The organism is Metabacillus litoralis (genome assembly GCF_007994985.1).
Classification (GTDB): Bacteria; Bacillota; Bacilli; order Bacillales; family Bacillaceae; genus Metabacillus; species Metabacillus litoralis.
In genome coordinates, this window is sequence record NZ_VOQF01000006.1 from 288356 (window position 1) to 403698 (window position 115343).

99 protein-coding genes, 1 tRNA gene, 2 pseudogenes and 3 riboswitches (1 of these 105 cut by a window edge) are annotated in these 115343 nt (G+C 34.9%); of the genes and pseudogenes, 22 read left to right on the plus strand and 80 right to left on the minus strand.

Annotation, left to right across the window (positions count from 1 at the left end):
• The 6 genes from FS935_RS12095 to FS935_RS12120 all read right to left on the minus strand — a co-directional run.
• Nucleotides 1-52 carry the start of a sensor histidine kinase gene (locus FS935_RS12095; protein WP_146948846.1) on the minus strand. The gene continues 1391 nt to the left of window position 1, outside the view, so only the first 52 of its 1443 coding nucleotides appear in the window; it begins with the start codon at nucleotides 50-52; the stop codon falls past the left edge of the window.
• Nucleotides 49-1026 (minus strand): sugar ABC transporter substrate-binding protein, encoded by a 978-nt coding sequence (locus tag FS935_RS12100; RefSeq protein ID WP_146948847.1) that lies wholly within the window; start codon nucleotides 1024-1026, stop codon nucleotides 49-51. Before FS935_RS12100 ends, FS935_RS12095 begins: the two co-directional genes overlap by 4 nt.
• Nucleotides 1027-1763: 737 nt before the next feature.
• Nucleotides 1764-2960: an anti-sigma-I factor RsgI family protein gene (locus FS935_RS12105; RefSeq protein ID WP_146948848.1), complete on the minus strand. Its 1197-nt coding sequence runs from the start codon at nucleotides 2958-2960 to the stop codon at nucleotides 1764-1766.
• Nucleotides 2957-3679, minus strand: coding sequence for a sigma factor (locus FS935_RS12110; protein ID WP_146948849.1), 723 nt, complete (start codon nucleotides 3677-3679; stop codon nucleotides 2957-2959). Before FS935_RS12110 ends, FS935_RS12105 begins: the two co-directional genes overlap by 4 nt.
• Before the next feature lie 114 nt (nucleotides 3680-3793).
• Nucleotides 3794-4711 carry a DUF5667 domain-containing protein gene (locus FS935_RS12115; RefSeq protein ID WP_146948850.1) on the minus strand — a complete coding sequence of 306 codons (918 nt, stop codon included), beginning with the start codon at nucleotides 4709-4711 and terminating at the stop codon, nucleotides 3794-3796.
• Between the two features lie 13 nt (nucleotides 4712-4724).
• A complete protein-coding gene (locus FS935_RS12120) occupies nucleotides 4725-5222 on the minus strand; it encodes a hypothetical protein (protein ID WP_146948851.1) in 498 nt (165 codons plus the stop codon).
• Between the two features lie 42 nt (nucleotides 5223-5264).
• A riboswitch (cyclic di-GMP riboswitch) is annotated at nucleotides 5265-5352 on the minus strand.
• A gap of 381 nt (nucleotides 5353-5733) precedes the next feature.
• Between FS935_RS12120 and FS935_RS12125 the strand changes: the two genes are divergently transcribed.
• The 3 genes and pseudogenes from FS935_RS12125 to FS935_RS12135 all read left to right on the plus strand — a co-directional run.
• On the plus strand, nucleotides 5734-6048 hold the full coding sequence (locus FS935_RS12125; protein WP_146948852.1) for an ArsR/SmtB family transcription factor: 315 nt from the start codon (nucleotides 5734-5736) through the stop codon (nucleotides 6046-6048).
• A gap of 80 nt (nucleotides 6049-6128) precedes the next feature.
• A pseudogene (locus FS935_RS12130) lies at nucleotides 6129-6521 on the plus strand (DMT family transporter).
• Nucleotides 6482-7057: pseudogene (locus FS935_RS12135) on the plus strand (SDR family NAD(P)-dependent oxidoreductase); the annotation flags it as partial. The pseudogenes FS935_RS12130 and FS935_RS12135, both read left to right, overlap by 40 nt.
• A 572-nt stretch (nucleotides 7058-7629) precedes the next feature.
• Here FS935_RS12135 and FS935_RS12140 read toward each other — a convergent pair.
• The 3 genes from FS935_RS12140 to FS935_RS12150 are packed head-to-tail and all read right to left on the minus strand — an operon-like array spanning nucleotide 7630 to nucleotide 10201.
• Entirely contained in the window at nucleotides 7630-8289 is a 660-nt protein-coding gene (locus tag FS935_RS12140) for a 3-oxoacid CoA-transferase subunit B (protein ID WP_146948853.1), read from the minus strand.
• An 18-nt stretch (nucleotides 8290-8307) separates the two neighbouring features.
• Nucleotides 8308-8997: a CoA transferase subunit A gene (locus FS935_RS12145; RefSeq protein ID WP_146948854.1), complete on the minus strand. Its 690-nt coding sequence runs from the start codon at nucleotides 8995-8997 to the stop codon at nucleotides 8308-8310.
• A 1-nt stretch (nucleotide 8998) separates the two neighbouring features.
• Complete coding sequence (locus tag FS935_RS12150; RefSeq protein ID WP_146948855.1) at nucleotides 8999-10201, minus strand: acetyl-CoA C-acetyltransferase; 1203 nt, start codon at nucleotides 10199-10201, stop codon at nucleotides 8999-9001.
• A gap of 138 nt (nucleotides 10202-10339) precedes the next feature.
• Between FS935_RS12150 and FS935_RS12155 the strand changes: the two genes are divergently transcribed.
• Nucleotides 10340-11215: a LysR family transcriptional regulator gene (locus FS935_RS12155; protein WP_146948856.1), complete on the plus strand. Its 876-nt coding sequence runs from the start codon at nucleotides 10340-10342 to the stop codon at nucleotides 11213-11215.
• A 117-nt stretch (nucleotides 11216-11332) separates the two neighbouring features.
• Here FS935_RS12155 and FS935_RS12160 read toward each other — a convergent pair whose 3' ends face one another.
• Genes FS935_RS12160 through FS935_RS12190 form a run of 7 tightly spaced genes read right to left on the minus strand, consistent with a single transcriptional unit; the run spans nucleotide 11333 to nucleotide 17448 of the window.
• Nucleotides 11333-12145: a DODA-type extradiol aromatic ring-opening family dioxygenase gene (locus tag FS935_RS12160; protein WP_146948857.1), complete on the minus strand. Its 813-nt coding sequence runs from the start codon at nucleotides 12143-12145 to the stop codon at nucleotides 11333-11335.
• Nucleotides 12146-12171: 26 nt separating this feature from the next.
• Complete coding sequence (locus FS935_RS12165) at nucleotides 12172-12369, minus strand: 4-oxalocrotonate tautomerase (RefSeq protein ID WP_146948858.1); 198 nt, start codon at nucleotides 12367-12369, stop codon at nucleotides 12172-12174.
• Nucleotides 12370-12411: 42 nt separating this feature from the next.
• A complete protein-coding gene (locus FS935_RS12170; RefSeq protein ID WP_439116644.1) occupies nucleotides 12412-13203 on the minus strand; it encodes a 2-keto-4-pentenoate hydratase in 792 nt (263 codons plus the stop codon).
• 8 nt (nucleotides 13204-13211) lie between these two features.
• The gene (dmpG, locus tag FS935_RS12175; RefSeq protein WP_146948860.1) at nucleotides 13212-14240 is read right to left on the minus strand and encodes a 4-hydroxy-2-oxovalerate aldolase; all 1029 of its coding nucleotides are present in this window, start codon (nucleotides 14238-14240) and stop codon (nucleotides 13212-13214) included.
• A 33-nt stretch (nucleotides 14241-14273) separates the two neighbouring features.
• Nucleotides 14274-15161, minus strand: coding sequence for an acetaldehyde dehydrogenase (acetylating) (locus FS935_RS12180; protein WP_146948861.1), 888 nt, complete (start codon nucleotides 15159-15161; stop codon nucleotides 14274-14276).
• Between the two features lie 25 nt (nucleotides 15162-15186).
• A complete protein-coding gene (locus FS935_RS12185) occupies nucleotides 15187-15966 on the minus strand; it encodes a 2-keto-4-pentenoate hydratase (protein WP_146948862.1) in 780 nt (259 codons plus the stop codon).
• A gap of 18 nt (nucleotides 15967-15984) precedes the next feature.
• Nucleotides 15985-17448: an aldehyde dehydrogenase gene (locus FS935_RS12190; RefSeq protein ID WP_146948863.1), complete on the minus strand. Its 1464-nt coding sequence runs from the start codon at nucleotides 17446-17448 to the stop codon at nucleotides 15985-15987.
• A gap of 220 nt (nucleotides 17449-17668) precedes the next feature.
• On the opposite strand from FS935_RS12190, the gene FS935_RS12195 reads away from it, so the two are divergent.
• Nucleotides 17669-18454, plus strand: coding sequence for an IclR family transcriptional regulator (locus FS935_RS12195; RefSeq protein ID WP_146948864.1), 786 nt, complete (start codon nucleotides 17669-17671; stop codon nucleotides 18452-18454).
• A gap of 23 nt (nucleotides 18455-18477) precedes the next feature.
• Entirely contained in the window at nucleotides 18478-19419 is a 942-nt protein-coding gene (locus tag FS935_RS12200; protein WP_146948865.1) for an amidohydrolase family protein, read from the plus strand.
• A gap of 77 nt (nucleotides 19420-19496) precedes the next feature.
• Here FS935_RS12200 and FS935_RS12205 read toward each other — a convergent pair whose 3' ends face one another.
• The 26 genes from FS935_RS12205 to FS935_RS12330 all read right to left on the minus strand — a co-directional run bounded on the left by FS935_RS12205 (nucleotide 19497) and on the right by FS935_RS12330 (nucleotide 60899).
• Nucleotides 19497-20702 (minus strand): 4-hydroxybenzoate 3-monooxygenase, encoded by a 1206-nt coding sequence (locus FS935_RS12205; protein WP_146948866.1) that lies wholly within the window; start codon nucleotides 20700-20702, stop codon nucleotides 19497-19499.
• A 303-nt stretch (nucleotides 20703-21005) separates the two neighbouring features.
• Nucleotides 21006-22253, minus strand: coding sequence for an MFS transporter (locus tag FS935_RS12210; RefSeq protein ID WP_146948867.1), 1248 nt, complete (start codon nucleotides 22251-22253; stop codon nucleotides 21006-21008).
• A 58-nt stretch (nucleotides 22254-22311) separates the two neighbouring features.
• Entirely contained in the window at nucleotides 22312-23466 is a 1155-nt protein-coding gene (locus tag FS935_RS12215) for an FAD-dependent oxidoreductase (protein ID WP_146948868.1), read from the minus strand.
• Between the two features lie 61 nt (nucleotides 23467-23527).
• Entirely contained in the window at nucleotides 23528-24280 is a 753-nt protein-coding gene (locus FS935_RS12220; protein WP_146948869.1) for a cyclase family protein, read from the minus strand.
• Nucleotides 24281-24301: 21 nt separating this feature from the next.
• Complete coding sequence (locus FS935_RS12225) at nucleotides 24302-25210, minus strand: fumarylacetoacetate hydrolase family protein (protein ID WP_146948870.1); 909 nt, start codon at nucleotides 25208-25210, stop codon at nucleotides 24302-24304.
• 18 nt (nucleotides 25211-25228) lie between these two features.
• Nucleotides 25229-26335, minus strand: a complete 1107-nt coding sequence (locus tag FS935_RS12230; RefSeq protein WP_146948871.1) for an alpha/beta hydrolase family protein — start codon at nucleotides 26333-26335, stop codon at nucleotides 25229-25231.
• 139 nt (nucleotides 26336-26474) lie between these two features.
• Nucleotides 26475-27422: a VOC family protein gene (locus tag FS935_RS12235; protein WP_146948872.1), complete on the minus strand. Its 948-nt coding sequence runs from the start codon at nucleotides 27420-27422 to the stop codon at nucleotides 26475-26477.
• A gap of 113 nt (nucleotides 27423-27535) precedes the next feature.
• Nucleotides 27536-28471, minus strand: coding sequence for a helix-turn-helix domain-containing protein (locus FS935_RS12240; RefSeq protein ID WP_146948873.1), 936 nt, complete (start codon nucleotides 28469-28471; stop codon nucleotides 27536-27538).
• Between the two features lie 11 nt (nucleotides 28472-28482).
• Complete coding sequence (locus FS935_RS12245; protein ID WP_146948874.1) at nucleotides 28483-29868, minus strand: MFS transporter; 1386 nt, start codon at nucleotides 29866-29868, stop codon at nucleotides 28483-28485.
• 278 nt (nucleotides 29869-30146) lie between these two features.
• Nucleotides 30147-32774, minus strand: coding sequence for a glycoside hydrolase family 3 N-terminal domain-containing protein (locus FS935_RS12250; protein WP_146948875.1), 2628 nt, complete (start codon nucleotides 32772-32774; stop codon nucleotides 30147-30149).
• 180 nt (nucleotides 32775-32954) lie between these two features.
• Nucleotides 32955-34235, minus strand: a complete 1281-nt coding sequence (locus FS935_RS12255) for a TRAP transporter large permease (RefSeq protein WP_146948876.1) — start codon at nucleotides 34233-34235, stop codon at nucleotides 32955-32957.
• A gap of 6 nt (nucleotides 34236-34241) precedes the next feature.
• A complete protein-coding gene (locus FS935_RS12260; RefSeq protein WP_146948877.1) occupies nucleotides 34242-34739 on the minus strand; it encodes a TRAP transporter small permease in 498 nt (165 codons plus the stop codon).
• A gap of 267 nt (nucleotides 34740-35006) precedes the next feature.
• Nucleotides 35007-36038, minus strand: a complete 1032-nt coding sequence (locus tag FS935_RS12265) for a TRAP transporter substrate-binding protein (protein ID WP_146948878.1) — start codon at nucleotides 36036-36038, stop codon at nucleotides 35007-35009.
• Nucleotides 36039-36334: 296 nt separating this feature from the next.
• A complete protein-coding gene (locus FS935_RS12270) occupies nucleotides 36335-37378 on the minus strand; it encodes an AraC family transcriptional regulator (protein WP_146948879.1) in 1044 nt (347 codons plus the stop codon).
• Nucleotides 37379-37526: 148 nt separating this feature from the next.
• Nucleotides 37527-39812, minus strand: a complete 2286-nt coding sequence (locus tag FS935_RS12275) for a glycoside hydrolase family 2 protein (RefSeq protein WP_146948880.1) — start codon at nucleotides 39810-39812, stop codon at nucleotides 37527-37529.
• Nucleotides 39813-40099: 287 nt separating this feature from the next.
• Nucleotides 40100-41125 carry an AraC family transcriptional regulator gene (locus FS935_RS12280; RefSeq protein ID WP_146948881.1) on the minus strand — a complete coding sequence of 342 codons (1026 nt, stop codon included), beginning with the start codon at nucleotides 41123-41125 and terminating at the stop codon, nucleotides 40100-40102.
• A 182-nt stretch (nucleotides 41126-41307) separates the two neighbouring features.
• Entirely contained in the window at nucleotides 41308-42777 is a 1470-nt protein-coding gene (locus FS935_RS12285; RefSeq protein WP_146948882.1) for an MFS transporter, read from the minus strand.
• 711 nt (nucleotides 42778-43488) lie between these two features.
• Nucleotides 43489-45816, minus strand: coding sequence for an alpha-xylosidase (gene yicI, locus FS935_RS12290; RefSeq protein ID WP_146948883.1), 2328 nt, complete (start codon nucleotides 45814-45816; stop codon nucleotides 43489-43491).
• A 172-nt stretch (nucleotides 45817-45988) separates the two neighbouring features.
• On the minus strand, nucleotides 45989-47650 hold the full coding sequence (locus FS935_RS12295; RefSeq protein WP_146948884.1) for an ABC transporter substrate-binding protein: 1662 nt from the start codon (nucleotides 47648-47650) through the stop codon (nucleotides 45989-45991).
• A 114-nt stretch (nucleotides 47651-47764) separates the two neighbouring features.
• Nucleotides 47765-48679 carry a carbohydrate ABC transporter permease gene (locus tag FS935_RS12300; RefSeq protein ID WP_146948885.1) on the minus strand — a complete coding sequence of 305 codons (915 nt, stop codon included), beginning with the start codon at nucleotides 48677-48679 and terminating at the stop codon, nucleotides 47765-47767.
• Between the two features lie 15 nt (nucleotides 48680-48694).
• Nucleotides 48695-49657, minus strand: a complete 963-nt coding sequence (locus tag FS935_RS12305) for an ABC transporter permease (RefSeq protein WP_146948886.1) — start codon at nucleotides 49655-49657, stop codon at nucleotides 48695-48697.
• Between the two features lie 307 nt (nucleotides 49658-49964).
• Complete coding sequence (locus FS935_RS12310; RefSeq protein ID WP_146948887.1) at nucleotides 49965-51512, minus strand: response regulator transcription factor; 1548 nt, start codon at nucleotides 51510-51512, stop codon at nucleotides 49965-49967.
• Complete coding sequence (locus FS935_RS12315; RefSeq protein WP_146948888.1) at nucleotides 51505-53292, minus strand: cache domain-containing sensor histidine kinase; 1788 nt, start codon at nucleotides 53290-53292, stop codon at nucleotides 51505-51507. Before FS935_RS12315 ends, FS935_RS12310 begins: the two co-directional genes overlap by 8 nt.
• A 122-nt stretch (nucleotides 53293-53414) precedes the next feature.
• Complete coding sequence (locus FS935_RS12320) at nucleotides 53415-55448, minus strand: beta-galactosidase (protein ID WP_146948889.1); 2034 nt, start codon at nucleotides 55446-55448, stop codon at nucleotides 53415-53417.
• A 26-nt stretch (nucleotides 55449-55474) separates the two neighbouring features.
• Nucleotides 55475-57823, minus strand: a complete 2349-nt coding sequence (locus FS935_RS12325; RefSeq protein ID WP_240050897.1) for a glycoside hydrolase family 95 protein — start codon at nucleotides 57821-57823, stop codon at nucleotides 55475-55477.
• A gap of 232 nt (nucleotides 57824-58055) precedes the next feature.
• A complete protein-coding gene (locus tag FS935_RS12330; RefSeq protein ID WP_146948891.1) occupies nucleotides 58056-60899 on the minus strand; it encodes a glycoside hydrolase family 3 protein in 2844 nt (947 codons plus the stop codon).
• Nucleotides 60900-61373: 474 nt separating this feature from the next.
• On the opposite strand from FS935_RS12330, the gene FS935_RS12335 reads away from it, so the two are divergent.
• Nucleotides 61374-62054, plus strand: coding sequence for a YesL family protein (locus tag FS935_RS12335; protein WP_146948892.1), 681 nt, complete (start codon nucleotides 61374-61376; stop codon nucleotides 62052-62054).
• Nucleotides 62055-62154: 100 nt separating this feature from the next.
• On the opposite strand, the gene FS935_RS24215 is transcribed toward FS935_RS12335, so the two are convergent.
• From FS935_RS24215 to FS935_RS23435, 19 genes are all read right to left on the minus strand, one after another.
• Nucleotides 62155-62289 (minus strand): hypothetical protein, encoded by a 135-nt coding sequence (locus FS935_RS24215; protein WP_275669606.1) that lies wholly within the window; start codon nucleotides 62287-62289, stop codon nucleotides 62155-62157.
• A 202-nt stretch (nucleotides 62290-62491) separates the two neighbouring features.
• Nucleotides 62492-64828, minus strand: coding sequence for a glycoside hydrolase family 3 C-terminal domain-containing protein (locus FS935_RS12340; RefSeq protein WP_146948893.1), 2337 nt, complete (start codon nucleotides 64826-64828; stop codon nucleotides 62492-62494).
• Between the two features lie 80 nt (nucleotides 64829-64908).
• Nucleotides 64909-67659 carry a glycoside hydrolase family 3 C-terminal domain-containing protein gene (locus tag FS935_RS12345; protein ID WP_158638603.1) on the minus strand — a complete coding sequence of 917 codons (2751 nt, stop codon included), beginning with the start codon at nucleotides 67657-67659 and terminating at the stop codon, nucleotides 64909-64911.
• A gap of 354 nt (nucleotides 67660-68013) precedes the next feature.
• On the minus strand, nucleotides 68014-70434 hold the full coding sequence (locus FS935_RS12350) for a GH39 family glycosyl hydrolase (protein ID WP_338036923.1): 2421 nt from the start codon (nucleotides 70432-70434) through the stop codon (nucleotides 68014-68016).
• 563 nt (nucleotides 70435-70997) lie between these two features.
• Nucleotides 70998-71612, minus strand: coding sequence for a DedA family protein (locus tag FS935_RS12355; protein WP_146948896.1), 615 nt, complete (start codon nucleotides 71610-71612; stop codon nucleotides 70998-71000).
• Nucleotides 71613-72209: 597 nt separating this feature from the next.
• Nucleotides 72210-72281 (minus strand) — tRNA-Val (locus FS935_RS12360).
• Nucleotides 72282-72482: 201 nt separating this feature from the next.
• A complete protein-coding gene (locus FS935_RS12365) occupies nucleotides 72483-74447 on the minus strand; it encodes a TRAP transporter permease (protein WP_146948897.1) in 1965 nt (654 codons plus the stop codon).
• Complete coding sequence (locus FS935_RS12370) at nucleotides 74437-74949, minus strand: DUF1850 domain-containing protein (RefSeq protein WP_146948898.1); 513 nt, start codon at nucleotides 74947-74949, stop codon at nucleotides 74437-74439. Before FS935_RS12370 ends, FS935_RS12365 begins: the two co-directional genes overlap by 11 nt.
• 53 nt (nucleotides 74950-75002) lie before the next feature.
• Complete coding sequence (locus FS935_RS12375; protein ID WP_146948899.1) at nucleotides 75003-76013, minus strand: TAXI family TRAP transporter solute-binding subunit; 1011 nt, start codon at nucleotides 76011-76013, stop codon at nucleotides 75003-75005.
• Nucleotides 76014-76175: 162 nt separating this feature from the next.
• A complete protein-coding gene (locus FS935_RS12380; protein ID WP_146948900.1) occupies nucleotides 76176-77171 on the minus strand; it encodes a DoxX family membrane protein in 996 nt (331 codons plus the stop codon).
• A 100-nt stretch (nucleotides 77172-77271) separates the two neighbouring features.
• Entirely contained in the window at nucleotides 77272-78255 is a 984-nt protein-coding gene (locus FS935_RS12385; RefSeq protein WP_146948901.1) for a nuclease-related domain-containing protein, read from the minus strand.
• A 278-nt stretch (nucleotides 78256-78533) separates the two neighbouring features.
• Entirely contained in the window at nucleotides 78534-79709 is a 1176-nt protein-coding gene (gene metC, locus FS935_RS12390) for a cystathionine beta-lyase (protein ID WP_146948902.1), read from the minus strand.
• Nucleotides 79696-80820 carry a methionine biosynthesis PLP-dependent protein gene (locus FS935_RS12395; protein WP_146948903.1) on the minus strand — a complete coding sequence of 375 codons (1125 nt, stop codon included), beginning with the start codon at nucleotides 80818-80820 and terminating at the stop codon, nucleotides 79696-79698. Before FS935_RS12395 ends, metC begins: the two co-directional genes overlap by 14 nt.
• Before the next feature lie 365 nt (nucleotides 80821-81185).
• A riboswitch (SAM riboswitch) is annotated at nucleotides 81186-81325 on the minus strand.
• Between the two features lie 65 nt (nucleotides 81326-81390).
• Nucleotides 81391-81969 (minus strand): SCO family protein, encoded by a 579-nt coding sequence (locus FS935_RS12400; protein ID WP_240050898.1) that lies wholly within the window; start codon nucleotides 81967-81969, stop codon nucleotides 81391-81393.
• 9 nt (nucleotides 81970-81978) lie between these two features.
• The gene (locus tag FS935_RS12405; protein WP_146948904.1) at nucleotides 81979-82983 is read right to left on the minus strand and encodes an aliphatic sulfonate ABC transporter substrate-binding protein; all 1005 of its coding nucleotides are present in this window, start codon (nucleotides 82981-82983) and stop codon (nucleotides 81979-81981) included.
• A gap of 18 nt (nucleotides 82984-83001) precedes the next feature.
• Nucleotides 83002-83757 carry an ABC transporter permease gene (locus tag FS935_RS12410; protein WP_146948905.1) on the minus strand — a complete coding sequence of 252 codons (756 nt, stop codon included), beginning with the start codon at nucleotides 83755-83757 and terminating at the stop codon, nucleotides 83002-83004.
• Complete coding sequence (locus tag FS935_RS12415; protein WP_146949025.1) at nucleotides 83741-84529, minus strand: ABC transporter ATP-binding protein; 789 nt, start codon at nucleotides 84527-84529, stop codon at nucleotides 83741-83743. Before FS935_RS12415 ends, FS935_RS12410 begins: the two co-directional genes overlap by 17 nt.
• 218 nt (nucleotides 84530-84747) lie before the next feature.
• Nucleotides 84748-85023 carry a YbyB family protein gene (locus FS935_RS12420; protein WP_146948906.1) on the minus strand — a complete coding sequence of 92 codons (276 nt, stop codon included), beginning with the start codon at nucleotides 85021-85023 and terminating at the stop codon, nucleotides 84748-84750.
• Between the two features lie 276 nt (nucleotides 85024-85299).
• Nucleotides 85300-85491: a hypothetical protein gene (locus FS935_RS23435; RefSeq protein ID WP_158638604.1), complete on the minus strand. Its 192-nt coding sequence runs from the start codon at nucleotides 85489-85491 to the stop codon at nucleotides 85300-85302.
• A 32-nt stretch (nucleotides 85492-85523) separates the two neighbouring features.
• On the opposite strand from FS935_RS23435, the gene FS935_RS12425 reads away from it, so the two are divergent.
• The 4 genes from FS935_RS12425 (at nucleotide 85524) to FS935_RS12440 (ending at nucleotide 88279) form a co-directional block, all read left to right on the plus strand.
• A complete protein-coding gene (locus FS935_RS12425) occupies nucleotides 85524-86249 on the plus strand; it encodes an alpha/beta hydrolase (protein ID WP_146948907.1) in 726 nt (241 codons plus the stop codon).
• Nucleotides 86250-86348: 99 nt separating this feature from the next.
• Nucleotides 86349-86867 carry a YjcG family protein gene (locus FS935_RS12430; RefSeq protein ID WP_146948908.1) on the plus strand — a complete coding sequence of 173 codons (519 nt, stop codon included), beginning with the start codon at nucleotides 86349-86351 and terminating at the stop codon, nucleotides 86865-86867.
• The gene (locus tag FS935_RS12435) at nucleotides 86868-87293 is read left to right on the plus strand and encodes a GNAT family N-acetyltransferase (protein ID WP_146948909.1); all 426 of its coding nucleotides are present in this window, start codon (nucleotides 86868-86870) and stop codon (nucleotides 87291-87293) included. It abuts the gene before it with no gap.
• A gap of 308 nt (nucleotides 87294-87601) precedes the next feature.
• Complete coding sequence (locus FS935_RS12440) at nucleotides 87602-88279, plus strand: DUF421 domain-containing protein (protein ID WP_146948910.1); 678 nt, start codon at nucleotides 87602-87604, stop codon at nucleotides 88277-88279.
• A gap of 33 nt (nucleotides 88280-88312) precedes the next feature.
• Here the strand turns inward: FS935_RS12440 and FS935_RS12445 are convergent, their stop codons facing one another.
• Both FS935_RS12445 and FS935_RS12450 read right to left on the minus strand, forming a co-directional pair.
• Nucleotides 88313-89212: an MBL fold metallo-hydrolase gene (locus FS935_RS12445; RefSeq protein ID WP_146948911.1), complete on the minus strand. Its 900-nt coding sequence runs from the start codon at nucleotides 89210-89212 to the stop codon at nucleotides 88313-88315.
• 35 nt (nucleotides 89213-89247) lie between these two features.
• Nucleotides 89248-89493 carry a hypothetical protein gene (locus FS935_RS12450; protein WP_146948912.1) on the minus strand — a complete coding sequence of 82 codons (246 nt, stop codon included), beginning with the start codon at nucleotides 89491-89493 and terminating at the stop codon, nucleotides 89248-89250.
• Nucleotides 89494-89680: 187 nt separating this feature from the next.
• Here FS935_RS12450 and FS935_RS12455 point away from each other — a divergent pair, with 187 nt between their 5' ends.
• Nucleotides 89681-91957, plus strand: coding sequence for an ATP-dependent helicase (locus FS935_RS12455; RefSeq protein WP_146948913.1), 2277 nt, complete (start codon nucleotides 89681-89683; stop codon nucleotides 91955-91957).
• A 90-nt stretch (nucleotides 91958-92047) separates the two neighbouring features.
• Here the strand turns inward: FS935_RS12455 and spoVIF are convergent, their stop codons facing one another.
• The 4 genes from spoVIF to FS935_RS12475 form a co-directional block, all read right to left on the minus strand.
• Nucleotides 92048-92302, minus strand: a complete 255-nt coding sequence (gene spoVIF, locus FS935_RS12460; protein WP_146948914.1) for a sporulation-specific transcription regulator SpoVIF — start codon at nucleotides 92300-92302, stop codon at nucleotides 92048-92050.
• Nucleotides 92303-92481: 179 nt separating this feature from the next.
• The gene (locus tag FS935_RS12465; RefSeq protein ID WP_146948915.1) at nucleotides 92482-92601 is read right to left on the minus strand and encodes a YjcZ family sporulation protein; all 120 of its coding nucleotides are present in this window, start codon (nucleotides 92599-92601) and stop codon (nucleotides 92482-92484) included.
• Nucleotides 92602-92745: 144 nt separating this feature from the next.
• Nucleotides 92746-92955, minus strand: a complete 210-nt coding sequence (yjzK, locus tag FS935_RS12470; RefSeq protein ID WP_146948916.1) for a protein YjzK — start codon at nucleotides 92953-92955, stop codon at nucleotides 92746-92748.
• On the minus strand, nucleotides 92948-93670 hold the full coding sequence (locus FS935_RS12475; protein WP_146948917.1) for a DUF421 domain-containing protein: 723 nt from the start codon (nucleotides 93668-93670) through the stop codon (nucleotides 92948-92950). Before FS935_RS12475 ends, yjzK begins: the two co-directional genes overlap by 8 nt.
• Nucleotides 93671-93822: 152 nt before the next feature.
• On the opposite strand from FS935_RS12475, the gene FS935_RS12480 reads away from it, so the two are divergent.
• Nucleotides 93823-94698 carry a vanadium-dependent haloperoxidase gene (locus tag FS935_RS12480; protein ID WP_146948918.1) on the plus strand — a complete coding sequence of 292 codons (876 nt, stop codon included), beginning with the start codon at nucleotides 93823-93825 and terminating at the stop codon, nucleotides 94696-94698.
• Nucleotides 94699-94975: 277 nt separating this feature from the next.
• On the opposite strand, the gene FS935_RS24220 is transcribed toward FS935_RS12480, so the two are convergent.
• A complete protein-coding gene (locus tag FS935_RS24220) occupies nucleotides 94976-95101 on the minus strand; it encodes a hypothetical protein (RefSeq protein WP_275580289.1) in 126 nt (41 codons plus the stop codon).
• 178 nt (nucleotides 95102-95279) lie between these two features.
• On the minus strand, nucleotides 95280-95630 hold the full coding sequence (locus tag FS935_RS12485) for a DUF1360 domain-containing protein (protein WP_146948919.1): 351 nt from the start codon (nucleotides 95628-95630) through the stop codon (nucleotides 95280-95282).
• A gap of 295 nt (nucleotides 95631-95925) precedes the next feature.
• On the opposite strand from FS935_RS12485, the gene FS935_RS12490 reads away from it, so the two are divergent.
• The 5 genes from FS935_RS12490 to FS935_RS12510 all read left to right on the plus strand — a co-directional run bounded on the left by FS935_RS12490 (nucleotide 95926) and on the right by FS935_RS12510 (nucleotide 98737).
• Nucleotides 95926-96339, plus strand: coding sequence for a spore coat protein (locus tag FS935_RS12490; RefSeq protein WP_240050899.1), 414 nt, complete (start codon nucleotides 95926-95928; stop codon nucleotides 96337-96339).
• 85 nt (nucleotides 96340-96424) lie between these two features.
• Nucleotides 96425-96703 carry a hypothetical protein gene (locus FS935_RS12495; RefSeq protein WP_146948921.1) on the plus strand — a complete coding sequence of 93 codons (279 nt, stop codon included), beginning with the start codon at nucleotides 96425-96427 and terminating at the stop codon, nucleotides 96701-96703.
• A 93-nt stretch (nucleotides 96704-96796) separates the two neighbouring features.
• On the plus strand, nucleotides 96797-97288 hold the full coding sequence (locus tag FS935_RS12500) for a spore coat protein (protein ID WP_146948922.1): 492 nt from the start codon (nucleotides 96797-96799) through the stop codon (nucleotides 97286-97288).
• Nucleotides 97289-97619: 331 nt separating this feature from the next.
• Entirely contained in the window at nucleotides 97620-98096 is a 477-nt protein-coding gene (locus FS935_RS12505) for a CotY/CotZ family spore coat protein (RefSeq protein ID WP_146948923.1), read from the plus strand.
• Nucleotides 98097-98326: 230 nt separating this feature from the next.
• Nucleotides 98327-98737 carry a CotY/CotZ family spore coat protein gene (locus FS935_RS12510; protein WP_146948924.1) on the plus strand — a complete coding sequence of 137 codons (411 nt, stop codon included), beginning with the start codon at nucleotides 98327-98329 and terminating at the stop codon, nucleotides 98735-98737.
• 169 nt (nucleotides 98738-98906) lie between these two features.
• On the opposite strand, the gene FS935_RS12515 is transcribed toward FS935_RS12510, so the two are convergent.
• The gene (locus FS935_RS12515; RefSeq protein ID WP_146948925.1) at nucleotides 98907-99467 is read right to left on the minus strand and encodes a CotO family spore coat protein; all 561 of its coding nucleotides are present in this window, start codon (nucleotides 99465-99467) and stop codon (nucleotides 98907-98909) included.
• Between the two features lie 277 nt (nucleotides 99468-99744).
• Between FS935_RS12515 and FS935_RS12520 the strand changes: the two genes are divergently transcribed.
• Complete coding sequence (locus FS935_RS12520; RefSeq protein ID WP_146948926.1) at nucleotides 99745-100689, plus strand: EAL domain-containing protein; 945 nt, start codon at nucleotides 99745-99747, stop codon at nucleotides 100687-100689.
• A gap of 128 nt (nucleotides 100690-100817) precedes the next feature.
• Here FS935_RS12520 and fabI read toward each other — a convergent pair whose 3' ends face one another.
• The 7 genes from fabI to tenI all read right to left on the minus strand — a co-directional run bounded on the left by fabI (nucleotide 100818) and on the right by tenI (nucleotide 106730).
• Nucleotides 100818-101591, minus strand: a complete 774-nt coding sequence (gene fabI / locus FS935_RS12525) for an enoyl-ACP reductase FabI (protein ID WP_146948927.1) — start codon at nucleotides 101589-101591, stop codon at nucleotides 100818-100820.
• A 601-nt stretch (nucleotides 101592-102192) separates the two neighbouring features.
• Nucleotides 102193-102996, minus strand: a complete 804-nt coding sequence (gene thiD, locus FS935_RS12530; protein WP_146948928.1) for a bifunctional hydroxymethylpyrimidine kinase/phosphomethylpyrimidine kinase — start codon at nucleotides 102994-102996, stop codon at nucleotides 102193-102195.
• 17 nt (nucleotides 102997-103013) lie between these two features.
• Nucleotides 103014-104030: a thiazole biosynthesis adenylyltransferase ThiF gene (locus FS935_RS12535; RefSeq protein WP_146948929.1), complete on the minus strand. Its 1017-nt coding sequence runs from the start codon at nucleotides 104028-104030 to the stop codon at nucleotides 103014-103016.
• Nucleotides 104030-104797 (minus strand): thiazole synthase, encoded by a 768-nt coding sequence (locus FS935_RS12540; protein ID WP_146948930.1) that lies wholly within the window; start codon nucleotides 104795-104797, stop codon nucleotides 104030-104032. The genes FS935_RS12535 and FS935_RS12540 overlap by 1 nt, the downstream gene beginning before the upstream one ends.
• A gap of 3 nt (nucleotides 104798-104800) precedes the next feature.
• On the minus strand, nucleotides 104801-105001 hold the full coding sequence (gene thiS, locus FS935_RS12545) for a sulfur carrier protein ThiS (protein ID WP_146948931.1): 201 nt from the start codon (nucleotides 104999-105001) through the stop codon (nucleotides 104801-104803).
• A gap of 4 nt (nucleotides 105002-105005) precedes the next feature.
• Nucleotides 105006-106124, minus strand: coding sequence for a glycine oxidase ThiO (gene thiO / locus FS935_RS12550; protein WP_146948932.1), 1119 nt, complete (start codon nucleotides 106122-106124; stop codon nucleotides 105006-105008).
• A 6-nt stretch (nucleotides 106125-106130) separates the two neighbouring features.
• Nucleotides 106131-106730, minus strand: coding sequence for a thiazole tautomerase TenI (gene tenI, locus FS935_RS12555; RefSeq protein WP_146948933.1), 600 nt, complete (start codon nucleotides 106728-106730; stop codon nucleotides 106131-106133).
• 81 nt (nucleotides 106731-106811) lie between these two features.
• A riboswitch (TPP riboswitch) is annotated at nucleotides 106812-106923 on the minus strand.
• Between the two features lie 327 nt (nucleotides 106924-107250).
• Here tenI and FS935_RS12560 point away from each other — a divergent pair.
• Complete coding sequence (locus FS935_RS12560; RefSeq protein ID WP_146948934.1) at nucleotides 107251-107556, plus strand: Dabb family protein; 306 nt, start codon at nucleotides 107251-107253, stop codon at nucleotides 107554-107556.
• Nucleotides 107557-108191: 635 nt separating this feature from the next.
• On the opposite strand, the gene FS935_RS12565 is transcribed toward FS935_RS12560, so the two are convergent.
• Together FS935_RS12565 and mgtE are read right to left on the minus strand one after the other, a co-directional pair.
• On the minus strand, nucleotides 108192-110045 hold the full coding sequence (locus FS935_RS12565) for a monovalent cation:proton antiporter family protein (RefSeq protein ID WP_146948935.1): 1854 nt from the start codon (nucleotides 110043-110045) through the stop codon (nucleotides 108192-108194).
• A 166-nt stretch (nucleotides 110046-110211) separates the two neighbouring features.
• Nucleotides 110212-111579 (minus strand): magnesium transporter, encoded by a 1368-nt coding sequence (gene mgtE / locus FS935_RS12570; protein WP_146948936.1) that lies wholly within the window; start codon nucleotides 111577-111579, stop codon nucleotides 110212-110214.
• A 271-nt stretch (nucleotides 111580-111850) separates the two neighbouring features.
• On the opposite strand from mgtE, the gene FS935_RS12575 reads away from it, so the two are divergent.
• Both FS935_RS12575 and prpE read left to right on the plus strand, forming a co-directional pair.
• A complete protein-coding gene (locus FS935_RS12575) occupies nucleotides 111851-113026 on the plus strand; it encodes an FtsW/RodA/SpoVE family cell cycle protein (RefSeq protein ID WP_146948937.1) in 1176 nt (391 codons plus the stop codon).
• Between the two features lie 319 nt (nucleotides 113027-113345).
• The gene (gene prpE, locus FS935_RS12580) at nucleotides 113346-114077 is read left to right on the plus strand and encodes a bis(5'-nucleosyl)-tetraphosphatase PrpE (protein WP_146948938.1); all 732 of its coding nucleotides are present in this window, start codon (nucleotides 113346-113348) and stop codon (nucleotides 114075-114077) included.
• 95 nt (nucleotides 114078-114172) lie between these two features.
• On the opposite strand, the gene FS935_RS12585 is transcribed toward prpE, so the two are convergent.
• Entirely contained in the window at nucleotides 114173-115063 is an 891-nt protein-coding gene (locus tag FS935_RS12585; RefSeq protein ID WP_146948939.1) for an RluA family pseudouridine synthase, read from the minus strand.
• Between the last annotated feature and the right edge of the window lie 280 nt (nucleotides 115064-115343).

Sequence of the window (115343 nt, forward strand, 5' to 3'; positions counted from 1 at the left end):
TCAAGAGGACGATTAACACAAGTCCCCAAATTTTCTTTTGTATACTGTTCATTTCAAATCCACCTGTTTCACCATTCGAATATCAGTAAAATAACCGTCTAAATTTAGTGGTAAAACCTCTTTGTTTAACCACTTCATCATATATTCCACACTAAGACTCCCCATATTTGAAGGAGACTGCTCAATCATGCCATCAATTTTTCCTTGCTCCAATAATGATAGAGATGTAGGGTCATCGTCAAAAGAATAAATATAATACGTTTCCGCGTTGGAGCGTCTATCAATTTCCTCTACAAGATTATCAGCAAATTTAGCATTTAACGTGATAAAAGCATCTACATCTGGTGATCTGTTTAATAAATCCTTAGTTGTGGCAATAACTTGCTCTCTGGTATCTTCTGTTTCTGCTTCAAGCAGTTCAATATCCTGATAATTGTAGAGATATTCTTTTATACCCTCTAATCTTTGTGTTTGATAATATTCCTGTCTTTCATCAAGCATGATAGCAACTTTACCGGATTTCCCCATATCCTTTACCAGTTGTTCTGCAATCATTTTACCTGCTAATAACTGATCAGAACCTACATATGTCCTACGCAGACTTTCTGCCATCGGTACATCATTAGCTATTGTAATAACTGGCACACCATATGAAGACGCTTTCACTTTTGTTAACTCCTTAAATTCCTCTGTATCTAATCCCTGGACAATAATTCCATCTACTTGCGAATATATTGCTATTTCTATTTGTTTCAGGAAATCTTCCTGATTATTGCCATAGCTTCCCCAAATCTCAAGCCTTGCTCCATCCCGTTTTGCCTGTTGCCTCGCTCCAGCACTTACTTGATCCCAAAACGGTGTATCTAATTCCTGAGTAATCAAAATGATTCGCTTGTCAGTAAGCTCCTCAGTTGAGGCCTCTGGTAACTGCCAGTTTGTATCAAATACTTCCACTGCAGAATCTACCGTATAATAAAAAAGGATGATACAAGTAATGACGCTTAAAAATTTAATGATACTTCTCATGAAATGTAACTCCTCTAGATTAATAAACTGATTTTCATTATAACAGACAATTAAATTAGTAATATATATTTATCTAACAAATGTTGTTGACTACTCTTGTATGGTTACGGGTTTAACGGCGGGGGGATTTTTGTCGAAAGTTGTCTAATCGATGATAAATTTAAAGAATCGATGATAAATCTGAAAAATCGATGATAAATTCGGAAAATCGATGATAAATCCAAAAAATCGCTGATAAAATCCAATCAGCACTGAATTACTAATGCTTACAAAGGGAGAAGTTTCTTTATTTTATTATTATGACTTATCTTATTGAGTTTGTTGGCTTTTTGTAAAGGTATTTTTTTAAAGATTGTATCTATTTTAGCTAATTACAGGTTAAAAACACTTAACTATTGTGTAAAAGGGAAACACTTCTAAAAAGTTAGATTCAACTAGACTTATGTTGTGCTATTTTCTTCAAGTTAAAAGCAAGAAGCTTTAATGTAAGACAAAAGAGAGTCAGCCGCACGATAAAAATAAGCGATTGACTCCCTCTTTAAGACTGCCTTCAATATATAATTTTATTAACATCTGTTGTTGGTTCCCGATATAATAAAAAAACGTCTAAAACCCTTATTTTAAGGATTTTCAGACGACTCTAATTTAGTTGTGTTAATAGGTATATTACACCAAGCTTTAACAATAAATTGTCATTTATTGTTAAGGTTATACCTCCTCTTCGAATAAGTTATGAATCATTCTCTCTCACTACTCTTGGTCTTCTCATTCTTTTCATCAATGCTTGGATTTTCTTGATCTTTTTCACTTCTTTGATTTTTATTCTCCTCTGTTTCTTCACTCTCTTTTACAATAGGAGCTTGTTTTATCTTATCTTTTTCTTCATCTCTTCTCTCTACCGGTTTCGGATCTTCTTTTTGAGGTTTATCTATTGGTTGTTCCTTTTTCACTTCTTTATTTTCCTGCTCATTTATTGACTTTTGTTTGTCCCCACTATTGTCTATTTTCGTTGATGCTTTTTCCTTTGATTCAGCTTCTTTTTGAATTTGATTTCTACTTTTTTCACTACTATTTTGATCTTCATTTCCTTTTGTTTGATCGTTAGGTACTTGCTCTTTTTTTGGCTCTTTTATAAAGCCCTTTGATTTTGCTACCTTTTTTTCCGTGTTTTTATGCTGATCAGTATCATTTGGTATCAATTGACTTTCCTTATTAGGTTGAGATGCCATAGATTTTAATTCTACAATTGTTTTTCCTTTAATATCATTAAGATCTTCTACGAGTTCCTTTTCTACAAGATCTTGATATTGTTTATAATAATTTACTGATAGATTTAATTTTTTAGCTTCTTTATATTCAACCAGTGCTGCTTCTTTAACTTCAACTTGGACGTGTTCTCCTTGTACATAAGAGGTTAAAGCATCATTAATTTCTTTAACAGGCAATGTTAAATCGTCTTCTGCAAGTGAAATTAAGCTTGTTGTAATCATAGGATTTTTAGCTAGATATCCTTTTTTCTTAGCTTCCTTTACAATTAAATCTATCATAGACAAAACATTTCGATTCGAATCTTTTACAGAAGAAACAATCTTTTCCCCATCCTCATTTAAAGCTATTAAATCAATCACTTCCCCTTTGTCGCTAACTTCCATCTCGAGACTCGGGTTAATATCTATGACTAATAAATATGAAGGCTTAACTGTTTGAAAAATAGAAAATGAGATAAATGATAAAATTATGAGAGCTGCTACAGATATATATGGTACCCATCTCAAGGAAGAAGCTTTTTCAACATAGGTGATAGATTGTCCTAAAAGTGGAACCTGTTTAATAGCATTTTTCGGGACATTTTTATATCTACCATTATCTTGAAGTATGACAAGGTGAAGCTCTGTAATCTTCACGACAATTCCTTTATATGCTGTATGTTTCATAACTCTTCCTCCTTTCCTTGAAAATCGATTATATATGCAGATAGCTGCACCCACTGAGGATTTAGTTTAAGCAGAATAAGTGAGATGAAATATTTTCGATGCTTTTCCAATGTCTTCTTAGAATAGCCTGTCTTTTTGCAAAACAAGGACACCGGTAATCTCTTTTTTAAGAAAAAGTGATGTTTACACTCAGCATCTAAAATAAACACATCTGACAGTTGATATAATTTTTTCCTAGTATCCTTATGCTTTGGGGAATGCTTTTCAAGCTCCTCAAAAGAAACCTTGAATTCATTTAGGGCATGATCAAAGTCAATAATTTCATCAACTAGCTCATTAGATGTCAACGAACGACGATAGGTATCTACTGATTTTTCCACATCCATCATATTGTTACCTTGTTCAGAATCTACAAAAGTAATAGACAGGTGTTGTTCACTTTTTTCTCTTTTATAAAAATCGATTAAGTCACGCTGTATTAAAAGATAGGCATAATTAAGAAATGTTCTACCACTGTGTTGCTCAAACGTATCAATAGCCTTATTAAAGGCAATCAAACTTATACTAGATTCTTCTTCACTCCAGCTAATATATCGCTTACAAATGTGAGACGCAGTATTGAGAATATATGGGCGATAATGCTGAATTAGTTGCTCTCTAGTCAACTGATCACCATTTTTGCAATTTGTAATAACCGAGATAAGCTCATCGTTGTTCATCCTATCACCCGCTTACATAGCCTTTTTTCACTACTGTACATGATATGATATTTGAGGTAAAGGCGTAATGAAAGAAACAACTACCAAAAAGAGTGGTAGTTGTTTCCAAGTTAATTAAGGTCTTTCTGTTTCTTTTCCTTGTTCAGCTTTCTTTCCTGCTTCTTTTGCTTTTTCAGCTCGTTTTTCTGCTGCTTCTCTTTCTTTCTCAGTTTGCTTTTCTGCTGCTTCTCTTTCTTTCTCAGCTCGTTTTTCTGCTGCTTCTCTTTCTTTTTCAGCTCGTTTTTCTGCTGCTTCTCTTTCTTTTTCAGCTTGCTTTTCTGCTGCTTCTCTTTCTTTTTCAGCTCGTTTTTCTGCTGCTTCTCTTTCTTTTTCAGCTTGTTCTTCTGCTATTTCTCTTTCTTTTTCAGCTTGTTCTTCTGCTGCTTCTTCAGACTCTTCTACTTCTTCAGCTTGCTTGTCCGAATCCACTTCGTCTTTATCTTCTACTTCTGCTACCTCAGCCTTTTCATCATCTTCTTCATTTTGTTTTGCTTTTTCTTTTGCTGCAGTTGCTTTTTCTAACGCTTCCTTCTGGTTATCTAATGCTTTGCTAATTCCAGCTTTTGCTGATTCAGGTAAGTCTTCTCTCTCTAATAGAGCCAGTAAATTCTCACTTCTTTTTTCAGCATTTTCTTCAACAATTGTAATTACTTCTGAAACATCTTCACCATTTTCTTCTGCTTCTTCAATTGTTTCTTCAATGATATCAACATGTTCTTCATAGTCTTCGATTAATTCTTTTGCTGTTTCCTCATCGCCGTTATCTAGTTGTTCCTCCGCTTCTACTAAACGGTCCTCGGCATAGTCATCTTGAAGTAATACTTTTTCCTCGGTATCTTCAGTTAACTCGAATTCTGCTTCTTCTATTAAACTAACTGTTTCGTATAATTCTGAATCTGCACTAACAATCTCTTGTTTCTCTTCAGCAAACGCCGAAGTTGCCATTAATAATGTCCCTAATGTAAAACCTGATATAACAAATTTTTTCATCATTCTTTATCCTCTCTTAGTTAAATTGAATTTGTTTTTTAAACTCTATAATTTTTGCTCGATTGACTTCATCGTCGTCTACTTTTCCTACAAACGTTACAATATTCATTTTCTCACCAACTTGAGAAATAGAAACATCTGTTCGAATGCTTTCTTTACGGTTTGAGTGAAAAGATAACGTTTTATCTGTTTCTTCAATTATAGTGATATCACCAGCACCCACTATTAAATCTCTTTTGATTGACTTTACATCCTGTTTAGTAGGTAAGATCGTAATGATGGCTTGTAACTTTTCATTTTGAAAGACAACATTTGAATCTTCTTCTTTACTAAATTTCCAGTCTTTCACTTCACCTATACGAATACCTTTTTCTTTATTTTCATATAAAAACGTTTTAACCTGAACCTGCTTCTCTTTTGAAGGTGAAGTAGCAGATGTCGATTCTATCGTTTCCTCCTTCCCACATCCTACTGTAAAAAGGGTTAATGATAAGATGATAAATAGCTTCTTCATTAAATTCACCTCTTGTGTTATGAGCTTTTATTCTAGGTACCGCATGACAGCTGGCTAACATAGATCAAGTTGACCTTTAGTCCCTATAGCTTTGCGTCACCACCTTTCAGTAGTTTTGCCTTTACTATTTATTTAGTTTTCTATATATCTATACTGAAAGTTGTCGAATTTTTGGAGGGTTTTTTAAAAATCTATTATAAAAATGACAGTTTATTTAATTTTATTTAATTTATACTTTTAAAAAATGATTCCTAGATTGTTTTTAGTTTCCGGAATAAGTATTGATAAATTAATATCTTTGTATTGTGGCTGTAAAATAAGTTAATTAAAATTAATGAAATAAATTAAGTCTGTGCAATTTTCGTGTTTGTGGTCGGTGTTTAATTAATAGAAAATTTTAGTATACGTGTTAATAGTTAACTAAAGGTCAAATCCTTTTATCTTTCTACTTTTTGTTCTAACGTTACTGTTCATTTGACATATCGAAAATAACCGATATACAATATGAACTATGGAACTAATCGATGTTTTTAAGGCATTATCAAATGAAACACGGCTAAATATATTACAGTGGTTAAAGGAACCAGAGAAGCATTTCCCTAAACAAGGAGCTCATTTGCCAAAGGAGGTAAATTATAAAGGTGGGGTATGTGTAGGGGATATTCAAGAAAAAGCCAAAGCTTCTCAATCTACTGTATCTCACTACTTAAATATGATGCAGAAAGCGGGTCTGCTTGAATCTGTTCGTTATAATCAATGGACCTATTATAGAAGAAACGAAGAATTCATTAAACAATTAGCTGAATATTTTAAAACAGAAATCTGATCGCTTGATTTCTGTATTTTTTTCGAATAGTATATCGATTATTCTAGATATATAAATAAATAGGTAGGAGAGAAAGTCTAATGCGTTACTTTGCATATTTACTAGCATTATTAGCAGGAGTTGCCCTAAGTTTTGAAGGAGCAATCTACGGTGAATTAGGCAAATCTATTGGTCAGCTTGAAACAAGTTTTTATAACTTCTTTATGTGATCAATCATTCTTGGATTACTGTGGTTATTCTTTGGAAAAGGTAAACTTTCATATGTGGCAGAAGCACCTAAATGGACACTACTTGGAGGTATTTTAGGGGTTGTTTATTTAACGTCTATAATCATTAGTGTTCCTTTTGTTGGTGTTGGCATAACGATGGTTGCTGTCGTTATTGGTCAACTGGTAATGAGCATGGTGATTGAACATTATGGTTGGCTTGGTGGGAAGCATTATTTAAAAAACATTCTCAAATTGATATTTTAGTTAACAATATGGGGATTTATGAAATTATGAAATATGAGGACGTCGACGATGATGTGTGGGAAAAGTATATCCGTACTAATGTTCTTGCTGCAAATGGATTATCTAAATTTTACTTACCTAAAATGATAAAAAATAATTTTGGTCGAATTATCTTTATTGCGAGTGAAGAAGGAGTTATGCCCTCGGGACAAATGCCTCAATATTGTATGACAAAATCAATGCTATTATCATTGTCAAAAAGCCTATCTAAATTAACAATAGGAAAAGAAGTTACAGTCAATACGATCATGCCGGGACCATCACTCTCCGAAAATGTGTATCAAATAATTGAGGGGATGTACCCTAATGAAGATATGACTTTTTCAGAAAAGGAGAAAAAATTTATGACTACAAATCTACCTCAATCTGAAATCCAACGATTTATCAGGCCAACTGAGATAGGTAGATTAACTACCTTTATATGTAGTCCCTATGCATCCGCTTTTAAAGGTTCTCCAATACGTATGGATGGAGGCATGGTACCGACTATTTTCTAGCACTTTTCCCCTTACTCACTTCTCAAGGTGAGTAAGAATTCTTTCAAAAAACAAATCTTCGTTAAATGCTCAAAAATATGACCTGTATGAGGAAGAAGAATAATGGATTGAACAGGGAGGTTTCATCGGGCCAGACGTGTTAATTCCACTTATCGTTAAAGTGGAATAGTTAGATACTAAAGAGCTCACTAGAGAGGCAATACCACTTATCCAATTCAAAAATAAAAGGGTTAGCTATCAAGATAAATAAGAAAAGGGCTAGGCGGTGGAGCTAGACATTAAAACTAAGTAAATATTTTTCTCATAAAATAACCCCAATCCCTAATATAAGGAACTGAAGCTTCACTCTGATGATCCGTGAAGGATTCGAACCCCCGACCCCTACCCTGTCAAAATTGGGTGGGGAATTAATAGAGGTTAAAGTAATAAAATAGAGTTAATTAAGTATTGGTAAATCAACGTTTTTGGCTTTTGGTTGTAAAATAAGTTAATAGAAATCAATGAAATAAATTAAGTCTGTGCTATTTTTGTGCAATATCCAAGGTTTTGTCGATTAAATAATCATACAATTGCTAATAGGCATCACTCAAAACTTGTTCAGTCACAATCAACTCCGGCTCAGTAGAATCAATAACATCCTGAACACTAAAACCTAGAGCTACTTCTATCAATTTTAATCCATCCTCCGTTACATCAATAACCGCACGATCTGTAATAATTCGATTAACAACATTCTGACCAGTAAAGGGTAACGAACATTTTTTTAGAATCTTGGGCTGGCCGGTCTTGTTCACATGCTCCATGATGACAATAATCTTTTTGGCCCCGTGAACTAAATCCATTGCCCCTCCCATACCTTTGATCATTTTTCCTGGTATCATCCAGTTTGCTAAATCACCGTTTTCTGATACCTCCATACCACCTAAAATCGCTAAATCAATATGACCACCGCGTATCATGCCAAATGATTCTGCATTATTAAAGAAGCTTGCTCCTTTTATGGCCGTTACTGTTTCTTTTCCTGCATTGATTAAATCTGGATCGACCTCCTCTTTTGATGGATAAGGACCAATCCCTAATAACCCATTCTCTGATTGTAAAACAACCTGCTTATTCTCCGAAATATAGTTTGCAACTATGGTAGGCATCCCTATTCCTAAGTTTACATAGAAACCATCTTGGATTTCTTTTTCTGCTCTTTGTGCAATTTGTATTCTTACGTTTTTGGTCATCTTTGTCCCTCCTCTTTTTTATGCTTGAACAGTAAGTCGTTCGATTCGCTTTTTATGCTTACCAACAATAAGTCCTTGAACATAAATACCTGGTGTATGTATTTGATCTGGGTCTAGTTCTCCTACTTCAACAATTTCCTCTACTTCTGCAATTGTTATTGTCCCTGCTGCTGCCATCATAGGGTTGAAGTTTTGAGCTGTTTTGCGATAAATTACATTGCCCATTTTGTCTGCTTTCCACGCTTTAATTAAACTAAAATCAGCTGTAAGGGACTCTTCAAGTAAATACTCCTTCCCATTAAATCCCCTTATTTCTCTACCTTCTGCAATCGGTGTCCCAACTCCAGCTGGGGTGTAAAAGGCCGGAATGCCTACACCACCTGCACGAATTTTCTCTGCTAAAGAACCTTGTGGGGTTAGTTGTACCTCTAATTCACCGCTTAGTACTTGTCTTTCAAACTCTTTATTTTCACCAACATAAGATGAAATCATCTTTTTTATTTGTTTATTTTTAAGTAAAAGTCCAAGTCCCCAATCATCAACTCCACAGTTGTTTGAAATAACGGTCAAATTCTTCACATTCTTCTCACATAGAGCTTTGATGAGGTTCTCTGGTATTCCAACTAGTCCAAATCCCCCAACCATAAGCGTTATTCCGTCCTTAATATCTTGAACTGCTTCTTCAAAACTAGTAAATATTTTTTTCAATTTACTGCACCTCTTTTTCATAGTTTTCTATAATTGTTGAAACTCCTTGACCACCACCGATGCATAATGCCGCTAAACCATATTTTCCATTTCTTCTTTTTAATTCGTGGATTAATGTCGTCAGAATTCTTGCTCCACTTGCCCCAATCGGATGTCCTAAGGCAATGGCTCCACCATTTACATTTAACTTCTCTTTTGAAAATTGAAGCTCTTTTCCAACCGCAAGTGCTTGTGCTGCAAATGCTTCGTTCGCTTCAATTAAATCCAAATCATTGATTGTAAGATCCGCTTTACTTAATGCTTTTTTCGTGGCTGGCACAGGAGCGATCCCCATAATACTTGGGTCTACAGCTGCACTTGCATTAGCACGAATTGTGACTAAAGGTTCGATCCCAAGTTCTTTTGCTTTGCGAAGACTCATCATGAGAACAGCAGCTGCTCCATCATTAATTCCTGATGCATTCCCCGCGGTTATACGTCCGTCCTTTTTAAAAGCTGGCTTTAGCTTTTCTAATGTTTCTACTGTTGTTTCCACCTTTACATATTCATCTGTGTCAAACGAAATTGGTTCTCCTTTTCGTTGAGGAATTTCTACTTCTACAATTTCATCCTTAAATTTCCCTTCTTTTATAGCTATTGCTGCCTTTTCTTGGCTCCATGCAGCAAATTCATCTTGTTCCTGCCGCGTTACTTCAAATTGGTCACAAATATTTTCTGCTGTAATTCCCATGTGATAATCATTAAAAGCACACCACAATCCATCATGAATCATACTATCTATGAGTTTCTGATCTCCCATTCTGTACCCCTCTCTAGCTGCCATAGATAAGTAAGGTGCCTGGCTCATATTTTCCATTCCACCAGCAACAACGATTTCGGCATCTCCTGTTAAAATAGCTTGAGTCGCTAAATGAACAGTCTTTAATCCTGATCCACACACTTTATTTACCGTGAAAGCAGATACATGTTCAGGAAGGCCTGCATGTATAGCAGATTGTCTTGCCGGGTTCTGACCGAGACCCGCTTGAAGTACATTTCCCATGATGACCTCATCAACTTGATCACCCCAAACTCCTACCTGCTCTAGAACAGCCTTTATAACATGTGCACCTAATTGGACGGCACTGAGATTTTTTAAGCTTCCACCAAATTGACCAATAGGTGTTCTTAAAGCGCTTACAATAACAACCTCATTGTGAACCATATACCTTTCCTCCCACTCTATTGTTTAGTCAGAATTTTTAAAATATATTTACTTATTAATTTACAGTATTCCAACTTATGAGTAAAATGAATAATAGTTATATTTTTTATTCAAATACAGAATAAAAGGGTGATGACCTTGGAATTAAAGGATCTTCGCTATTTCACAGAAGTAGCAACTTACGGCAGTTTCACAAAGGCAGCTTCAAGCACCTTTATCTCACAGCCAACATTAAGTAAGTCGATTAAAAAGCTAGAATCAGAGCTTAAAGTAGAATTAATTGAACGTTCGACACGTAAGTTAATATTGACTGATGCAGGAAAAATTGTCCTTAAGCAAGCTAGTAAAATATTAGGGGCTACAGATGAACTTTCTATTCTTTTAGATGACTTAATTAATTTGCCAACAGGAAATATTAAGATTGGGATCCCACCATTGATTGGTACGCTCTTTTTTCCAGAAATAGCGAAAACATTTAAACAGGAGTTTCCAGAGGTTACCCTAGAATTAGTTGAACTAGGAGCAAAACGAATTGAGCAATTAGTTGAAGAAGGTCAAGTTGATGTGGGTATCATTGTTTTCCCTACAGATCATAGCAAATTCGATATTACTCCGTTTATTAAAGAGGAGTTCATGCTTTATACAAATTCAAAGCATAGATTTGCCGAATTGACTAAGGTCAACCTACCACAACTAGCAGAAGAAAGTTTTATCGTTTTTAATCGGGAATTTGCCTTACACGAACTGATTATAAAAGAATGTCAGAAAGTAGGATTTCATCCCAACATTGCTTACGAAAGCTCACAATGGGATTTAATAACAGAACTCGTTGGAGCAGAGCTTGGTATCACGCTATTACCAAAGTCAATCTATAGAAAGATGGATCAAGAAACCATTAAGATGATTAAATTAACTTCACCGCCTATGTGGGAGCTTGGATTTATTACGAAAAAAGAAAGGTATCAATCTTTTGCTGTTAGGGCTCTTTTGAAGTTTGTTGCTGAGAGGTTTTAACAATAAAAACGAAAACATTCAATAAAAAGTTGGAAAACAATAATACTAAAAAAGCTTCACTCTCATAACATCAAGGGAGTGAAGCTTCACAATCATTTTTAGTCATCGATTACTACATTACAATTCCTTTTTAAAATCAAACGTCATAATTGCATTTCCACTTCCTGAAGATTGAGCATAGGTATGGAATGTTGGATGATATTTATCTCCTAACACACCAAGCATCATAGCGAGATGACGTCCTCCTCCTTCTACACCAGCAATTTTAGCATATTGGGGTAACATTTCCTTTGCAAGATTCCAGTTCTTTCCCGTAATATAATCAATAAACTGTTTATCTAATGCTTGCTCAGAAACAGTCGGCATATGGTGACGTCCTCTTACTAAATTATGAGCAAGAGCACCACTGAATATAAACACATACCTTTTGTAGTCGCCATTTAGTACATTACCAATTTCTTGCCCCCATTTATATGTTTCATCTAATCCAGCTGCAAGAGTAATAGATAAATTGACAACCGGAACATCTTCGCTTGGAACAAGATAGCGAAGAGGTACAACGGTGCCATAATCCCACACATATGTTGGATCATTAACTGCAATAACTGGAATTTTTGCTCGTTTACCAGCCATCACTAATTTTTCGCCTAAACTTTGATCTCCAGGGTACTCGTATTTAACATCAGAAATAATGTCGGGACATTCGAATGCAGTTAAAACACCTTTATGTGTTTGTGACACATCAACATAATGATGAAATGTTGATTGCCAATGACACGAAACAATAATAACAGCATCTGGTTTTATTGTTTCAATTTTCTCGGAAATAGCATCCATCTTTGCCACAATATCTTGTTGATATTCAGGTACATTTTCCCGATGACAAATACTTGGAACATGTGCAGCTAAAACACCCAATTCAATTGTCATTTTAAACCTCCATTGCTTTAATAAACTTAATTTGATGCATTACGTTTTTCAACTGATTCACCAGCAATTCCCCAATGACTTTTAGGTATTTCAGTTACGATCACTCTTACATTCTCTTTCGGAACCTCTAATGTAGTCGTGATTGTTTCCGTAATATCAGCAATCACTCTTTCAATTTTCTCCTTAGGACGTCCTTCCATGATGTTAACGTTTACAATTGGCATAATAGAGCCTCCTTTCTATTCTTTTTCTGAAAGCAACCACACTTATTCCCCTACAGAAAAGCTGACTTCGCCTAGTCCATCTAGCTTAGCTGTTACATGATCACCATACGAAAGTTGGACAGCCCCAGTGATTCCTCCTGTCAAAATAACTTGGCCAGCCTTCAACTTTTCTCCTTTTCGATGTAGCATGTTCGCTAGCATGGCAACAGAATTCGCAGGGTGTCCTAAAACAGCCGCTCCTGCACCAAGGTCCTTCATTACTCCATTAATCTTTAAAACAGTTCCAACTAAATCTAATTCTAATTCTTCTGGTTTTCGAATTCTATTTCCCAAAACAACCCTAGAAGAGGATGCGTTATCTGCAATAACGTCTGGCAACGTAAAATTAAAGTTTTCATAACGGCTATCAATGATTTCAAGTGCTCCACAGACATAATCTGTAGCCGCTAAAACTTGAGCTCCAGTGATACCAGGACCTTCAATATCCTTACCTAAAATAAAGGCAATTTCCGCTTCCACTTTCGGATGAATATAGTCAGATAATGAAATTTCTGCTCCATCTTGGATCACCATATTGTTAAAAATGTATCCATATATTGGTTCTTCTACATTCATTTGGACCATTTTTGCTCGACTTGTAAGTCCCATCTTTGGCCCAATTATGGAATGCCCTTGCTCCAGCTTCATGTTGACAAGTTCTTCTTGAATAAGATAGGCTTCCTCTACAGTTAAGTTAGGAGATTTATCTAACGTGATTCTTTTTATATCCGTTCGATTTGATTCAGCTTCTAATAAATATTTAGCTATTTCTTTATTTGACATATTCATTGTCATTCCTCCTATTAAACACTAAGACTACTTTGTTTTTTATTCGCTATTTCAGAAGCCACATCAATAATCATATCCTCTTGACCACCAACAACCTTACGTTTCCCCAATTCTATTAAAATATCACGAGGATCAATGTTAAAGTGTTTGGCTGCGCGCTGTGCGTGTAATAAAAAGCTAGAATACACACCCGCATAGCCCATCACAAGACTATCTCTTGTAATCTCTTGAGGTTGTTTTAATATAGGAGATACAATACTTTCCGCTAAATCCATCATCTTATATAAATCGACTCCACTGTTTAACCCTAGTCTTTCTAGTACAGCTACTAAAACTTCTGTCTGCGTATTCCCAGCGCCAGCTCCTAAACAGCGTACACTGCCATCTATTCTTGTTGCACCTTCCTCAATGGCAACAAATGTATTAGCCATCGCAAGCGATAAATTATTATGAGCATGAAAACCAATATTAATGGTTAGGCTTTGACGAAGGGAACGAATTTTTTCACGAACTTCATTTGGAAGCATGGCTCCGGCTGAATCGACGACATAAACCGTATCTGCTCCATAACTCTCCATTAATTTAGCTTGCTCTACTAACTTATCAACTGGTGCCATATGAGACATCATTAAGAAACCTACCGTCTCCATACCAAGTTCTTTTGCTAAAGTAATATGTTGAGGAGCTACATCTGCTTCTGTTACATGAGTAGCAATTCTAGCCATTTTTGCTCCAATACTAGCTGCTTGCTTCAGCTCATTCATCGTTCCAATTCCAGGTATTAATAAAACAGCCACTTTTGCCTTGTCACAAACCGATACAGCTGCTTCAATCAGTTTCATTTCCTCCGTTAAAGAAAGACCATATTGTTGGGAAGACCCACCTAAACCATCTCCATGAGCGACTTCCATATAAGGCACTCCGGCATTACTTAATGCACGTGCTACATCACGAACTTGGTCGACTGTGTATTGATGACCGATCGCATGACTACCGTCTCGTAAAGCTACTTCTGTAATGAGAACATCTCGGTTATCGTTCATTCCAAACCATTCCTTTCCGCTAAAACTTCTTGTTTAAGAAACAACAGAATTCAGTTTATTTTTAGCCAGTTCTTCCGCTACTTTTACTGCTGAGGCTGTCATGATATCTAGATTTCCAGAGTATTTAGGCAAATAATCTCCTGCTCCTTCAACCTCGATGAATATGGTTACACGGTTTCCGTCAAAAATTGGTTCTGTTCGGAGTCGATAACCTGGTACATAAGCTTGAACTTGTTTGACCATTTCTTTAATAGATGATGTAATTTTATCTTCATCTATTTGTCCTGGTTCGACAACAGCATAAACGGTATCTCTCATTAAAATAGGGGGTTCGGCTGGATTAAGAATAATAATGGCTTTTCCCTTCTTAGCTCCACCAATCTCCTCAATCCCACGTTTCGTCGTTTGAGTAAATTCATCTATATTCGCTCTTGTTCCAGGACCTGCACTTTTACTTGAAATGGTTGCAACAATTTCGGCATATTCAACAGGGCAAATCTTATTTACCGCATGAACAATTGGAATTGTCGCCTGACCTCCGCAAGTAATTAAATTGATGTTAGGAACGTTTAAGTTTTCCCCCAGATTAACCGGAGGGACAACAAAAGGCCCTCTTGCTGCTGGAGTTAAGTCAAGGACTTGCTTGCCAGCTTCTTTTAAAAGTTTCGCATGTCGAACATGGGCTTTTGCCGATGTTGCATCAAAGAAAATATCAGCGTCATCACTGTTATTTTCTAAAAATTCCTCTAATCCGTTCGTATAGGTTTGATAACCTCGTTCTCTTGCCCTAAATATTCCATCAGAATGAGGATCAATTCCGATCAAAGATGTTAACTCAAGTGTTTCAGATCTTTCTAGCTTCAGCATTAAATCTGTCCCGATATTCCCAGTACCTATGATTGCTACTTTTATTTTTCCCATATGAATCTCCTTTCCCCTGAGCTTATTATGAAGAAAAGCGAACTGAAACTTCTCCTAAACGAGCAATTCTTGCTGAAAAGATATCGCCTGGTTTTGCTTCTACAGCTGCAGAAAGTGCACCTGAGAGAATAACTTCTCCAGCTTTTAATGGAATATCAAATTCGCTTAATTTATTAGCAAGCCATGCTACACAATTTGCCGGATGTCCCATTACGGCTGCTCCAACTCCCGTATTAACGATTTCACCATTTTTTGATAAAACCATGCCAATTTGTTCAAGGTCTACAGAATCCACTCGAACAGGTTTTCCACCTAAAACATAATGACTGCTTGAAGCATTATCTGCTATCGTATCTTGTAGTTTGATTTTCCAATCCTTCACACGACTATCAACGATCTCTATGGAAGGTAAAATATAATCTGTTGCTTGAAGCACATCAAGTGCAGTTACATTTGGTCCTTTTAAATCCTCTTTTAGCACAAACGCAATTTCTGCCTCTACTCTAGGTTGCATAACTCGATCAAAAGATAGCTCAGTTCCATTTCCAACGACCATTTCATCTAGTAAGTGGCCATAATCTGGTTCATCCACACCAAGTAATTGTTGCATCGCAAGAGATGTTAAGCCAATTTTCTTTCCAACAATTGTTTGACCTTGGGCTAATTTGTGTTTAATAAGTTCTAATTGGACGGCGTACGCATCTTGAGTTGTAAAAGTTGGATTTTGTTCAGTTAAAGCCGCAATTCCGACTCTTTCTTTTTCTGCTTGTAATAATTGATTAGCAAATAACACGGTTGATTCCATCTTGATTGACCTCCTATTTTAAAGTTTGATACAAATGTTTTTCAACTCGCTATAAAACTCAAAGCTGTGCATACCGCCTTCACGACCGATTCCACTTTGCTTCATACCACCAAATGGAGTTCGTAAATCTCTTAAGAACCAAGTATTAACCCAAATAATTCCAGCTTCTACTTCATTTGCCACTCTATGAGCTCTGCGAAGATCATTCGTCCAAATGGAAGCACTTAGTCCGTAATGAGAATCATTTACTTGAGCAATGACCTCATCCTCTAAATCAAATGGAATCACAGTGACAACAGGTCCAAATATTTCTTCACGAACACATCTAGCATTTCGATCTAAGTCTGTAATGATCGTTGGCTCAATAAAATACCCTTTTTCTAGCCCTGAAGGACGACCTCCACCAATACGGATTGTTCCTCCTTCTTCCTTCGCAAGCTCAATATATCCTAAAACGCGCTCATAATGTTCTTTTCCAATCATTGCACCAATTTTTGTTTTTTCATCAAATGGATCTCCAACAACAAGCTCTTTTGTTTTTGCTACAAACTTTTCAATAAACTCTTCATAAACTGGACGTTCAACATAAATTCTTGATCCACATAAACAAACCTCACCTTGATTGATAAAGCTAGACTTAATAGTTGTTTCTAGTACTTCATCAAGATCAGAATCAGCAAAGATGATATTTGGGTTTTTCCCGCCTAGTTCATATGAAAGCTTTTTAAGTGAATTTGCTGCTGCCTTCATGATCGCTGTACCAGTAGAGGTTTCACCGGTGAATGTAATCGCATCTACATCAGGATGTTCTGTTAAAGCTGATCCAGCAGAGTTAGGTCCAAAACCATGTACTACGTTTACAACACCATCTGGTACTCCAGCTTCTTTACAAATTTCCGCTAAAACGGTTGCCGTCATTGGTGTCCATTCAGCTGGTTTCAATACAGCAGTATTTCCTGCAGCTAAACACGGAGCAAGTTTCCACGTTAATAGAAGTAATGGGAGATTCCACGGATTGATTAACCCAACAACTCCTACTGGCTTACGTACTGAATAGTTGATGGCTATATCATCATGTTGATAAGCCTCAGTTCCCATTGTTGTCATGTAGTCAGCAAAGAAATGGAAGTTATAGGCTGCTCTCGGGATATCGATCGTACTTGATAACCAAATTGGTTTTCCTGTATCAAGAGATTCTAATCGCGCTAACTCATCTTTTCTTTCTAATATTAAATCTCCAATTTTACGTAATACTTTAGAACGTTCTGTTAAAGGCATTGTTTTCCATCGACCGTTTAGTGCTCTTCTAGCTGCAGATACAGCTAAGTTAATTTCCTCCTCCCCACCTTCAGCTACAGATCCTACTATCTCTTCATTTGCTGGATTCGTATTTATAAATGTTTTGTTATTCATAGAATCCATGTATTGCCCATTAATAAAATGTCTACAATCAATTCCTGTTGCTGTAGTAATCGCTTCCATAACCATTCCTCCATTACATAAAATGTTTTCATTTCTTTGTAATGTTAGAATAGTACAAAATCGTCCCTTATAAAACATCAATGTTCTTATATATGGAACGAATTGAAGTTTTTTAAAAAATATTTTGATTATTCTCTTTATTCACTCTATGTGATATAGTGAAAGAAAACCTCATAAAGGAATATCGTTCCTCTATGAACAACAGATTGGAGAGTAAACAATGACGGAAACGACTAAAAAAGATTACACACTTTCATCTGTAAAAAATGCACTTCGTATCTTACGAAAATTTACAATGGATCAACCTGAACTAAAAATTACTGAGCTTGCTCGAGAGTTAGACCTTGGTAAAAGTACAGTGAGCAGACTGATGTCAACATTAGCAAGTGAGGGCTTTGTTGAAAAAGATCCAGAAACACAGCGTTATCGATTAGGTTTATCTATCCTTTCACTTGCAAGTGTTTGTACATCAACTTTTGAGATTCATAAGGAAGCCATGCCAGTTTTACATGAACTTGTTGAAAAAACAGGTGAAACTGCTCACCTAGCAATTCTTGATGGCTTAGATGTCATTTACTTACACAAGGTCGAAAGTAAGCACCATGTACGTGCTTTCACCCATATCGGTAAAAGAAATCCCGCCTATGCAACGAGCTCTGGAAAGGTGCTTTTAGCTTTTAACAATGAACAAAGAGTAGAAAAAACGATTGAAAACGGATTAGAGCCATTTACACAACATACCATTACAGATCAGAAAACATTAATGGAAACCCTTACAAATATTCGCAAACAAGGTTATGCCGTAAGTACGGAAGAAATATCTGAAGGTGTTGTCTCAATTGCTGCTCCAGTAAAAGACTACACAGGACAAGTCATTGCCGCTGTTAATATCGTTGGACCTATTCAACGAGTAAACGATCAAACAATTCCATCACATATTAAGAGAGTTGTAGAAGCAGGTAAAGAAATTTCTAGACGTTTAGGTTATCGATTTAATCATTATTAATACTTAAAAGGAGCTGAATTTCCATGCATGATTTTCACACTCATTTTATTCCCGAAGAAGTCGTTGATTGGATAAAAGACCAAAGAAACATCATTAATGCAAGCTGGGAGAAAAAAAGTCAAGATAAAGAAGAATTTTTATCTATTAACAACAAGTGGGTATTTGAACTAAAACAAGAATTCACTAATAAATCTTTATATCTAACAGAACAACAAAACATTGGTGTGGATCATTCAGTTGTTTCACCGATTCCTCAGCTATTTTTATATGATTTCCCTTCAGAGATTACAAGAGAATTAGTAGCTGTTTACAACACATCACTTGCAAAATGGTCACAAGTCCAATCACAAAAAATATCAGCACTTGCCACCGTTTCTCTTAATCACCCTGAAACTGCTGCACAAGACTTAAGAGATGCAATGAATATGGGATTAAAAGGTGCCATTATTGGACCTGGATTAAACGGTAAATTATTATCAGACAACTCTTTCACTCCTTTTTGGGAAGAAGCGAATAAGCAAAAAGCGATCATGTTCATCCATCCTTTATTATGTGAAGATCAACGTTTAAACCAGCGCATGATGCCAAACTTAATTGGTGTACCTTGGGAAACAACGATTACAGCTACAGATCTCTTACTAAGTGGCCTATTAGATACATACAACAATGTAAAAATTCTCTTGGCACATGGTGGAGGATTCCTTCCTTATCAAATCGGTCGTTTGAACAAAGGCTTTGAAATGTGGCCACTCGTTTCAAAGAACTTGCAAAAAGAGCCGATCGAGTACTTAAAAGACTTTTGGTATGATAGCGTCTTATGGAATCCAACTACACTTGACTACTTAGCTAAAACTGTTGGAAAAGAAAGAATTGTTCCAGGGTCCGATTTTCCATTTGACCTTTGTGAATGGCCACCAGCAAAGCAACTGGCCAAAGGCTCGGAATCTTTACTTCAATCTATCTAGTAATTTGTTATGAAAAGAGGCTGACTTGAGAGACAATCCCATACCGGGGACTGTCCTCTACTGTCAGCCTCTTTTTATTAGATAAATACCGTTCTTTCTGCTTCCCATTCTAATGGCAAGCCAATATAATTTTCGGATAAACTAGTTAATGCTGCACGAGATGACGTAACATAATCTAACTCACTAAGTTGAATCCCTCTCTCAAATGGACTGTGATTAACATTACGATGCAGCATCGTTGTCATATAATTTGAAAAGCGCTGTGCTTTCCAAACTCGACGTAGAGCAATATCCGAGTAGCGGTCCAACAGATCTTCACTACCTGTCTTATAGAACCTCTCAATTCCACGTTGTAATACCTGATGAACATCTGTCATCGCTAAATTCAATCCCTTTGCCCCAGTTGGAGGAACAATGTGGGCTGCATCACCTGCAAAAAACAGACGTCCGTATTGCATTGGCTCACAAACAAAACTTCTCATCGACACAATGTTTTTTTGAAGTATTGGACCATCAGGAAGTGTCCATCCATCACTTGTTTCGACTCTCGCTTTTAGCTCTGTCCAAATTCGATCGTCTGACCAAATGTTGATATCATCATTTCGATCCACTTGAATGTAATGTCGTTGAATTTCAGGTGTTCGTGTACTAATTAAGGCAAATCCTCTATCATGGTTTGAATAGATAAGTTCTGGATTAGCAATAGATGTTTTTGCTAATATCCCTAACCATCCAAAAGGATAAATATGTTGTTTTTCCTTTCGAATGGAATCAGGTATTTCTTTTCGACTTGGCCCGTGGTAGCCATCACAGCCTATAATAAAATCACAGCTAAGTTCATGATCACTATCATCGTACTGAAATCTAATTTTCGGTGATTGTTTGTCTACATCATGCAAACTAACATTATCTGCATTAAAGAGTATCTCTCCACCTGCCTTTAATCGAGCAGCTACAAGGTCTTTTATGACCTCATGTTGAGGATAAACCATAATACTTTTCCCTTCCGTAAGCTCATGCATGTTTACTCTATGTCGGACTCCATTGAATTGAAGCTCAATTCCATGATGGGTATGTCCTTCTCGCATCATTCTTTCGCCTACGCCAGACGCAATTAGAAGATCTACTGTCCCTTGCTCTAAAACCCCTGCACGGATCGTTCCCTCAATATCTTTTCTAGAGCGTTTTTCTAGGATCACTGATTCAATACCTTCAAGGTGCAAGAGATGTGATAACATTAAACCGGCTGGACCTGCTCCGATAATCCCTACTTTCGTTTTCATATCAAAAGCTCCTTTGTTTGTTCAAAATATTTTTTATATAGAAACTTCTTATTCTAAAAGAGTCCCAATTCTACAAAAATATTACTTTAGAACGTTCTGTTAAAGTCTTTGATTTCCAACACCCTTATAAAAGTAACCGCTTCCATTCCTCATCATGTTTAATTCATTCTCTGTATATATAACATAGTATAAAATTGATCCTTATAAAACACGACTTTTCCTATATATGGAACAATATGATGATTTTTCAAATATCTTTTTAGAGCTCTATGAAATATCGAGAAAATAAACCTCAAAAAAAGATTACATCGTTAAATCTATATCTTTAGACTGCTGTATTTTAATAGGTGCTGTTTCTTTAATTCCAAAAGTACATATAAACGCAATAAAAGCGGCAATTGCCGTAATCCATAACGGTGCAGTTAAGCTATATTTATCAGCTAATACCCCTGCCATCATCGGACCAGCAAATCCTCCAATAATTTCCCCTGTTAAAATAACGAAACTTATCGCAGTAGCAGTAAATCTGCGAGATACAGATTCAGCTGGCACAATATTCATCACAAGTGGTTGATATCCATTACCAATCGAGAGGATAATCATTGAGATAATTAAAACAACAAAGTTTTGATAATATAATGCGATCATGATTGGAAGGAAAATGGCAATAAATGAAAAGATTTTAAGAATAGGTAGTCTTCCTATACGGTCAGAAAGTGCAGGTGCTCCCATTTGCCCAACAAACATCATGAGCCCCATAGCTCCAAGCAGCATGCCAATCTGAGCATCTTTATAGTTTGTTGAGTTCGCTAACATCGTTGGAAGAAAAGCGGTAAGAGTCAGGATGAAGACCATATTACAAGTCCCGATAATTGTGCATAGCCAAACGTTTCTTGTTTTAAATACTTTAAGATAATCTGCTTTCGTTGGTTTTACCAATTGTTGCTCCTCGTCTTGTTCAACAACAAGTTTGGGTTCTCTTAAATACTTCCATAAGATAAGACCAACGATGATCCCAGGAATGGCGATGATATAAAATGCTGATCTCCAGCCTAAGGCTACTGCTAGGGAAACGGTCAAAACTGGTGCCATTGCACCTCCAATTAAAGAGGAAGCGCTTTGGATGACACCCATATTAAATCCCCTTCTTTTCTCAGAGGACTCCGCCATGACAATCGATTGAACTAACGGCATGACGGGCCCTTCAGCTAATCCCATGATGATTCTCGTCATAATTAAAGCAAAAAACGAACCGACAAGTCCGGTTAGTAAGGTAGCAATTGAAAAAACAAAAACAAAGATAACGAGCATTACCTTCTTTTTCCCTATAAAATCGGAAAGACTAGCGAAGATTAACGTAGAGATTCCAAAGAATAAACTTGTAATCCCAACTGTTAAACCAAGCTGTGTATTTGATAGATTTAAATCCGGTCCCATGATAGGAAAAACAAACCCTAAACTTAATCGATCTAAAAACACAAGCCCGACAACGAAAAACATAATGATGACAAGGAAATTCTCATAACGTTTGCTTTTGCTTAATTCATTCATTCAAATGCCCCCTTATATAATTATTCAAATTGAAAACGCATACATTTTTTATTATTCTTTAAACGTTTAACTCAGATAAGAAAGGTTCATTCATTTTTTCAAGAGTCATCTTTAAAAACTCTCCAACATTTACTTTTTCCGTCATTCTTCCAGCAGAGGTTAACAATTCCCATTCAACTAATTGGTCGGAATTCTCTACAATCATTTTGCAGCGTTCAAAACGTTTTTCCATAAATGCCTCCATTGTTTCTTGAACAGGGAGATTATGTTTTAAAATATCAGCTAAAACAACGACATCTTCAATCGCAATTGAAGCACCTTGACCTAGATGTGGAGCTGTACCATGTGCCGCATCACCGACTAGTAAAACATTTCCTTTATACCACGGACTTTTCATAAGATGCGTAAATATCGGCCGGTAAACCACTTCAGAGGGATCAACAATTTGCTTAGCTATACCAGCAATGATTCCTCCAAATTCAGTCATCCTTTCCTTTAATAAATTATGCAATTGATTATTAGGAAACTTAGGATTCCCTGGTTCATTTGTTGTAACAAGTAGGTACATTAAGTCATCGGACATAGGAACCAACCCTGCTTTAGCGTCCTTTCCATAATAAAAAAGGCCTTTGTCAATTTCTTTTGGTCGTGGTAGATTATACCTCCAAACTCCTTGCCCACTATAACGTTGCTCAATTTCACCAAACAGTAATGTTCTAACCTTAGAGTTAGCACCGTCTGAGCCGATAACTAAATCGTAAGTGGCAGTTATTCCATTATTCAGCGCGACCTTAACACCGTTTTCTTTGTTTTCAATTGTATTAACAGTCGTCCCCATATAAATCTTTGTATCTGTTGATTCAACGGCTTCAAACAAAATATTGTGTAGCTGTCTTCTTGAGATACCATTAACACCAGGGTACCCTACAATGGTTGGGGAAGCTGTATGAAACAAGAAATGGCCTTGACCTGTATAATAATCAAAACCTGGATATGAAGTGCCTTGTTCCATACAAGCATCTGCTAAGCCAATTTCATTGAGAGCTCTTAAAGCATTAGGTGGCTGAATAATTCCTACTCCATACACGTTCCACTCTAATTCCTTTTCAGCTATTTCTACTTCGATCCCAATTTTATTTAAAGCAATAGCTGCTGACAAGCCACTAATTCCTCCACCAACAACCAGTACCTTTTTTACATATTGATTTGTCATGCTAGTACCTCCTCACATTTTTTGAAGTGCTTGCAAAACGCTAATTTTAGATTTAGTGCTTTTAATCAATGATCGCAACTGCCCTCGTCCAGCCTGCGCTCGCTCCCTTTATTTTCACTGGAAACACAGATACTTTAAAGCCATAGGGTGGCAATTGATCTAAGTTTGCTAGTTTTTCAATTTGACAGTATTCCTTTTCTTTTCCTGCATAATGAGCGGCCCATAGAACACCTTCACGTGGATTTTGTTTATAGTCTGCCGCTTGGACGGCGAGTGGTGTATCCCATCCCCATCCGTCCGTACCCATCACTTTTATTCCTTGATCAATTAACCAAAGTGTTGCTTCAGCTGAGACACCTACATGAATTTCACTATAGGTAGATTGGTATCTCTTTTTATCTGCATCACATCGGATCATGACGATATCGAAAGGCTTCAATTTGTAGTCCATACTATCAAGTTTTTCTTGAACATCCTCAACAGTGATCGCATATCCTAAAGGTTTGTCTGTAAAATCAAGCACTACACCATCGTTAAAAAACCATTCCAGCGGCATTTCATCAATGGTACGAGCAGGCTTGCCTTCTGAAGTCGGCCAGTAATGCCAAGGGGCATCAACATGAGTTCCAGCATGACTAGTTAAAGTTAGAAATTCACCGGCCAGCCCTTTTCTCTCTGGAAAGTCATCAGGAGTCACTCCAACAAGCTTTGCACCAAACTCTGCTCCTTCTTCATGTGTTTCATAACGTATAGAAAAAGGAAGAGGATCCTTTAAATCCTCTTCAATTGATACACTAAGGTCCACAATTCTCATCCTAGTCTTATCCCTTCTATATTAAATAATCTTATTTTTTAGAGAGCCGAGTCCAGTAATCTTCAATTCCACTTCGTCTCCAGGCTCTAACCAAGGATGCACTTCTGTTCCAAGCTCCATTAGGCAACCGAAACCAACTGTTCCTGATCCAATGATATCGCCTGGATATAAGGTCACTTCTTCGGAAGCTCTTTCAATCATGTTGCCAAAGCTAAAGAAGATATCTTTAAAATTTCCTCTCGAAAGAACCTCTCCATTTACTGATGCGGTCATTTCGAGATCAAAGACATGACCAATTTTATACGAATCTAGTTCATCTTTTGTTAGAATATAAGGCCCAATAGACGTAGCGAAATCCTTTCCTTTTGCAGGTCCTAGAAGCACTTTCATCTCTTTCATTTGTAGATCACGTGCAGACCAATCATTCAAAATGGTATAACCAAAGATATAATCTTCAGCTTCACTAGCTTTAATGTTTTTTCCTTCTTTTCCAATAACACATGCCAATTCGAGCTCATAATCAAGTCTCGAACACTTAGCAGGTCGCTTTACCTCTTCGTTTGGTCCCTTCATTGAATGAGGATTGGAAAAGTAGAAAATCGGCATTTCATACCATTCCGGTGCCACCGTATCACCGTTTCGCTTTGTTGCGTTTTTGACATGAGTTTCAAAGGCAACAAAGTCTCGAAAACTAGTTGGATTTGGTAAAGGTGGAGCAAGACGTACCTCTTCCAATGAATAGGATGGGACATCTTTATCACTAACTAGCGATTGTACAATAGGTAGATATTTATCTTGATTCCTGATAAGTTCTACAATTGAATCAGGTAAATTCCCTTCAGATGCGAGATTCAAATCTATCACTCTATCATTTTCAAGACATCCTACACGCATATTTCCTTTCGAATCGTAAAATGTCACAAATTTCATTTACTAAGGGCCCCCTTGTTAGTTCGTTAACTGTTCCTTGAGCCAATCATACATTTCGTACGTTTCTGTAATATTATCCACTTGGCAATGAGAAGAACCTGGACTGCTTTTCGAAACAATTTTTAACCATCTTGGGCAAGTTAAATCATTATATACGTTATAGGCATTATCCACTGTATTTTGGCGATCATCTTCACCATGGATAATATAAGTAGGCATTTGAATTTTTTCGGCAACACCGCGAAGGTTATAATGCTCCAGTTTAGCTCTTGCAGCCGGCATGTCTTCCACACCGAAAATATGTTGTAATATCTTTGCTAAAGGGTGATTGTCAGGTCGTTTTCTCCAAACATCGTTGTAGTCATAAACAGCTCCCCAGATCGCACATGCTTTAAATCTTGGTTCAAATGCTGCACATCTTGCTGCCATATAACCACCCATTGAAACAGCCATAATTCCAATACGTTCAGGATCGACATCTAAATTGTCAACGGCCCATTCATATGCAGCTGTTCCAGCTGTATTATAATCATGTCTTGAATGAATTTTGTGAAGTCGCAATGCCCCACCCTGACCAGGTCCATCAAGAGCTAAAAGGGAAATACCTCTTTGATTTAAGAACTGTGCAGGTCCATAGTATAATTCTTCTGCTGTTGAATCTAAGCCACCGAACATCACCATTAAAGGTCCTCTTTTTTGACCGGGTGCTTCAAAGAAATACCCTGGAAGAGATGCATGCTCAAATGGTACATTAACTGCCTTTGGTGGAATGTCTAGCAATTCTCCAGCTTTTCTAAAGGAATCAACTGACTTTAAATAGGTTGGCAGTTTTCGCTCATCATCTGGTTGAAGGAAAAATTCAGCGGTACGGAAGTAGTTTGCTGTACGTAAATAACCTGCTTTCGCCGTCTCCTTATGACCTTTATCCATTGCATCATTTGCAGTTGATAATGACTTATGACCAGCATTCATCCATTCGTTATGAAAACTATCAAAATCACCAAGCTTCATTCGACTGGCAGCATCTAAAATCTCATTTACTTCACCGCCTCCAAAATAAGATTGGCTAATCATTCGTACGATTTGATAAGACCACATATAGTTCTCAGGAAAAAAGTGCCACATCTACAAAACATCCTTTCTAACGATTCTGTATCTTAAACTTGGCTAGGGAGGTCACATTTGCGGAGGTCTGGGAGTCTCTACTTTTCCCCTACTATCTCTCCCATTGACTCACACAATTACTTTAGACATAACCTGTAAATTACTTAATAATTTTCCCGGATTTATCCCACGGCATTTCTCTACCCCAAGCATCATTTGGATTTTCTTCAAGACTCCATCTGTATGGACCAAAGTCAGGTGCGAAGACTAAATGTGCTCCAGCATACAACTCAAAACGATTTCCGCCTGGCTCATCAACATAGAAGAAAAAGCCTTCTGCAAGTGCATGACGAGTTGGTCCACCCATTGCTAACTCGTATCCGCTTTCAATAATATGGTCAGCTGCTAATAAAACCTCTTCTCTACTCTCAACTGCATAGCAAACGTGGTTAAAGCCACCTGGTTTTCCATTATGAGACTTTAGAAAAGCAATATCATGAGAAAGGTTTGTCACAGAAAGCCAAGCACCGATTTCAGGACTTCCTGGTTCATTTGCGTCTAAAAAGATTCCTTCATTATAGCGGAATCCGATATTTTGATAGAATTCACGATCTTTTGTCACATCGTTACTATGTAGTGTAATGTGATCAATACGACGTGGAGAAATTCCGCGCCCAGGATTTTTTTGCGGACGATTTTTCCACTTACTTTGTAGTGCAACTGGCGCTTCATAAACTTCTACATCCCAGAAGATTTCCTCTAAATGACCATCAGGTGATTGAAATTGATATGCACGACCATGACCTAGGTCACCTTCAATCCAACCAATTCCCTGTCCAAACTTTTCAATTTGTGCTGCGGCTTCTTCAAGGGCAGCTGGGCTGTCAGCTCTCCAGCCAATATGGCCAAGACCAGGTTCTTTTCCTTCTGTGATTTTTAAACTGTGGTGATAGTGTTCGCCCCATGCACGGAAATAGACCGAATTTCCTTTTCTCCCTGACTCCTCTAAACCAATGATATTTTTAAAGAAATCGGCTGATTCTTCTAATTTTGGGCTGATTAATTCAACGTGTGCAAGATGTGAGAAATAATGTGGATTTTTATACATAAAGTTACCCTCCAATAATAAGCTTTTTTTTAAACAGCCATATAAAAGCTGTGTATTTAACTTAATTATAAGGAAGGAAACGTTTGAAAACGTTTACTTTTTTAAGATAAATCTTACCGATTTTTATCTTTTTCTAAATATTTGTATAAATAACGGAGGTCGCTTTCTTCAACAAATTCATACCCCTCAGTACCCTCCCTGTTCCTTCTAGGAGTTGGAAAAGATTTTGTTTGATTCTTTCGATATTGATAAGGGGTCGTATGAAATGTGTCTTTGAATAATTTATGGAACGTATTTAAGTTTGTAAAACCACACTCCATTGCGATCTGAATGATAGGCAAATCAGTTTCTAATAAGTAATGAAGAGCATGTTCAAGGCGAATCCCATTTAAATATTTAAGAAAGGTTTGTCCCATATGCTGTTGAAAATATCTGGATAAGTATGGAGGAGTTAATTGTTCGGTTTCTGCAACCTCATCAAGGGTAAGAGGGTGCGTGTAATTTTTCTCTATGTAGTCAGTAATTCTGTTCATTCTTTCGATATTCTTTTTGCTAGTTTGTTTTAATTCATGATGATTTTTCACTTTGAAGTTGGTAACAAGATGATAGATGATGTCCAACAGAAAGGAATGAACCTTTAAATCATAGCTTTCCTTTTTTTCTTTTACTGTCAGACATAACTGTGTGAGTAGAGTTCGAATTTCATCAAATTGCTGCTGGTTTTCATGGAGAAAAGATTGGCATTTAAATCGTTCTTGCTCAATTTTTTTGTAGCATTTTTTCATAAATGAAATAGGAATTTGAACAATCAATATCGTATTATCTTCATCTGATTCAACTCCGTGAATTTCGTTACTATTTATAAGGAGGAGGTCATTTTCATGTAAGATATAATCTTCTCTTCCAACATAAACGCGAACCTTACCTTTTAACACTAGTAGAAATTCAATTCGGTCATGCCAGTGCATGGCGACATATTTGACTGTTGTCATTAATAAGAATACGGGTACTTCTTCGTTTACGACGACACTTTCGTATGGGTAGTTCATAAAAGTTCACCTCAGCTTTTAATAACTGTTTGTTTAGAATACATCTTTTTATACATATCATTATCGATTGGATAAAATTTCATTGCAAGTATGCTTACAATGTCACTTAACAGTGGTAAAACTAAATAAAGCACAAATACTGTCCAAAAGAGTGCGGTTGTTGGTTCAGCTCCAGCTACGTAACCCGCTGCTCCCAATGCTATTCCTATAATTGTACTTCCTAATGAACTAATCATTTTCTCAACAAAGGTAAAGGTAGCACCAACTGTACCAGGGATAAACTTTCCTGTTTTATAGGTATGATAATCAATAATATCAGCAATCATTGGATTAACATTTTGATCATTTAAACGCCGAAACAACAAATTCAAAGCCAGTAACACAATAAACACGATCTTCACGAATGGGTCATCTTCAAAAGGTCTGAAGATGATCAAAATAGCAGTTACTACAACACTCCCCCACGCACCTAACACAAATGTTTTTTTCACTCCCAATCGAATGGCTATTCCTCCGGCAATAAATACTCCAATAAACGCTACTGGAGTGGAAACTGCTTTTACGAAAGGAAGTAAATCCAAATTTTTCACAACATAAATGTAGAAATAAACCGTTGATGCACTAGTAACAGTACTGGCTAGTTTATCAGTTGATGCTGCGACCAAAAGCATTCGTAAGGCTCTATTTTCTTTAATCACTTCAAAATAATCTTTCACTTTCATTTTTGTCGATGCTTTTATATCCATATAGAATTGTGGTTTATCCACTCCAACAATAGAAAAAAGGCCGAGAATAAATAATAGCAAATGAAGGTCTAAGATAAGCAAAAAGACCTTCATCCATCCTTCTTGAGAGCTCATTCCTCCACTTTCTTGTAATGTTGGAACAATAGCACTAAAAATGATTAATTGAATCCCAACTGAAAATAGCCCCCCTGTAATCCCCGAAATAGGTCTGTGTTTAGGATTCCTTGTTACTATTGAAAGGGCAGATTTATTAACTGTCGTCATACATGTATATCCTATCATCCAAATTGCATACCAACTAATAACCCAAACATAATGATATTGTTGAGGGATATAAAATGGAATAACGATTATCATATACAAGCTAATTGATAGAAGAATGGATCCTATTAGTAAAAATGGTGTAAACTTACCGATTCTTGTTTGTGTTCTATCTATCATTGATCCTACGATTGGGTCAGTTATACCATCCAATAACCTCATTACTGTCATGATAATCCCAACAAATACTGGATTTAAACTTAGTGCCTCAGTTGAAAAAATGAGAAAGAACCCCATAAAGAAATAGATTTGTATATTAGATGCTGCCGAACCTGATGGGAAAAGGATTACACGCCATGTATCCAATAATAAGTTTTTAAAATTCCCCATACAATTTCCCCATTCCTAATCTTCATATTTTCTTACGTTAAAACAAAAATGGTGACTCTCTCAGTTTACCTTTTAGCATAGTTTTAACAATTATAACAATTCAAACATACCTTTAAATCTATAGTTTACACATTGACTTATAATAAAATATGATACATATCAGATTAGAACTTCTAATAGAAAAACCATCCGTCTTGGGATGGTTTTTCATTTCATTTTATATAATAGCAGTTCTTTTCTTTATTTCTATGGAGCTACATTCGTTCAATTTTGATCTATTACATACCTACTTTTTGCTTTCTCCTAATGACGAACACACCGCTACCAATTAATAGCAAAACTAGTCCAAATATTAAATAGTTGAATGAATTAGTAGCTGTTTTTGGCAACTCATTTCCTTGTTGATTTTCGTTCTCATCCCCTGGAGTTTCAACTGATCCTGAATCTGTTCCTGGATCTGTTCCTGGATCTGCTCCTGGATCTGTTCCTGGATCTGTTCCTGGATCTGCTCCTGGGTCTGTTCCTGGATCTGTTCCTGGATCTGCTCCTGGATCCGCTCCTGGATCTGCTCCTGGATCTGCTCCTGGATCTGTTCCTGGATCTGTTCCTGGATCTGTTCCTGGGTCTGTTCCTGGATCTGTTCCTGGATCTGTTCCTGGATCTGTTCCTGGATCTGTTCCTGGATCTGTTTCACTATAAGAAAGGCCAAAGTTGTAAGCATATGCATCTCCTACAGCATTTACATAAGCAAAATCATCAATTTCTTCATCAGCAAAACTAGGAACATCGCCAACTTCCCTTTCCACTGCATCCTCACTAGCTGGAATACCAAATGGAAGTTTTCCAACAGGATCAAATTTTCCAGTGATCACATCAAATAATGCATCTTGTGAAGTACCAAAAGTAGCGACTAATGCTGCAGCATTTGGTTCAAGTTCATTAATTAGCCACTGATTTGTAAAGTTGATTGCTGTAATGGTTGGAACTTTTTGCTGAATATCAACAATTTTCTCTGCATCGAAAATTGCCGTTTCAGGTCCAACAGTAATACGTGGATTATTATCCCAGTTAGATTGCATGGGTTGAACAAAGACATAAGCATGAGTTGCTTCCTCAACAGTATCTACAAGTGTAATGTTAGGGAATTTTTCTTCAAGAGTTGCTTTTAAACTTGCTGTAAATGCAGCTGATTGTAATGGAGCTTTCTCTCGAATGTCTGCAGCTGGATCTGCTGCGCCTCTTCCTGCGATTGCTCCAACAAACCCTTCAACGTACAACTTAACATTTTCTAATTTTTCTTCTGTTAACGGTAATAGATTTTCACCATCAACTTCATCATTACGCATTAGAACAACAGATTTACGGTGTGCTAATTCTGCAGCAGCAAAGACTTCTGGATTTTTATCACGATCTACCAGATCAAGAGCCGCTTGCGGATTTACATATGGATCTTCAAAAAGTCCTAAATTCATTTTTTCTGTTAACAATAATGTAACCGACTCATTAATTGTTTCTTCTGTTACTAAACCATCCTCAACCGCTTTAATTAAAGCGTCTGGATTATTGGAACCTGAAACGATATCTGTTCCAGCATTAATTGCTTTTGCAAATTTTTCATGTAGTTCTAAATCTTCCGCACCCCATGCATTATCATTTACAGCACCAGTATCTGAGTTTACATAACCTTTGAAGCCTAGTTCATCACGCAAAAACCCTAAGATTCCATTGTTAAGCGCGAAACCAACCTCTTCGAATTGCTGCGTTTCGTTGTACCAGTCCAACCCTTGGTCTGCACTTGTGTTGCTTGGGTAAGCATAATAAGGCATGACAGAAGATACATTTGCTTCAATTGCTTTTTCAAACGGAGGAATATGATATTTTAATAGACTTCCAGGTGTAGGATATGGATTGAATTTTCCATCTTCGAAGTGTGGATCTAAACCTTCATCACGTGCGCCACCACCAGGGAAGTGCTTAACTGTAATGGCAATGCTATCTTTTCCTAGCTTATCACCTTGAAAACCTTTAATTGCGTTATAAATCATTTCACCGGCAACTTCTGGATTTTCACCAAATGTGTCTTCAATTCTTGCCCAAAGTGGGTCTGTTCCAACATCCGCTGTGTAACCGTAAATTTTACGAATACCAACAGCTTCCCATTCTTTTCTGGCAATGTCAGCAAATTCGCGTACTGCTTCTGCATCACCACCTGCAGCAAATCCTAATGGCCCTGGCCAGAATGTATGTTGCCCTTCTGCTTCACCAATATTTGTGTAGTCCGTTGAAGCATGGTTACGAGCATTTGATATGATTGTAACTGGAATTCCTAAGTCAAGATTCTCTGCATATTTTTGAACTTGGTTGTTAAAATTTGCTAGAGTTCCTAAATTAGGTGTTGAGCGGAAAATGACATAACGCATATCTTGTTCAGAAAGTTGATTAATGCCCCCCTCAGTTAATAGATTTCCATCTTCCCCTGGATTATTATTTATCGAGAAGTTTACATTAATTTGCATTAAACCTGCTTTTTGGTGTAAATTCATACGCTCGACTAAATCGGCAACACGTTGATCGACTGGTTCTCTCCAGTCTTCATATAATTCTATTTCGCCATTTCTGTTTGCATCTCTAAAATACTTACCAGCTTCTTCAATAGCAAGCTCTGGAGAAGCAACTTCAATTTCTGGCTGAGTTTCTGTTGCTGTAATCTTGTATGTTTCAATTGCTCCAACACCTGTATATGCACTTGGTCCTGAGTTTTCAAACTGTCCAAGGTTACCGCTATCTGCAGCTAGAGATGTTTGTGTCACCATTACTGGAGCGACTATTGATAGTGCAAGTGTACTAGCCAATACTTTTTTTCTTAACTTTGAAAACTTTTTTATTTTCTTAGATACTGAAGCCATGTTTTTCCTCCTTGTTTTTAAAGCGTTTTCATTTTAGGCTAAAACTACGAAAAACGCTTGATATAATCATAGAGTATAGAGCTGTTGCTGCTGATTAGTGTAACTAGCTGTATCTTACAAGACCTGTTATGCCTATCTAGCGAAAGCTTTACTGCTTTAGGCATAACACAGTCTTCTAATCTATTTTATTAATATTTCAGGCAAAGAAAGGGTCAGTTGTGGTATGAATGTAATCATTAATAAAACAATAATCATTGCTCCATAAAATGGAAGCATATTTTTTGCTGATTTTTCGATAGGGATTTTTCCTATTGCACATCCAACGAACATACAAGTACCCACAGGAGGAGTAACTAAACCAATTGCTAAACTCAAGATAAGAACCACCCCAAATTGTACAGGATCCATCCCTACACTTGTTGCTACTGGTAGTAAGATAGGTGTTGCAATAAGAATGAGTGGTGCCATATCCATGAACATCCCTAATACTAATAAAATAAGAAGGATTAATAGTAATGTCACAACATCATTTGGCGAGATTGAAATTAATCCCTCTGTCACCATAGCTGGAACTTTTAATAAAGCCAAAAGCCACCCAAATGCTGATGAAGCAGCAATTAAAAACATAACCATCGCTAACGTATTAAACGTTCTTTTCAAAATAATCCCCATTCTCGAAATAGGAATATCTCGATAAACAAAGAATGTGATGATAAATGCATATAGGACCCCAATAGCAGCTGATTCAGTGGCTGTAAAAATACCACTTACAATTCCTCCAATAATAATGACAGCTGTTAACAAGCCTAATAGACCCTCACGGATAATCTTCGGAACTTCTTCTCGCTTAATCGGTTCTCCTTTTGGATACTTCCTCTTTACGGCAATCAAATACGTGATGATCATCAATACCAAACCTAATAATAAGCCAGGTACTAAACCACCCATAAAAAGTGAGCCAACTGATACACCACCAGCAGCTGTTGAATAGATAATCATGTTGTGACTCGGTGGGATCATGACCCCTTGCGCTGCACTGGATATCGTTACGTTTACAGCATAATCAGAATCATAGCCTTTCTTTTTCATCATCGGTATTAATACAGATCCAATTGAAGAAACATCTGCTACGGCTGACCCTGAAATTCCACCAAAAAAAGTACTTGCTAACACGTTTACCATAGCTAGTCCACCACGTACTTTTCCGATTATTACATTAGATAAGTTAATTAAGCGGCGAGAAATACCACCTTCATTCATGATCTCACCTGCTAATATAAAGAAAGGAATAGCTAGGAGAGAAAAGGAATTTAATCCACCAACCATTCGTTGAACTAAAGCTGCTAAGTCTATATCCAAGTACATTCCGGTTAGAAATGATGATACGACTAAACATAGGGCAACAGGAACACGCAAAAGTAATAGTAAAACAAAGCTCCCCATTAAAATAAGAATACCCATTGTTCATCACTCCTCTGTATTTTCTTCCCATTCTTGATGCATACCTTTTTTAAAGAGCAATTCAATCCCATATATAACCATTAAAATACCTGATGCAGGAATTGCACCATATAAGACACTTTGAGGTAGTCCAGTTCCAGACATCGTTGAGTTCCCCATCAACATGGTGAATTTAATTCCAAAAAAAGTGAATATAATCCCTACTATAATTACAATGATCTTTGTTATGAAATCCAAAAATGTTTGTGCTTTCTTTGGTAGCATCCCAACAAAGACACCTACACCAATATGAAGTTTTTCGCGAAATCCTACAGCTATTCCAATGAAACTCACCCAAATTAGCAAGAGTAAGGAAACTTCTGCAGACCAACGAGGTGTGTAACTAAAGAAATATCGAGAAAATACAGTTGCTGAGACAATAATTGCCATTATAGCAATAAAAGTCATCGCAATTGCGTCTACCCCTTGGTCAAACCCATTTTTAACTTTTTTGTAAGCTTTCATATGCAAAGGGCCTCCTAACTATTCATGCACTAACACCTGCAATCCTTTTTATAAGACATTCATGAATAGGAGGTTATTTAACTTGCTATTCATGAATGCCTTATGTTAAAGAATTTAGGATTGTTGTTTGTAAATTAAGCTCTGGTATTTGAACGTTGATTTTTATATAAGTTCTAATTAGTCTGTTTGTAACGGCTATTTTGCCATGTTCACTAATAGGAGGTATACTCCTACTAATGAACATGAACTATTTTTTAATTTTCTAGATTACTCATTTTCAATTTTTTCGATCCACTCACTATAATCTCCACCGTGCTTATCATAAACAGACTGAACAGCTTCTCTCCATGGAGTTGTGTCGTCAATCACAACAACTTCATTACCAGCTTCCTCTATGGCTTTCTTTGATTCCTCTGTTAATTTATCCCATGCTTCACGTTGAGCAGTCTGGGACTCAATTGCTGCTTCTTTAAAAGCTGCTTTATCTTCGTCACTTAATTTATCCCATAGTGATTTTGAAGCCATTAATAGTTCAGGTACTCCAGAGTGATTATCTAATGTGAAATACTTTGCCACCTCATAATGGTTAGAAGAATAATAACTAGGATAGTTATTCTCAGCTCCATCAATAACACCTGTTTGTAGTGCTGAATACACTTCATCGTAAGCCATTGGTGTTGCTGATGCCCCTAAAGCCTCAACTAAGTCTACAAATAAAGCTGACTGTTGAACACGAATTTTAAGTCCTTCCATATCTTCTGGTGATTCAACAGGTTTTTTTGAATTATAGAAACTTCTGTTACCAGAATCATAATACGTTAAGCCCACAATATTCGCTGATTCTAGTGTTCCTAAAATTTCTTCTCCTACTTCACCATTAAGTACGTTCCATTTATGTTCTTCATCTCTAAAGATGTATGGCATTTGTAGAACACCAATCTCTTTTGAGAACTCAGCAAGAGGTACAGCATTCGTTCTCGCTAAATCCATTGTTCCAAGCTGCATTTGTTCAATTACACTTTTTTCATCACCAAGTTGACCGCCTGAGTAAACCTCTACCTTATAACGACCATCTGTTTTTTCCTCTACTAATTTAGCAAATTCTTTATCACCAATTGTTGTTGGATAATCATCTGGTTGATTCTCCGCTAGTTTTAGTACGATTGGTTCTTTATTATTACCTTCATTTCCTCCACTTTCTTCATTGGAAGTAGATTCAGAATTTCCACATGCAGCTAAGACACTTCCTGCTAATAACAATGACATTGATATCAAAGACAACTTTTTCTTTTTCACCATAATTACCCCCTATAACATTTATTAGTTCACCAAACAAACTAATTTACTAAACTATTACTTTCAAGACTGTAAAGATTAAATGAAGATGTTTACTCACTCCCTCACACCGAATTAATAACGCTTACATTTATAATTTACATGACTTAAGAGCATTTAGTAATGTTGTATCTTTAGGAGATTATATGTTTTCTTTAGGTGTATTTTTTAGATCTTTTTCTTCGTTTTTATTTGTAAACAGAGAAAAACCCGCTATTATAGTGGGTTTTTGGCATCTAAATATGGCGTTCAATCAGACTTTAACTATCCTTTTTTATTACTCTTGTTTTATATTGGTTCGGAGTCAACCCGTAGGTTTTCTTAAATATATTATAAAAGTGACTAGAATTTGTATAACCGACTTCAGAAACGATATTTTCTATTGTCATATCTGTGTTTTTTAGTAATTTACTTGCTTCTGTCATTCGAAGCTCAATTAGTAACTCTTTTAAATTCTTACCAAATTCTTTTTTTATAAGGCTGCTGAGATAACTTGGATGGAAATTAAAGTATTCTGCCATTTCATTAAGATTTATATCTTTATATCGATCTCTAATGTACGTTAGGATCTTTTCCCTTACCTTATTTTGTTCATCTTTAATATCTTCACCAGTTCTATCAGTAATTTCTCTAGATAGTTCTGTAAAAAGTATTAAAAAATAGCCGTTAATGGCTGCTGAAGATCTATGTTCTATTGAATAGTATTCTAGCAGGAGATTCTCTAAAATTTTTTGTATCATAGTACCTTCTTTTATATGGTGTTTTAAGAAATTTTGTGACTTACTTTTAGAGTAAAGACTATTGATGACAAAGTTCGAAATATAGTTATCATCGGACAATAAATACATAAAAATACCATCGAAAAATTTCGGAGTCAAGGTAATATTGACAACTACATCAGATTCACTTAAAGGTAAAGAACTATGCAAAACATTTCTATCTAAAATACATAAGTCCCCTTTATTCATTTGAATTTGCCTTCCTTTTATCTTCTGAATAAAACTACCTTGTAAAACATAGACGATTTCAATGTATTCATGTTTGTGTTCTAAAATAGGTATATATTTTGTTTTTCTCCTGATTGTAAAATTATTCAACTTGTCTACTTCATTGGGATAGGAAGTAACAATTCCATTTTCGTCTTTTTCCATAATAATTTTACCATCATTATACTTGTCTCTAAGAATTTCAAGTATTTGATTTATATCTTTTGGGAAATGATCAAGAGTCTGTAATATATTTTCTTCGATGTCAGTTCTTGTATTAATTCTCTCAAATAATTCTTCATAACTTTTGAGTCTCATTGATATATCCTCCTATCTTGGAAGGTAAAATGATAATGATTTCTTTTATCTTAACATTTGTTTTATCGTTTGACAGTGCCTTTAAATTTTCACAAAAAAAGAACAAGCTTATTTTTGAAAATAAGCTTGTTCTAATGAACTAGTATTGTTATTGAATAACTTCCCAAGATGTAACTGTATCTGTAACCTTCGTTCCATCTTCTTTTTCAGCTGTTGCCATTACTTCATTGCCACTTTCATTAAGCTCTACACCATCCCAAACAAATACACCTGGTTGTTGCACTGTACCCTTACCGTAATCGATACCGTTTACAGTTAATGTCACATCTTCTAGGTTTGAATAAACTTTTACAGGTGTAGTACTTTCTTCTCTTTCAGAAAATCTGCTGCTTGTGATGTGGACAAATTGATCTTCTTTATTCCATTGTGCCTTATAAAAATAGAATGCATCTTTCTTAGTTTGCCGATCATGTGATACAAGCCCTTTAGTATTAATACCTGGTGTTGAGGCCTCATTTTTCCCCGAAACACCAAAGTCGAACATATTCCATACATGAGTTGCCCATAACCAAGGACGCTCGCTAATGATGCTCCATGCACTTTCATGAAGATAATTTTGATATTCTTCTGGTTGAATTGGACCACGAGAAGATAGCTTCTCTTCTTTATTCCAGTTAGTAATAAAGTCTTCATCAATCACGTCATGCTGATAAGGGTTTGCTCCTCCACCATACTCGGAAATACCGAGTGGAACATTTGGATTTTCTTCATGTAATGTATCAAGATATTGAGCTAAATCTCCAGCTTTATTATAATACCAACCAAAATAGGTATTAAAAGAGGCAATATCGACACCTGCATTTTCATTCCAAGCTACATGTCTATCCAAAATTTCCTTATATTCGGGATCACGTGATGAATTCCCCTGAATAGCGTGAGTAGTCGGTCTGTTAGGATCTAATTCTTCTGCCTTCGTTGCCAGGCGTTTAATCAATTCGGTTGCCGCAGCATACTGCTCTTCACGGCTCCCACTATTATCAGGAGTATAGTAGCCTCTTCCTCCAAATTCGTTCTGAAGACCCCATGTTACAATCGAAGGATGATTATAGTTTTGTTTAATCATTTCAGTTAGTTGCTTTTCAGCATTGCTTGAAAATTCTTCTGTTCGTGTCATAAAATTTACTAGTGGAATTTCCGCCCAAACGACCAATCCCATTTCATCAGCCTTATCGTAAACATACTGTGAGTGTGGATAGTGAGAGACCCTCAGGGTGTTAGCACCAATTTCTTTAATAAGCTCAAAATCCTCTGCTCTGACTTCATTTGGAACTGCATTGCCAAAACCTTTTCTGTCTTGGTGGATGTTAACACCATGGAGTGGATAAATTTCACCATTTAAGATGAATCCTTTATCAGGATCCACAGAAAAATAACGAAAACCTACTTTTTCATTTACCTGGTCAATTACTTTACCTTTTCTTGTTACAGTAACTTCAACAATATATTGATAAGGATCTTTAGTACCATTCCAAAGGTGTGGATTATTTACTTTCAATGCACCTGTAAATTCAGCACGATCTCCTGACACCTCTGCAGATTTTAACTTTTTCCCATCAATCTTTAATTCTGTTCTTGATCTGACTTTGCCCTCTGCATCTTTTATTTCAGCTCTAACTTCTATAGAGTTAGATTTACTTTTTGCATCATCACTACTTACTTTAACTGGCACTGCAAGGTTTACTTCGGCCTTTTTCTCAATCGATTTATCGTTAGGAATGGTAACATATACACCAGTCGAACCATCATCTTCAACATCTATATGAGTTTTATCCGTAACGATTAGATTTACACTTCTGTAAATACCCCCAAAGAAGGTAAAGTCTCCTGATAGTGGAGCTGAATCTTTCACTTCATTGTTCACTCTTACAGCTACAATGTTTTTTTCTCCATAATTTACATAGTCTGAAATATCAACTGTAAATGCAAGATAGCCACCTATATTTGTGTGCACCGACTTGCCATTAACAAAAACTTCAGCCTCTTTATTTGCAGCTTCAAATTGTAAGAATACTTCTTTATCTTTATAACTATTAGGAATAGTCAATTCTTTTCTATACCATCCATCCCCTTGATAATATTCACCAAGATCAATACCGTCCTCTACGTTCCATGTGTGAGGAAGATTTATTTGTTGCCAACTTCTATCATTAAAATTGGTTGCACTAAAATTTTCATCTTCACTTTGATACCCCTTGTAAAATGTCCAATCTTCATCAATATTTTCTACAAGTCTACCTGTATTAACTACTACATCTGTCTTATTATTCTTCCCACCTTGCTCGGCACTCACGCTTGGTAAAACAAGTGAAACTAGCAACAATAACACAGTCATAAACAATGCCGACTTTTTAAAATTAGTTGTTAATATTGACAACACGCTCTCCCCTTTTCAGTATTATAATGATGATCTTCAATGACGATGTTTTTTCAACCCCTTACCTCTTTAATTAAAACGCTTACAATAAATGATTTTACAAGCTTAATAATTATTAAGTAATGTTATTTATTTAGGAGAGTATATGTTTTTTTAGGTTTATCTTTTAAAAATTAGATTCCCCCTTAAATTTTGTGAACAGAAAAAAAACCGCCATACTGGCAGGTTTTAGTCAAATAATAATAGCTAACTATGATAACTTTTAATTAGCTTAGTTCATTCGGACTTTAAATCTCCCTTTTAATTATATTTGTTTTATATTGGTTTGGAGTCATTCCATAGGTCTTCTTAAACACTTTATAAAAATGACTATAATTTGTATAACCAACTTCATGGACGATATTTTCAATTGTCATATCTGTATTTTTTAGTAATTTACTTGCTTCTGTCATTCGAACCTCAAGCAGTAAATCTTTCAAGTTTTTTCCAAATTCTTTTTTAATAAGACTGCTTAGGTAACTCGGATGAAAATTAAAGGAATTTGCCATTTTATTAAGATTAGTATCTTTATACTGATCTCTAATGTACTTTAGAATTTTTTCCTTTACTTTATATTGTTCAACATTAATAAGTTCTCCAGTTCTATCACTTATTTCTCTTGATAATTCTGTAAATAGAATGAGGAAATAACCGTTAATAGCTGTCGAAGATCTAAGCTCTGTCGAATAATATTCTAGCAGGAGATTCTCTAAAATTTTCTGTACCATTGTACCTTCTTTTACATGATGTTTTAAGAAATTTTGTGACTTACTCTTAGAGTAAAGACTATTGATGATAAAATTCGAAATATTGTTATCATCAGACAATAAATACATAAAAATACCATCGAAAAATTCCGGTGTTAAGATAATATTGACAACCACATCTGATTCACCTAAAGGTATAGAACTATGTACGACATTTCTGTCAAAAATACATAAGTCCCCTTTACTCATTTGGATTTGCCTTCCCTTTATCTCTTGAATAAAACTACCTTGTAAAACATATACGATTTCGATATATTCATGTTTGTGTTCATAAATTGGTATATATTTTAGTTTTCTTCTTATTGCAACCTTATCTATTCTAACCTCATTATTGGGGTATGAAGTAACAATTCCATTCTCGTCTTTTTCCATAATAATTTTCCTAGGAATTTCAAGTGGTATCTTGTTATCGTTCTGGATATGATCAAGAGTCTGCAATATATTTTCTTCGATGTCATTTCTTGTATTAATTCTCTCAAATAATTCTTCATAACTTTTGAGTCTCATTGATTATATCCTCCTATCTTGGAAGGTAAAATTATAACGTTTATTTTATCTTTATATCTGTTGGTTTTATATTGTCTATAAATTTCCATATCTTGATCATACAGTGTTACTATTCTATGGAGAAATTAACGAAGGGTAAGGGTTTATTTATAGATTTTAGGTTTACTTACTGTTTGTTGAGACTAAATAATTTTTTCTTCTCTTTTCTCTTTTTTTATGTTGAAAATAGTTCCTTGAATTTCCTTCATCTTCATATCATCTAGAGGGTAAAATTTCATGGCAATTATCGAAATGATATAGCCAATAATTGGAAAGCCAAACTTTAGCAATAAAGCCAAAAACAATAAAGGAGTTGTTAATTCTTCCCCAACTTCTGGTAATGAGTCACTATATCCGATAAACACTACTGCAAAACCAACAATTGCTGGTGCAAGCGATGAAATAAGTTTATCAACTAACGAGAAAATGGTTGAAATCATTCCGGGAACAAATCTACCTGTTCGATATGTTTCATAGTCAGAGACATCTGCAATCATTGGTATAACCAAGTTTCCTGTTAATTGTTGAAGACCCATTGAGATACTATATAAAACTAGGAATACAACGGTTAATAAACCAATGTCTGTTAAAGAAATGATTGTTGAATCGACCACTAGTAAGAAAATTGCCGTTGTAGCAAAGGAAAAGAAACTTAGCCATGTCCCAAAAACAAAGGCACGTTTCAGACCTATTTTACGTGCTTTACCAATTCCGAAAAATACAATGAGAATCGTTGGAATAAATGTAATGAAACCAATTGTACCACTCAATGAATAATCTCCTAAGAGGATACCAAAGAACATCACCCCTACAGCAGCTTGCCTAGGCATCAGTATTGCTAGTTTATCTGTGGAAGCAGCTATAACTAACATTTGTAAGGCTCTATTTTCTTTTATAACAGGCCAATAATCACGAAATTTCAGCTTAACATTTTCATCTGCTAATCCATAATATTCTTTACGGTCCTTCCCTTTAATAGCCATAGCCGCTAAACAAGTAAAAATAGCACTAAGAACAATAGCGTAATATTTTAACTCATTAAAAAGAGATAACGTAAAATCACCATGTTTTGCAACAAGGTAATTAGCTATGAACAATTGCCCACCCATAAATAAAACAGAATTAAATATAGCATTAAAAAGGGAAAAGAGCGGACGTTGTGTGGGATCATTAGTTAATACTGTTTGAGCACCTTTTGTACAAGCTGTCTGGAAAGTATAACCAATAATATAAATGGCATGTACTGCTAAGAAAAAGAAAAATTGTAGTGGATCTGGTACTAAATGAGTGAAAGTAAACATCGAAAAAACAGTTATGGCTAAGATGATATTCCCTATTATCATTAATGGAACAAACTTACCAAATCTACTTTCAGTTTTATCGATTATGTATCCGATAATTGGGTCGGTAATCCCGTCAAATATACGCATGAGAGATAAGATTGAACTCACAATAACAACTGTTAACCCTACAACACCTGTCCCATAATAAGAAATAAACATCATAATAAACAAATAAAGATTTGTAGCGGTGTCGTTCAATGCGAATAATCCTATTTGCCATCTCTTAGCAGTATGATATTGTTCCTTATGATTTACTTTTAGTGTTATCATTTTGTTCTCCCTTATCATTTTATTAAACGCTTACAATTCTCTGTTTATAAATTGATATCTTTATGAAGTAACAAAACATAAAAATATATAATGTGTTTCCAATAATTCCTGATTTTACTTACGGAGCTGTAGAAGGATTAAAAAAGTAATTCTACCACTTTATAATTCTAGTTGTATTAATTCCAATTTTAGTTGATTATACATTAGGGGAAGGGCAATAACAACCACTGTAAATACATCTGCTTACTTATTTTAGAATACAATTAAGCCATTACGACATTGGCTTAATTGTATTAGAACTTAACGATTACTTTATATGATTTCCGCTACAACATCTTATAAATATAGACAGCAAAAGATATTGTTTTCTGATTGGATTTATTAAAAATCATGAACTTTCTATTGGATGAATTGTAATAGTAAATTAACCGATTAAGTAACTAAATAGAAATTATAACTAATGTACTATCATTGTTTTGCACTATTAGCTAAATGTCTTTAAGGTAAAAATCATTCTCCTTTTTACAGAAAAAGCTCCAATTTCTTATCTAAAAGAAATTGGAGCTTAACACTACGTTATTCAACAGGAGTTCGAATTCCCTATCCTGTATATAACTTGATCTAGTATTTAATTTACTAAATTCTTTAAAGATCGAATCAGTTTATCGGAAGATAGCATCAAAGATTTATTAACGCCAAAACAGTGCTCAATTAAAGTACCACAGTAAAGCTTTCAGCATCTTTTTCTGGTAAGAGCTTAATTCCTAGTTCGGTTGATTCGATATTTGCATTAGTAGATTTGTTGATTTCTAAAATACCACGTAATAATAGAGACCATGACTTCCCAACTGTTTTAATAATCTTAACTGTGAGTACACTATTAGTCATTGTTACTGAAACTGCAAGTTCAACTTCTGATTTGGAATTACGAACGGTAGATATTGCTGTTTTACCTTCTTCAAGTTGGAAGAGATGTAAAACTACATCGTTTGCAAAGTCATAATCAGCTTCGTATTCATTTGAACCTACAGCAATGATAGAGTTAGGGCGAGCATATAGTGGAAGACTTAAATATCCATGATTTTCATTTCTCCATACTCCTCCATCAATCACTTCATTCGTAAATAGATGCGTCCATTTTCCTTTTGGAAGATAAAATGATACATCTCCTTCTTCGTTCAATATCGGTGCTACAAGTAATGAATCACCAAACATATATTGTCTTTCCAGTGTTTCGACAGCTGGATCGTCTTGAAACTCAAGAAGCATTGCTCTCATCATTGGAAGCCCTAGTTTGGCTGAATCATTCGCTGAATTAAAGATATACGGCATTAATTTTGATTTTAACTTTGTAAAAAATCTCGTTACTTCAACAGCTTCTTCATCATATGCCCATGGAACGCGGTATGATTTACTTCCATGTAACCGGCTATGACTTGAGAGAAGTCCAAATGCTACCCAACGTTTAAACAAATCAGCAGGTGCTGTACTTTCAAATCCACCGATATCATGACTCCAGAATCCAAATCCAGTTAAACCAAGTGATAATCCTCCCCTGATACTTTCTGCCATTGATTCGTATGTAGCATCACAATCACCACCCCAGTGTACTGGGAATTGTTGACCGCCAGCGGTTGCTGAACGCGCGAATAAGGTAACCTCTCCTTCACCAAGCTGATCTTTTAGTACTTCAAATACAACCTTGTTATATAAGAATGTATAGTAATTATGCATTTTGTCAGGATCAGAGCCGTCAAAGTAAACTACATCTGTTGGAATTCTTTCACCGAAATCGGTTTTAAAAGAATCAACCCCCATATCTACTAATCTTCTAAGATGATTAGCATACCATTCACATGCTGAAGGGTTTGTAAAATCAACAATCCCCATTCCAGGCTGCCATTTATCCCATTGCCAAACATCTCCATTAGGTCGTTTAATTAAGTAGCCATTTTGAACGGCCTCGTCAAAAAGCTTTGACTCTTGTGCAATATAAGGATTGATCCAAACACATATTTTCAAGCCCTTCTCTTTCATACGTTTTAGCATTCCATCAGGATCTGGAAACATGTTTCTATCCCATTCAAAATCTGTCCAATTTAACGCTTCCATCCAGAAACAATCATAATGGAAAACAGATAACGGAATATCTCTTTCACGCATTCCCTCTACGAAACTATTCACTGTTTCTTCATCATAGTTTGTTGTAAAAGAAGTTGATAACCATAAACCAAACGACCATGCAGGAGGCATAGCCGGTTTACCTGTTAAAGTCGTGTAGTTTGAGATAACCTCTTTTAATGTTTCTCCACCAAAAATCATGTAATCCAACGATTCACCTTTCACACTGAATTGAACCTTGGATACTTTTTCAGAAGCAACTTCAAGAGATACATTTTCCGGTTGATTGATAAAGACCCCATACCCTTTATTTGATACATAGAAAGGGATATTTTTATAAGATTGTTGTGATGCCGTACCTCCATCTTGATTCCAGATCTCGATTTCTTGTCCGTTCTTTACAAACGAAGTAAACCTTTCCCCAAGACCATAGATATTTTCACCAACTCCTAAATTTAGTTCTTCGCGAACATAGGTAGTCTTAGTTGCTGTTTCAGTAATATGAGACATTGATTTTTGACCACTGCCAGTTATTTTTTTACCATCATAAAGGTATTGGACTCCCCATGGTCCCTTTTTGTTAATAACTGCACTTGTTTTTCCACTGATAAATGTGATCGTTTCTTCCGTTTCTTCTATAGAAACTGGTGCTTGCTGGTGATCATAAAGTTGAAATTCTGGACCACGCTTTTTTGTTCCCTTATGATGAATGATTTTCACCCTAATGATATCTTTCATTGGAGATGAAAACTCCACTGTTAATAATGGTGTATCAAGTTGATATCCACGGTTTGAAATATCCTTCGGTGCCACTAATACTTTTAGTGTGTTTTCTGTTGAAGTAGCTTTAAAGAATTGCACTCCAGAAATTAATTCAAATCCTTCTCGTATAAGCCAATATCCATCTGTAAATTTCATCGTTACACTCCTTCTTATCATTAAGTCTATCAATCAACAGAATACTTGTTAGATTGACGAACTTTGATTTTTAAAAATTAATTAAAGATATTAAACATGTTTAATATCTTTAAAAAAGACCCAAAAGTGAATTCGGGTCTCTTTTATAATTGTCTTGAAAACGACTTCATTACTAGTTATTCCAAAGTTCTACTCTTTCTTTAATTAAATCAGTTCTCATTTTTTCTGCTTCTTTTGCACCAGCTTCATCAATTTCTTTCAAGAAATTATCATATAGCTTATCAAAGTCAGAAGGTTTTGCTAGAATTGCTTCAGGTATACGTTTCTTCACGATATCTAGTACTTTTTGTTCAATAAGCACTAATTCTGAATCACCTGGAACTTGAATATTAAAGGATACACCCCAAGGTTTTACAGGGAACTCATCTTCCTGTGGATATAATTCCTTCCACATCTCAACACCATAGTTTGATAAAACCTCTTTTTCTACATCTGTATAAGCATCTTTAATTTGTTGTGGAGAAGCTATTGTATATGTTTGACCGTTAGAATCAACGACACCATCTCCATATGCAGGTGCAAAACCTTTTAGTACACCAGTACCAGTTTCTTTCACATAGTTAGCATTGTTGTTTCTTTTATTCATTTCTTCATCAGAGATAACACGTTTACCATCTTCAATTGTATAGTGCTCTCCTTCAATTCCCCAGTTTTGAAGAATTTGACCTTCATCAGAAGCTAGATAATCTAAGAATTTAATTGCTGCTACCGGATCTTCACAATCAGTGGTAATACCAACACCCCAACCAGCTAAATAACCAGTACTCTGGAAGTTCGCATGCTTCATATCTGCTTCCAATGTCGCAGGATATAATCCATACATTCTCTCTTGTTGACCTTGTTCACGTAGTGCACGTTGTGCTTCATCGAATTCCCAATCATCATCAATAATCCCTAAAACACGTCCTGAAGATAATTTAGCTAAATATTGATCATATTTTTGAACAAAGCTTTCTGGATCAAGTAATCCTTCATCATTCATATGATTTAACCAACGGAAGTACTCTCTCTCCTCTGGACGCTTGTAATGGAATATTGCTTCATACGTTTCTGGATCAATATAGTATTCTCCATCATCAGATACTCCAGTTGACCAGAAAGCTGGATTTGTCGTCGAAATCATAATGCGCCAGTCATCTGCTAATAGTGATAAACCGATTGTAGATTGCCCATTTACTTCTGGAACCTTCTCTTTATATTCTTTAATAGCGCTTTCAAAATCCTTTAACGTATCAATTTCAGGATATCCAAGTTCTTTTACAACTGCATGCTGTAATCCCACACCATGGCTAGGCTTAAAATACTCTGTGTCTACAGCAGATGTAGGTAAAATGTAAATTGACTGATCATCGTTGCCCCATTTCAAACGGTTCATATATTCGCCATAAATTTTTTTCAAGTTAGGAGCATGTTCTTCAATTAGATCAGTAAGATCAATAAGAGCACCAGCATCAACTAATTTTCCTGCTTCACCTTTTGGTGCAACAAGATCAGGATATTCTCCACTCGCAATCATTAAAGCAATTTTTTGAGTTCCACCGTTTACATCAAATTCAGGATTTAGAGTAACACCCGTTTTTTCTTTCACAACCTTACTTACAGAGCTTTCCATATTATCCCATTGTGTATGTGGATCTGCACTAAATAGAGTTAGCTCTGTAAGCCCATCTTTATTCTTCTCAGCTTCATTTCCTGTCTTATTGCTACACCCTGATATGATTAGAACAAAACTTAATGCCATGAACAAAATAATTTTGCTAACATTCTTTTTCATGTTTTAATCCCCCTTGTATGAAATTGTTTACATAGAACAGAAGTCAAATCTACTAATCTCCCACCTAGCTAGTTAGATCACCTCCTACAAGTTTTAAAATGTGACATCAACTAATTAACTTTTAACAGCTCCAAGTGTCATTCCTTGAACAAAATACTTTTGAACAAATGGATAGACGACTAAAATTGGAACAATCGTTACAACTGATATAGCCATTTTAATTGATTCAGGAGAAACAAAGGTTTTTAATTGGTCTGCTGTCATTCCCTTCATCGCATTTGGATCTGTACTACCTACTGATGTATTTTGTAAAATTTTCATTAACTCATATTGTAGAGTTGTTAAATTTTCATTCATGCTGTTATATAAATAAGTATCAAACCAAGAATTCCAATGCATAACAGCAACAAAAAGGGCAATAGTCGCTAGAACTGGTTTACATAAAGGCATGATAATTTTCCAAAAAATCATGAAATCATTTGCTCCATCAATTTTCGCTGACTCTTGAAGTGCATATGGAATTCCATCAATAAACGAACGTACAATAATAATATTAAACGCATTTACAAGGCCTGGAAGAATGTAAACCATATAGCTATTAATTAACCCCAAATCTCTTATTAACATGTATCCTGGAATTAATCCACCAGAGAAATACATTGTTAGTACAATGATCGTTGAGAATAATTTACGACCTTGAAAATCAGCTCTACTAAGCGTGTATGCTACCATTGCTGACGAGATAACACCTAGGATTGTTCCGATAATGGTTCGGGTAGTCGAGTTTATAAAACCTGTGATCAGGTTATCATATTTGAATATTTCCACATAATTGTCTAATGTAAATGATCTTGGCCAAATATGAATACCACCTCTTACTGTATCAATAGATTCATTGAATGAAATGGCTAGTACGTTTAAAAAGGGATACAGAGTAACAATCGAGATAAGGATTAAATAAATATAGATAAACCAATCAAATAGGCGATCTGTTCCATTTGATTTACTAAGTGACTTATTTCTTCGCATTTTTATCAGTCCTCCTTACATTACACTGGAGTTGGAATATTTCTTGAAAATTCCATTTGCCACAAAAAGTAGAATAATACTTACTACTGAATTAAATATGCCAATCGCTGTACCGTATGAGAAACGACCTAACCCAATTCCGTAATTCAATGCATATAAATCTAGTACTTCTGCATAATCAACAACTAAGTTATTTCCGAGTAGCAATTGCTTCTCAAAACCAATGCTTGTTAAGTGCCCAATGTTTAAGATTAATAGAACGAGAATGGTTGGTCGTATTCCAGGTAATGTGATATGCCATATCTGTCTTATCCGACCAGCACCGTCTACCTTTGCTGCTTCGTAGAGCTGAGAATCAATCCCTGACATAGCAGCTAGGAAAATGATTGCGTTCCATCCCATTTCTTTCCAAATATCAGATGCTACAACAATTCCCCAGAAATAAGATCCTTCTGCCATGAATTGAAAAGGCTTGTCTACTACACCCATTCCTACTAACAAATCATTGATTACTCCACCGTCTGTTGAGAGCATTTTTGTCACAATACCAGCAACAACAACCCAAGATACAAAATGGGGTAGATATGTTATTGTCTGGACTGTTCGTTTGAACAAATTTACTCGAACTTCATTTAAGAGGACAGCAAAAATGATTGGCATCACAAAACCGATGGTTAATCCAAGAAGACTCATCGCTAATGTATTTCTTAGTGCCCGATAAAAACGATCATCTGAAAATAATTCAATAAAATGCTCAAATCCAACCCATTCTTGCTGAAAAAGGGATAGACCCGGCTTATAATTTTGAAATGCCATTGTCCATCCCCATAATGGAAGATAATTAAAAACAATGACTAAGATGACAAAAGGAACAGCCATCATATATAAGTATTTTTGCTGAACGAAAGTTTTCCAAAAGCTTTTTTTCTGAGTTTGAATAATTACAGCTTCTTTTTTACTGCTAGTAACTGTTTTCATGATGATCCCCCCTTCTTACTTATAAGCTAATGATAGCGCATACATAAAAGATAAAATACCTCATAAATTAACACAAAAATCATATAAATTTTTCATATAATGTATCTTTAATTCAATGCTATTTTTTAAAAGATGTTACTAATTAACCTAAATTCCTGTTAGTAACAATGTTTTTATCAGTTACTATTCTAAGAAGAAAAGATGTCACTAGACTTTATATAGTTCATATGACTAAAAGCAACAAAGTTTACGAAAACAACTCTAGTCATCATGCGTAAAGAAACGTACAACGAAAAAATCGTGTACGTTAAGGTGTTTTTCTTCTGAATTTACTAGGAGACATACCAACATATTTTTTGAATTTATTATGAAAATAATCGACATTAGAATAGCCAACCTTGTCTGCTACTTGATAAACCTTCATACCTTCAGTTAATAATTTTTTTGCATTTTCCATTCGGACCTTATCTAGATAGGTGTTAAAATATTCGCCAGTATGATTTTTAAAAATTTTCCCTAAATATGCACTATTATAATCAAATATCTTTGCTAGAGTCTCTAACTTTAATGTTTCATGATAATTGCGATGGATGAAATCCACAAGCTTTACTAATTGACCTTCTTGGTCACCAATATTTTGACTTGATATTACTTTTAAAAATAAGTCATAAATATAATCTAACAGTACACTTATAGAAGTCTTGTCATTTATTTTATAAAGATCTGCTGTTATATCTGAAACCGTCTCACTTAGCTCTTGTTTATTCACCAAGCATTTATTAAGTACCATTGATAGTAAGCGAATAAAACTTGTTTTTATTTGCTCTTCCGAATAGTTTCTATCAATCATTGTTTGAGCAGCTTCCATTAAAACATTCTTAAGTGCCTGATCATTAAATGCCTCAAGAGCAAAATATATCTTTTCAGTAAAGGAATGGATTGGAAATTCATGTGGTTGTATTTCATGGTTTGGTAGATTGTTAGGAATAAGAAATCGCTCTGAATCTGTTCTAAGAAATTTAGAATCTTTATAATAAAATTGATTATCAAGTATCTTTTTTGTTTTCCTAAATTCCTCGCCTATCTCACTAATTACTGTAAAAACCTTACTTACAGACATCACAATTTTAATATTCTTTATATGACTTTTTACTAAATCATACAACTCGTTATAATGAACAAGGTTAGGTCTTATGTCTTTTAATACAATACAAAGATATTGGTCTCTACTGAACAAATACCCCCAAGTTTCTTCAATCTCTTGCGTTAAGAGTAATCTAATCTCTTCAAGATCTAGATTTGTATGATCTAAAAATTTCATCAGTACTAACTGATAATTATTTGCTTGTAACTCTAGTTTTATTATGTCTTCATTTAAATTATGAACTGCGGCGTTTTCACAAGTTTCAATCATTTCCTTAAAAAAGGCATGTCTACCTTCTTGCAAGCTTTTATCTTGTTGTTCGGTAAAAGTTTGTTTTAGATCTAGATTTTTCTTGATTCCTTTAACATATCGAATCAATTCTTCTTCTTCTACTGGTTTTAATAAATAACCAGTCACATTTTGCCTGATTGCTTTTTGTGCATAGGAAAAATCGGCATACCCACTTAACACAAGGAATTGTACATGATCATCATCTTTTCTGATTGTTTCAATAAGTGTTATACCATCCATTCTTGGCATTCGAATATCAGCAAGTATTAAATGAATTTCATTTTTTCTATATTTCTCCAAACCCTCTTGACCATCTTTTGCTGTATCTATTACCTGGTAACCTAAGTCTTCCCAAGGAATTAATGTTCTTAAACCTTCTCGAATCATCGGTTCATCATCAATAATTAACACGTTATACATGTTCTCTCCCCCTTACTGGTATGACAAATGCAACCTCTGTCCCAATATTAGGTTGGCTTTTTATTGTTAAGCCACTTCTCTTCCCAAACGTAAGTATAAGTCTTTGATGAACATTAACTAACCCAATTCTATTTGCTCTATTATCTTCTATATTTTCTAATGCATTATTTATTGATTGTAACTTTTCCTCAGCAATGCCATTTCCATTATCAGACACGCACACATGTAATTCATCATCTATCACCTTTGTTATAATTTCTACTCGTCCCTCAAGTGATTTATCTTCGAGACCATGGAGAACACTATTTTCTACAAGAGGTTGAATGATAAGAGGATGAATATAAATCCCCTCAGACAAAGGATCAATAGTTAATGAGTAAGATAAACGATCACCATAACGGAATTTTTGAATTTCTAAATAACACGTAACCAATTCAATTTCACTTTGTAGCGTGACCATTTCACCTGTAACAGAAATGCTTTTTCTCATTAATTTCCCTAGCAACTTAACAACACCTGCGATTTCTCTTTCACCCTTCATATGAGCTTTCATTCTGATCGATTCTAGCGCATTAAAAAGAAAATGCGGGTTAATTTGACTCGCCATCATTTTCAACTTAATTTCCTGTTGACGCTTTTCGAGGATATTATTTCTTCTATGAGCTTTATCTACTTCGTCGATTAACTCTTTAATGTTTTTAACCATATAATTTAATTGATAAGATAATAGTCCGATCTCATCTTCCCCATCAACTTGTATATATACGTTTAAATTTCCTTCAGATACAATATCAATTTGTTCCCCTAATTTAAGAATTCTTTTTGATAGAAGTTTTGAGAAAAAAGAGATTAATAGAATAGCAATAACTAAACTAATGACAATAACAATCAATCCAAGACCGAGAAATTTATTCGCATCCTCCATAATGACTTTCTGAGGTATAACAGAGACAAATCTAAGTTTATTTGAACTAATTTCAGGTAATAAAATATCAACAAGAACTTCAGATTCCTCTCCATCAACCATCCCAGTAATAGAACCTGACCATTCATTAGGAGGGAGATCAATATTTACAACTTCATTTAACTTTTTGCCAATAAATTCACTACGGTTTGAAACAGCAATATAGTTATTATCATCGATAATCATAACCGGTGTTCGTTCTTGACTGAGCATATCGTATAGGTGATTATTGTTCACATTAATCACTAAAAGAGCATTGAGTTTATAATCGGTATAATTTATATTTCTAACTAGACTTAAGTATTTTTTATTATATTTAGTTTCATCTTGTATATAATACCAGCCTATCAATCCATTAGTTTTTTGGGATGAATGATACCAAAATTTATCTTCTATAAATGTCTCAGGAATAAATCTCCAATTATTTAACATTGTTTCATTCTTTGTGTAAACACGTATATTTGAAATTTCACTAAATGTCTCAAGATACTCTTCAAATTTATGATAGCTATTGTATGTAGAAACAACTTCTTGAATCGTTTTATATTCCGTATTAAGGATTTCTTTAAGTTCAGTATCTAATGTTAAATTATTTGATACATATATCGCCTTCTCTAACGTCTCGGCAGTACGCTTTTTCACTCTTTCTAAATCAGAAGATACTTGTTCTTTTGCATCGGTGAGGGCATTTGATCTTAATTCATGGGTTAAAAAGGTTCCAACTATAAGCAGCGGAATAATAACGGCTATGACAAAGGAAAATACTAGCTTTGAATGAAGCTTCATATTATTAAAATAATTTTTTAAACGATTCATAAAATACCACCGCCAAGATCCACAATGTAAACGCTTTAATTTTTGTTTGTCATTTAATATTTAGGAATAACGATAAAAAGTTTAGGAGATAAAGAGGCTTGAAAAAAATAGCCTCTTCATAGTCATTTACTCTGCTCGATAATTGCTACATCATAGGAAGCTAATTCAATTGATTGAAAGACCTCTTCTCCTGTTAACAAATTTAAACCAGTTACAGAAGAAAGCTCAATATGAACAGTATCACTATTATGGTTTAAAACAAATACGTAGGTTTTATCGCCTTTAATACGTTTTGTTATTTCAACACCAGGCTCATTCCCTGAGAAATCATTTCTTATTCCTTTTTCCTTAATAATTTCGTTTATTAGTCCTTGTAAAAAAGCATCATCAGGACTTGATGCAACATACCATGCTTGCCCTTTACCAAATTTATTCTTCGTTACAACTGGACGGCCCTGATAAAAATCCTTTCCATAGGTAGCAATGACCTCTGCACCCTCTGAGTGAATAAGATCGAATAATAAAGAGCAAGAATACACATCCTTTAAGAGCCCATATTCTTTTTCCATGACAATTTTATTTGTATGCTCTGGAGCAAGTGCATCGATTTCCTCTGACCATATTCCAAGTACATGACGCAATTCACCAGGATAACCGCCTAAAGTGACCAGATCATTTTCATCCACAATCCCGCTAAGGAAGGTGGTTAAAAATATCCCACCTTTTTCTACAAAATCTTCAATCTTCTTTGCATATCCCGGCTTAACCATGTATAAAACAGGAGCGATCACAACTTCATATTGACTTAGATCCTCTTGAACACCGATCATATCTACCTGAATATTTTGATCAAACAAAGCCTTATAGTATTTATGAACTTCATCTACATATTTCAAGGATATGGATGGACCTGACGAATATTCAACTGCCCACCAGTTATCCCAATCAAACACAATCGCTACTTTTGATTGTACTCTTGAATTTAATAGAGTATCGGATAATTGGTCAAGTTCTTCTCCAAGCTCCGCTACCTCTTTGAAAACTCGTGTATTTTCATGGCCAACATGATCAATAACCGCACCATGGAATTTTTCACAAGCTCCACTTGAACGCCTCATTTGAAAAAACAATACGGTATCAGAGCCATGGGCAACTGCTTGATAGCTCCACAACCGCATGACACCAGGACGTTTTAAGGCATTATATGGCTGCCAATTTTGCTGACTTGGTGTTTGCTCCATTAACATAAACGGTTCTCCATTTTTCAAGCCTCGCATCAAGTCATGCATCATCGCTGTATAGCTAGTAGGTGTTTCAATAGAAGGATAATTATCCCATGCGATAACATCCATATATGGAGCCCACTTTTGATAGTCTAGTGGTTTATAAGCACCCATTATATTTGTTGTTACAATTGTATCTGGTAAAGATTTCTTAATAATATCATACTCCATTTTATGGCATTCTAACATACTATCAGAATTAAAACGTGCATAATCTAGTGAAATCCCTTGGAACATGGTGTGTCTTTCACCAAAATGCTCACTAAGAAGGTTTGGTGTGACAATCTCGTCCCAATCATAAAACGTATGTCCCCAAAACGTTGTGTTCCAAGCTTTATTCACATGATCTAATGTACGGTATTTTTCTTTAAGCCAAACACGGAAGGCTTTCTCACAATTTTCACAATAGCAAGCCCCACCCCATTCATTCGAAATATTCCAAAGAAGTACAGCTGGATGCTTTTGATAGCGTTCAACAAGTTTCTTCACAAATAAAGAAGCATATTTTTGATAGGTGAGACTATTTGGACATGAATTATGTCTTCCTCCAAATTTACGTTTCTTTCCGTCAAATTCAGTTCGAAGAACATCAGGGTACTTCTTTGCAAGCCATGCTGGATGAGCGGCTGTACCTGTTCCAATTCCAACTTTGATTTCATTTTCATATAAGGTATCAATTACTTCATCTAGCCATTGAAAGTCATAAGAAACCTCATCCTTCTGAGATATTGCCCATGCAAAAATATTAACTCGAACAAAATCAATTTTTGCGCTTTTAAACATTCTTATATCTTCATTCATCGTTTCACGGTCATATTGTTCTGGGTTATAATCTCCACCATAAATCATTTTCGGGATTTTTGTACTAATCATCCTATTTCCTCCTATTCACTTTAATTTTATTCATCAACTAATGAAACTTTTATTTTTGAATTATTTTCTACTTTTACTTGATTTGTCATAACAAAGGTCCCTTCTTGCGTTTCAATTTTTATTAATTTATTTTTATAGGAAACCCTTACATTACTTTGTTTAGTAGACATTATTTCTGCTAATTTTAGTTTTCCATCAGCCCATTCAATAGTTATTTCAAACCCACCTCTTGCTTTTAATCCGCTTACCCTGCCATTTTTCCAAGCAGCTGGTAATGCAGGTAGTAATTCAATTTCACCTAAATGGCTCTGAACCAACAACTCAGCCATTCCAGATGTCCCACCAAAATTACCATCAATCTGGAAAGGTGGATGATCATCAAATAAATTAGGATGAGTAGATCGTGCTAATAGCGTTTGCAAATAGAAATGCGCATTGTGTTCATCCTGGAGGCGAGCAAATAAATTGATAAGCCATGCACAGCTCCAACCTGTATGTCCTCCACCATGTTCTAAGCGGTATGTTAAGGAATTTCTTGCAGCTTCAACTAAGTTCGGAGTTTGATTTCTATTAATTTGATTGCCTGGGTAAAGTCCATATAAATGTGATACATGTCGATGACCAGGTTCATGCTCCGCGAAATTCTCTATCCATTCTTGCAATCGTCCATCTTTGTTTATTTTGAAAGGTACTAAGCGTTCTATAGCACCTGACAGTTCTTCAAGAAAGTCATCTTCAATATTTAATTGTTTGCAACTCTGTATGCAATTTTGAAATAACTCTTTAATTAACGTCATATCCATTGTGGAAGCATAAGATACAGCTGTTGGTTGACCATCATCGGTGAGAAATTTATTTTCCGGTGATGTGGAAGGGTTTGTTACAAGATATCCATCAGGTCCTTCTATTAACCAATCCAAGCAAAATTGTGCAGCATCTTTCATTAACGGATACGCTTTTTCTTCTAAGAATGCATGATCAAGTGTGAACAGATAATGCTCCCATAAATGACTTGCCAGCCATACTCCTGCCAGTGGCCAAAAAGCCCAACAAGCCTGACCCGAAGATGGTGTAGACATCCTCCATAAATCAACATTATGGTGAACGGCAAAGCCTCTCGCACCATATAATTCTTTCGCAGCACTTTTACCCGTAATGCTCAAATCTTCTAATAGATCAAAAAGAGGATCGTGGCATTCTGTTAAGTTACAAACCTCTGCTATCCAATAATTCATTTCCGTATTTATATTCGTTGTATAATCACTATTCCATGGAGGCTGAATAAACGGATTCCAAATTCCTTGAAGATTCGCTGCCTGAGTGCCAGGTCTTGATGAGGAAATTAATAAATAACGACCATATTGAAAATACATTGCTTCAAGTGAAAAATCATCTTGTCTGTTTTTATAAATTTCTAGCCTTTCATTTGTAGGAAGTTCTTCATAGTGGTGCTCCGTATCTAATGAGAGAGATACTCGATTAAACAAACTCTGGTAATCATGTATATGGAAATTCTTTAATTTTTCATATCCCTTATTTTTTGCGTTGAAAAGGATATTCTGGCATTGAGTTTCAATAGATGATAAATCCGATTTTGGCACCTCATGAAAGTTTATAAAATTCGTTTTCGCTGTTAGCAGTAACATCACTTCATTTTCACCGGAAATCTCAAGAGCCTCATCTGAAATAGAGCTTCCCCCCTTTTCCGACTGCCCTTGTATATGAACTTGAAATTTTAAACCACGATGATCGTCATATAAAATTTCACCAGGATTTTTTACGGAAATAGGACTTTTCCCACTCAAAATGAGAGACTTATCTTTCCCTTCGTTAATCACATGAGGATGTAATGAATTCAGGTGAATTCTTAAACGAATTGGAGAAGATTCTTGACCTAAGGCCATTACCCTTACTACCAGAACCTGATCGGGGTAACTAACAAAGATTTCTCTTCTATACGTAACATCACATATCTTATATTCCGTTCGTGAAACAGCTGTTTTCAAATCTAGTTCACGCCGAAAATTTTCCACATCGCCTTCGTTTATATGTTCAATAATTACATCACCTAAAGGCTGATAAGCTTCACAATCTTCTCCAACCATCTTCTTTTCTATTAGCTGTTCAGCTTCAACATTTTTCCCTTTAAAGATAAGCTCTCTTGCTTTTTCCAAAGTATGTTTAGCTTCTTTATTGATTTTTTGACCTGGTTCCCCCGACCACAACGTATCTTCATTCAATTGAATTTTTTCATATTTTGCATCTCCAAAAACCATTGCTCCTAATCGACCATTTCCTAAAGGTAGTGCTTCCTCCCACTTTGCTGCAGGAGCCTTATACCACAATTTCAAATCCTTTTTATTAGGATTCGTCATCATTTCACCCCATTTTCCAAAAGCTCTTTTCTGAAAGATTGTTACTAATTGAGTTTTTTCTCATAAAAAGAACGATTCTAGAAGAAAAGATACCACTAGATTTATATAGTGTTGTTTCCTTCAGTTCCTAAAAACAACATAGTTTACGATAATAGCTTTTCTAAAAAAAGGTCAGTTAGCACCAACTGCCAGCCTGACCTTTTCACGTTAATAGAAAACACCCTTACTATGACTAAGCAATGAAACGGAAGTAACTTACTAATACTTCACCCTTACAAACAAAATAAACCTTAGTATGTTCAATAGATTCTTTGAGTTGAACAGCTCCTGTTACGGTATGCCAATTTTGTTTGTCTCCCGTATTACTAACAACAATTTCACCGATTTTCTCCCCTTGAGGATGTTCAAGATAGATATCAATCTTCGTTTGTTCTGAGTTATTTGATACACGAGCTTCAATAGATTGTACACCTTTACTAAAATCTACATCGCTGTACATCACCCAGGATCCATCTTTTGTTTGAACAGAATGCCCACCTTCTTTGCACTCGTTGATCACTACATCTTGATAATCATCATAGTTTTCTGCTTTTGTATTCACATACAAATTACGTGGAGGAATAACCTCACCATTAACCTTAAGTGTTTCTTGTAACATGATATCCGTTGATGATTGACCAATCATCAACTCATATTCTCCAGTTTCAACACAATACTTATCTCTAGTAACATCCCAAACTGCTAAATCACTTGCTTTTACTTTCAGTTCTACTTCTGTTGTTTCTCCTGCTTCAATAAAGATTCGTTTAAAACCAATTAATTGTTTAAGTGGTCTTTTGAATCGAGATTGTAATGAACGGAAGTATAGCTGGACAACCTCATCACCTGCATATGTGCTATTGTTTTTCAGCTTTACTATTACAGTTACCTCACCATGCTCATTAATTTCATTTTCACTAACTCTAAAATCACTATATTCAAAATTGGCATAAGATTTCCCGTGACCAAATGGGTATAATTCTTCACCATCAAAATACATATACGTTCGTTTGCCTTTAATAATATCGTAGTCTAATATATCAGGTAATTGATCTACAGATCGATACCATGTCATATTTAAACGGCCCGCAGGATTATAGTCTCCAAATAAAACATCACTTATCGCATTTCCTAACTCTTGACCTGCATGTGAGGTATAGAGAATGGCCGGAATATTTTCATCTACCCAATTAATCGCAAATGGATAGCTTCCAATAACGACAACAATTGTATTTGGATTCACTTTATAAACTTCTTTAATGAGTTGTTCCTGAGCTTGAGCTAAAGAAATATCTGGGCGATCCATTTCTTCCTTGCCATTAACTACAGGATTATTTCCGACAAATACAATGGCCACATCAGATTCCTTTGCCGCTTTAATGGCTTCTTCCATTCCATTTTCAATTATTTCTTTTTCTAGTAAAACAGAATTAGTAACATCTGTGTCTTCAGATATCTTAAGTTTTCCATCTTCGTCTTCAACAACTGCTTGATTATTCCAAGTAGAAAGTTTAAATTCGTTTTGGCTTTCTGGTTGTAAGTGGAGAACTTCTTTTACAAACCATCCATATATTTCATCAGCAGAAGCTGTTATGTTTTTATCATCTGCACTTGTTACGTACTTACCATTATCTAGTGAACGAGCTGTATAGCTTCCCCATCCCCAATCCGAAAGCTCAAACCTTGCTGCTTCTTCTTTCTTCTGCTTATTTGCTAGTAGAGGACTATTTTCATCCATTCCTAAACCAATAAATTTACTAGCTTTCTTTAAAATAACCTTATCATTTCCACTATGGAATGTTACCTGTTTACCTTCTAGCTTATTTTTTATACCATCATAAGGTGTAATAGAATATGGGAAATCTCCTGAATACCAATCTCGATAGACAATATCTCCCAACGGTCCTATGACTGAGACCTTGTTTAACTTTTCCTTATTTAAAGGCAATAAATTGTTTTCATTTTTTAATAGTACAATAGATTCCTTAGCTGCTTGAGATGAAACCTCAGCGTGTTTCTGGTCACAAATAATTGATTCAGGTATAGCTGAGTATGGGTTATTCTCAATTGGATCAAATTCTCCTAAACGAAAACGAACCCTGAATGTATTTCGTAATGCACGGTCTAAATCATTTTCTTTTATTAAATTCTTTTCTAACGCTTCAAAAATTGCCTTGGTTGTTTCATCAAAATCATCTGTCATGCTGTCAATTCCGTTTTTAATCGCATCAGCCACAGATTGAGAATGGTGTTCATAATACCCATGATCACGAACAACTCCTAATAAATCTGCTGCATCACTTACAACAAATCCATTCATTCCCCATTGCTCTTTAACGATTTCCTTTACATAAGGGTGAAGAATAGCTGGCGTACCATTGATCGAATTATATGCTGTCATCATAGAGTGGGCACCACCTTCTTTAAAAGGCAGTTCAAAAGCTTTCAAATAATATTCATGCATATTTCTCGGATCAATACTCGCTGAACAGCTTCCACGATCAATTTCATTATTGTTTGCTAAGAAGTGCTTTAATGTTGCGACAGCTTTGAAGAAAAACGGATGGTCACCCTGAATACCTTTTACAAGAGATGAAGTTAGCTTTCCTGTTAAATAGGGATCCTCGCCATAAGCTTCTTCCGTTCTTCCCCAACGTGGATCTCTTTCCATATCAACTGTAGGAGCCCATAAAGTTAATCCATTTATCTCTGGATTTTTCTTATAAAAAGCTCTAGCCTCAGTACTTATGACATCTCCGATTTCTTTCATTAATTCCGGGTTCCATGTGCAAGCTAATCCAATTGTCTGCGGAAAAGTTGTTGCTTTACCTAACCAAGCCATGCCATGAGCAGCTTCAGTACCTTGTTTATGAGCATTTATTTCCAAGCGTTCAATAGCCGGCTGATATTGACACATTAAATGAACCTTTTCTTCTAATGTAAATCTTGAGGTAAGATCATTAACTCTTGTTTCTAATGGTAGGTTGGGATTTTGAAAAGGAAATTTGTAACTCTTTTTTTCGGCTATTTTTTCCATATAATTCTCATCCTCACTATGTATTTATTATGTAATACCTATTTATGAAGCAATTACACAACACTAATGTAAACGCTCTCTTAACTTTATCATTCTTCCATTCTTCTTAAACACCCTAATTATTATAGAAATAATCCATTCTAATTTAGAGATAATTAATGGACTTTAAATCAACTTTGACACCTGTAATGTTTCTACTTTATTATGAGATAATAGCTCTATTTTATTGGAATTATTATGAAAATAGTTTTTTTATGCCGATCGACACTTTAATCTCTCTATAAAGAGCTGTTTATGTAAACTTTGTTGCTTTTAGTCATATGAAGAAAACAGCACTGTATAAAGTCTAGTGGCATCTTTTCTTCTTAGAATATTACCTTATGATAAAAACTTACTAACAAAAAATTAAGTTAATTAGAAACAATCAGAAAAGAGCCTTATAAAAAAGCAGAAGTAATAGAGGAGTTGAGGTAATTGAATAATTTTCTTGGAAGAGTACAACCCGTTTTTGAATGGATTATTAATCTAGCAACACTGAATCTAACATGGCTAGTCTTTATTTTACCTATTGCGTATTTGAGTTTACTTCTAGTTCTTGTTGAAGATTTTAGTCAGATGATACTGTTACTAATCTCCATTATTGTATTATCTCCGGTTTTGTTATTTCCAGCTACGACAGCTTTATTTGGTGTTGTTAGAAAATGGTTCATGAAAGAAGATATAAAAATTATTCGTTCCTTTTGGAAGTTTTACAAAGAAAATTATAAACGGAGCTTTTTAGGCGGACTCTTTATCTCTTTTCTATGGCTAATAGGGAGTGTTGACTATCTTTACTTTAAGAATACTTCACCTTTTATAAATTTTTTATTTTTATTCATATTAGCTCTCTTGCTTCTTTATACACTATACTTTTTTTCTGATACTGTTCATACAGAATCTAAACTATCTCAGAGCTTAAAGAACGTACTAATTATCAGCATCACAAACCCAGTATTTTCTTTCGGAATCATCATTCTTTGTATTTTTATTATTTATATAAGTTTCACATACTTTCCATTTTTGCTCCTCCTCTTTACTGGTGTCTTTGTCGCAATCCTTAGTTACTATGGCTACCATAAAATATTTACGACAATAACGCGTATGAACAACAAATAGTCTATCTTTTTTCTTATTTTTAGACATTCATGAGAGGTTATTATTTCATGAATGTCTTTTTTGCGCGCCAACCAGCCTTTTCCCGACCATCAAACACATTTTATCGACCATTCTCCTCTTCTACTCGACCATTCTTCCATTTTTGTGCGCCAACCAGCCTTTTCCCGATCATCAAACACATTTTATCGACCATTCTCTTCTTCTTCTCGATCATTCTTCCACTTTTGCGCGCCAACCTAACCCCATTTTGTGTTTATTTTACAGTCAATTTATCGGCTACTTATTCTAAAAATTCAAAAATTGTCCGCTCTTACACCGTATTAATGAAAACCACTGAATGACAATTATTCGATTTAATGATATCAGATTTCTAAAAAAACTCTTACACCAAAAACATGAATGCTTTTGGTGAAGAGTTTTACCGTTTCCTTGTTATCTTATCGATTAATCCATCGTAAAAGTTTCTCAACATTCTTTTTGCTAACTTTCCCACCCGTAAAGCGGTCAATCTGTCTAAATGGCATGTTGATAACAAAGTATACATTATTTGCTGTTAACGGTTTTCCAATTTTTTTATAGAAATGATGGAAAAACATAATAGATTTATATAGCAGTTTTCCAAGCCAGTTTTTATACTGCGCTTGATTAATCGTGTCATTCATCCCTAAATCTTTTTGATAATCCCAATTTGTAGGTGGAAGCTTTCTACCTAATATTTTTTCGAATTCTGAATCAGGGATATGCTTAGCATTTGCCTGGGAATAGTGTGGATATTCATCCTTTAAGAAAACAGTTGGAGTAACACCTGCCATTTCAATCGATTCCTCCAAATGAATTTCTTGAATTGAGCTACCTACTTGAATCTTATAAACTCCTGATTCGATTTCCCAATCCTGTATTTCAGGATTATAGTAAGAGAAATCTCGTTTTGTTAACGTTATTGTCACTCGCTTCGTTTCACCAGGCTCCAAGTGAACCTTATCAAAGCCCTTTAATTCTTTTTGCGAACGGAAAATCTTTGAATCTACCTTTTCAATATACAATTGAGCAATTTCTGCTCCAGCAACTTCACCAGTATTTGTCAAATCAAAACTAACATTTAAGCCGTCTACAAGAATATTACTATATTCATAAGTAGTATAAGATAGCCCATAACCAAATGGATAAAGCACTGGTACTTTTGCAGTTTCAAAGTATCTATACCCGATGAATACCCCCTCTTTATGCTCACTTGTTGCTTGCTGTCCAGGGTAGTATGCTGATGATGGTACATCAGTATAGTGAATTGGGAATGTTTCACTTAATTTACCACTCGGATTATGTTTACCAAGTAATATATCACCTATGGCTTCACCCCCACCTTGTCCTGAAAGATACGTGTGTATAATTCCTTGAACGTCATTAGCAAATGGTAATTCAATTGCTCCACCACCAGATAAAACAACGATCACATTTTTATTAACCTTAGCTAAACCTTCAACAAGGTCTAGCTGATTTTGATCTAATTTTAAATTTTCTCTATCCACACCTTCTGCTTCTCTGCTTTCATCAAGACCAATAAATAGAAGCACCGTTTCAGCAGATTCTGCGAGACTTGTTGCCTCTTTCAATAATTTATTGCTTCTTCCTCCCATTCGCTTAAATCCTTGTGCATAGCCTGCAATCTTTAAAGAAGAATTTTGTAAGCTATCAAGTGGATTACTTAATTTATAAGGATTAATTAATGAGCTCCCTGCTCCTTGATATCTTGGATTTTTTGCAAAATCACCAATAACCGCTACTTTTGTTCCCTCTTTAAGTGGAAGAATACTATTTTCATTCTTAAGGAGTACAATAGACTGACGAGCAGCTTCAACTGCCTTTTTGTAGTGCTCTTCATAATCTACTTTTACTGCTTCTTTATCATCTAAACGCACTTTAAATACTAGTGATAGTAATTGATCTACCGCTTCATCTAAAATTGATTCATCTAATGTTCCTGCTTGTATTGCATAGACAATTTCTTTATCTGTAATTCCGTTAGTAGAAGGCATTTCTAACTGATTATGAGCTTTTAACCCAGCAATACGGTCATTATTTCCACCCCAGTCAGTTACAATAACACCGTCAAATCCCCATTCAGAATACAAAATGTCATTTGCTAAATGTTGATTTTCATTTGCAAATTCACCATTTACCATATTATAAGAAGACATCATCGTAAGAGGCTTACTTTCTTTAACAACTTTCTCAAAGCCTGTTAAATAAATTTCTCTAAGCGAACGTTCATCGACAATTTCGTCAATTGTCATTCGCATATGCTCCTGACTATTGACAGCATAATGCTTAGGACAAGCTGAAATGTCATTGGACTGAATTCCTTTTACCATTTCACTAGCTAGTTCACCAGTTAGATATGGATCTTCTGAGAAATATTCGAAATTACGTCCACATAACGGATTTCTTTTAATATTTAGACCTGGTCCAAGTAATACACTAACTCCCTCACTACGAGCTTCCTTCCCAATATCTTGTCCTACATCATATAACAGTGACTTATCCCAGCTATTTGCTAATGTTGCTGCTGTTGGATAACAAGTTGCTGGTAAGCTTTTATTTAATCCAAGGTGATCTGCTTTCCCGCCTTGTTTGCGTAATCCATGTGGTCCATCAGTTAACATAATGGATGGAATTCCAAGTCTTTCAATTGCTTTCGTATTCCAAAAGTTTTGTCCAGACATGAGGGAAGCTTTCTCTTCCAAAGTCATTTGTTGAATTATATTTTTATGTTTCATTCTACCCACCGCCTCTAAGAAGTTGTTAATTGGTAAGAAGGCGGACATAGTCCGCCTTCTCACTTTATCAAGTAATATTTTTAGTTAAAAATGTACGTTTTCAGTGTTGCATATAGAGAATTATGCATGCTATTTCGCAGCCCAACTGCAACTGCTTCAGGATGCTTGTCATATGCTTCTTGTAATTGCTCCTTGTTCTTGGTAACCGATAAAATATCTAACATTAAATCATTACCAGATGTAATGGCTATTTGTGGTTCCATGAAACCGAACACTGCATCTGAAGATACGACACCTTCAAAGCCCCATTCATCTCTTAGCATTCCATTTAATAATTCCGGATTTGCCCATTTTCCATCAATGTAAGTGAAACTAGACATTGCACCGGTTACACCAGCCTCTTTTACTGTCATTTCGAAAGGACGTAGGTGTAATTCACGCATAGCTTGTTCATTTGACCATACTAGAATCCCAGAGCGTGCATTTGTTTCTTGCTCATTCATGATAAAGTGTTTCATAAACACCGTAATACCTTGGTCCCCTGCACCCTTCGACATGCTACCACCAATCATACCGTTCAATACAGGATCTTCTGACATATACTCAAAGTTTCTTCCGCCTAGTGGTGAACGGTGAATATTAAGAGCTGGAGCGTACCATCCGTGAACTCCGTATGCTTTAGCTTCTTTTCCAATTGATTCACCCATTTTGTAGGCTAAATCTTTATTCCACGTTGATGCAATAACGATTTCAGTTGGGTATGCTCCAGCTTCGAACTTCTTAAAGAAGAAATTAAGCCCAGCAGGTCCATCTAATAAAACTGTATTCGGTATTCCATGTTCTTCAATTGCTGTTGTGTGATAAGCAGCATCTGACACATAATCGATCATTTGATCAACAGTTAATTGATCTAAGAATTTATCCCACTTAGCATCGTCATAATCTAATCCTTTTAAATCCTCTAATTTAAGGCCATTGTCAGCACCTGTTATAGGCATGTCAACATCGTTATTAAACTCATGTCCTTGAACTCTTTCTATAACGAGATCTGATGCAACTTTTGAATTATCTTGATCTGATGGATATGTTCCTTCCCAATCGTTACGAGAAAGAACTGTTAGTTCGTTTTCTGATTGAGTAAAACGATTTTTATACTCTGTTCCTGTATCAGCGTCTGAGTTGTATACAATTTCTTCCGGTAATTCATAGCTCAATGAACGATCAATATCATGAACATTTTTACCAAGTTTAATTTCGTATGTTCCCTTTTCTAAAACATAGCTCTCATTAGCCATATCGTATGAAGCCATATCCCTTGTATCATACGTAATTGTTAAAGTTTCAGATTCTCCTGGATTTAGAGACTTTGTTTTTGCAAAGGTTGCTAAGTTAATTGCAGACTTTTCAATTCCACCTGGTGTATATGGAGCAGAATAGTAAACTTGGACAACATCTTTTCCAGCAACTTCACCAGTATTTTTCACTTCTACTTTTAACTCGATCGATTCACTATTTAATTGTTGACTAACAACATTCCAATCAAATGTTGTATAACTTAAACCAGAACCAAAAGGATATTGAACTGCTTGTTTATATCCCTCCTCATTTCCTTGATAGTACGTTTCATAAAATCTGTATCCTACATAAATTCCTTCTTCATAATTAAGGTAAGCTTTATCTAAATTCTCATATTTATAGTCTCCGAAATTCTCACTCGCTGGTGAAGATTCAAGATCATAAACATACGTATCAGTAATACGTCCTGAAGGATTTACTTCTCCTGATAGAACTTTAGCAAGTGAATTTGTTCCAAATGGTCCAGGAGTCCCAACCCAAAGTACGGATTGAATACTTGGAAATTCCTCAACAAATCCTAATTCAAAAGTATTACCAGCATTTACGATGATTGTCACATTGCTAAAGTTACTAGCTACTTTTTCAATTAAAGCACGCATATCATCTGTTAGCTGTAATTGATCCGCACTTACATCTGACGCCTCTACCGCATCACTTTGAATAATAATCATTGCATTATCAGAGAATTCTTTCGCTTGAGCTAGTGCATCAGCTGTAACAGCTGGCTCACCAGATTCCTCGTCATCACCACCAAGCATTCCTTTAACTACTTGAACCGCACCAGTTTCACCCTTACCTGTTGCTTCTTCTAATTCTGGCAATCCCGCATAGTAATCATATAGTTCCTTATTGTACTCAATTCCTGCATTGTTAAGCGCATCAAATAAATTGACAGCACGAGATAAGTCTGAAGCACCAGAACCACCACCTGCATATTTAAAGCCAAATGCCGTAGAACCAAATACATTGATTTTTTTATCTGCTAGAGGAAGTGAATTGTTTTCATTTTTTAATAAAACTAATCCTTCATCCGAAATTTCTTCAGCAATAACATCGGCAGCTTCTCTTGCTTTAACTGCTTCTTCGTTTGTTGTATCAATTGTAATGTGTTTACCAGTCATGTTCCCAAGAATACTTGAAACAGTCGGCCCTACCGTTACTACAGCAAATAATACCACCGCACCAACAACCGACCAGCCCGCGATTCGTATTGGTCTATTTTTTATTTTTTTGTACCTTTTCGCTTCTTTTTTCGCTGCTCTTCTTTCTTTACGGCTTAAAGATCTCAATTCTTCTTTTCTTTGTTGTTTCTGTTCTTTCCTCAATTGTTTATCGCTTACAATTGCTGCCTTTCTATCAGCCTCTGGCATAGCAGCAATTTCCTGCTTTCTTTGTTTACGCTTTGCTTTATCTTCCTTCACTTGTTGCACTATTTCTTGTTTCTTAGCTTTTCTCTTTTTAAAGTACTCAGACATGATGATCCCCTCCAACATTAACTTCTATTTTTAAATAAAATAATATCCTGCAACTACTCTGTCTTTCCTCTTTTGAAAGATTCTTTCTCTCTATCTTTGATTTCTTTACACATTCTTTAATCCAACCAGCAGGAATGTTACCAAATGAATCATTATATATATGTTTGCGCTTTCTTCCTGCAAAACTGTTAAATCTACTATAAATTTATTTTGTATTTACTACATTCCAATAACATAGAAAAAGTATTCCGATTTTTGACTACATAAAAAAACCAAGGCATTCCCCATGTCAAATAAGGGAATACCTTGGTTTTGTTTCATTTTATATGTATTTTGTTAATATTAGCTATTAAATTAGTACCTTTTTTTAAATTCGATTAGCTGTATCTCGTGTGGATGAAGAACTGTTTGCAAACTGAATTCATTATGAATGTTTATCTTCTGGATTTGAATTCCCGGTTCCGCTCTTCCTTTAAGAAATCTCATCGTGTCTTGGTCAATGCTACTTGGTGCTCCAATGTCTACCCAAGCGTCGAAAGAAGAGCCTTGTTTTCTATTCACATATTGTTTTTTCAAGGTATATTCTCCCTGGATACCATCTAAATTTAAATTGTAGGATTTTTTAGAGTCATTCTCAAAAACCGTGTAGCGATTAATCAAAGACAACTGTGAAAAATCAAATGAACTATAAAGTTTATTTGGATGAGAATAATTAAAAATTAAAATCTGGTAGTCTTCTCCTCTTTTCGTAACAATTGTATCTTCTTTTTTAAAAACAAGTTCATCTCCAAGCTTACTTAAAAAATAATAAGCATGATAACTAGCCTTTTTTATTCCATTGTATGTCATCAAGCCAAAGCCTCCATGAAATAAAGGCTGCTCAAAATTAAATTCTTCAAAAATATCCGTGAATGTCCAAAATCCCATTCCTTTTACTTTCCAATAGTTTTCAATAACATTCTTGACAATAAAAGATGCCATATAGCATGTATCATGTATTAAATCTCTGCTATTAACACTAGCGTTCCATTCAGTTATCCATAGCTCCTTATTCAGTTGAGGGTAACCTTTAATTATGTTTTTGATATTGTCAATTCTACGTGTGAAATTATGTTCATCACCAAACTTGATATTCTCTGCCTCTTCAAGCTTTTTGATAATATCGCCTGTGAGATACACATCACCAAAATCATTAATAGGATCAATTTTTTCCGGTGATTCCTTTGAAAGATTGTAAACATGGAAAGAGAAGAAATCCAATTCAACATTCTCCTTGTCCAAGTACTTACTGAAATCTTCTAACCAAGTCATATCAGATAAAAAATCAATATTACCAAAGCCACCTACTCTTAGCTGAGAATCAATATTTTTTATACATCTATAGCTTTTTGCAAACAATGTTATGAATTCTTCTCTTGTTCCAGACCAGAAATACTTAACTTCTGGTTCATTCCAAAATTCAAAATACCAAGCTCTTACTTCCTTCAGTCCATAACGATTAATAAGATGCCTGAAGAATGCTTCTAACATTTCTAACCAGCGATTGACATTTTTAGGTGGAGAAACATAAGCATTCCATCTGAAAATTGTATCTGATGTACTTGCTAAATCCTTTGGCATAAACCCTATCTCTATAAATGGTTTTATCTTATTCATCAGTAGAGAATCTAGTAAAGAGTCTATATGGTTAAAATTTAAAAAATATGTGCCATCACCTTGCTCATTGTAAACAAGTAATTCATCCGAAAAAATCCCATGAAATCTAATATATTCAAACCCAATTTCTTGTTGTACAACCTGAAGCTGCTCATAAAATTCTTTTCTCAACGCATGTGGAGCATAACCAAAGGTTGTTAAGTTTTTAAAGGAATGACTTATAGTCTCTGTATATCGAGAGAGATTAATATCATATTTCTTATCTACTGTTATTTCATCTTGATTTTTCTGTTTACGTTCTAAATGTTTAAATAAATTCTTTAGTGATTCTCGACTATTAATACTTAAATAATCCTTCGGAATATTTTGCTCAACTTCTATCAAGTATTGTTCACGAAACTGAGAAGGAGTTATTCCCATCACTTCTTTAAAAACCCGATAATAGGCTTTACTATCTGGAAAACCATATTTAAAAGCGATATCGGTAACTGTTTCGTCTGTTGTTTGTAATGACATTAAAGATTTGTTCAAGCGCATGCTGTCTAATTTCTTTTTTAAAGACATACCTACTTTTGCTTTAAAATATCGAGATAAGTATTGTGGATTTAACGAAAATTCTTTTGCTATACCCTGTAAACCAAAGTTTGTTTCTGTACAATGATTATTCATGTACTTCAATATTTCTAATAGTCTTTGATCATTATCTATATCGTGACGTTCTTTTTCTAGTAATGGAACCTCAAAATGCTCCAGTAGAATAACAACTAGATCAAGTAAGAGTTTTTCTACTTTTAAATAATATAATTTTTTCCTATTCAGAATTAAATCCATCATGTTTGCAAGAATATACTTCATTTCATTCACAATACTTATATTTGCCGGCCCAACTTCACTTGAGTTTAGATAGAACCTTTTGTTCTCAGTATGAATACGGTGCTTTTTTAAGTATTCACTTTCTATTTGAAGAGCCAACACCTGAGTTTTTCCAAAAGCTGTTCTTGCGTTAATAAAATGAAGTTCATTACTATTTACAAGGAATAGTTCACCCTCTTCTAACTGATAGCTGTCTCGACCAACTCTTATTTCCAATGCACCTTTTAATACAAATAGAATCTCAATATCCTCATGCCAATGATATGGAAACCGTTCTAAAGTATGCGTGAAAAATATTAATTGGTAAATCCACTTGATAGTCTATTTGTTCATAATCATAACGCATGACTCTTCCTCCACACATACATAGTAAATTACACTTTATCAAAAAATGAAGTGAGAGGAAAGGGGGACCTTTCTTTAGTTAGTAGTTAACCTAAGAGGATATTCAATACATAGCAGAGACACTACATTTCTACTATCTAAGACAAGGCCAATTATGGGATTAGGTTCAGTAGGTATATAAATCTAGAGATTATAAGAGTGGTGAGAAGTAATTGCATTATTTTTACTACAAAACAGGCTGCCCATAAACTTCTTCAGGGCAGCCTTCGTTATGATTTTATATTCACCATTTATTATAATTATAGTATTAGAAACATTTGTAGTTATTTAAACTGTGTTTTATTTAGTAATTGTTGTGATATTTACTTGATACTCACTTAAAGTAGATCTTAAGAAAATGTCTAGGATGACCGCTTTAATTAAGTAAGAATTTTGAGTCATATCTACTATCAAAGAAACTCGTTTTATGGTTTCTTTATTAACCTTTTTCGAATAAATAAAAATCCTGCAACTATTACGATCACTACGAGGGTGATATAAATCACATTTGAATAAATATCCATTATACTAACGATCTCTTCCCAAGAAGCTCCAACTGTTGCTCCTAAATATACAAGTACAACGTTCCAAATTAATGTACCTAATGTAGTAAGAATAAAAAAGATCCCTATCTTCATATTGGACATCCCTGCTGGTATTGAAATTAAACTCCGGATTAAAGGGATAAAACGACAAAAGAATACTGTAAATGGACCGTATTTATCAAACCAAGCATCTGCTCTATGTATATCTTTCTTTGTCAATCGAAGAACCTTTCCCCATTTATCAATAATTTTCTCTAATCTGCTTACATCAAGTTGCATGCCTATAAAATAGAGGATACCAGCCCCTATTACAGAGCCTATAGTAGAAGAAATAACAACTCCTAAGATTGACAAGTTTGTTTTTGTTGTCATAAATCCTGAAAAAGTTAAGATGACTTCTGATGGAATAGGTGGGAAGATGTTCTCTATCGCTATCAATAGCATTACACCAACATACCCATACTCTTCAATGAATGTTGTTAAAAAATTTTCCATACTTACTCCCTTGAAATTTATTTAAACTAATCTTTTCATTTAAATCATTTAATAGTTAATTTCTATTATCAACACACTCTTTCATTAAGACTGCCATTGATATAATGAGTATTATCTTCTATTTTATCTAGTTTATCATCTCGTGGAAAGTAATTATTTATTGTTTTTCCCAATTCCTGATAGAACACAAAAAAATATCTCACCTTAACTTAAAATAATGACTACATTTTCAGTTTATCTATTAGCTTTTTTCATACCATGATGGTATGAAAAAAGCGTACACAGGACCAATTTTTCTAATGTACGATCGAGGAGTGAGTTATTGTCTTCACTATATGGTAATGGAACTTATTAATCGCTACAGAAACAGCCTTAGATCTCTAATCAATATTCAATTTATTGTAGATATTCGTTATTTACTCTTGTCTTCAGGATGAAGGCATCATAATGTCTCAAAAGGTCCGAGAAAAGTGTCTGAAACTGCTACTGCAGAAGGATTCGGAACATTGCTACTCAATCCACTTGTCAATAAGTAGTGATAGAGAAAAAGAAAAAAGCTTCAACCCTATCCTCAAGGGTTGAAGCTTCTCACTTCTATGATCCGAGAGGGATTCGAACCCCCGACCCCTACCCTGTCAAGGTAGTGTTCTCCCACTGAACTATCGGATCGCTATATAAATTTGTAAACTCTTAAAGATACATATTCTATTATATTCAGAACTAGAATTGAAGTCAATAAAACTTCCCATATGATCATGTAAAACAGCCTTCCATTCCCCACATCACTATTCGACTTATTTCCCGGAAAATAACTTGAATCATGTCAAATGAGGCTGTATTAGCCTTCATCTGACATGATCCTCGATAGAATTAAGCCTTTAGCGACATTCCTTTGTCTCTTCGATTAAAGAACACTTGGCTTGCAAATACTCCTAAGAAGATGATTAACCCTACTGTATCTGATATTCCTTCTGGATAGATTAGTAGTAATCCACCGATTAGGGAAATAGCTCGTTCAAGTATGTTTAATTTTCTCATCCAGAAACCGATAATACTTGCACCGATTGCGATCATTCCTGAAAGGGCAGTGGCAATCACCCATAATAGCTCTGTCCATGTTGTATCAATCATTAATAGCTGTGGTGAAAGAACAAATATATATGGAATGATAAAAGCTGCAATGGCTAGCTTTGCCGAATTGATTCCGGTTCGTAATGGTTCTCCACCAGCGACACCAGCTGCTGCGAATGCTGCGAGAGCTACAGGTGGTGTAATATCTGCGATGATGCCGAAATAGAAAACAAATAAATGTGCTGATAAATCTGGAACACCTAATAAAATAATCGCAGGTGCGGCAATAGTTGATGTGATAACATAATTTGCTGTTGTCGGTGATCCCATCCCTAGTACAATTGCTGCGACCATTGTTAGCATGAGTGTAGGAATTAAATAACCACCAGCTAAATCAATTAACCCATTTGCCAATTTTAAGCCTAATCCAGTTTTTGTGACAATCCCAACAATAATACCAGCTGCTGCGGTTGCTGCTGCTACTCCTAGCGCTGAGCGTGCTCCATCTACTAAAGCAAGAACAAATTTCTTTGGTCCCATTCTAGTATCCTTATTTATAAAACCAACAATGATCGCTAGTAAAATTGCATACAATGCAGCATGTGTTACGATCACACCTGACATTAGTAACACAATAACGGCAAGAATTGGTGATAATAAATAGAGCTTTTTTAGAACTTCTTTTCTGTTAGGCATTTCTTCTTTTGTTAATCCTCTTAAACCAATGCGCTTTGCTTCAAAATGTGTCATGATCCATATACCTGTAAAATAGAGTAATGCTGGTATTGCCGCTGACTTCGCAATGTCCCAATAGGTAATTCCATTTCCGATGAATTCTACCATTAGAAATGCTGCTGCTCCCATAATTGGTGGCATTAACTGTCCACCAGTAGATGCCGCTGCCTCTACTGCTCCTGCAAATTCCCGTTTATACCCTAGTTTTTTCATCATTGGAATGGTAAATGATCCAGAAGTTACCACATTAGCAACAGAGCTGCCGCTAATGGTTCCTTGTAGCGCACTTGAGAATATCGCAACTTTTGCGGGACCACCTGTGCTTCGTCCTGCAATGGAAACAGCTAAATCATTAAAGTATTGCCCTACACCTGTTTTCACTAAGAATGCACCAAATAATAGAAATAAGAAGATAAATGTGGATGAGACGGCGAGCGGTGTTCCAAGTATTCCTTCAGTTGTAAAGAACATTGTTTGAACAAGTCTTTCTAATGATAAACCTCGATGTGAGAGAAACCCTGGCATATAAGGTCCAAAATACCCGTATAAAAGAAACACAATGGCGATAATCGTAATTGGTAGGCCGACAGCTCGTCTTGTTGCTTCTAACACAAGTAAAATCGCGATTAATCCAACAATGAAGTCCAAAGTTGTCAATCGGCCAACACTCATCACTAGCTTTTCAAAAAAGATCGGCCAATATAATCCAACACCAATGCTTAGTAAAGCAAGTAAGCCATCATACCAAGTGACTTGGAGTTTATGGGTTTTCTTACTTTTTCGATTTGCCGGGAATAAGAGAAAGATTAATGTTAGGGCAAACCCTAAGTGAATTGTTCGTTGAATTTGTGCAGTGAAGATGCCAAAAATCGCTGTATAAAGCTGAAATAATGAAAAAGTTAGTAAGCCGATAAACACAATTTTGCCAACAATCCCCGTAAGTTTACGAGTTCCTGCTTCTGGATCATATTTTTCAAGAAGTTTCTGCTGTTCTTCTGCTGACAATGTATTAGATTGATTAGTTTCCACTTATTTTCACTCCTTTCAGTTGCTGCCATATCGATAGCTTTTGAATCGACAATCTTACCCACTCACCAGGTTTTATAAAATCTGTTAATTTATATGAATTTGTATCTTGGAGTATCCTATGATTTGCCCTCACTTGTCCTACTCGTAAATCAAAAAAAGGAAATTCCCTCTTCATATTTGTTATAACATAGGTTCCATCTCTGACTTCGAAAACTTCATTTCCTTCAGCATTTGCAGGCATTCCTACTGCGAAATCTTCGTAGGAAAGCTCATTCAAGATGATGTTTTTCTCTTTCACGCTGTACGTTTCAATCACATCTGATAGATGAATAGAATGTGTGTATTGAATCTGAAATGTTTTAGATTTTGTTATAGGAAGATAAGCTAACATTTCATCATTGTCTTGATAGCTAATTGAAAGAACTTGTTGATAGGGAATAAACAGAATGGAGAATAAAAGCAGGATTCCGCCTACTCCAAGGAGATATATGTGTTTTTTCATAGCCAATCACCTAACAATACAAACATAGGGGTCAGACCCCTATGTTTGCTTTTTTATTGTAGACCTTTTTCTTCATAGTATTTTGCTGCGCCAGGATGAATTTCTAAGTCTCCGATTCCTTCTAATGCTGATTCAGGTGTAATTAGTTCACCTTTAGCGTGTGTAATTTTATCTGTGTTTTCGAACATTGCCTTTGTCATTTCATACACTAAGTCTTCACTTTGATCATCTGTAACAACTAGCATTGCTTTTACAGCAACTGTATTCACATCTGCTTCAATTCCATAGGTTCCAGTTGCAATTGTATCTTTAGCATAATAAGGATATTTTTCAATTAATGCTGAAACCATATCCTCTTCAAGAGAAACAATCACAAGATCTTCTTGAGCTGATAATGCCTCAACAGCTCCTGTTGGTGTACCAGCAGTAATAAATGCAGCATCTATTGTACCTGCTTGGATACCATCTGTTGATTCGTCAAATGATAGATTTTGCGGTTTAATATCTTTATCTGTTAATCCATGAACCTCAAGAACCTGCATAGCATTAATGTAAGCACCTGAACCAGGGGCACCAACTGAAACTGCTTTACCTTTTAAATCTTCAACACTTTCAATTCCGCTATCTTTAGTTGTTACCAACTGAATTGTTTCAGGATATAAAGAACCAATTGCTTGAATATTATCTATTGGATTTCCATCAAACATCTCTTTTCCGTCAATTGCATATGCCGCAATATCTGTTTGTGTAAATGCAAGCTCTGCTTCACCTGCACGAAGTGTTTCCATGTTTTCTGCTGAAGCACCAGAAGTTTGTGGAGTAATATTTGCGTTTGTATTATCTGTCATAACCTTTCCAATTTGCCCACCAAGTGGATAATATGTACCACCAGTTCCACCTGTTAATAAACTTAGATCTTGGCTTTCCTCAGTGTTTTCTGTTTCATTTGTTCCTTCATTTTCCTCACTTGTACTTCCTGTATCAGATCCACCACCACAAGCTGCAATGACCATAACAAATGCAAGCATCATGATAAACAACATACTATTACGCATTTTTTTCATCTCTATTCCCCCTTGTAAAATTGTGTAAAAGCTATAGCTTACTTTTTTATATATGATAGAAACATACTGTACATGCATATAAATATCATTAAAACGCTTACTCACTGAAAAAAGGCCTATTCAGAATAATACTGAATAGACCTTTTAAATAGTAAGAACTAATTAAGCAAAGCGATAGTAAATAAGCAAAATCGTACTTAACACAAATATAAAATTCAAGGAAACAAAGATCATTTGATCAAGTCTTGTTTTATGAATTCTTATTGGAGGCTTGTAAAATGAAACACCTTCAATGATAAAAATAAGTAAAACAAAATGAATCATCGCATGTCCTACAACCTCTGTGTATCCAAAAATCGTCGTTGTCAAAATAAACAATACTGTCACAACAACGGATAACACGCGATTAAGGATTCCTACTACTAATAAGTAACCAACAACAAATTCAATAAAAGCAGATAGTAAAACAAAAATATCAGCTGGAAAACCAAATGTCGGAACATGATGCTGTTGAATAATTTCTGTTGTCATCACAGGATAAACCCATTTCTCAACAGCAACCCAACATAAACTTAATCCTGTACCTAAATATAAAAATGGAAATCCAATCGTTTCAAACTTTGTACGCCCTACTAGCAGCACACCTATAACAGCTAAATAAAAGCCATAATCCAGCATATGAAACCAACCTGCTTGACCCCACACATTGATGAACAATCCTAACATAAAGAGCGCAGCAATTTTAGTGGAATAATGATGTGGTATTAATAGAAAAATAATGATGAGCCACATCACAACTGTTTGCCACAAATCTGTAATCGCAAATTCTGGAGCAAACATCGTTCCATATGATACTTGAAGAATAAACGATAAAGCTGTTCCATATTTTAAAAGATGTCTGGAATATTTTCGAAAACCATCCAATGTGATATCCAGTTTAGCTGCTAACGGAATATCCATCAACTTCCCCATTACCTGAGACAACACAGCTAATATCACCGCACAAAGTAGGGTAATCGTAATGAATAATGGAGATAGTATTTGTTCGATACTAACCTTCTCCGGATCAACAGTTGCAAACCACTTTACATGTGCATGGGTAATAGCAGGAAGAATAAGACCTGTAAAAATGAGCAAAAACAAAATACCCTTTTTCATTTTAAAAACTCCTTGAATACAAATGAATTTACATTTAGTGTGTTAGTTTCTTGGTGAAATTATGTATTGTACAAGCTTAATATATAGTAGCAGGTATTGTCTAATAATTTTGAATTTTAGAGTCGAAATCTAAATGATACACTCGACCTTTGTTTTTTCCTGTGACATTTACCTTTAGAGAGGTGAGGATTTTGTTGGCTATATAAATGGAGGGGATTTTAAGGAAAGTTCTTATTTGAGCATTTGTAATTTCTTTACTTATTAACAAGAAATAGTCTTCTAGGGCAGAAAGGTGAGCATCCTTTGAGATGAAGTGACAGTAGTTACATATCCATCGACCTCTTCTAATTTCCATGGGCAACCTTGAACAATTGGAACAAATCACTCCCTTTTGTAGCTCCACATCTGATATATTATACAACTCAAGATAGTCAGTATTTCCTGGTGTATGTTTTTCGATCATAAGTTTACTTAATTTGTTTAATTGATTTTCTGTGAGAAGGTTTTTCTCTTGAGATTCTTCGAAATATTTAATCTTAAAAGGAAGTTTTGCACTGTGAATCACTTTTTGATGGATTTTTTCATTATTAGGAAAAGTCTCAAGTATTGTGCGTGGAGAGCTTATAACAATAAGGTCTTTTATATGGAGGTTTTTGAATTTGTTTAGTTTCAACCATTTGTTTAGCTGATTACATTGCCGTTCCACCTGTATTAACGGATCAGGAAAAGCTTCCTTAGTATTATTTTGTGTTCTTATTAATTGATTAAACTGATTATCAAAGAATAGTGTCCCAGATATATTTTTCACTTCTAATAAATAAATGAACTTCCTTGATAGAATTAATGTATCAATATGAAAATAGTGTTTTCCATCAAATAGCCTAACATCATGCATGATATGGAATGTTTTTTCGTCAAGAAAACTCAAATGATAATCCAAACTTTTTTCTCCTTTATAACCTGCCAATCTTTTAGATATATTTTCACTAATAATCTCATATTTCGGGTGACTTTGTGCCAGACGACCTTGAATAGCTTTCAATTTTTTAATGGCGATGGGGTATTTGCGGGGTTTTACAATCATCTTATCATTCCTTTTCGTGTTTTATCACCATTTCGCCATCATACATCGTTATTCCTCTTATTCTAAAAATGACATATTTGCTTATTTCTTCATTTTATTTGCTGTTTAGTATGAGATATTTGCTTTTTCCGTGGATTTATTTGCTGTTTTGCTGATTTTATTTGCCGAAAACTAAATTATATTAGTTTTCCGACACAAATCGACACCTACATCCCCCTCCCCCGCTAGCCCAACTACTCTCCCTTCCCCCAACAATCAAAAAAGCTGACCCCGAAGAGTCAGCTTTTTACAGTCACAGCAGGCAATTTCGCAAATGCTGCTTCAAAATCTGCAATTAAGTCTTCAGCTTTTTCCAAGCCTACACTTAATCTTAACAATCCATCTGAAATGCCACGTTTTTCTCGTTCTTCTGCAGGCATTGCCGCATGTGACATTTTTGCCGGATAAGAAAGAATCGATTCCACAGCACCTAAACTTACTGCAAACACTGGTAATTTCACATGTTCAACTAACAGCTTTACTGCCTCAAAATCAGCAACTTTAAAGGATAATACAGCTCCAGGACCCTTTGCTTGATAGCGATGTGTGTCATGACCTGGATGATAGCTTAAGCCTGGATAATAAACAGCTTCAACTTTAGGATGATCAGCTAAGTAGGCAGCAATTTTTTCAGCCGATTCTTGTGATTGCTTTAGTCGTACATGCAAAGTTTTCAATCCTCTTAAAACTAACCATGCGTCCTGAGCACCAAGTACAGCACCAAAGGCATTTTGTAGTTTGTATAAACGATTACCCAATTCCTCATCCTTTACAACTGCTAGACCTGCTAATACATCACTATGTCCTGCTAAAAACTTCGTTGCACTGTGAAGGACAACATCAACACCTAATTCGATTGGACGCTGAAGTTCTGGTGTTAAAAATGTATTATCTAAAAATGTAAGACAATTATTAGCTTTAGCCAGATTAACAATGCCTTTAATATCAGTTACCTTCAACAAAGGATTTGATGGTGTTTCCATATAGATGACTTTTGTATTTGGGCGTATTTCTGAAGCTACTTGATGCAAATCTGTCATATCAACAAAAGTATGTTCAATACCGAATCTTGTTAAAACATCTGTGATAATACGGAAAGTTCCACCATACACATCTTCTGTCACAAGCACGTGATCACCTTGTGAAAGCAGCAAGAAGGAAGTTGAAATAGCTGCCATTCCTGAAGAAAAAGCTAATCCTCTTGCTCCACCTTCTAATTCAGCGATTGCCTGTTCTAATGCTTCACGTGTTGGATTTCCTGATCGTGCGTAATCATATTTACCAAATTCTTCAACATCAAATTGATGAAATGTTGAGGAATGATGAAGAGGAACACTTACCGCTCCTGTTCCTTTGTCAACCTTTGATTCATTATGCAACAGCTTTGTTTGAAAAGACCAATCATGATTGCTCAACTGCTTCAGCTCCCTTCATTTGTTTAAATGCTTGTGCTAAATCTGACGTAATATCTTCTGCATGTTCAATTCCTACTGAAAAGCGCAACAGCTTATTACAGACACCATTTGCGATTCTAATTTCTTCTGGAATATCCATATGAGTTTGTGTGGCTGGATATGTGATAAAGCTTTCAATACCACCAAGACTTTCAGCAAATGTAACCATTTTTAGATTTTTTAAGAATGGATTGATCCAAGCTTCGTCTTTTAACCTGAAGGAAAGCATTCCACCTTTTCCTGGATATAACACATCTTGAACATCTTCATGATTCTCTAAAAATTCCGCAACTTGCCTAGCATTTTGCTCATGCTGCTTCATGCGTAGAGATAATGTTTTCATACCTCTCATTAACAGCCATGAATCAAATGGAGCCAAAACTGCTCCGATTGCATTTTGATGCATGAAAAACTCTTCACTAAGCTTCTCACCTTTAGTAACAACAAGACCTGCAAGAACATCATTATGTCCGCCTAAGTATTTTGTTGCACTATGGATGACAATGTCAGCTCCATCTACTATCGGTGTTTGAATCACTGGAGTATAAAACGTATTATCAACAATCACTAAAATGTTATGTTTTTTTGCGACTGCAACAAGTGCTTTTATGTCCGCTTCTTGCATTAATGGATTTGTTGGTGTTTCGATAAATAATGCTTTCGTATTTTCATTTATTAGCTTTTCTGTTTCAGCTGGTTTTGTAAAATCATCATATTGGAAATTTAGACCGTATTTTCTCCATTCTCTTTCAAAAAGACGGTATGTTCCACCATATAAATCAGAGGATACAATCAATTCATCTCCACTTTGAAATAATGCCATGATCGTTTGAATTGCAGCCATTCCAGAGCTAAAAGCAAACCCTCTATCTCCATACTCTAAATCTGCGATTGCATTTTCAACTAGTAATCTAGTTGGATTACCTGTGCGGATATAATCAAAGCCAGTTGACTCGCCAATACCTGCATGACGATATGCAGTAGAAAAATAGACAGGTGGATTAACCGTTCCCGTTACATTTTCACTTCTATTTCCAATTTGCGCTAATTTCGTTTCAATACGTTGATTCATTATCTTCACCATCCTAATTAGAAAAGTATGTAATTGAGAGGAAGGATTATGTTGTTTAAACACAAAATAAAAAGTCTCCCTCGTTAAGAAGAAGACTGTGATTATAAGTGTGCTCCTTCTTATCTCTCAAGCATAAAAATGCTGATGTTGGCTTGCTGGATTTAGCACCTTGGCACTCGTGGAAGTTTTTGTTTGGTTTTAGAGATTGTTGATACTGTATTTTGTTATAGAAACATCAAATTTAGTATTGTGTTAGTTTTTTTCAGCAAGCAAGCTATCGCTTGCTTACGGCTTGCTTTTGCAAGCCTTCGACTGATAATGAAAAATGCTTCGAACAAACAAGAACTCTTTGTTCGCTTCATTTTTCATTATCAGTCGTGCTGTAAAAAACATACTAAATTTAATTTTCCGAACGTAGCAATATCAACGGTACCAAATCTTCACTCGTTTTGAACCGGTTGCTGAGGCTTCATAGGGCCAGTCCCTCTGCCTCTCTTGATAAGAAAATATATGAAGTTGTTAAAGTACTATTTCACTACTTTACCTCATTGTAGTAGAGAATGCAATGAATTATTTCAATAGTTTGATATCTTTGATAATTTTTTCATAAGGTACCTCTGATACAGCATCATATTGTTCAAGTATCTTATTACCCTTCATAAGGTAGATCGATGTACTATGAACAAATTGATTTGATCCTTCCAATTTTGCTGCAGGAGCAATATAGCTTTTATTTGTGAAGTATTCGATTTCAGGTTGACTATATCCAGTTAAAAAGCTCCAATTTTTATAATCTGCACCAAATTGATCTCCAAAGGCTTTTAGCACTTCGGGGGAATCATATTCTGGATCAATTGTGAAACTAACAAGTTTTGCATCGAGTTTTTCGTCTTGCAATCTCTTTTGCAATGTGGCAATATGTGCTGTCATTGGTGAACAAACGGTATCACAATTAGTGAAAATAAACGTAGAGAGCCAAACCTGATCTTTGTAATCTTCTATAAGTTCAACAGCTTCACCATCTTGATTGACTGCTTTCAGTGACTCAACTGTCCCATTTAATGAAAAATGCTCTTCTAGATTGATAGACTGTGAACAGCCTATCAATGCTAGAACAGCAATGATCATGATAAGTGATTTTTTTATCATTCTTAAAACCTATTTCGTTAAGAATTGAGTGTCGATAAGATCACTGAATTCTGGTTTTTCTTTAAGAAATTTTAATTCAAAAGATGAATTTGCAAATTCTTGAACAACATCAGCATTCACTTCTGTTGTATAGCTTACACGCTCCCAAGCACTTTCAACAATCTTTGGATCTAAATCTTGATCTGTAATATCTTTAATAGAGTTAATCGCAATTTCACGAGCTTCTTCTGGATTTTCATTAATGAATGAAACTGATTTTTCATGAGCTTTCACAATATTTGCTACTAATTCTTTGTTTTCATCAATTAATTTACCACTTGTAACTAATACAGTATTAGGAAGAGTTGTTCCATACGAAATTTCATCTGTATCGACAATAATCTTAGCACCATCGTTTACAAGCTGAGATGCCCAAGGCTCTGGAACAGCTGCAAGATCAACTTTTCCTGATTCAAACATAGCACCATACTGAGCTGGATTACCTGTTACATGCTTCAACGTTCCACCAATACGTGCTGAAGTAATACCTAGTTCTTGAAGAAATGTTTCCATTTGAACATCATGTGTGCAGCCTACGCCAGGCGTAATAAATGTTCTTCCTGTTAAATCATTAACAGACTCAATACCACTTTTTTCAGATGCTACGACAACTGTTCCACCTGAAGATGCTCCTGCAACAATTTTTACATCTGCTCCATTTGCAAAGTTGTTCATAACAGGTCCTGGGCCTACAAGACCAGCATGGATATCACCAGTTTTTAATGCTGTCATAAATGCAGCACCGTCTGGAAATGTTTTATAAGTTACTTTTACGTTTTCTCCTAATACTTCTTCAAAATATCCTTTTTCTTTTGCAATCATTGCTGGAACATGGTCAATATTTGGGAAGTAGCCAATAATAACCTCTTCTTTTCCACCAGTACCATTAGAACTCGCTGATTCTTTTGTTCCACATGCCGCTAAAACTCCTACAAATAATATTGAAACTAAGCTTAATAATAATCCTTTTTTCATCTGTAAAACCCTCCGTTGTTAGGTATCTAAACCCCATTTTTTCATTACATTTTTTTCAATTCGTTGGAAAAATAATAAATCCACAATAACTCCAATAACCATGATCATCATCATAATCGCGATAACTAAACTCATATCTCCAAAGTCAGAAGCGAATTTTAGTTTATATCCAAGTCCTGGTCCAGTACTTAATAGTTCACCGGCCATTAAAGCTCTCCAAGCAAATGCCCAAGCAAGTCTTGTTCCAGTTACTATATAAGGAATTGATGCTGGAAACATTACCTTCCAAAATAAACGTAATCCTTTATAATCCATTGTTTGTGCTGCTTTTATAAAAAGAGGTGGAACATTTTTCATACCTGTTCTTACATTAATCGTCATAACTAATGTAGCACCTAAAACAACAATGAACGTAACTGCTGCTTCGTTTAAGCCAAACCACATTATCGCAAGAGGCAACCACACAATACTTGGAACAGATTGCAACGCAATGATTAATGATCCTAATGTTTCATCAGCAGTTTTTGATTTTGCTAAAAAGACTCCTAAAATAAGTCCTAAAACTAATGCAATTAATAAACCAATTACCAATCTTTTAAAACTGGCAACTAAATCATAAACAAGTGTTAAATCAAGAAATCCAGTATATAGTGATGAAAAAACATCTGTTGGAGCAGGCAGTAAAGATACTGAAACATCAAGTACTGTTACAGCAACCTGCCAAACAGCTAGCAGAATTCCATAAAAAAGTATTCGTTTAACGACGGGTTGCATACTGTTGCTCCTTTTCTATCACTTTATCAATCTCTGTTTTTAATAAAGCTTTAATTCTTTCTTCATAACCTAATAGTTCTTCACCAGCTTTTTCACGCGGTCTTGGAAAATTCAATTCGATAATATCGACAATTCTTCCAGGCTGAGTTCCCATCACAACAATTCGATCAGATAACTTCAATGCTTCATGAATACTATGTGTAACAAACAAAATAGTTTTTTTCGTTTCTAAAAAAACATCCTCTAACACTTCATGTAATCTTGAACGTGTTTGTTCATCTAGAGCACCAAACGGTTCGTCCATTAATAACAAAGCAGGATCCATAGCAAGTGCTCTGGCAATGGATACACGCTGCTGCATTCCTCCTGATAATTCATGTGGAGAATGCTTTGCATAAGGACTTAATTGCACAAGAGATAAATATTTACTCGCTCTTTCTTGTGCTTCTTTTTTTGAAAGCTCTTTGCGTAGTGGAAACATGACATTTTCTTCAACAGTTAACCAAGGAAATAATGCTGCCTGTTGAAAAACCATTCCACGTTCTTTTCCAGGACCTTTTAGTGTTTTTCCTTGTAAAACAAGTTCTCCTGATGTTTGTGGTGTTAAACCTGCAACAATGGAAAGTAATGTAGATTTTCCACAACCTGATGGTCCTAAGATCGATACAAACTCTCCTTCTTTTACCTGCAAATCTATATTGGTCAAAACCGTTTCTTCTTTGTTATCACGGTTTTTAAATTGCTTGTTTACATTGTTAATAGATAAAAACATTGCTCTCACCCGCTTTTGTATAATTCATATCTTTTTTATCGGATTAATAAGATTATTATATAAAGTATTAGAAAAAAGTCAATGGTTTTGTTTATTGTTCGAATATTCATTATGGGTTTTTTGTGATCACAAAAACAACGCTCAGAGAAAAATCCTCTGAGCGTCTATAATAAGCAATTGATATATACTGCTTTTTTACCCTAGTTAAACTTCATTTATTATTTTTCTTTTTCGTCATAATAATTTACTGAAAATGCTGCACCTTCTGAAACCATTTTATTATCTTCAATATCATGTGGATGAGGATGTCCTGCTTTTTCTATTACTTCTTTGTCTCTATCTCGGAACATATTTTGGATTTTGTTTCTTACTGCTTTCAATGTTTCTACTAGTTTATCTTTTCTGGATTGATCTTTAAGTACGTATGAAGTAACACCTATCGTTGATAAAGCAACTCCGGATGCAACCACTTTCTTTTTAGTATTTTGTTTCATTTGTGATTCTCCTCTCACTTTTTAATAGGTTTACTAGACTATTCCCTTTTTCTACTATATTAAAACGTTTAGAATTATGATAATGATTGTACTGTCTATAATAAAGATAGTTTCTGGTTTTTCATTTAGATTTAGTTAGTAACGAGTTCGTTTCATTTCGCTCCACTATGGGGGAATTAATTAGCATAACCTTTTAAAAAAAATTCAAAAGATGAAACAATAAACCAAGTTATGTTCATTAATTTTTAGGAAAAGGATATAAATTCAAAAAGTCATTTATAAAATAATTAATTCTAAATCTAATAAAATAGATTCAAGATGAACTAAATGTGATTTACGAAAATAGCTAATTTCTTTTGCAATCAATACCATTTTTAAGCCATTTAATGAAATAACCGCGTATGGTTTTACTGTCAGTTGATAATCGGATAAAATAGAAAGGGATTTCATTTTAGTTATGATATCCACTGCATTGGCGCTTACTTCTAAGGAGGTTTATCATGAGCAAACAAACAGGTATTGTAAAAGAGCATACTTTTTATTCGAATTCATTACAGGAAGAGTTAACATTGCTTGTTTATCTTCCAGAGAATTATTCTCCTCTATATAAATACAGTTTGCTTATCGCACAGGATGGGCAGGATTATTTTCGTCTTGGACGTGTTGGCAGGCAGGTTGAGGCATTAATGAAGAATGAAGAAATTGAAGATGTGATTGTCATTGGCATACCTTACAACGATGTAAACGATCGTCGTGACAAATACCATCCGAATGGTGCCAAGTTTTCCAAATACGTTAGATTTTTAGCACATGAACTTGTTCCTTATCTTGATAAAGAATTTCCTACATATCAAATCGGCTATGGTCGTGCTCTTATTGGTGATTCACTTGGAGCAACTGTTTCTCTTCTTACCGGTTTAGCGTATCCAAATACATTCGGAAAACTGATTTTACAATCTCCTTATGTAAATGAAGATGTTTTACAAGCTGTGAAAAACTTCTCATCAGCATCTCGACCGAGCATTTATCATCAAATAGGTAAACAAGAAACAAATGTTAAAACAACTGATGGCGAAGTTTCAGATTTTATTTCACCAAATAGAACATTAAATGAAGTGCTTTCAACAAAGGGTTTTTCATATATTTATGAAGAATTTGATGGTGATCATACATGGAAATATTGGCAGCCTGCTCTAACTCCTATCTTAAAAGAAATGTTTGAATAGACAATTTCCTAAAACTTTATTGATTAATCTGCTTTAAATATGTTTATTTTATAAAATTTGATATACTAACATTATATGAAATGTCTAGGAGGGAATGGCATGAAATACGGAATTGCCCTTTTTCCATCGAAGAAATTACAAGATTTAGTCAACTCTTATCGTAAAAGATATGATCCGCATTATGCATTAGTTTCACCGCATGTTACATTAAAGTCAACTTTTGATGCAGAAGAAGGAGATCTAGAACAAATCACAAAAGAGCTCCGCCAAACAGCTAAAACATCACAACCATTACATCTTGAAATTAAGAAAGTAAGCTCTTTTTCACCTGTTAATAATGTCATTTACTTAAAAGTTGAGCCTACAAATGAAATGCAAGAGCTACATGAACGCCTTCATACTGGTGCATTAAACAGTGAACCCGAATATGCGTTTGTCCCACATATTACAATAGGACAAAATCTATCAGATGATGAGCATTCTGACGTTCTTGGTAGTATTAAGATGCTAGATATTCATCATGAGGAAGTGATTGACCGCTTCCACCTTCTCTATCAACTAGATAACGGTTCTTGGACCGTTCATGAGACATTTTTACTTGGAAAGGAAAGCGAATAATTGGAAATAAAACAAGTTACAACAAACGAACAACTAGAAGATGCATACTTTGTAAGAAAAACAGTTTTTGTAGATGAACAACAAGTTCCTCTAGAAGAAGAAATTGATCAACATGAGGATGAAGCAACACATGTTGTTTTATATGATGATAACCAACCTTCTGGAGCAGGACGCGTTAGAATTGTCGAAGGATACGGTAAAATTGAAAGAATTTGTGTGATGAAATCAGCACGTAAAAAAGGTGTTGGTAAAGTCATCGTCACTAAATTAGAAGAGCTTGCAACAAAGCAAGGTGTTAAAAAGCTTAAGTTAAATGCTCAAACACATGCTATCCCATTTTACAACAAATTGGGCTATGAAGTTGTTTCAGAAGAATTTATGGATGCTGGCATCCCTCATGTTACGATGGTTAAACATTGTAATTAAACAAAAAAGCTAACATTGCGTTAGCTTTTTTTGTTGGCACTCTAAACTTTCGTTTTTGACTCATGCTATAGCCTCGCAACCCTGGAAAAAATAAATACTTACCACCAGCCCCTAGAGAACTGTGGTGTAACCTTTTACCCACACATCGCCAAAATGATTCTCAGTATACTTAACCAAATCTACAAAGTGTAAAAAATCTACATTGAGTTCCTTTTTGTTAATAAATCTAAACACACCTCAAAACACAGTATAAAAACTAGGTCATTGGAAAATCATAAATGCATGGTAAACAATACGGAGGGTTTTGGATGGAATATGGTCAAATCACGCTCGAATTGATTATTGGCTTTTGTGGACTTTTTGTCATAACAAGAGTATTAGGAAAAACTCAAATCACTCAAATCACAACATTTGACTTTATTTCCGCTCTAGTACTCGGCGAACTTGTTGGAAATGCAATATTTGATGATGAAACGGGCATAGCTAAAATTATATATGCTATTATTATTTGGGGACTACTCATTTTCACATTAGAAATAATTACTCAGAAATGGAGTAAAACAAGAGGCTTTTTAGAAGGAAAACCTACAATTGTGATTCAAAAGGGAAAAATACTAAGAGACAGTTTAAAAAAATGTAAATTGGATATAAATCAACTCCAACATTTAATAAGATCAAAAAGTGTCTTCTCTATTAGAGAGCTTGAATATGCAGTTCTTGAAACAGATGGCACTGTTAGTGTATTAAAGAAAGCAAAATATGAAACACCTACAAAAGATGACCTTAACTTAAATTCAAAAGATGTAAATATCCCCATTACACTTATTACAGATGGAAAAGTTTTAAATAAAAATCTAAAAGAAGCCGGTTTTGATTTTATTTGGTTAGAAAAACAATTGAAACAACATAAGATTAAAGATACAAAGGATGTATTCTATGCGGAATGGCTTGAGGGCGAAGGGTTATTTATTCAAACCTTTCAATGAGTAGCCAATAAGGAGGGTTTGAAACCCTCACCTTTATTTTGATTTAATCCGCAATTTATTATCACTAAGAAATAATTCAATTTTCCCCTCTGCAACAAGGTATGTGGCATATGAAGTAATAGCTGTTCTAAATAACATCCACATTGAAATATTCTTCAATTCTACTGACCATTTTTCACATACTAAACTAACTAAGTTTTCATGTGAAATACCTTCTTCCTTTCTTTCATCAATCATGGATTGAATGGAGTCTAGGATTTCAAGATGATATGTAATATTTGCTTCTACAGTTTCTTGAAATGACGTTTCATATTGACCATGTCCAGGTAATGCCCCAACACAATTCATCCTTTTAATAAGCTTCAATGTCTTTAATGTAGACTTAGCATCAATAATAAATGGAATTTTATGTTTGTGAAGCTGTTCTTCACTAAAGTAAGCATCTGCTGCATATAAAACTTCATCTATTATTAAACCAAATTGATTTATACTATGACCAGGTAAAGCAATGCATTTAATTTCTTTCTCACCAAACATAAGATATCCTTCTGCAACCTCTTCATCTACATCAATTGGTTCTCCCTCTAAAAACTTATTTCTCATTTCTGGTAATGGCATGTTTCCTTGAAACAAATATAAAGGTTCCAATATTGGATTTCTTAGTATTGCTGATTCGATGGCTGGTGCAAATGTGTATATATTCTCTGTTTTTTGTAAATAAGCTGCTCCACCGTAATGATCAGCATGAGCGTGTGTGATAAATAAATGAGTAACTGGTAACTCATTCTCTTTCAATAGTTTTAGTACCTTTTTTATTGTTGCTTTATCAATTCCAGCATCTATTAATAGACCATTTTCTCCGCTTCTAACATAACCAATGTTTACAGCACCTTGAAAATAATAACAACAATCATTTATTGAGTTTAAGATCATTTTACACCCTCATTTAATAGGAAGATTTCTTTTCATTATACGTATTCGTTAAAATGATTTCCTTTTCCTGTATAGGGTGCAATGTTTTGTGAGTATTTCATTTTCTCATGTAAAATTTCTTTAAAATTAGACTTACTTTCTCTTGTACGTTCTTCTTCATGATCTGTCGTTTTCTGTACAGCAGTTGTTGGTAATATATGAGAATAATGATTTTGTACAGAAACAGTTCGATTCACATATTGAGTATACGTATCATTCTGGATCGGTAAAATATAACCCATAAAAATCACCTCTTATTTTTATATACCCCTTTTTTTGGAGAGATAACCATCATAACTTTAGCTTTTCGATCACCATTGATTCTGTTAAGATAGAATTTGTCGCTTAATCAATGTGATAAGAATATCGTTGTACTTTCTTATCTATACATATACGTTAGTTATTTCTATTTTATGGGAGGTGAAGCTTTTGAATTCTGCATTTTTTAATGGTCAAATTATTTCTTTGCTGCATTTACCTCGTGAAGATTATCAAAGAGTATATGAAGCAAGTTTAAAAGATGATATAGCATGTGCTGTATGCAAACACCCCATAAAAATGTATTTAGGGATCAACAAATCACCTCATTTCTATCATTCTAATATGGAACTCAATAAAAAGTGTCAAGAACAACTAATTGAAACGCCTACTATTAAAGCTCAAGAAATGACTGAAACAGAAATCGGTAATGATTACTACAATGAAAATGGCTTCCGAATTCCTAAATCAAGAAGCATTGGCACTGTTGAAAAGCCCAAGGAATCAAAGTGGCAAAAACCTATAACGATAAAAGGTCGAGCACCAGTTTCTTTAAAAATAAAAACACCATCACAGCTTCTTGGAATTCCACTTGATCACGAACAAAAGGAAGCTGTTACAACGATAGATGGACCTTTGCTCGTTTTAGCTGGAGCAGGTAGTGGGAAAACACGTGTACTTACAACTCGAGCATTATATATGATGCAGGAAAAAGAAATTGATCCTAAATCAATTATGCTTGTTACTTTTACAGCTAAAGCTGCTCGAGAAATGAAGGATCGTTTAGCACAAAACAGTAAAAACTCGACTGTTGGACTCAATCAGTTAGTGATTGGTACTTTTCATAGTATTTTTTATAAAATGCTTATTCACCACAATAGTGAAAAATGGAATGGGAAAAATTTATTAAAATGGGACTGGCAAAAGGAAAACTATTTAAAACAATCATGTCGAGAATTAAGCATTGATGAAAAAGATTTTCCTTTTGATCAAGCTATTCAACAAATAGGGTATTGGAAAAACACAATGAAAACCCCTGGTGAAATAAAGCCTGCTGATGATTGGGAAGAAACTGCTTTAACGTTGTTTAAGGAATATGAGGAGCAAAAGCGAAAACACAGGCAATTCGATTTTGATGATATGCTTGTTCAATGCTATGAGATGTTAAAAGAAAATAGTACGTTATTAGAAGCATACCAAAAGAGATTTCACTATTTTTTAATTGATGAATTTCAAGATATTAATCCAGTACAATACAACTTAATGAAGCTTTTATCACGTCACACAAACAATCTTTGTGGAGTTGGAGATGATGATCAAACGATTTATAGCTTCAGAGGAAGTGAGCCCTCTTTTATTCTCAATTTCAAAGAAGAATTTCCTGATGCTAAAATTATCTCTCTTTCTTCTAACTACCGATCAGATCACCATATTGTGTCTACAGCTAATGAAGTGATCTCAAAAAACAAAAAAAGATTAAGTAAAAAAATGATTGCTCAGTATCAGTCAGAAACATCACCTATTTGTTTTTTTCCTTATGATGAAGAAGAGGAAGCAACTTTAATCATAAATGATATGAAAGAAAAAATTGAACTTGGTGCAAATCCTGATGAATTTGCTGTGCTTTATCGAACACATACAAGTGGACGAGCAGTTTTCGAGAGATTTGTTACATCAAGTCTCCCTTTTACAATAGAAAAAGGTCAGAACTCTTTTTATGAGCGCAAAATGGTTCGTGGTGTTCTTGCTTACTTACGCTTAAGCGTAAATCCAGATGATACGGATGCAATAACAGATTTTATTAGGGCTCTCTTTTTAAAGCAAAGCACGTTAAATGATGTGAAAGCTTTATCGATATTACATGACTGCTCTCTTCTTGATGCTTTATTACATGTAAAGGGTATTCCAGCATTTCAAATATCAAAAATTAATAAAATCATTCCTCGAATAAGCTCTTTAAAAACTGAAAAACCCGCTATTGCGTTAGGTATTATCGAAAAAGAGTTAGGATTTACCGATTATTTAAAGAAACAAGGTAATGAAGGAAACTCAATGGACAGGGGTTCAGATGATTTAAATGATTTAAAAGTTGTAGCTAAGAAGTTTCTTAATGTCGACGAATTCCTCCAACACACAAATCATATGATTTCAACTCAACATGCATTAAAGGGACATTCGCATGATACAGGAGTCCAATTGATGACAGTTCACCGAGCAAAGGGTCTTGAATACAAATATGTTTATATTATTGGGGCAGTTGATGGTTCACTTCCACATGACTTTTCATTAGAATCTGCAAGAAAAGGAAACTATGAATTTTTGGAAGAAGAAAGACGTTTACTTTATGTTGCCATGACAAGAGCAAAAGAACATTTATATATTTCTTGTCCTTCAAATAGACGAGGAAGAAAAGCAACAACTTCTCGTTTTCTAAGGCCATTACTTTAGATCAATATCAAAATGGTGTTAACTCAACTGAGTCAACACCATTTTTTTGCTACTTTATAGATATGAAACTATGAAAATCAGTTTGATATCTTATTTTTTATTCATCATTTTAGAAATTGTATTAAAATCAAGTTTTTCTTTACCATTTACAATTGAATTAACAATTTTGTCTTCCATTTCTTTTGAAACTGGTTTGTTAGCAATTTGAGATACTCGCTGAATAACTCCACGTACTGTTTTTTCATCTTGAAAGTTTGCGCCTTGTAAAGAGTTAGCCAAAGATAAAACATCATTCATATTTACACCAGTTTTGCCTTCAAGATTTTTAAAGAATTTGCTATCCATTTTCCCGCCTCCTTAATTCATGATATATACTATGAACTCCTATAAAAAATGTGATTAAAATTTTCCTACTTAAAAAATACTTGTGTAAATCCTTTAACATGAACAACAGTATTTCTTTCAAATGTATTAAAAAAAGCGGAAATACAGACAATTTATATCCGTATTTCCGCTCTTTAAAATTAGCTATAGAAAGAAGCACCAACGATGATTAAAAGGATGAACAATACAACGATTAATACGAAGGTATTACCATAATAACCGCCACCTGAGTATCCTCCTCCTGCGTAACCGTAACCCATGTTAAAACACCTCCTATGCTCTATCATCTCTACACATTATGATAAAAAAGGTATAATGGTTTGGACAGATTACCTAACAAATAAGGAAATAAACAACGAGCGGAAAATTTAATGCCTGTAACGGAAATTAACAATATTTTTTTCTTACTTATCTAGTTGATTTTTTATTAACCATTTCTCCATTTCACTTGCAGTAAATTCCATGTTCTTTTCAAAGGATTTCGCTGTTGAATCGATACTTTCCAGCTCAAAATCCTTAATCTTTAATTTTTGATCTTCATTTCCTTGTAATCTTTCATGCTGACGATAAATATTTTGGATCCACCCATTAAATAACAGCTCAATTTTATCCATTTTCCTTCTCCTTCTTGTTCTTAATTTCTAAATGGTCATGATAAAAATCTAGAAATATTTCTCCAGAAGAATCAATTTGACCTAAAAACACATCTTTCACATCTTTTTTTCTTGATTGCAGCTTTTCTCTTACCCACTCAAGACTATAGCCAGCCTCGTAAATTGTATTTTCTAGAAATGTCCCATCCGAAATAATTGTTATTGGTCTTTCATAATATTTAACTTTTTTATGAAGTATATCTTCCCATTTAACTTGTTGTTTCTCTTGTTTTAATAAAACACTTAATTCACCATTCGTTTCTAATATAGCGAATTCTACATCTGAAACTTGAAATATATCTTTTTTTCGCAGTTGCTCTAGAAGTTCATCTGCACTATACTTTTCTTTTCTCATATTTCCTTCTAATATCTTTCCATCTTGAATAAAAGTTGTCGCTTTTCCTTCTACAATATCTCGGAAACCCTTACTTTTTAGTGAAAATATCGATATAACGATTGGAACAAGAGACCATATTAAAATAGAAGAAATTCCATTTACCAAATTTAATTCAATATCCATCGAAAGTGTCCCTGCAATATCACCAACTGTTATACCTGTAATATATTCAAAAAAAGATAACTTCGATAATTGCTTTTTTCCTAAAAGTTTTGTTATAAAAAATAACCCGAATATAATTGAGATTGATCTTATAATAACTTCAATCCACTCTGGCATGTATCCTTCTCCTTATAAAACCATTTTAAATATTTTTTAGTATACACACTACTTGTAAAATTATGTTATTTAACCATTTGGTACTTTCGCCTTTCCCTGTTAACTACCTCTTCCATATATTGTATTAATCGCATAAAAGGGAGGTTTATAATATGAACTATTTAAGATGGAATGAGCACCCGTATGCTGGTGAACGTCATCCACCCAAAAATGGAGAGGCTCCACATGCAGGCTCGTGGGTTCCATTTTTTCTAAAAAACAATGAAGATGGTACTTTCTCAGATCCAAATGGTCGTTTGATACGCTTGAACATAACTCATCCAGATAAAATCAATTGGGAAAAACAATTAGGAAGGGTTGAAGATGTTCTTGAAAACATCACAAACGAGCAGATAGACATTGCTAAATATTACGGAACTGGAGTAGCAACCAAGCAATGGACACCAGTAATCGATCGACTCATCGATTCATATGGTGTGTCAGCACCTCATGCAGCTAGAATATTAGCTATTACAGAAGCAGCAATAAATGATGCTTTTATTGTTGCTTGGGAGCTAAAATATAAATGGCTTGTTGCAAGACCAAATCAATATAACCAAAATTTAGAACCAATTCTTTGTACACCACGCCATCCAACCTATCCTTCAGGTCATGCAACAATCGCTGGCTGTGCAGAGGAAGTCCTAAGTTACTTCTTCCCAGGAGCAAAAGGTAAAATTCATACAGTTGCAAAAACAAATGCCATATCAAGGTTGTATGGAGGCGTTCATTTTCCTGTTGATAATGATGAGGGGCTTAAACTTGGAAGACAGCTTGGACGTATCATAGCAAATCATGTTGGGAATCAAGTTGATAATCGTAACCTTTCAATTGACCGTCATTATTCACGATCTAACCTAGTTGATATCAACCCACCTTCAGATTATCAGCAAGTTATTCCTTATGAATTTTCTGAAGAATGTCAATCATTAGTGAAAAATATGAATAGAACTAAGGAAATCCCTAGAAAACCAAAATTATATATATAGCTTGTTATAACACTAAAAGGACTGATCTGTTATGATCAGTCCTTTCAGACTGTTGACAAACGCTCGCTTTCTTCGTTACTCACCTTGCTGCGGTGCTCATTACCAAATCGGGTAACTCCGCTCCTCACAAGGCTTCGTGCCTTGAAAGTCAAGCGTTTTCAATCAGTCTGAAGGGCTTGAAAATATACTTTGTCTACACACTGAAAGGACTGATCTGTTAAGATCAGTCCTTTTATATACTCTTATCGTGCTAGAAGCTAAAATAGCATTTATGACATTAAGAACGTTTCTTTTTTTTCCCGCAGCCACAGCCACTTTTTTTGACTTTTTTTGGTCTTGATACAGAAACTGATTGGTTCGTGTCAGTCGTTTTAACGGAAGGATTCAAGCGAGCCTTATTCATCAAACATCCCACCTTCCTTTTCTTATATATTGATAATTCTTACCAAACTAAAGGACATTTCATTTAAGGTCGTCTGTAAAGTAGTCTTTAGATATTCTGGAAACTTAAGAGCATTGATAATTTCAGCTTCTATATCCCATTTTATGTAGCAGGGATTAATTGTTTCTAAGGTAAAGGCCTAATCTATCAACTTTTTTGTTAATGATTCAATGACACCAGCAAATCCTGCTATAGCTAGAATCATGATAAGAATCTCTGTACCCTGTGACCAAACCATCCATAATCCATATAAAAAAGCTGAACACCATACACCAGTACACCAGTAGCAGCTTAGTAGTTCACCAATCCATGCTTTAAATCCTGTTCCTTTAATTTCTATATAAGTTTCAACCTCTCCTTCCTCATTCACTTCCTCAATTTCATCATGAAAAGGTTTACGTAAGAACAAGGTTATCTGATCAAACACAATAAGCCGCGTTAAACGAAAAGCAGCAAACCCAAAAAGAATAAATTGAAATCCTGTAACCATAACATCCCACCCTTCCTTTTAGGAACTCTATATACTTATGAAAAATGAAATCACTTAAGAATATAAGACTAGCTTCTTATTCAACTTTTAACTGTTCGTCCATCAGCATTTATCTAAAAAATGGGTGCAAAGCTGTATGTTTGACTCATACAAAAGCTAGGGAATCTGCATTAACTACAAGTAAAAGGTTAGCACAATCAAATCAACATTTTTTATTACCTTTTCATGAGGGGAAGAAATGTATTGTGCTTGTGCTATCCTTTTTATCTCTAATCAATGAAAGGAGTGAATGTTCATGACTACAAAAAGATGGTCAGCATTAGAAGATTGTAAGAAAGAGGAATCAACACAAGATGCTGTACAAATAAACGAAACCGTTCAAGCTTCAGAGGAGTATATATTCATTAAAGATTCTTGCAATATTGATGTCACTTCAACTGATACGCAAGTTGCTGTTTCATTGCAAGCAGCTGTTCAAGTTGCAATTGCTTTAGTTATTAACCTAACAATTGCCGATAGTAATCGTGCTGAGCAAGTTACTCAACAGCTATTACAAAGTTCAGTTATTAAACAAGTAAATAAACAAAAACTTATTATCGAAAACTCTCGTGATGTTACGATCACAACAACAGATACTGATGTAGCAATTTCCTTACAAGTGTTAATTCAAATTTTATTAGCATTACTTGTTCAAATTGACATTCTTTAAACAATAACAAGCTTATTTGAATAAACTATTTATCGCACTAGAATGTTTTTGTTACTGGTTTAAATGAAATGTGAGGTGAAAAAAAATGTCTAATGAAAAATTAAATTTACAAGAAATCTCTTCTACAATGATGCAACTTTTCGTTCAAGATGTTTTTAACAAAAATAACATTACTGAAGAAAAGAAGAATAAATTATCTGACGACCAAAAAGCACAGCTACGAAAAGTAGTAGAAGATCTTCAAGCACAAGTTGATGAATTTGTTAAAGGATCTAAACAAAAGCAGGAAGAGCCTGTTGAAGAAGATGCACCGAAAAATACAACATTACGTGACATGATTAAAAAGAAAAAAGAAGACAAATAAACCAAAAATGGTCAAAATCACCAAGATAGATGGCTTATACAAAAATAAATTTTGATCATTTAATAAAAGTAAACCGAAAGGAGGAATTAAACAATGGAAGCAAGACCATATGAATGGGTAGCACTAGATCGTAACTCTTGTCATCCGACTGATTGTTATTCTAAAGATGAGGTGGCTGCTGTTGGAAATAACATCAACTTCTTCAACGATGATGCAACAGTAAGTCAATCAGCAGACCAAATTAATGAAACTGATCAAATCTCTTCTGAAACAATAATCGTTAGAGATTCTTGTGACATCAATGTTAACTCTACAGATACTCAAGTAGCTGTATCACTACAAGTAGCATTACAAGTAGCAATTGCATTAGTTATTAACTTAACAATCGCTGACAGCAACCGCGCTGAGCAAGTAACTCAACAATTATTGCAACAAACTGACACAACACAATTAAACAGACAAAAATTAATCATCGAAAACTCTCGTGATGTAAATGTGACAACAACTGATACAGATGTTGCAATTTCTCTACAAGTTTTACTACAAATCTTAATCGCATTAGTAGTAAACATCGATATCTTCTAATTAACTTTAGAAGCAGGGTCCCCCCCTGCTTTTTTTTGTTTTTTAGTTCACTCATACTTTATTGTGCTATAAACAGAGTTTTAAACAGAAATGAATTATTCTATTATTTCCTAATTGTGCATTTCAGAACAGTGACCTCTAAAAAAGAGCCTACTTTTTCATAATAGATAGCAAATCCATCCCCTTATTCACTAGGAAAACCAGCGCTCACCTAATTTCTTCCCAACGATTCTATAAGAATCTAGACGATAACCCACACACACTAGTCATATTCCACATAGTCTGTTAAGGACTAAAGTCAAATATTTATTAATTAAGGAGATGGCTAATAATGGGTTGCAAAGATAGAAAAGACTTCGATAACAATTGTGTATGTGAAGCTGTAGAACAAATTTTAGCGGAACAAGAAGCGGTAGAAGATATCTCTTGTCCGACTAGCTGCTTCAGTAATTTATTGAATCCTGTAGCAGGTACAAAAGATACAATTCCATTTATCTTGTTTGACAAAAAAGGTGGATTATTCAAAGCATTCGGTAATGTTGGTGGATTCCTTGATGATATGACTTGCTTCCAATCAATTTTCTTCCGTGTTGAAGCAATCAAAGATTGCTGTGCAACATTATCAATTCTACGTCCAGTAGACGTTGACGGAAACACAGAAAGCGTATGTAGTCCTTGTGATGAAGGATTCTTCGGTCTTGAAAAAACTGACTTCTGTATTGAAGTAGATCTTGACTGCTTCTGTGCTATTCAATGTTTATCACCAGAGCTAGTTGATCGTATTGCTGACAAGAAACACTATCGTTAATATAACAACAACTTAAGACTGCTGATTGAATTCAGCAGTCTTTTCTTTTAAGAAGGATAAAATCTATATTTTCCAAAAAGATACTTAAGAAAGATATCAGCCTACTACTATCTCTATACATCATATTATTGATTAGTATCACAATTCTTCTAAAATAGGCTACTACCTAGCACCATTTTAAAAGAAGTTTCTTATACTAATAGCAAGAACATTAGTAGGAGGGGAGAAATATGAAAAATAAAGACTTAAATTGTGTATGTAGTGCGGTTGAAGATATTCTAGATCAACAAGAAGCGGTAAGTGAAAAATGTCCTACTAGCTGTTATAGTAATCTTCTTAATCCAGTGAAAACGTTAGGAGATACCATTCCGTTTATCTTGTTAAGTGACAAAGGAGATCCTTTTCATGCATTTGGAAATGTAGGCTCAAAGCAATGCTTTAAAACAAATTTCTTTAGAGTTGAAAACATCCATGATTGTTGTGCAACATTACGCCTTTTACTGCCATTAGATTGTCACGGTCATCATGCAGAAAAAATTTGTGATGTAAAAGAATTAATAAAAACACAAAATTGTATTGAAGTTGATCTTACTTGCTTCTGTGCCATTCAATGCTTATCACCATTGTTATTAAGACAATAGGACACACTAAAATAAACATTCTGCTAGATAAAAGTTAGGCACAGGAAATAGTGCCTAACTTTTTAGTTATCGCTTTCGCATACTTTTGTCATTTAGTGGTAAATTCAAATGGTAGCAATACAAAAAAACAATAAAACCCTAAAAAAAGAGTCTAGAAAAAAGACTCCTTTTAAAATCCTAATAAATTTATAGATTTAATGTTTTCAAATGGTACATCAATTGGTTTAGCATGTGTTAACGACCTGATTGTAACAATACGATCTTCTTCTGTCATAATAACTCCACGGTAAGTATCTTCAGTTGTTTCGATTTGACATAATGTTCTAGGCATATTTTTAGGAAGATTTTTAAAGAACTCAATCTTTTCGGCAATATTCATTTGAGTAATAGGTTTTCTTTGTTTACGATATTGTTTAACAGTTTGCTCCTGATCTTGCTCTTCTTCACCTTGTAAGCTATTGGTTTCTTTTAGTGGATTCACTTCAACATCTTTTTCTTCCTCCACTTGTGCCTCAATATTGAGTTTATTCACTTCTTCTACGGAAGGCTCTCTTTCTAATGTTTTAACCTGTGAATCACCTTCAACCTGGTTCGTGTCAACAACTGCTTTTGATTTTGTTTTCTTAACAACAAATGATTGCATATTCACATTGATATCTTGATTATCCGGCTGGACAATATACATTAGTGGCTTCATCTTATAATCTTTATTTTTCTGATTATTTCTCATTTCACTACCTCCAATGATAAAGATGTTTGCACACAGTATGTTATGCAGTAAAACTGGGTAATGTGCCTATTTTTATAAGTTTCTTCTCTAGAATACTTGTACTACTTTGTAGTCTGATTTTATTCAACGAAATTTTCGGGAGTGGTTTACACACAACTTAATGGATAGTACAAAGCTAGTAGTAGAATAATAAAAATTAAAATTTTACAATTAATTTACGCTACCTTAATAATTAATTGTTATTGTCGAATTACGCAGATTATTTAAGGAGATATATATGAACAATGTTAGTAGTGAACATAACAATTTGGATGCTCAATTACAGAAAGAATTTTTGAGCATACTTCATAATAGACACCTTTCCATTTACTTTCAACCAATTGTTCATTTTCATAGCAAAAACGCAGTCTTCGGTTTTGAAGCTTTATCGAGAGGACCTGTTGACAGCTATTTTCATAGCCCCACTCGTTTGTTTCCATTTGCAGAAAATGAAGGCTTATTATACTCTCTAGAAAAGCTTGCTAGAGAACGTACCTTTGAGGAAAGTAAAGGAATACTAGAAGATAAGAAATTATTTATTAATCTAAACTCACAAGTTATTTACGATGATAAATTTAATCCTGGTCATACGATTTCTTTGTTAAAGCAATATGGACTAGATCCAAATAATGTAGTATTTGAAATTACAGAACGAAATGCAATAAGTGACTTCGCTGCTTTTCGCAATGTGTTGCACCACTACCGTGAACAAGGATTTCAAATTGCGGTTGATGATGCTGGTGCTGGCTACTCTTCATTACAATCAATATCAGAATTAATGCCAGATTACATTAAAGTTGATCGATCTCTTGTAAGTGGAATCGATAACAATCCAGTTAAAGCCAATATTTTAGAAGCATTTGTATCATTCGCCAAGAAAATGAATAGTAAAATTATTGCTGAAGGTATCGAAACAGAGTCTGAATTGAAAAAGGTCATGGATTTAGGTATTGAATATGGACAAGGCTTTTTTATTGCCCGACCAAATAATCCTATTCCAACAATTAATGAAGTGGCAAAACAATGCATGAAATTAGTAAATTTAAAGCAAAGCCATAAATCAATTGTAGCTGATATTAATGATGAGATTATTATTACGCAAAATGGAATTGTCATTAGTCGCCAGCCTGCAAGCAAATTTGTTAAGGTGAAGAAAAGTATCCTTTCATACACCAATATGTAAACGAAGTTAATATATTGATGTATGAAAGGAACTTTGACAGCATATAAAAAGAGCGCTTATGTTCAAGTGACTTTTAAACCACATGAAAATAAGCGCTCGTTTATTTAGAAAGTTTCAAATAAAAATCATTATGCTAGAATATGATATCCTGAATCAACGTGAAGGTTTTCACCCGTCATTCCTCTAGATAAATCACTGAATAGGAATAAAGCAGTATCTCCTACTTCTTCTGGTGTTGTTGTACGACGAAGTGGTGAGCGCTCTTCAATTTCTTTTAAAATTGAATTAAAATCACTAATACCCTTCGCTGAAAGTGTACGTATTGGACCAGCTGAAATAGAATTAACACGAATTCCATCTTTTCCAAGGTCACTTGCCAAGTATCTTACACTTGCATCTAGTGAAGCTTTTGCAACACCCATAACATTGTAATTAGGTAATACACGCTCTCCACCAAGATATGTTAAAGTAACAATGCTTCCTCCCTCAGACATTAGAGATCTCGCTTCTTTAGCTACAGCTGTTAAAGAATATGAGCTAATATTATGCGCTAATAAAAAGCCATCACGTGTTGTGTTTAAATACTCTCCTTGAAGCTCTTCTTTATGAGCAAATGCGATACAATGAGCTATGCCATGTATAACACCTACTTCTTCTTTAATCTTAGTAAAACATGTTTTAACTTCCTCATCATTTGTTACATCACAAGGTAAAACAAGAGAATCATTTCGCTCTAGAGATTCTGCTAAATCACGAACAGATTTTTCTAAGCGTTCTCCAGCATAAGTAAAGATTAACTTTGCTCCTGCATTATGTAAAGAACGTGCAATTCCCCATGCAATGCTACGTTTGTTTGCTACTCCCATGACCACTATATTACGTCCACTAAGTGATAAATTCATATACAGCCTCCTAAAATTAATACATGTTATTAGTACCTGGTTATAATTATATCACTAAAAATCAAAAATCGCTATTTAGTTTATGGTACAGTTAATATTCCTTGTTTTCTGAGTTTATCTTTAATTTTGCTATTAGTCATTTGAAGAACAAAAACATACTAAGACTAAAATCACTAAATTTTAAGAAAGTAATTAGTTCGTTCCATTGCGCTGCAGACACTTGCTTTCCGCGGGGAGGAAGCTGAGCCTCCTCGGCGCAAGCGCCTGTGGGGTCTCAGCATTTCCTCTGCACCCGCAGGAGTCAAGTGTCTTCCGCTCCATTACACTAGTTCTTATAAATAAGTATGCAAAATCAAAAAAACTATTAAAAACGGCAAATAAAAACCCGAACTATTAGGCGAATGTTTAATTAAATTATCACCTAATAATTCGAGTTTATCATTAGCTTAAATACTAATGCCCCAACCTCTTTAAATTTATTTATACCGTAATTAAACCTTGCCACTGTATACATAGTTATTGATTCCTCTGCAAGGGTTTCACTTTCCTTCCAGTTTTTATGGAGGGGTAGCTTAATCATTCACCACCTATAGGGCGGAATTTAGAAACGTGTCTTGTTAAAAGCCCAATGATTTGTTGGACCATGTCCACTACCAAAGCCTAATTCCTCTTCAATTGCCGCCTGAATAAATGACTTTGCTGTAGTTACCGCTTCTGATACTGATCTACCTTTACTTATTTCAGCAGTGATCGCAGCAGCATAGGTACAGCCTGTGCCATGTGTATGTTTTGTCTCTTTTCTTGGTCCTGTAAACTCTTCAAAGTACTGTCCATCATAAAGTAAATCACTCACAGTATCTCCTAAGATATCGTGACCACCTTTAATGATGACATGTTGAGCACCTAGTTGATGCAGTTTTTTTGCAGCGGCTTTTTTGTGATCTAACGTTACAATCTTCATACCAGTTAAAACCTCTGCTTCAGGTATATTTGGAGTAATAACCTTGGCTAATGGTAATAATGAAGTAATTAAAGCTTCCACTGCTTCCTCAAGTAACAGAGATTGACCACCTTTTGCAACCATTACGGGATCAACGATAAGGTTTTCCCAGTTATATTCTCTAACTTGCTCTGAAACTAACTGAATCATCTCTGCATTAAAAAGCATTCCTGTTTTGATTGCATGTGGATTTAAGTCTGTTGCGATTGATTGAATTTGGGTTTTTAAGGCTTCCACAGATAATGGATACACTCCTTGAACTCCAAGTGTATTTTGTGCTGTTACAGCAGTTATCGCTGTCATGCCAAATACACCAAGCTCCTGGAATGTTTTTAAGTCGGCTTGAATACCTGCTCCCCCACCTGAATCAGATCCTGCTATTGTTAATGCACGAGGCACAGTCATCTATATTCCCTTCTTTCCTACCCTATATAGCGATGATATATTTTCTTTGCTTCCGCAATATCCTTTGTTCCATGAATTAATGCGCGACCATCCTTAAATAACACAATTCGATGCTCACCAAATGTAAACGACATTAAAAAAGGATTTTCTAAAAATGCGTCTGCTAGTGGCTTAACTCTTTCAGAAATTTTTTCAAAGGATATATTTTTGTTCTCACTTGGTCTAATTTGAACTGTATCTCTTCCACATAATACAGCTGCTTTTGTGCCTTTTTCAGCTGTTAAATAAGGATAAACAGGATCAGTACCACAAGTTGGACAAGCATCATTTTTTAAACGTGTCATATTAATTGAAGAATATTGATTTTTCCATAAATCAAATGAAACAAGCTTGCTTCTTCTATTTTCCTCATCACCTACAAGAAGCTTTAATACTTCTGTTGTTTGATGTGATGCAACCATACTTACGATTGGTGAAATAACTCCAACTGTATCACATGTCATTCCATCAAATGGAATATGCTTCAGTAAACAATGCAGGCATGGTGTTTCATTTGGAATCACAGTGAAAGAAAGACCGTAGCTACCAACACAGCCACCATATATCCAAGGAATTTTATTTTTTAACGAGATATCATTTATTAATAATCTTGTTTCAAAATTATCTGTTGCATCCACAATGACATCCACTTCTTTAACAAAATCTTCAATGTTTGTAGAAGTAACATCTTCAACATATGCCTGTACATCTACTTCTGAATTAATTTTTTGTAAATGTAGCTTAGCAGCAATCGCTTTTGGCATACGATTTTGCGCATCTTCTTCTATATATAGCTGTTGTCTTTGTAGGTTGCTCCACTCGACATAATCACGATCAACAAGAGTTAATTTACCTATACCTGCTCTTGCAATCATTTCGGCATTTGCAGTTCCTAATGCCCCAGCACCAACAACTAATACATGTTTAGCTTTTATGTTATTTTGCCCATTTTCTCCAATCGGTGAAAAAAGCATTTGTCTTGAATAACGTTCCATTAAGTTGTAATCATTCCTTCTGTAGGACTGCTTGCAATTGCATAATCCTTTTTAGCTATTCTACCAGCTTCATAACCCATTCTTCCAGCTTCAATAGCTGTTTTCATCGCAATAGCCATTTTAACTGGATCGTTTGCTGCAGAAACAGCTGTATTTAATAAAACTCCATCAGCACCAAGCTCCATTGCAAGTGCGGCATCAGAAGGAGAGCCAATTCCAGCATCGATTATAACTGGTACCTTTGATTGTTCAATAATAAATGATAAATTTAGCGGATTTAAAATGCCTTGCCCAGAACCAATTGGTGAAGCACCTGGCATAATCGCATGAACACCTAATTCTTCTAGTTTTCTAGCAAGCACTACATCATCAGACGTATACGGTAAAACGATAAAGCCTTCTGCTAATAACATTTCACTTGCTTTTAGTGTTTCAACTGGATCAGGTAATAATGAGCGATCACAGCCAATCACCTCTACCTTAATCATGTCACACAAACCAGATGCTTTTGCAAGCTTGGCAATTCTTACTGCTTCTTCAGCTGTTTTAGCACCAGCAGTATTTGGCAATAGGGTATATTTTGAAACATCTAATTGCTCTAAGAAATTCGGTTGTGATTCCTCAAAAATATTCATTCGTCTTACAGCAAATGTAAGAATTTCAGATTCCGATTTTGCAACAGCTTCCTTCTGAATTTCAAATGATGGATATTTTCCTGTACCTAATAGTAATCTTGATTGAAATGTTTTGTTTGCGATTTTTAACATGTTTCATCCTCCTCCTACAAAATGAACTAGCTCAATTTCATCACCATTTTTGATGGTTGTTTCTTTATATTGATCTTTTAAAATAATGTCTCGATTATGTTCAACAATAACAAGTCGATCTTCTAGCTTGTAATAAGCTAATAGCTGTTGAATTGTGTTTACATCGTTTAATTCTACTAATTCGCCATTTAATTTTATGCTCATGTTATCACCTCGCTGCCTTTGCTAGATTACGTGTGATGGAAAAAGCTTTTACATAATCTTCATTTAGTTTTCTTTTTAGAATTAAATCTCTAACCATCGTCCCTGTTTTTGGTGCTAGTAAAATACCATTTCGATAATGCCCTGTTGCAAAATAAATATTTTCTCCATTTGGATGCTGACCAATATAAGGCTTACCATCATCTGTTTGTGGTCTTAGTCCTGCCCATGTTTCAAGTAGCTTTGCAGATTTAATAGCAGGCAAAATCGGAGTTATTTTTTCGATCAGCGTCTGAATACCTCCAACTGTTGGTGTTGTACTCCAATCATCTTCAACCATTGTGGCACCAACCACTAATCGACCATCACCTTTAGGAACAATATAGCAATGATCATAAAAAATCGTTTTTTCCAGACTAATATTTTCGCTAGATACAGCAAGACATTCACCTTTAACGGGCTTTACTTTCATCTCTAAATCAAGCTGTTTAAAGAAATAATCACTCCATACACCATTTGCGATGACAATATGACTACAGCTATATTCGCTTTGATTAGTAAAGAGAATATACTCTTCTTCACCTAGTTTTTTAATAGAATGAACTGGAGAGTTTTCAACTATCACAGCTCCTAGCAAACTAGCAGATTTTGAAAAAGCCGCACATACATGTTTTGGGGAAACGTGACCATCTTCTGGTATATAAAGTCCACCCACAATTTCTTTAGAAAGATTAGGCTCCATAGCTAATACCTGCTGTTTTGAATGCCATTCTAGTGAATGGTGTTCTTTCATAGCTGTTTTCAATACATATGCTTCTTGTTCTGTAAAAGCTAATTTATACATCCCTTTATCAACATACTGAATATTAATTTGTGATAAGTTCGTAAGATCATGCCTTAAGGTTTTATATTGCTGCTGACTTTCTTTAGCAAATTGAAAGAAAGCATCATTGTTTTCAAGCTCTGAACTTGCCCCTAACATCCCAGCCGCAGCACTTGTTGCACCTGCTCCAACTTTATTACCTTCTAATACAACAACTGAGATATTTTCCTTAGCTAATTGATAAGCAATAGATTGACCTATTATTCCTCCACCAATAATCCCAACATCATATTTTGCTTTCATTACGATTCACCCCTCTGCAATAGATTTTCTTAATTCCTTTAGAGCGGTAATTGGGTCATCACTTTGCATAACGTAAGACATAACCGCAATCCCCTTTAGCTTTAAACCTTTAAGTTCACTTATATTTGAAGGATCAATTCCTCCTATTGCAATAACAGGAATTTTAATTTTTTCAAGTATTTCACGTAATTGCTTTACTCCTCTTGGCGCAAGATTTTCTTTTGAATTTGTTTTAAAAATATGACCATATATCACATAATCAGCACCAGCTTTTTCACACATCAACGCTTCTTCTAAAGAATGAACAGAGCTACCTATTCTTAATGATGAATTGTATTTTTTTACTTTTTCTGTTGAAAAGCTATGACCAGGTAAATGAACATTTGGGATATGATTTAGTAAAGCAACGTCAAGACGATCATTTATCACTAATTTCTCTTTTGGCACACCTTGTTCTATTAACTTAGTAACAATACTCATTAGCTCTGACGCTGTTTTGTTTCTTTCTCGAATATGAATATAATCCACTTCTTTATGCATGAATAGAAGGCGGTTGGTTAATTCCACTGTGGATTGTTTACCATCTGTTATTACGTGTATCTCCATAATGCTCACCTATTTTTTATAAACTGTGAATAAATGCAAAAAACCACTTTCTTGGTAAGAAAGTGGTTACATACATAAGGAATATGCCGTAATCCACTTCCCTACGCTGGTATAATCCAGATCAGGTTATGAGGGTCTTAAAGAAACACTTTAATCTCAGCCCTTGAAAATTAGGGCACCCCTAGCGGTTATCTTTATAATATTTAATTCTATCATACCAAATGATTTTTAACTTTCAAGGAAAAAACTCAAATCTATTAGAAATATTATGGTTCTAAATTAGGTAAGAGAAAACTTCTCTAGAATATCGCTCCGATTGTAGAAGATCGTTTTAAGCATGTGCCCCTGTTTAAATCTATTGTATAGTATGTTAGTTCTGCGCATTGAACTTTTTTGTGTTATTCTTCTTGAACATTAGCATTTGATTTGATAAGAAGTTCATGAAAACTTTTTTGCAACACAATTTTCTCAAAATTTTTTTGTTATACTAAAACTAATATAAGACATGGAGGTATATAAGATGGTAAAAGGAAGAATAAGACATATGGCGGTTTTCACTTTAAAAAGTCAAAGAAATTCAGTTGATACCAAGAAATTTTTAGCAGACGGAGAAAAAATATTAAGCTCCATACCAATAGTAGAAAATTTCGAGGTGCTAAAACAAGTAAGTAAAAAATATGATTTTGATTTTGGTTTTTCAATGGAGTTTGAAAATCAAGAAGCTTATGATACATATAATGCTCATCCTGATCATCAAGCATTTGTTGAGGAAAGATGGAAAAAAGAAGTTGAACGATTTCAAGAAATTGATTTTGAAATTTGCTAAGCCTATGAAAAATAGGTATTTTATATAGTCTCCTTAGGCTGAAAGAGAACAACTCTGATTTTAGTATATTGAAATTAGGAGCAATCTTTCACAAAACAACTTTATAATGAATTTCAGATAAATAACATTATTTCATTAATTAGCACCATAATCTGGCCTAATTGAAAAAAAGAGGCTGGGACATAAGTATTTAAGTTAATGAAAAACCCGAATTGTTAGGTGATATATCATTCGCCTAATAGTTCGGGTTTTTATTTGCTGTCATCAATAGATTTTTTTGATTTTGCATACTAATTCTAAGAACTAGTGGAATGGAGCGGAAGACACTCGGGCACCTACGGGAATTGAGGAAAGGCTGAGACCCCGCAGGTATGCCGAGGAGGCTCAGCTTCCTCCCCGTGGAACGCGAGTGTCTGCAGCGCAATGGAACGAACTTGTTTCTTTCAGCTTAATGAATTTAGTTTTATTCGTCTTATTGTATGACTTCTTTACTTATGTCCTAGCCTCTTTTTATTAAGTTCTACTTTAAACAATCTGATTATGGTCAAAATGACTTATTTTGTATAAGATTAGACTCAATATTACTTGTAGAGTTAAAAGCTTTAACAAATAATATTTTTATAACTACGCGAAAATCAATAATTAAACTCAAGCTCCTGTCTTAACTCATTCACATATTCTCTTGAGCCAGTAACAATCAAACGATCTCCCAGCTTCAAGTCTGTGTCTCCATGTGGTACAAGTGAATCTTTCCCTCTAAAGATACGTACAAAGATAATATCTCCAGTAAACGGGAAATTACGTAATAGGATATTATCATATTTCGCATTGTTTAAATTAATTTGGTAAAGTGTTGTTTCTTGATTTGTTAAAATTCTCATAACACTTGGTGCTTCAATGAGTGCTCGTAGCATTGTTTTTGTTGAAAGCAGTGTGGAGAAAATATCGATACCTTTATCCTTAAGCTTTGCTCCCAAATCTGGAGAAGCTACACTTGCAATTACTCGTTCAACTTCCTGCTCTTTAGCAAACAATGCTATTTCTGCATTTCGTTCTTCATTTCCAGTTGCAACGACAATTAAATCTACATCAAATGCATTTTGTTCTTTTAAAGTGTCTAAATTAAAGTCTATAACTTCTCGGATATCAAAAAGCGATTGTGATATTTGCTTATCTATTTTATCTTGATGTACATGATAAACTGTTGTTTCATATAGCTCTGGATTTAATTCTCTTGTAACTGGTAATGACATTTGGTTTGCGCCAATAAAGGAAACCTTAATCTTCGTTTGCTCTGCTTCACTTTTTGGGAAAAGCTTTTTAAAGAAAATTGGCGTGACTATACTTGTAATAACAGCTACTAAAATGAGCGCTCCTGACATCTCTGATGTAATAATCTCCATTCTTTCACCAATAGTCGCGGCAGCAATAACCAATGAAAGAGTCGAAGTTAAAAGGAAACCAGAAGCTAATGTTGTTTTTAAGTCATACCATCTTCTTAAATATAAGATTGGTACTATTTTAGATATTAATAACGCAATAAATAATAACGGAATTAACAAGAAGATATTTGGGTCTTTAAACAATGCCCAAATGTCTAGCTCTACCCCTACCATTACAAAGAATATTGGAATAAGAAAGCCATAACCGAAAGAATCAAGCTTCTGAACCATTTCTTTATTTGGTGATAATAGCGAAACAAGTACACCTGCTAAGAATGCACCTAGAATATTCTCAGCTCCAATTGTTTCAGATATGGCTACTAAGAGAATGATTAATGTAAATACTGCTCTTGTACCGATTTGAATCGTTCCTTTAGACATCGTTTCAATAAAGGAGCGATTTTTAAAGGTTTTACCTAAGAAGTACAGTGCTACACCAGCTCCAAAGAGAATTAATAATAGCCATGTATTATTATCTCCCCCGCCATATATCGATGCAAAAACGGCTAAAAGAATCATTGTTACTAAATCAGCAACTACCGCGACGAGTAAAATAATTTGCCCAATATTAGATTTCATTATTTGGGCATCTTTTAAGGTTGGTACAACAACACCAAGTGAAATTGTGGAAATGATTAGTGTCATTAAAAAGGCATTATCCATTAAACCTATCCAAACAAATCCATATGAAAGTAATAATGATAATGCAAATATGCCACTAAATACTACGAGAGATACTACAAACGCATTAGGGACATCTTTCCCTGAAGGCAGTTTTTCCTTCTTTTTACCTCCTGCAAATGCAGTAAAGTCAATTTCTAATCCACTTAAAAACATAAGAAAAATAAATCCTAGTAGTGAAAGTGTTTCAAGCCACATATCTTGATGAACAACATCGAAACCACTTTTACCAATTATAAGACCTACAATTATTTCAGCCACAACCACCGGCATAAAATTCATTTTCAAGCGGTGTAGTAATATTGGTGTTAAAAATGCAGCTAAAATGACTATAACTAGTGAAGTAACGGATGCACCGTGCATCATATCCCTCCTTTATATAAATAAGTATTGATTATATTCATTTGTTTATTGATTAGCCTTTAAGTATGCATAATCTATACAATAAGCATATATAAAATGCTGGGAATTTTGTATTTATATGCTTCAATATTGTCTATAATTTCTACATAAGTCAAATAAGATATATTGTTTAAATTAAATATTGCATAAATAAAGTTGCTAAACCAAAATAAATTAAGATACTGAGAATATCATTAATTGTTGTGATAAAAGGTCCTGATGCAACAGCAGGGTCAACCTTTAAACGATGCATGATTAGTGGAATGAAGGCACCAGCTATTGTTGCTACGATTAATGTAGCAAGAATCGATATCCCTACAAGAGTACCTAAGAAAATATCTCCTTGCCATATAAACACAACTAAGGTTACGACAATCCCACAAATAGTTCCAGTAATTACCCCTGTTCCAGCTTCTCGAATAATTAACTTCCCTAGAGTTTGATCTTGCGTATCACCAACAGATATTCTTCTAACTGCTACTGCTAAAGCCTGTGTACCTGTATTTCCGGCCATACCAGCTATTAATGGAATAAAAACAGCAAGCATTGCAACCTTGTCTAATGTCTCTTCAAATCTTCCAATTAAACTCGCAGTGAACATCCCTAAAAATAACAAAATGATTAACCAAGGTAATCTAGATTTTGCTGCAGAAAATGGTCCACGATCCTGTGAATCTACATCTGAAACAGCCGCAAGTCTTGAGTAATCTTCACTTGCTTCTTCATCGATAACATCAACTATATCATCGACAGTAATAATTCCAAGTAAATGATCTCTAAAATCAACAACAGGAAGTGCTAAGAAATTATAGTCCTTCATCTTTCTAGCTACTTCTTCTTGATCAACAGCAACAGTAACCGAATATACACGCTCGTTCATTATTTCTGAAATCATTGTATCAGGTTCATTTATGATTAAATCTCTCAATGATATGACCCCAACAAGTTTTTTATCCTCATCTATTACAAAAACATAATAAATGGTTTCTGCATTTGGAGCTTCATTCTTTAGGATTTGCATAGCAGAATGAACAGTTTGATTCGCATGTATTGCGATATACTCCGTTGTCATGATACTACCGGCAGTATATTCCTCATAATGAAGCAGCTCTCGAATTTCTTCAGCTGCACCATCTTCCATGATCGTTAAATAATTTGCAACTTGATCTTTATCTAGTTCATTTAAAACATCAACAGCATCATCGGCATACATCTGTGCCAGCATTTGTGCAGCAAAAGTGGGATCCATTTCAGATAAATATGTCTCATATTGATCATCTTCATCTTCAATATTCTCAAATACAGCAGCCATTTCTTCTGGAGATAAAAAATGATATACTATTAAGCGATCGTGACCTTCTAATTTCACAAAGAACTTTGCTTGGTCATATGGATGCTGTTCTAAAAAGATTTCCCGAAATTGATCCATATTATTTTCTGAAATGGCGGTTAGTAATGTTCCTTCTTCAAGCTCAACTTTATCTCTCTCCTCGGACATGATAGCTCCTCCTCTCAGGTGCCATTTTAGTGAATAACCCAGACACTTCTATATATGTTTCGCCAGTTTTATCTATTATTCATCATATTGTGCTACTTATCACAAATACTATAATATTCTATTAGTTATGAATGAAGCAATAAAATCGAAAGTGTTCTTTAAGAAAATTTCTTCTATATTCTTTGCAAATCGTTCACAATCAATTAAGATGGTTAATGATACAATGAGTTAGTACAAAATTTCAAGTTTCTAGATTAGAAAGGGATCTCCAATGACAAACGAAAAATCCCCTCAGCAGCAAATAGATTATACGTTAATATTCATCTTATTTTTATTGGCAATTGTTAGCACACTTGCTATAAATAGTGCAGAAACTACACTTCCTGAAGTGTTACAAGGTATTAATTTTTCGATGAAACAAATTCAATGGTATATCATCGGCTCAATGGCTGTTGTCGTAACAATGCTAATTGATTATGATCGCTTTAGACAATTATCATGGTACTTATATGGCTTCGGATTACTCTTATTATTAGGACTAGAAGTATTACCTGAAGGTATTGTTCAAACCATTAAAGGTGCAACAAGTTGGTATAGACTTGGACCGCTTGGTAACTTCCAACCTTCAGAGTTGATGAAGATTATTATGATCATTGTGTTAAGTAAAATTATTGCTGATCATCGTGAGAAGTATCCTAACAATACTGTTGGTGATGACTTTTTACTTATAGGTAAATTGGCTGCTACTGCTGCACCACCTGTACTATTATTAGTGAGACAGCCAGATATGGGAATGACAATGGTAATATGTGCGATTATAGCCTCACTCATCTTAATATCAGGAATAAAATGGCGAATTATTTTACCAGCCCTTTTTACTGTATTGTTTTCTGTTGGGGCCTTCTTGCTTATCTTTTTCAAATTTCCTGACTTTTTCCTTAAATATATTTTACGAGGTGAAGTTTACCAGTTAAACAGATTTTACGGCTGGCTAAACCCCTATGAATATTCAGGAGAGCAAGGGTTTCAACTTGTAAAATCACTTATGGCAATTGGTTCAGGGCAGCTCGATGGTAAAGGGTATCAAAACCTTGAGGTATATTTACCAGAAGCACACACTGATTTTATCTTTGCTGTTATTTCAGAACAATTCGGTTTTATCGGTGGAAGTGTTGTAATCTCACTTTTCTTCTTATTAATATACAGAATGATTCATATCGCATTAGAAAGCAATGATCCATTTGGCAGCTACTTATGTACAGGTGTTATTGGAATGATCACGTTTCAGGTGTTTCAAAATGTTGGTATGACAATTGGACTCCTTCCTATCACTGGTTTACCTTTACCATTTGTTAGCTATGGCGGGAGTTCTTTAGCAACCTATATGGTTGCAATTGCGATTGTTCTTAATGTTCGATCACGAACACGAAAATATATGTTTGATTAAAAATGGTAATGCTTAAGTCCATTGTTTTTTACCACCTTTAACACAGTCAGAAATTCACCAATATATACTTTGTCACCACACTGGGTACCTTATTTAAATAAGGTACTTTTTTGTGTTTAATTTTATAATTAATATATATCGACAGGCTGCCTTCACAGTTGTTCTTGTAACGAACCATCACAGTGGAATGTAGCGGAGGACACTTGACTCCTGTGGGTTCTGAGGAAAGCAAGTGTCTGGAGTGAAACGATTTCGATACTTTGTACAAATTATTAAGGGCATAATTATTGCTAAGTGGCCTAAACAAGAGGTGAACAATATGAAAATTGATGTAATAGGAGATATTCATGGTTGTTATGATGAATTTGAAGAGTTAACACTGAAATTAGGATATGATTGGTCAACGGGGATCCCTTTGCACCCTGATAGTCGTATGCTCTCTTTTGTCGGTGATTTAACAGATCGTGGACCTAATTCTATAAAAGTAATTGAAATAGTTTGTCGTCTTATTAAAGAAAATAAAGCATTGTATTCTCCAGGAAACCATTGTAATAAGCTTTATCGTTACTTTCTAGGTAACAAGGTACAGATCACACACGGACTTGAAACAACTGTTGCCGAATTTGAACAGCTTCCTTCTGATAAGCAAAAAGAAATCAAATCTGGTTTTATAGCTCTTTATGAAAATTCTCCTTTGTATCAAGATCTAGATAATGGGAAGTTAATTGTTTCACATGCAGGGATTCGAGAGGATTATATCGGGAAAAACAGTAATTCTGTTAAAACATTTGTTCTTTATGGTGATATTACTGGCCAGAAAAATCCTGATGGTACTCCTGAAAGACGTGATTGGGCAAAGCATTATAAAGGAAAAGCAATGATTGTTTACGGTCACACACCAGTTAAAGATCCAAGACGAACGAATAAGACAATTAATATTGATACAGGTGCTGTATTTGGAAACAATCTTACAGCCTATCGCTATCCTGAGGATGAAGTTATATCTGTTGAATCTACATTACCTTATGTTGCTGAAAAGTTTAGAGAATGAAAAGGTATAATTATTAGCTCTTAGCCTGCCTTTCAAGGTTTTTCACCTATGAAAGCCAGGCTACATTTATTTTTCTTTAGTAAGTGTATCGCAAATTACTTTAAAAGCTGCTTCATATCATGAGGCAGTTCTGAATGAAAGGCTAAGCTTTTTTCTAAGATAGGATGCCAAAAAGTAAGCTGTGAGCTATGTAGTGCTTGTCTATTTATTTCTGTATCATTTCCCCCATATAGTGTATCTCCACATAAAGGATAACCAATAGATGAAAGGTGAACACGAATTTGATGGGTTCTTCCTGTATCAAGAATTAGTTGAATATGAGTTTTATCATTCATTGATTTTAGTATATGAAAATGTGTAATGGCTTCTTGACCTAATTCTGTAACTTCTCTTTCAATAATACTATCTTTTTTTCGACCAATACGGCTTGAAATTGTCCCTTGGCGCTCTGTCATAACACCTTCCACAACAGCTTCATATGTACGGTGAATTTCCTTTTTCTTTTGCTGCTCTGAAAATAATGAATGAGCGTACCTATGCTTTGCAACAAGCATTAATCCTGAAGTGTCTTTATCTAATCGATTCACAATATGTATCGTTGATAATATCTCCCTTTTTTCGTAGTAAGAAATCAATCCATTTGCAAGTGTCCCTCTCTCAAGGTTTCTTGAAGGAATAGAGGGAACATGTGGGGGCTTGTTTATAACAAGACAATGTTCATCTTCATAAACAATTGTAAAAGCAACTTGATCATCAGGCTCTAAACCATGACCTTTTATTTCCTCTGGAAAAATAACAGTCAGCTTGTCAAGTTCCTTTAATTTATATCTAACGGTAATGTGTTCAGAATTAACCAAAATATCACCACCATTAAATTTAATATCTGTTAATGCCCTTTTAGAAATCTTCTTTTCTTTTAAAAAATCCGATACAGTTATTCCTTCAAACTGCTTACCTATTTTCCACTCAAGTTGAAATCGTGACATGTTCTTTACCTACCTGTTTTAGCTTTTGTTATTTATAGTGTTCTATAATTTTTAGGGGTTACTTTGAGTTATTAGCAGGATCTTAAACTCAAGTGGAAGCAGTGATGGATTCATTTCATCACTATGGTGTTTCTATGCACATAGGAGGATATCTTCATATGCACTGAGGAGACGACGATTTGTTTTACATTGAAAAAATGATCCTAGAGCGGTAATGAACCGCTCACAGCACCATTTATAAGATCCATAAGACCACCAGAAGATTAAACACTAATTTAAA

Excerpts from the sequence above, each read along its gene's own strand:
- FS935_RS12100 (WP_146948847.1), bottom strand. The coding sequence starts at position 1,026 with ATGAGAAGTATCATTAAATTTTTAAGCGTCATTACTTGTATCATCCTT.
- FS935_RS12105 (WP_146948848.1), bottom strand. The coding sequence starts at position 2,960 with ATGAAACATACAGCATATAAAGGAATTGTCGTGAAGATTACAGAGCTT.
- FS935_RS12110 (WP_146948849.1), bottom strand. The coding sequence starts at position 3,679 with ATGAACAACGATGAGCTTATCTCGGTTATTACAAATTGCAAAAATGGT.
- FS935_RS12115 (WP_146948850.1), bottom strand. The coding sequence starts at position 4,711 with ATGATGAAAAAATTTGTTATATCAGGTTTTACATTAGGGACATTATTA.
- FS935_RS12120 (WP_146948851.1), bottom strand. The coding sequence starts at position 5,222 with ATGAAGAAGCTATTTATCATCTTATCATTAACCCTTTTTACAGTAGGA.
- FS935_RS12125 (WP_146948852.1), top strand. The coding sequence starts at position 5,734 with ATGGAACTAATCGATGTTTTTAAGGCATTATCAAATGAAACACGGCTA.
- FS935_RS12140 (WP_146948853.1), bottom strand. The coding sequence starts at position 8,289 with ATGACCAAAAACGTAAGAATACAAATTGCACAAAGAGCAGAAAAAGAA.
- FS935_RS12150 (WP_146948855.1), bottom strand. The coding sequence starts at position 10,201 with ATGGTTCACAATGAGGTTGTTATTGTAAGCGCTTTAAGAACACCTATT.
- FS935_RS12160 (WP_146948857.1), bottom strand. The coding sequence starts at position 12,145 with ATGACAATTGAATTGGGTGTTTTAGCTGCACATGTTCCAAGTATTTGT.
- FS935_RS12165 (WP_146948858.1), bottom strand. The coding sequence starts at position 12,369 with ATGCCAATTGTAAACGTTAACATCATGGAAGGACGTCCTAAGGAGAAA.
- FS935_RS12170 (WP_439116644.1), bottom strand. The coding sequence starts at position 13,203 with ATGACAATGAATATGTCAAATAAAGAAATAGCTAAATATTTATTAGAA.
- dmpG (WP_146948860.1), bottom strand. The coding sequence starts at position 14,240 with ATGAACGATAACCGAGATGTTCTCATTACAGAAGTAGCTTTACGAGAC.
- FS935_RS12180 (WP_146948861.1), bottom strand. The coding sequence starts at position 15,161 with ATGGGAAAAATAAAAGTAGCAATCATAGGTACTGGGAATATCGGGACA.
- FS935_RS12185 (WP_146948862.1), bottom strand. The coding sequence starts at position 15,966 with ATGGAATCAACCGTGTTATTTGCTAATCAATTATTACAAGCAGAAAAA.
- FS935_RS12190 (WP_146948863.1), bottom strand. The coding sequence starts at position 17,448 with ATGGAAGCGATTACTACAGCAACAGGAATTGATTGTAGACATTTTATT.
- FS935_RS12195 (WP_146948864.1), top strand. The coding sequence starts at position 17,669 with ATGACGGAAACGACTAAAAAAGATTACACACTTTCATCTGTAAAAAAT.
- FS935_RS12200 (WP_146948865.1), top strand. The coding sequence starts at position 18,478 with ATGCATGATTTTCACACTCATTTTATTCCCGAAGAAGTCGTTGATTGG.
- FS935_RS12205 (WP_146948866.1), bottom strand. The coding sequence starts at position 20,702 with ATGAAAACGAAAGTAGGGATTATCGGAGCAGGTCCAGCCGGTTTAATG.
- FS935_RS12210 (WP_146948867.1), bottom strand. The coding sequence starts at position 22,253 with ATGAATGAATTAAGCAAAAGCAAACGTTATGAGAATTTCCTTGTCATC.
- FS935_RS12215 (WP_146948868.1), bottom strand. The coding sequence starts at position 23,466 with ATGACAAATCAATATGTAAAAAAGGTACTGGTTGTTGGTGGAGGAATT.
- FS935_RS12220 (WP_146948869.1), bottom strand. The coding sequence starts at position 24,280 with ATGAGAATTGTGGACCTTAGTGTATCAATTGAAGAGGATTTAAAGGAT.
- FS935_RS12225 (WP_146948870.1), bottom strand. The coding sequence starts at position 25,210 with ATGAAATTTGTGACATTTTACGATTCGAAAGGAAATATGCGTGTAGGA.
- FS935_RS12230 (WP_146948871.1), bottom strand. The coding sequence starts at position 26,335 with ATGTGGCACTTTTTTCCTGAGAACTATATGTGGTCTTATCAAATCGTA.
- FS935_RS12235 (WP_146948872.1), bottom strand. The coding sequence starts at position 27,422 with ATGTATAAAAATCCACATTATTTCTCACATCTTGCACACGTTGAATTA.
- FS935_RS12240 (WP_146948873.1), bottom strand. The coding sequence starts at position 28,471 with ATGAACTACCCATACGAAAGTGTCGTCGTAAACGAAGAAGTACCCGTA.
- FS935_RS12245 (WP_146948874.1), bottom strand. The coding sequence starts at position 29,868 with ATGGGGAATTTTAAAAACTTATTATTGGATACATGGCGTGTAATCCTT.
- FS935_RS12250 (WP_146948875.1), bottom strand. The coding sequence starts at position 32,774 with ATGGCTTCAGTATCTAAGAAAATAAAAAAGTTTTCAAAGTTAAGAAAA.
- FS935_RS12255 (WP_146948876.1), bottom strand. The coding sequence starts at position 34,235 with ATGGGTATTCTTATTTTAATGGGGAGCTTTGTTTTACTATTACTTTTG.
- FS935_RS12260 (WP_146948877.1), bottom strand. The coding sequence starts at position 34,739 with ATGAAAGCTTACAAAAAAGTTAAAAATGGGTTTGACCAAGGGGTAGAC.
- FS935_RS12265 (WP_146948878.1), bottom strand. The coding sequence starts at position 36,038 with ATGGTGAAAAAGAAAAAGTTGTCTTTGATATCAATGTCATTGTTATTA.
- FS935_RS12270 (WP_146948879.1), bottom strand. The coding sequence starts at position 37,378 with ATGAGACTCAAAAGTTATGAAGAATTATTTGAGAGAATTAATACAAGA.
- FS935_RS12280 (WP_146948881.1), bottom strand. The coding sequence starts at position 41,125 with ATGAGACTCAAAAGTTATGAAGAATTATTTGAGAGAATTAATACAAGA.
- FS935_RS12285 (WP_146948882.1), bottom strand. The coding sequence starts at position 42,777 with ATGATAACACTAAAAGTAAATCATAAGGAACAATATCATACTGCTAAG.
- yicI (WP_146948883.1), bottom strand. The coding sequence starts at position 45,816 with ATGAAATTTACAGATGGATATTGGCTTATACGAGAAGGATTTGAATTA.
- FS935_RS12295 (WP_146948884.1), bottom strand. The coding sequence starts at position 47,650 with ATGAAAAAGAATGTTAGCAAAATTATTTTGTTCATGGCATTAAGTTTT.
- FS935_RS12300 (WP_146948885.1), bottom strand. The coding sequence starts at position 48,679 with ATGCGAAGAAATAAGTCACTTAGTAAATCAAATGGAACAGATCGCCTA.
- FS935_RS12305 (WP_146948886.1), bottom strand. The coding sequence starts at position 49,657 with ATGAAAACAGTTACTAGCAGTAAAAAAGAAGCTGTAATTATTCAAACT.
- FS935_RS12310 (WP_146948887.1), bottom strand. The coding sequence starts at position 51,512 with ATGTATAACGTGTTAATTATTGATGATGAACCGATGATTCGAGAAGGT.
- FS935_RS12315 (WP_146948888.1), bottom strand. The coding sequence starts at position 53,292 with ATGAATCGTTTAAAAAATTATTTTAATAATATGAAGCTTCATTCAAAG.
- FS935_RS12320 (WP_146948889.1), bottom strand. The coding sequence starts at position 55,448 with ATGATTAGTACAAAAATCCCGAAAATGATTTATGGTGGAGATTATAAC.
- FS935_RS12325 (WP_240050897.1), bottom strand. The coding sequence starts at position 57,823 with ATGACGAATCCTAATAAAAAGGATTTGAAATTGTGGTATAAGGCTCCT.
- FS935_RS12330 (WP_146948891.1), bottom strand. The coding sequence starts at position 60,899 with ATGGAAAAAATAGCCGAAAAAAAGAGTTACAAATTTCCTTTTCAAAAT.
- FS935_RS12340 (WP_146948893.1), bottom strand. The coding sequence starts at position 64,828 with ATGAAACATAAAAATATAATTCAACAAATGACTTTGGAAGAGAAAGCT.
- FS935_RS12345 (WP_158638603.1), bottom strand. The coding sequence starts at position 67,659 with ATGTCTGAGTACTTTAAAAAGAGAAAAGCTAAGAAACAAGAAATAGTG.
- FS935_RS12355 (WP_146948896.1), bottom strand. The coding sequence starts at position 71,612 with ATGGAAAATTTTTTAACAACATTCATTGAAGAGTATGGGTATGTTGGT.
- FS935_RS12370 (WP_146948898.1), bottom strand. The coding sequence starts at position 74,949 with ATGAAAAAACACATATATCTCCTTGGAGTAGGCGGAATCCTGCTTTTA.
- FS935_RS12375 (WP_146948899.1), bottom strand. The coding sequence starts at position 76,013 with ATGAAAAAAATGCGTAATAGTATGTTGTTTATCATGATGCTTGCATTT.
- FS935_RS12380 (WP_146948900.1), bottom strand. The coding sequence starts at position 77,171 with ATGAAAAAGGGTATTTTGTTTTTGCTCATTTTTACAGGTCTTATTCTT.
- FS935_RS12385 (WP_146948901.1), bottom strand. The coding sequence starts at position 78,255 with ATGATTGTAAAACCCCGCAAATACCCCATCGCCATTAAAAAATTGAAA.
- FS935_RS12395 (WP_146948903.1), bottom strand. The coding sequence starts at position 80,820 with ATGAATCAACGTATTGAAACGAAATTAGCGCAAATTGGAAATAGAAGT.
- FS935_RS12400 (WP_240050898.1), bottom strand. The coding sequence starts at position 81,969 with ATGATAAAAAAATCACTTATCATGATCATTGCTGTTCTAGCATTGATA.
- FS935_RS12405 (WP_146948904.1), bottom strand. The coding sequence starts at position 82,983 with ATGAAAAAAGGATTATTATTAAGCTTAGTTTCAATATTATTTGTAGGA.
- FS935_RS12410 (WP_146948905.1), bottom strand. The coding sequence starts at position 83,757 with ATGCAACCCGTCGTTAAACGAATACTTTTTTATGGAATTCTGCTAGCT.
- FS935_RS12415 (WP_146949025.1), bottom strand. The coding sequence starts at position 84,529 with ATGTTTTTATCTATTAACAATGTAAACAAGCAATTTAAAAACCGTGAT.
- FS935_RS12420 (WP_146948906.1), bottom strand. The coding sequence starts at position 85,023 with ATGAAACAAAATACTAAAAAGAAAGTGGTTGCATCCGGAGTTGCTTTA.
- FS935_RS12425 (WP_146948907.1), top strand. The coding sequence starts at position 85,524 with ATGAGCAAACAAACAGGTATTGTAAAAGAGCATACTTTTTATTCGAAT.
- FS935_RS12430 (WP_146948908.1), top strand. The coding sequence starts at position 86,349 with ATGAAATACGGAATTGCCCTTTTTCCATCGAAGAAATTACAAGATTTA.
- FS935_RS12440 (WP_146948910.1), top strand. The coding sequence starts at position 87,602 with ATGGAATATGGTCAAATCACGCTCGAATTGATTATTGGCTTTTGTGGA.
- FS935_RS12445 (WP_146948911.1), bottom strand. The coding sequence starts at position 89,212 with ATGATCTTAAACTCAATAAATGATTGTTGTTATTATTTTCAAGGTGCT.
- FS935_RS12450 (WP_146948912.1), bottom strand. The coding sequence starts at position 89,493 with ATGGGTTATATTTTACCGATCCAGAATGATACGTATACTCAATATGTG.
- spoVIF (WP_146948914.1), bottom strand. The coding sequence starts at position 92,302 with ATGGATAGCAAATTCTTTAAAAATCTTGAAGGCAAAACTGGTGTAAAT.
- FS935_RS12465 (WP_146948915.1), bottom strand. The coding sequence starts at position 92,601 with ATGGGTTACGGTTACGCAGGAGGAGGATACTCAGGTGGCGGTTATTAT.
- yjzK (WP_146948916.1), bottom strand. The coding sequence starts at position 92,955 with ATGGATAAAATTGAGCTGTTATTTAATGGGTGGATCCAAAATATTTAT.
- FS935_RS12475 (WP_146948917.1), bottom strand. The coding sequence starts at position 93,670 with ATGCCAGAGTGGATTGAAGTTATTATAAGATCAATCTCAATTATATTC.
- FS935_RS12480 (WP_146948918.1), top strand. The coding sequence starts at position 93,823 with ATGAACTATTTAAGATGGAATGAGCACCCGTATGCTGGTGAACGTCAT.
- FS935_RS24220 (WP_275580289.1), bottom strand. The coding sequence starts at position 95,101 with ATGAATAAGGCTCGCTTGAATCCTTCCGTTAAAACGACTGACACGAAC.
- FS935_RS12485 (WP_146948919.1), bottom strand. The coding sequence starts at position 95,630 with ATGGTTACAGGATTTCAATTTATTCTTTTTGGGTTTGCTGCTTTTCGT.
- FS935_RS12490 (WP_240050899.1), top strand. The coding sequence starts at position 95,926 with ATGACTACAAAAAGATGGTCAGCATTAGAAGATTGTAAGAAAGAGGAA.
- FS935_RS12495 (WP_146948921.1), top strand. The coding sequence starts at position 96,425 with ATGTCTAATGAAAAATTAAATTTACAAGAAATCTCTTCTACAATGATG.
- FS935_RS12500 (WP_146948922.1), top strand. The coding sequence starts at position 96,797 with ATGGAAGCAAGACCATATGAATGGGTAGCACTAGATCGTAACTCTTGT.
- FS935_RS12505 (WP_146948923.1), top strand. The coding sequence starts at position 97,620 with ATGGGTTGCAAAGATAGAAAAGACTTCGATAACAATTGTGTATGTGAA.
- FS935_RS12510 (WP_146948924.1), top strand. The coding sequence starts at position 98,327 with ATGAAAAATAAAGACTTAAATTGTGTATGTAGTGCGGTTGAAGATATT.
- FS935_RS12515 (WP_146948925.1), bottom strand. The coding sequence starts at position 99,467 with ATGAGAAATAATCAGAAAAATAAAGATTATAAGATGAAGCCACTAATG.
- FS935_RS12520 (WP_146948926.1), top strand. The coding sequence starts at position 99,745 with ATGAACAATGTTAGTAGTGAACATAACAATTTGGATGCTCAATTACAG.
- fabI (WP_146948927.1), bottom strand. The coding sequence starts at position 101,591 with ATGAATTTATCACTTAGTGGACGTAATATAGTGGTCATGGGAGTAGCA.
- thiD (WP_146948928.1), bottom strand. The coding sequence starts at position 102,996 with ATGACTGTGCCTCGTGCATTAACAATAGCAGGATCTGATTCAGGTGGG.
- FS935_RS12535 (WP_146948929.1), bottom strand. The coding sequence starts at position 104,030 with ATGGAACGTTATTCAAGACAAATGCTTTTTTCACCGATTGGAGAAAAT.
- FS935_RS12540 (WP_146948930.1), bottom strand. The coding sequence starts at position 104,797 with ATGTTAAAAATCGCAAACAAAACATTTCAATCAAGATTACTATTAGGT.
- thiS (WP_146948931.1), bottom strand. The coding sequence starts at position 105,001 with ATGAGCATAAAATTAAATGGCGAATTAGTAGAATTAAACGATGTAAAC.
- thiO (WP_146948932.1), bottom strand. The coding sequence starts at position 106,124 with ATGAAAGCAAAATATGATGTTGGGATTATTGGTGGAGGAATAATAGGT.
- tenI (WP_146948933.1), bottom strand. The coding sequence starts at position 106,730 with ATGGAGATACACGTAATAACAGATGGTAAACAATCCACAGTGGAATTA.
- FS935_RS12560 (WP_146948934.1), top strand. The coding sequence starts at position 107,251 with ATGGTAAAAGGAAGAATAAGACATATGGCGGTTTTCACTTTAAAAAGT.
- FS935_RS12565 (WP_146948935.1), bottom strand. The coding sequence starts at position 110,045 with ATGATGCACGGTGCATCCGTTACTTCACTAGTTATAGTCATTTTAGCT.
- mgtE (WP_146948936.1), bottom strand. The coding sequence starts at position 111,579 with ATGTCCGAGGAGAGAGATAAAGTTGAGCTTGAAGAAGGAACATTACTA.
- FS935_RS12575 (WP_146948937.1), top strand. The coding sequence starts at position 111,851 with ATGACAAACGAAAAATCCCCTCAGCAGCAAATAGATTATACGTTAATA.
- prpE (WP_146948938.1), top strand. The coding sequence starts at position 113,346 with ATGAAAATTGATGTAATAGGAGATATTCATGGTTGTTATGATGAATTT.
- FS935_RS12585 (WP_146948939.1), bottom strand. The coding sequence starts at position 115,063 with ATGTCACGATTTCAACTTGAGTGGAAAATAGGTAAGCAGTTTGAAGGA.